Origin of the sequence: Pseudodesulfovibrio senegalensis (assembly GCF_008830225.1) — a bacterium.
In the GTDB taxonomy this organism is placed as follows: Bacteria; Desulfobacterota; Desulfovibrionia; order Desulfovibrionales; family Desulfovibrionaceae; genus Pseudodesulfovibrio; species Pseudodesulfovibrio senegalensis.
Window position 1 is genome coordinate 225444 of the sequence record NZ_WAIE01000003.1, and the last position, 113105, is coordinate 338548.

Here is a 113105-nt window from a genome sequence, read left to right on the forward strand (position 1 = left end):
GAGTCCCGCCCGGTGTGGAAGCCCATGCATTGCCAGCCCGTGTTTGCCGGGGCGCGCTGCGAAGGCGGGGCCGTGGCCGAATCTTTGTTTGCGCGGGGCCTGTGCCTGCCCTCGGGCACGGCCATGACCCGGGCGGACGTGGAGCGCGTGGCCGGAATCATCCGGGAGTGCTCCGCATGAGTCTTGCCCCGCATCTTGTGCGCAACCTGCGCAACCGCAACTTCTTCATCATGCTGGGGCTGGACGCGCTGGTGTTCATGGTCTCGGTCTGGCTGGCCTACCAGCTTCGTTTCGATTTTCAGGTGTCCGGCCAGTACCGCGCGCAGCTGTGGGGCATGCTGGCCCTGAGCGTGCCGGTCAAGATGGGCATTTTCCTGCTGTTCGGCCAGTATCGCGGCATGTGGCGCTATACCAGCCTTGAGGATTTCTGGAAGTTGCTGCGCCTGAGCGCGTTGCAGAGCCTTGTGCTGGTGGCGGCCGCGCTGGTGGCCTTCCATGTGCGCGGTTTGCCCCGCAGCGTGTTCATTCTGGACTGGGTCTTCACCTTCGGGCTTGTGGCCGTGCTCCGGCTGGGCATCCGCGCGTGGCATGCGGGCTTTCCGTTCGCAAGGCGGGGCGGGGTCCCGGCGCTGGTCATTGGCGCGGGCAATGAAGGCGCGCGCATTGTTCATGAACTGGCCGGGGCGCGTTCCGGCAGGCAGGAGTGGTCCGTGGTGGGCCTGCTGGACGAGGATGCCTCCCGCCATGGGCGCACCGTGCACGGGGTTCCTGTGCTGGGCGGTCTGGATGCGTTGGAAGCGGTTGTTCAGCGTTTTGGCGTGCGCGGACTGCTCATAGCCGTGGACAAGGCCAGCCCCGGGGAGATGCGTGCCATTGTGGAGCGTTGCAGCAGCACCGGATTGCCATACCGCATTCTGCCCGCCATGAGCGAGATCCTGGACGGCCGGGTTTCGGTGAACGCCCTGCGCGACCTGCGCTATGAAGACCTTTTGGGACGCGACCCAGTGGAACTGGACACCGGGCGCATTGCCGGGTGCGTGGCCGGAAAGGTGGTGCTGGTCACGGGCGCGGGCGGCTCCATCGGTTCGGAACTGTGCCGCCAGTTGGTGCGTTTCGGCCCGGCGCGGCTGGTGCTGGTGGATGCCGGGGAATTCAATCTCTATTCCATCCAGTCCGAACTGGAGCAGGACTTCGGATTCGACAATGTGGAGGGCGTGCTCGGCTCCATTTGCGACGAGCCGCTTATGCAGCGCGTTTTTGCCGATCATCGACCGGCCATTGTCTTTCATGCCGCGGCCTACAAGCACGTCCCCATTCTGGAGCGTAGCCCATGGCAGGCCGTGAACAACAACATCACGGGTTCGCGTATCGTCATGGACGCGGCCGTGGACGCAGGCGTGGAAAGGTTCGTGCTGGTGTCCACGGACAAGGCCGTGCGACCCACCAACGTCATGGGCGCGAGCAAGCGCGTCACCGAATTGCTCATGCAGGCGCGGCTCGGGCAGGGCACCCGGTTCATGGCCGTGCGTTTCGGCAACGTGCTCGGGTCCAGCGGGTCGGTGGTGCCGCTGTTTCGCCGTCAGATAGAAAAGGGCGGTCCGGTCACCGTGACCCACCCGGACGTGACCCGTTATTTCATGTCCATTCCCGAGGCCGCGCAGCTCATCCTGCAGGCCGCGAGCATGGGCAGGGAGCAGGGCGGCGAGGTCTTTGTGCTGGACATGGGCGTGCCCGTGCGCATCACGGACATGGCCCGCGACCTGATCCGCCTTTCCGGCCGGGAGCCGGACACGGACATCAGGCTGGTGTTCACCGGACTGCGGCCCGGCGAAAAGCTGCATGAGGAACTGATCACCGCGGGCGAAGGCATCGTGCGCACCGAGCATGAAAAGATTCTGGTGCTGGCCCGGAAGCCGTCGGATGCTTCGGAGTTCTCGCCGGGCACGCCCATGGACCCGGAACGGTTGCACGATCTGCTGGCCCGGCTCGAGCAGGCTGCAAGCGTTCGGGATTCCGCAGCAATTCGCGGGCTGCTTGTTCAACTGGTTCCCGAATACACGGGCCGGGACTGATCGGCGAAGACATTGAACGCGCACATGGCCGCACCCGAGGGTGCGGCCATGTGTTTTTCGGGGTCCGGGTTTCCTTTACTGCAAGAGCAGGTATACGGGCGGAATGGCCACGGTGTCCGGGTTGATGGTCAGTTGCATGTAAGCGTTCTGGTCGGTCCATGCGTTGTAGGTCATGAGGTTCTTGTCCAGCCGGTCCTGCAACGGGAATCCGTATGCCGGAGTCAGGTGAAGAAGCGTGGCCGCGTAGTTGTGGTAGCAGCGCTCGTCCGATTGCACCTCTTCAAAGACGATGTCCTGTCCTGCCGGGGTATTGGCCGTGTCGAGCCGCGTACCATCGGTCCGGACGCCGCCCCACCAGTCCGCGCTGTCCATGTCCCCGATGGCTGTGCCGTTGAAGTCGGTGGTGCTGCCCACGAATCCGAAGCATGTGCCTGCCATCAGGTCTCCGACGATCCAGCCGTACACGTCGTTGGTAATGCCCGCGGTCTGGGGTTGTTCCACACCGTCCTGGGTAACGGTATACTTGGGATTGTTGCCCCATATGCCGTAGATGGCGTTCATTTCGCTGAACTCGATGCGTATGGAAACGTCGTCACCGATGCCGTCTCCCTGCAGATCGACCGGGGAAGTGGGAATACACGCGGCGCGACCATTGCCGGATCCCGTGTTGGCCACAAGGGTGACGCCGCCGCCCGCATCGAACGTGGCATCGAAATCGTATGTCTGTTGCTGGAGAGTGGGATCGGCCCAGGGGCCGGAGCCTACGCCCGCGAAAAGTCCCTTGATGTGGGTGACGTTTCCGGGGAGCACTGTTTGCAACAGGTAGGTCCAGTCGTGGTAGTAGTCGCCGTTTATGTTGGGCGCGACCACGCGGGCGAAGTTTGTGTCGGGCGGTATGCCGGCGGTGGTGGGGCGGACGTTGTTCTGCCCTGTTTCCGCGGTGGACGCCGCGGCCTTGACCAGGGCCGTGCTGCAGGCCTGTGTCTTTTGCGGACTGTTGGCTGCGGTGGTGGCGTTGAACATCTCAAGGGAAAGGGAGATGGAGGTGAAGTCGATATATGAGAGGTCCACCCACAGGCAGGTGTCGCCGTCCCCGTTCAGCTTCACTGTGGGCTCGAAATATTGGTAGCGTTTGTAGTAGTTGGAATCATTGATATTGTTGGCCACGGGCTGCTGGCCTTGTACCAGGTCGGTCATCTGCGCGCCGATGCTGACATACACACGCCCGGATTCGTAGGATTCGAGGGATACGGCGGGCGTGTTGGCCGGAGCTCCGTTCAGGGAAGTGGGGCTGGTCATTTGCGCCAGGCTGTATGACGTGTTGAGCTCAAGGTTGTTGGAAGCTCCGGTAGTATCCTTGTACGTGCCGGTGATGTGTCCGTTGGTGTTCACGAAGGTGACCCACACCTCCGAAGGATCCAGGGTTGCAGGAATGTCGAACGTCATGGTGACAGGCGCTGTTCCCGCCAAGCTTGCGGTGCAAAATAATAATGTGCTGATAATTGCCAGTATGAAGCGCATGAAAATCTCCCCTCACTATGTCGTTTTTTGAACAGTGCCAAAAACATATACGAGGAGAACGGGCCATTCAATTAGCGTTGTTTGAAAGCGAGGTTTTCATGCTAGCGGGGCAGGCTGTGACACGCAGTTTTTTCCTCTGCAAAAGCGGATTTCCTGTTGACCGAAATAGGTAATGTGGTATGTGTCTATCGAATACCATGGTATTCGGAGCCAAGTTTTTTTCCGTGAACAGACCCTCACAACGGGAAAAACGCCGAAATTCGGTTGGCTCCCCCCTTCCCTTGTGAGCGCCGGTTCGGGCACAACCGGCGCTCCTTTTTTGGAGAATATCTAGACTTGTCCATTGTTTTCAATATGTTTGAAAAGCCGCGCCAGCTCTGGGCTGCCGGGCCTCGGGCAATGAAAACTCGGTTAAATTCTCCTAAATGACTTGATTTAAACGGTTATGTCGGTTAATAGCCATATTAACTATGAGTTTTCCCTTGGACAAAGGGCGTGTGTCCTGTTGTCTATAGGCTAGAGGTGAACATGGATAACGATTGTATATTCTGCAAAATCGTGGCCGGAGAAATCCCCTGTGCCAAGGTTTTCGAGTCCGAGACCTGTCTGGGTTTTCTGGACATTGCGCCGGTGAACAAGGGCCATGCCCTTGTGTTGCCCAAAGCGCACCACCCCGCCCTGTGGGATCTGCCTGCCGGGCTGGGCGAAGACCTGATGGCGGCCATGAAGGCCGTGAGTGTTGCCGTACGCGAAACAACCGGCGCACACGGCCTGAACGTGATGCAGAACAACCTTGAAGCAGCAGGGCAGCTTGTGCCGCATCTGCATTTTCATGTGATCCCGCGTTTTTCGGACGACGGGCTGCAGTTGTGGGCGCAGGGCTCCTATGCGTCGGGTGACGAGATGAATGCTCTTGCGGAATCCATCCGCAGGGCCGTTGAATAGCTTTCTCAAACCTCGAGAACGGAGGCGACGATGAGTGGGCAGACACTGACCAAGGCCGGAATTGTCGATTACATTTACGAACGTACCGACAAGAACCGCGCCGAAATCAAGGATCTTGTCGAGACCATCCTGGATGTCATGAAAGAGTCCATCAAGAAGGACCATGCGCTTCTGGTGAGTGGGTTCGGCAAATTCGAAGCCTATGACAAGCGTGCCCGCAAGGGACGCAATCCCCAGACCAGCGCAACCATTACCCTGCCCCCGCGCAAGGTTGTGGTTTTCCGCCTTTCCAGAAAGTTCCGGGCCGAGCTCAACCCCTCCTAGCAGGGTTGGCGGTTCGCGTGACACCGCACAGGAAAAAAGGTCTTCCGGAGTAACCGGAAGACCCTTTTCTCGTATCTTTTTTCAGGCGCATGGTTTCGCGCCTGTCCGATGCGTTGCACCACAACGAGCAACCCCTCGCGTACATTCTGTGCGCGAGGGGTTGCTCGTTGTGGTGTCGGGATATCCTGTCTGGCCCGTCCCGGGTGTGCTCTGCGGTGATTCCGGTTCGTACCTGAGCTACTGGTCGGAGATGATGAAGCTTTCCGGGTGTTTTTCCATGAGCTTTTTCAGGGCCCGCTGCGCGCATTCCATGTCCGGGAAAACGCCCGCCTGTACGCGGTAATACCCGTCGTCCGGGTCCTTGGCCATGCGGCTGCCCTTGTAGCCCAATTCAAGCAGGGCGTCGCGCACCTGTGAGGCTCCCCGTTCATCGGAAAACGCACCCACCTGAATATAGAGCAGGCCCGGCTCCACGGCCTTGAGGGGCAGCTGGTCTTCCGGCGTGCCGGAATCGATCTCGGGTGCGGGCTTGGGCGCAGGCTTTTTTGCTGGCTTGGTTGCGGGCTTCGGCTTGGCCGGGGCCGCGGGGCGCCTCGCCGGCGGTTCTGTCACGATGGTTTTGCGTGCGCAGCCCGAAAGAATCAGCCCGGCAGCCAGCAACAATATGGCGAAGAGAGTGTTTTTTTTCATTGTCGATATCCGTTGGCAGCGCGTCCGGGTATGCGGGCGCGGCAGTATGTATTGGCTCTGTAGTTCACAATGGCCCGCATTGCAAGGCGGGGGCAACATCTGCACAAGCCTAGGTGTGCGGGGGTTAGCGCGCCGCCACAAAGCTGGAGAGAATGGCCACCAGTGTAACCCCGCCCACGAGCGCGGCGCAGTATTCCATGGGCATGAATTGGATATGGATGAACAGGGGCGGAATGTTCAGTATGTCGGCCAGTGCGTTCTGGGCGAGTTTGAGCAGGCCCAGCCCCGCCATGCTGCCCGTGAATCCGAGGACCATGCCCCCGGTTATCAGGGGCCAGCGGATGTACCACGGCTTTGCCCCCACCAGAGCCAGAATCTCGATCTCGTCGCAGCGGGTCAGCAGGGAAAGCCGCATGGTGTTGCCCACCACCATGGCCACCACCAGCCCCAGAAAGCCGATCACCGGCCAGATCACGGCCTGACTGATGAGCGTCCAGCCGTGGGCCAGGTCTTCCTGCAATGGGGAGTAGTGGACCTTGTCCACGCCGGGCATTGATTTGAGCCGTGTCAGCAACTCCGCGGCCCAGCCTTTTTGCTGGCTCTGGGGCGGCACGGCAAAGGAAGCCAGTGCGGAAAAGGGCAGGGGGTTGTTTTCCTTGAGCCAACTGAAATCCCCGGCCTCGCCAAGGGAGTCCGCCAGCTCCAGCAGCGCGTCCTGCGGTGTGAAGCCCTTGATGTCCACCAGATGCTTCATGGCCCCCACGGATTCCCACTGTTCTTCGATGAGCTGCGGGTCCGCGTCGGTTTTCCAGTATATCTGGAACTGGACCTGGCCCCGCGATTTCATGAGTTGCATGTTCACGTTGTGCAGGCCCAACAGCACGAATCCGGCCAGCAGCGAGACCATGGCCACGGCCACCAGCGTGAGCAGGTTGGCCCATGGGTGCACGACGATGTCGCCCAATCCGCGGCCGGTGAGTCGGAAGAATTGGCCCAACATCAAAAATCCCCGCTTTCTTCGGCGTGTTCCGGGGCATCGGTATCGTGGATGCGTCCGTTTTCCAGATGCAGCACCCGCGCCTCGGGCACGGCTTCCAGCACTTCGCGGCTATGGGTGGCCATGATCACCGAGGTGCCGTAGGTGTGAAACTGCTTGAAAATTTCCATCAGGTGCATGGTCAGGCCGATGTCGAGGTTGCCTGTTGGTTCGTCCGCGAGGATGAGTTCCGGGTTGCTGACCATGGAGCGCGCAATGGCCACGCGCTGCTGTTCGCCGCCGGAAAGGCGTTCGCACGGGGTGTAGCTCTTGGTTTCCAGCCCCATGGCCCGGATGATGGCGCGCACGCGGCGTTCCAGCGGGGAGCGGGGCATGCCGCGCACTTCAAGGGCCATGGCCACGTTGTCGAACACCGTGCGCCTGGCCAGTATCTTGAAATCCTGAAACACCACCCCGACCCGGCGGCGCAGTTGCGGCACATGGCGGCGTTTGAGCCTGTGCAGGTCGAACCCGGCCACGCTGGCGCGACCGCGCGTCACGGGCAGTGCGCCGTAGAGCAGGCGCAGCAGGGTGGTCTTGCCCGCGCCCGATGGGCCGGTCAGAAACAGGAAGTCCCCCTTGTCCACGGACAGGTTGATGTCCTTGAGCGCCCAGTGGGAACCGAAATTGTACGAGAGGTGCTTGAGTTCGACCATGGGTTCCTGTGTACCTGCCGCGGCAGGCTTTGTAAAATCCGTTAGCTCCGGCGCAGGACCGGATGGCCGGACTATCCGCGCATCAGCGAGCGCAGCAGGGCCAGATTGCGGCGGTCCTCTTCCAGATCGTCGCCCTTGTCCGTTTCCAGTGTGCCGGGACGATCCGCGAACCGAACGTCGTTCATGAGCAGCCCGAATCCGGTTTCCCCGATGTGGCCCTTGCCGATGTGTTCGTGCCGGTCCTTTTTCTCGCCCAGTGCGGTTTTCGAGTCATTGAGATGGAAGAAGCCGATGCGCTCTACCCCGATCAAACGGTCGAATTCCGCAAAGGTGGCTTCATACGCCTTTGCGGTGCGCAGGTCGTATCCGGCCGCGAACGCATGGCAGGTGTCGAAGCAGACGCCCAACCGGTGCTCAAGGCGGCTGGCTTCCATGATCCGCGCCAGTTCCTCAAATGTCGACCCGAGGTTGGTGCCCTGTCCGGCCGTGGTTTCCAGCAGCACGGTCACGCTGTCCGTTTCCGATTGCTCGATGGCCGCGTCCAGATTGGTCGCATAGGTCGCCAGTCCCTGCTGCGCGCCCGTGCCGAGGTGCGACCCCGGGTGCGTGACCAGCCACGGAATGTCGAGCGCTTGGCAGCGGCGCAGTTCCTCGGCAAAGGCGTTGCGCGATTTTTCGGCGGCCTCGGGCTTGGGACTGGCCATGTTGATGAGGTAGGAGTCGTGGGCGGCCACCGGATGATCCCCCCAGCGGGCGCGCGCCTCGGCAAAGAGCCCTATGGCCTCGTCGGTCAGGGGCGGAACCTTCCACTGCCGCTGGTTGCGGGTGAATATCTGCAATGCCGTGCCGTCCACGGCCATGATGCGTTCCACTGCCTTGTGCAGGCCCCCGGCAATGGACATGTGTGCTCCGAGATGCATATGCTTTCCTCCGGGCGCCATTGTACCCGCATATTGGTTTTGGGCAAGGGTTGCGGACTCTTGCATGAATGGGCATCACAAGGTACTCAGTGACCATGCAACCCACGGAGCGTTCATGAGAATCGAGATTCCCAAACCGCACGGCAAAAGCCCCATGGAGCGGGTCTTGCGCACGCTGGCCATGCTGCTGGTGGTGTTGGTGGTCATGTGGGCCTTTTACAAGAACAACGAAAACGTGCTGGAACGGGTGCAGAAGACGCGCACCGTGTGGGACGAAACCGGCCAGATGAACCGTGAGGATATCGATTTCCTGCGCGGGTTCGTCAAGAGCCTCAAGGACACCTTCGGTATCAACTGCCGGATTCAGGTGTTCAAGGGTGACGTGGTGGTGCCGGATGTGGACGCCAAGACCCTGTACGTGGGCCTTTCCCCGGCCCGGCGGCAGGTGGTCATGGAGTTCCCGGCCCTGATGCGCCCTGCCCTTGGCGCACCGTTCATGGATTCCCTGCGCGACGAGCATTTTGCGCAGGCCTTTGACGACAACGACTGGATACGCGAGCTCAAGATCGCCATGACCATGATCTGGTCGCGGCTTGCGGTTCTGGAAAATCAGGAGGCCACCCAGTGAAGGTGACCATGTATACGGACGGATCGTGCCTCGGCAATCCCGGCCCCGGCGGCTATGGCGCGGTTCTGGTTTACGGTGACAACCGTAAGGAACTTTCTCAAGGCTACAGTGATACCACCAACAATCGCATGGAGCTTCTGGCCGTGATCCGGGGGCTGGAAACACTGACCCGCTCATGCGACGTTCAATTGTGGACCGACTCCAAATACGTGCAGCAGGCCATCACCAAGGGCTGGCTCAAGAACTGGCAGCGCAACGGCTGGAAAACCGCGGCCAAGAAGCCGGTCAAGAATCAGGATCTCTGGCAACAGCTCATGCCCCAGCTCGAACGGCATCAGGTGGACTTCCGCTGGGTCAAGGGCCACAGCGGGCATCCCGAAAACGAGCGTTGCGACGAGTTGGCGCGCACTGCCGCATCCTCATCCGACCTTCTCCCCGACCAACGCTAGCAGGCTGTTGAAAAGCGGCAATCTGCGGCGTTGCTTCAAACGGGCCAACCCCTCGCGTATGTGAAATACGCGTCGGTTCTGTCCCGTTTGGCGCGCCTTGTTGCTCCTTCGGAGGGCAGGGCGCTGCCCTGCACCCGCAAGGGACACGTCCCTTGACCCTTTTCTGTTCCGCATTCTGCGAATGCGGAACGGGTGGGCGATTCAGCAGAAATAGTTTTTCGTTTCCCCGCAACACCCCAGCGGCCGGTTTGCTATGCAAACCGGCCGCTCGCCAAAAAGTTTTGGGGGAGGGGTTTGGGGAGGGCCCTTTTTCAAAAGGGCCCTCCCCAAAAAAACTTCACCCCCCCCGTCCAGCGATGCCTAACGGGAAAAGGCGCTGATGCGCTGGGCTATGTTGGCCTTCAGGTTTTCATAAAACAGCGAATAGTCGAACGCGTGGTAGACGCCATGGGGGAAGTGGCCGCCCTTGACCGTGACCAGCTCCACGTTTTCGGGATGCACGATCAGCCCGCCGTCCTGAATTTGCGCCGAGGTGAAATGCGGACGCACGCCCGTGGGCTTGTCGTGCGCGTCAAAGAACACGGCCCCGAGGTTGCGCTCGGCCGAAACGAGGTTCGTGTCCGTGGTCCATGAGAGCGGGTTGGTGACTGCCGCGCCGGGCCGCAGGGTGGGCGCAACGTCCTGTCTGCCCGGGGCCATGGTGTTGTAGGAGACCACGCATCCCGTGTCCGAGGCGGCTTCGCACATGGCGATGGCCGGATGCGCGGCGAGTTCCTCTTCGGTCATGCACCAGCCGATGAGCAGGGCCGCGATCATGCGCTTTTCCGCGCCGGTTGTGCCCCAGTGCTCCAGCATGAGGTCCGTGAGCATGAGCGAGCCCTGGCTGTGTCCGGCCAGAAAGAACGGGCGGCCGTTGTTTTCGTGCTCAAGGTAATGGTTCAGGGCGCGCCAGACATCGTTGCGTGCGATTTTCTTGAGTTTTTCAAGCTGTTCTTCGGGCTGGGTCAATCCGGCCAGATTCATCTGCCGGTACATGGGCGCATAGATGTTGGCCTGCCCCTCGAATACCGAGGCCTGCGTCTTCAGTGGGGCCATTGAGGCTGCGCGCATGGCCGGGGCCGTGGTGTCCATGAGCCAGTGTTCGTCGTCGAACAATACCGTGGGATAGACGAAGAATACGTCCACCGGGGCCGTGGGCACGGCGGGTTTTGCCAGCCATGACTGTTGCTGCGCGTAGTCGGGTGCCGGGGGAATCGGAGCCGTGTCGAGGGGCGGCAGGGCCAGGGCTGCTGCCGTTGCGATGATGGTCAGTACAAGGGCGAGCGCGGTTGATTTGAGTAGAGGCATGGACAGTTCCTTTTTGGGGTTGGGGACGGGCCCGGATGATGCAACGGAATGGGAACCGGTGGAAGTATTATCTGCTGTGCCGCAGCGCAACGGATTGGCTGCAGCCATGCGCAGGGAAGCGAATCATGGAAGGGGTGCTCTTGGCCGTGTTTCCAGAACTGCCGGCCACAAGAAAAGGCGGGAGTGTCGGTCCCGCCTTTTCTTCATTATATGGACTGGTTCGGGGCTATTTGCCCACCATGATGTCCAGGATCACCTTGTCGGTCTGGGCCATGCCGCAGGTTCCAAGGCGGCCGAGATTGCGGATGCAAGCTTCCACGTCGTCGTCCACGATGCCTTCGTGTCCGTTGGCGGAAGTGCCCCGTTTGGCAAGGAATGCGGCCTGTACCGCGGCCTCCACTGCGGAGGCGACCTTCAGGGAACAGGCGGGCTTGGCCCCGTCGCAGATCATGCCAGCAATGCTGCCGACCATGTTCTTGATGGCGAAACCCGCTTCCTTGAGTCCGCCGCCCATGAGCAGCACCATGCCGCAGCTGGCGCCCGTGGCGGCCAGCACCGCACCGCACAGGGCGGAAAGGCGGCCCAGATGATGTTTGGCGTGGATGGCCGTGAGGTGGCTCATGATCAGGGCGCGGGCCAGGGGTTCGTCGGCAATGCCCTGCTTGCGGGCCATGGCCACCACCGGGATGGTGGCGGTGATGCCCTGGTTGCCGCTGCCCGAGTTGCTCATGACCGGCAACATGACGCCGTCCATGCGGGCATCCGAGGCGGCTGCAGCCATCTTTATGGCGCAGGATGCCACGGCATCGGCGCGCAGGCCCTGCTTGATGTCCTCTTCAATGGATTTGCCCACTTTGAGCCCCCAGTCATGCTGCATGCCTTCTGCGGCAATGGCCTCGTTGAGGCGGGCGGCCTCCAGAATGAAGGAGATCATGTCAAAGGGTGCGTTCACGGAAAAATCGTGAATGCGCTCCATGGTCAGGGGCCAGTTTTCGTCCTCTTCGGATTCGCCGGGCCAGGGCGCGGAGAATATCTCCTCACCGTTTCGTTCCAGCAGGACAATGGCGGTATGGTTGCGGGCAATGACGCAGTGTGCGGAGTCTTCGCCGTGTATCACCGTCACTGCCGCATAGAGCAGTTCCCTGGTGTCGGCCAGTTCAACGCTGACGCGATTTTCGGCCAGCATCTTCCTGCCTTCGGCAATCTGCTCCCTTGTCAGGTCGCGGAGCACTTCAAGGGAGAGGTCGGCGTTGCCGCCCGTGGCTCCCACGGCCGCAGCGATGTCCAGGCCGGTCATGCCGGTTCCGGGCACGCCCACGCCCATGCCGTTCTTGAGCAGGTTCCCGCTGACCTTGACGCTGACGGTCTCCGGATTTTTTCCAAGGGCCTTCACCGCGCTGGCCGTGGCCAGGGAGATGGTGATGGGCTCGGTGCATCCGAGAGCGGGCACGACTTCCCTTTTGAGCAGGGCCACAAAGTCGTTCCATTCGGGTTTTATCATGATGTTTACTCGTTGTTGGAAGTTGCGCAGGAAGGTTCTGTTTCCTGCAACTGGCCGTGGCGGTTGAAGAAGCCTTCCAGCATCAGGGTCAGGGCGCCGTCCCCGGTGACGTTGCAGGCGGTGCCGAAGCTGTCCTGCAGGGCGAATACGGCCAGGAGCAGGGCCACGCCTGCCGGGTCGAACCCGAGCACGCCCACCACGATGCCGAGGGAGGCCATGACCGTGCCGCCGGGAACGCCCGGTGCTCCGATGGCGAAGATGCCGAAGAGCACGATGAAGAGCATCATGGTGCTGAGTTCGGGCAGGGTTCCGTAGAGCATTTGGGAGATGGTCATGGCAAAGAAGGTTTCCGTGAGCACGGAACCGCACAGGTGGATCGTGGCCCCCATGGGAACCATGAATTCAACCGTGTTGCGGCTGAGCACCTTGGATTTGGATGCGCACTCCAGGGCCACGGGCAGCGTTGCGGCGCTGGACATGGTGCCGACTGCGGTCAGGTATGCGGGGGAGTAGTGGCGCAGAACTTCGATGGGGTTGCGCCCGGAAATGACGCCGGCGAGGGTGTAGAGGACAGTCAGCCAGATGGCATGGCCCACGAGCACCAGCACGATGACCTGCAGGAACACGGGCAGCTGTTTTGTCAGACTGCCTTCGTAGGCCAGCCCGGCAAAGGTGGTGGCAATGAAGAAAGGCAGCAGGGGGATGACGATTTTGGTGACGACCTGCATCATGATGCCTTCGAATTCGCAGAGGATTTTTTCAAAGGTCTTGGCCTTGCTCCACAGGGTGGCCACGCCGAGGATGATGGCCGTTACCAGAGCGGTCATGACCGGCATGACCGGGGGGATGTTGAGCTGGAAAACCACTTCGGGGATTTCGCGCAGGCTTTCCACCTGGGTTGCGATGGAAAGATGCGGGATGATCATGTACCCGGCCACACAGGCCATGGTGGCCGCACCCACGGCCGAAAGATAGGCCACGGTCACGCCTGCGCCCAGCATCTTGCTGGCGTTTTGGCCCAGGCGGGTGATGGCCGGGGCAATGAACGCGATGATGACAAGCGGAACGGTGTAGAAGATGATCTGGCCGAGCACGTGCTTGACTGTGGCAATGACCTCCATGGCCGATTCATTGGCTACCAGTCCGATGACAACACCGGCCGCAATGCCGATGAGAAGTTGTATGATGAGGCCGAATTCGCCTTTGCGCTTGGAACCGTTGGACATGTGAGAACCTCCAGGTATGTGAGTACTCATGAACGGCTCCTGCGCAGGCAGGAGCCGTGATACGCCTACTTCTCCGCGATCACTTCGATTTCAACGAGAGCTTCCTTGGGCAGGCAGGCCACCTCGAAGCAGCTGCGCGCCGGGAAGGGCTTGTCGAAATAGGTGGCGTAAACCTCGTTGACCGCGGCGAAATTGCCGATGTCGCTCAAAAACACCGTGGTCTTGATGACGCGGTCCATGGATGAACCCGCGGATTCAAGGATTGCCTTGACGTTTTCCAGCGACGCCTTGGCCTGTTCCTCGATGGTCTCGGGCATTGTTCCGGTTTCGGCGACAATGGGCAGTTGTCCGGACGTGAACACCAGATTGCCGCTGACCATACCCTGTGAGTATGGGCCAACGGCAGCAGGTGCTTTTTCGGTGTCGATACGAGTGGGCATGATGCCTCCTTGTTGGTGTGATATTTCAGGGCAGGGATCGTGCCGCTGCCCTCGATTGATTTTTTCTTGTATTGCGAAAAAAATATTAGGTCAATAAATTTTCTGCAAAATATAAGAAAAAATTATCACACAAGGAGGCTAGGAGTGGATTTTCTGCAGGTATCTGTAGATGGTCGCCTCGGAAGCTGCGAGACGGTCGGCCACCACGGCCACCGTGCCCTTGAGCAGGAATACGCCCCGTTCGTCCAGAACGCGGACAAGGTCCATCTTTTCCGCGGCCGTCATCCGCTTGGGAGGAATTTCCGCCCGGTTGATGATCTGTTCGATGAGGTTTTCGGTCAGGTCCTCGATGGATTCGGAAAACGTTTCGCTCTGGTCGGGCGCGTCCTTGGCGTTGGCGCTGTCCTTGTTCACGAAGCTGATGATGCGGTTCAGCGTGTCCCGGGCGTTGATCATGTCCGAAAGGTCCATGTTCAGGCAGAGCATGCCGGCCAGTTCGTTGTTGTCCCGGATGAAATAGGTGGCCGAGTGCAGGGGGCGGTCATCCTTTGACCGCGCCACATAGCCCATGACCCAGTCCCGGCGTTCGTATTCCCTGGTCTTCAAAAACTTGAGGGCCAGATCCGTGAGGGGCGCGCCTTTCCTGCGGCCCGTGATGTGGTTGTTGGCGATGGCCAGCACCGAGTTTTCCTTGGATGTGGTGTCGTGCAGCACTATTTCGCAGTTGGGGCCGATGAATTCTCCCAGAAACTGGACCAGGGGGATGTAGGCGTCAATAAAACGTGGCGGCGTTTTGTGGGCGGACAAAGCAACTCCTTGTCGTGATAAATTTTTATTACGGAGAGATTTTGGTATCGCGGTGAAAGAGGATTTGTCAAATTGAGAATGTCGGGGGGGGCATCAGGAACGTTCGTTCACGGCCCATTTATGCGATTCGGCCGCGCGTTTGCCTCTCGCGGACGATTCGGGAGGGGGTGGGGGCCTTTTCATAGGCCTCCTCCCCATATTTCATTCAAACATTTCCGCCGGAAACAAAACGCAGCATCCGGCTCAGGCCGAGGCCGTGTTGCGAATCGCCCCTGCGCATGGCCCACTCGGCCAGCGCGAATCCGGCAAGGCTCAACAATCCCAAGAGCAGATACAATGCCTCGAATCCGATCGTGTCTCCGACCATGCCGAACAGGGGTGCGGTGGCCAGCGGCACCAGAATGAACAGGCTGCTGAGCAGGGCGAATCCGGTGCCGGAATCGTGCCCGGCGCAGGCGCGCATCATGAGGGTGAAGCCCCAGACGTTGATGCCGCCCATGAGGATGTTGTCCAGCGAAAGCACCAGCGCGGTCTTCCACGGCGCAATGGAGTGCGCCCCGGCAATGAGCACGGTATAGGCGGCCAGCCCGGCAACGGTCAGGCAGAACACACGCAGGAAAAGGCGCGGCCCGAAGCGGTGCAGCAGCCAGCCGCTGGCAATGGTTCCGGCCAGCCCCGCGGGATAGGCGAAACGCATCATGAGCTTGCCCATGACCGGGCCGGTCATGCCGAGGTCCACGAACAGGGGCATGCGCATCTGGAACGATGAAAAGGCAAAGGCCGTTGGCCCGATGAGCACGGGCAGCAGCCACAGCACGCCCGGACGGCGCACAAAGGCCCGCAGGCCGGTACGTTCGTGTTTCTGGCTGTCATGGCGTTCATACAGGGACGGAATCTCCCTGTGCAGGAAAACCGGCAGGCTGAGCCCGAAGACCGTGGCCGCGAGGATGTGGCACAGGGTCTGCCAGCCAAAGGAGTCGTGCAGCACGAGCATGAGCCCGCCGCCGAGCATCATGCCCACGTAGCGCGCACCGGCCTGCACGGTATTGCCCCATGAGCGTTCGTGCGGCTCCAGTATGTCCGTGGCGTAGCCGTCCACGGCAATGTCGTTGGTGGCCATGACCATGTTCAGGAGCAGCAGCACCACGAACATGGCCGTGAAATCGGTTTCCGGCGGCATGTGCGCGGCCACGAGCAACAGGCACGCGCCCACCCATTGCAGGGGGAATATCCACGAACGCCTGCGGCCCAGCGCTGGCAGGTAGTGGGAGTCCACCCATGAGGCGTGGATGAACTTGAAGGCCCACGGCAGATGCAGCACGAACAGCCCGCCGATGCTTGCCAGCGACATGTGGTTCTGGCGCATGATGACCGGCATGCAGCCGAACACATAGCCCATGGGAATGGCCTGGCACAGATACATGGAAGCGAGCAGCAGCATCTTGTGCGAAAGCGAACCGCCGGGGGCGGGACCGGAACGTGTGGCGGACATGGTCGTGTCTCCCTGATGCGGCCACGGTGCCGGAACCATGAATGTTCCGGCACCGGAAGCCGCATTGTCTTAGAATCGGTAATCCACGGTAAGACCGAAGGTGCGGGGTGCGCCGTCTTCGGCAATGCCTGCCGTGGTGTTTTCAAAGAGCACGTATTCCTCGTCGAACACGTTTTTGGCCCACAGGTAGCAGTCGAGGTGTTCGCCCTCCACGCCCACGCGCAGGTTGACCAGATTGTACGGGTCCTCCTTCACATTGTTGGCGTCGTCAAAGTAGCGCGAGCCAACCCCGGTGAGGTTGATTCTTCCGAAAAAGCCCCAGTCCTCGTTGAGCGGGCGGCGGTAGTCCAGCGCCAGCCCGTAGGTGTATTCGGGCACGCAAAAGATCGTGTTGCCCTCGTAGTCCACGCCGAGAACCGTGTCCTCGTATTCATCGAATTCAGCCTGTATCCACGAGAAGTTGGCGCTCAGATCCAGCCCCTGCGCAACCTTGAAGCGTGACTCCATTTCAAGGCCCATGCGGTGGGACTTGCCCGCGTTGGCCGTGTAGGACTGCATGTAGCCTGTCTCGAACAGAGGGAGTTGCTCGTCTTCGATGGTGGTGTAGAAGCCGCTCAGGTTGAGCATGAGCCGCTGGTCCATGAAGTATGACTTTACGCCCACCTCGTAGAGCCAGCTGTCTTCCTCGTCAAAGGATTCCTTGCCCGCCGGGGCCGAGGCGTCGTTGAAGCCGCCGCTGCGGTGCGCGCGGGCAACGGTTCCGTAGGCCATGTGGTCCCCGTCAAAATGCCAGGCCAGCGCCAGCTTGGGCAGAAACGCCGTGAAATCCTGCGAACCGTCCATGTGCCCGGCCGTGACCGTGGGACCGCCGGACGGGGTGTTTTCCATGGTGGAATCGGCTTCGGCGTGTTCGTATTCGAAACGCAGGCCAAGGGTCAGGTCGAGTTTGTCGAAGAAGGTGTACGTTCCCTGTCCGAACGCCGCTGCCCCGGAATTGGTCTTGTTGGTCTTGAAGTACACCTCCCGGCCCGGCGTGGGGGAATCCGCGCCAAAGGTGTTGGTGAGCTTGTTTTCGGAATCCATGTGGAAGAAGTAGGTTCCGGCCAGCCACTTGAACGGGCCGTCGTCGTCCGGCGAAACCAGCCGGAACTCCTGCGAGACGTTGTCGTCGTTCTGGATGTAGCGCTTGACCATCCTGTCCAGCGGGCTGAAGTCCGCGTCGATGTGCTCGTCGCTGTCGAAATCGCGGAACCCGGTGATGGAATGGAACGTACCGATGCCGGTTTCATATTTCGAAGTGAGGGTTGCGCCCCAGCAGTCGTTTTCCTGCGTTCCCTCGTAGTCATGGGAATAGTGGTAACGGTCGTCCTCGGGAAACGCGCCCGCCTTGACCAGTCCGTTGCGCGCGGTCCTGCGGAAGGGATAGGCCCCGTCGTCGTGCTGCTGGCCGTCCAGGGTCAGGTTGATCTCCCAATCCTGCGAGGCCAGGCAGCGCAGCTTCAGGCGCATGGCCTGACCGTCCGTGTGGCGTCCGTTGCCGCCGTCCGCGTCCACGTCGTTTTTCATGTAACCTTCGGATTCCTCGGCCATGGCGTATATGCCCATGAAGAGCTTGTCCTCGATGATCGGCCCGCTCCAGCTGCCGCGCAGTTCCTTGCGGTCGAAGTTGGCGATGGTGGTGCCCACGTTGGCCACGACCTCGTTGTCCGGCTGGCGGGTATGCACGTTGATGACCCCGCCGATGGAGTTGCGGCCGTAGAGCGTTCCCTGCGGTCCCTTGAGCACTTCGATCCGCTCCACGTCAAAGAGCGGAAAGTTGAACATGTAGGACTTGGAATAGTTGACGTCGTCCACGTAGAAGCCCGTTGCCGGCTCGCCCGTGGGCAGGCTCTTGATGCCGCGCAGGAACATGAGGCCGTGCCTGCGGCTGCCCACGTCGTTGAATTCGAGGTTGGGCACCTGCTCGGCAAGGTCCGAGGTGTCCTCGATGCCCATGTCACGGATGTCCGATTCCTCGAGGACCGTCATGCTGGCCGGAATGTCCTGCGCCTCTTGGGTCCGTTTTTCCGCGCTCACCGTCACCGGTTCAAGGCGCAGCGCCTCCCCGTCATCGTCCGCGGCCCATGCGGCCACGGATGCCGTCAGCAGCAGTGCGACGGCCACGGACACGATCATGCCCGCTTTCCTTCTTTTCTTTTGCATCATGTCACGACAACCTGAATGGATGAATGTTCACTTCCGCGGACGCGCGTGCGGTCGGCCGCACGGCTTCCCTGACCCTCGTTTGGTGTCGTAGAGATGTATGCCGTGTTGAGAATGATTTCTGCTCTCAGCGAACATTGTTTTGCCCCGACAGCCGTAGCGCGCAAAAAGCGGCCGCAGAGAAGCCCGAACAGGCAACCCATGCTCCGGCAAAGGAAAAGCTAGCGGGAAGAGGCGGAAGGACCGCGCCCACAGGCGCGGATGGACTGCATGTAGGCCTTGGGCAGCACGCCGAAGCGTTTTCTGTAGGCCGCACTGAAATGGCTGAGGTTGATGTAGCCGATGGCCCAGGCCACCTCGCTGACGTTCATGTCGCCTTCCTCAAAGAGCATTTTTGCTCGTTGCAGCCGGTATTCCTTGAGGAATCCGAACACGGAGAACCCGTAGGCCGCCCGGAATCCGGTCTGCATGCGGGTCACGCTCATGGCGAATTTTTCAGCCAGATCGGCAAGGGACGGCGGGGCGGCATGGTTTTGTTCCAAATAGCGGCGCACCGCATGGATGCGCTCCTGCTCGCGCGGGCTCAGTGCGGATTCGCGGCCGGGCGTGCCCGGCAGGTTTTCCATGAGTTGCAGGGCCAGCAGCTCCAGTACCTTGCCCTCCATGTACATGCGCGATTCGGTCCTGTTGCGCGTGCTGAAGAAGAGTTCGTTGGCGACCGCCTGAATTTTGGGGGACAGCTTTTTTTTCTTGAAAAAGTCATGGCGGGGCCGATTTTCCAGAACCCGTTGCAATTCGCGGCAGACCAGCGCCGTGTCGTCGCCGAGCATGGTTTGCAGGGTTTGCGGCAGCACATGCACATGGATGATGCGTGTATTTTGCCCGGCCGGCACGGTCACGGTTCCCCCGGCCTCGTGCAGGTAGCCCATGCCGCCCTGACCGGCCCGGTTTTCCATGTTCAGGGAACCGAGGTGGGTGTGCCGCAGGTTGTTGATGAAACCGCCTTCAAGGAAGAATCCGAAGTCGATGAAGCGGTTCCTTTTTTGATATTGGAAGGAAAAGTCGTCGGTCAGCGAGGCGTCGAGGATACTGACGCAAACACCGGGCCGGATGCGCGCTTCCTGCCACAGTGATTTGAACTGTGCCTCCTTGCCGCCCATGCCCGGAAACTGGCGCACGGCTGCATCGGCCGCTTCAGCGGACGTTTTTCTTGCCTGCAACGCGGTTCTTGCTGCTGTATGTGACCCGGTGGACATGGCTGTGGGACTTCCTTTTTGATTATGAATTTCATTATCGAAAATGAGTCATACGCGTTGATGCGGGCGCAAGTCAATACGGACATGCGCTTGTTCGGGCGCTGCAGAACAGGGGGCCTTGTTGACCGGGAAACGGAAAACGCCGGTTTCAGGCGGGTACCCGAAACCGGCGCGTTTTTCACGTCGGGTGATGTGTGTGCCGTTTTTTTCAGCTTCGGTAATCCGCGTTGATGGCCACGTATTCCTTGGTCAGGTCCGAGGCCAGCAGTTCGGCCGAGGCCGATCCTGCCCCGAGTCCCACGCTGATGAGCACGTCGGTTTCGGCCATGACCGGCTCGAGCAGGGCATCCATGTCGCCGGGCACGGGCATGCCCTTTTCAAAGATGCGCACCCCGCCGATTTCCAGTGTCACGGATTCGGCGTCGAACTGTGCGCCCGAGTAGCCTGCCGCGCACATGATGCGGCCCCAGTTGGCGTCGCACCCGAACAGGGCGGTCTTGACCAGCGGGGAATCGGCTATGGCCCGCGCCACCAGTTCCGCGTCCACCTCGTCGGCCGCGCCGCGCACCTGTATGCGCGCCACCTTGGTGCCGCCCTCGGCATCCTGCACGATCTTGTAGGCCATGTCCTGCGAGAGTTTGAGCAGCTCGTCGCACAGTATTCTGAGGTCGTCCTCGGATTCGGCCCTGACGCCGGAAGCGCCGTTGGCCATGCCGATGTAGGTGTCGTTGGTGGAGGTGTCGCCGTCAATGGTGATGCGGTTGAAGCTGTTGTCCGCGCAATAGGTGAAGATGCCCTGCCAGTGCTCCGGGTCCACGGCAGCGTCGCAGCACACGAACGAGAGCAGGGTGGCCATGTTCGGGCAGATCATGCCCGCGCCCTTGCACATGCCGAGCATGCGCACGGTGCCGCCCGAGAGCGTGAACTCGCGGCTCACCAGCTTGGGCACCGTGTCCGTGGTCATGATGGCCCGGGCAACGTCTTCGGGTGTGGATTTGCCGAGCTGTTCGCCCAGTGCGGGCATGGCGGCACGCCATTTTTCCATGTCGAACTGCAGGCCGATGACGCCCGTGGACGCGGTCAGGATTTCGTCCTCCGGCACATGGGCGGCCGTGGCGGCCAGTTCGCGGGTTTCGCGGCAGTTGTCCGCGCCCTGCCGGCCGGTGCAGGCGTTGGCCGAACCTGCGTTGACCAGAATGGCCCGGTGCATGGGGGTTCGGTCCAGCGCGGCCCGGCAGTGCAGTACGGGCGCGGCCTTGAAGGTGTTGGTGGTGAACACTCCGGCCGTGGCCGCGGGCGTTTCACTGACGATCATGGCCAGGTCGAGACGGCCGCTGTACTTGAGGCCGCCCTCAATGGCGGCAAAGCCGAAACCCTTGGGAACCGCTGTCATGGTCTGCTCCGTTGTTGGTTCGTGGAAAACGGTTGCATACTCCGAACAGGACCGTTTTCCAACTATTTTTCCGGTGGTATGGCGCCTGCCTCCCGCAGCGCGGCCATAGACATGCTCATGCGTTTCCCGGCATCCTCGCGGGTCCGTATTTCCACGTTGGTGGCGAAAAACCAGACATCCTTGCCGTTTTCCACCCAGCCCACGAGCCAGCCAAACTGCGGCTTAACGCGTTGCGCCCATCCTGACTTGGCGCGCATGAGCCATGTCTTGCCGCCGTTGCGGACCATGATTTTCTTCACAAAGCGCATGTGAGACGGTGAAAAAGGCAGGGTTTCAGCCTGCAACTGGCGCAGGAATTCGATCTGCTGGCGCGAGGTGATGCGCAGTCCGCCGTCGAGCCAGAAGGAGTCCGCCTTTCCTTCTATGCAGCGGTTTCCGTAGCCGCACAGGTCCACATAGTTTTGCATGCGGTCCGTGCCGATGCGTTTGGCGATGATCTGATAAACCCAGATCACGGAATGTTTGAACGCGGACTCCAGGGTTTGGTCTCTGTTCCACTCCTTTGACTGGTACCGGACGCCGTTCCATTTGAAGACCTCGTCCTTGTCGACCACTCCGGACTGCAGCGCGATGAGCGTGTGCAGTATCTTGAAGGTGGAGGCGGGCAGCCAGTCCTTTTGAGCGCGGTCCCGGTTCTTGAAGGACCATTTCTGGGTCTTGGGATTGAAGATGACCACGGACGCGCTGGTGGATGCGGCCGGTTCCGTCTTGGGTTTTGCGGGTTCAGTCTTGCGGGCCGGTTTGATGGTGCTGGGAGCCGGGGCCTTGGGGGACGTGTGCGCACAGCCCATGCACAGCAGCAGGACCGTCAGCAGGGAGCCGAGTTTCTCCATGAGGGCAACCTCCTCGAATCGTGGGGCGGCATCGGCACGGGACCAACGCCGAACGGGCTATCGGGTGACCCGTCTGGAAAGGCCGAAACGGTCGCGCAGCAGCATGAATCGCTCGTGGTTGGCACGCAGAAATTCGTTCAACTGCTCGATCACTTCGGGGTGATTCAAGGTTGAAAGGCGGTAGCTGACTCTTGTATACGGCAAATCGGGCGCCAATGTAAGGGCTTCGTGCGAGCGTTCCATGTGGTCAAGGTGGTAACGGGCCACGGCAAGGCAGCCGAACCCGCCGTCCACACGACCTCGCAGTACCATCTGGATGAGAGAATCGTAGTCGTCGCAATAGCTCAGGCGGACCTGCCCGGATTTGATGAGGTGTTCGTATTTGGTGGCGGTGAAGCCCCGCACCGTGGCCAGTGTCCTGAGCTGACGAACCTGCGTGCGCTTGCGCAGGGGCAGCACCATGACGCCGTCGTAGGCTTCGGAAACCTCGTCGCTGTAGAAGATTTCCATGCCTTGGCGTTCCTGCGGCTGCCACAGGGCGTTGTCCGGGTATTTGAAATCCAGGTCCTTGCCGTGCAGGAAACGGGAATACAGGCGCAGTACGGGCAGGGGCACGTATTCGAACCGGTAGCCGTGCTCTTGGGCGAATTCGTCCAGCACGACCCTGCTGAATCCTGTATAGATGCCGAGGTTGGTGGAATACTGTGGATAGTAGCGGATATCTTCGACGCCGACGCGAAAGACCTGCTCGGCCAGCGCCGACCCCGAGAAAGTCATGACAAGGAAAAATGTTATCAGAAGTCGGGTCACCGGCATCTCCATCGTTCGTGAGTCACGAATCATTATCACCCTCTTTTCGGGCAGGCAAGCTCCCCTTGCCAACCTTTCCGCGAACGGGCATATGAAGACCATAAACAAAAAGACCGCATGGAGCTTGTCATGATCCGACGTTGTTTGCTTACCGTGTTCGCCCTGACGCTGGCCGCAACCCCGGCCCTTGCTGAAACTGTCATTATCTCTTCGGGACAGACCGTATATGTTCCGGTATATTCCCATATATATCAGGGTATCAAGGCCCGGCCCTACAACCTGTCGGCCTTGCTCAGCATTCGCAATACCGATCCCTCCAACGCCATCACCGTTACTTCGGTGCGCTATTATGGTTCGGACGGTACGCTGGTGAAGAAGTTTCTGGAAGAGCCCGTGGTGGTGCAACCGCTGGCCACTGCCGAACACCTCATTATGGAGCGGGACACGTCCGGCGGGTCTGGGGCCAATTTTCTGGTGCAATGGAACGCTTCCGGTCCGGTCAACGCCCCGCTGGTCCAGGCGGTCATGATCGGCACGGCCTCCACGCAGGGAATATCCTTTGTGTGCGACGGCTGGGTCATCAGCGAAGACGGACGTTGACGCGCCAGCGCATCCCGGCTCTTCGGCAGTTCCCGGACTACGGCCGGGTTCCCATCACTTGCAGCATGTCGGCCACGGTGGGGCCGGCTTCGCTGTTCCATGCCGTGCGTGCGTTGCCACGTTCCTGATCGGTTTGGACCAGTCCTGCCCGCAACACGTTGGTCAGCGTTTTGCTCTGTCCGTTTTCGGTCATGGTGCCGTGTTGCACGGTTTCCACGAACAACACGTTGTTGTCGTCCCGGTTCATGACCTCGTGCGATCGCAATACTGCCTTCTTTTCCGAAACCCCGTCCCGGTAGCTTTCCTCGCCGTGCTCGCTGCTCAGCAGGATGCCCGGCACATCGTCTTCCGTGAGGGAACCGCCCGTGCGGAATCCGTTTTCCACGGGCAGGACGTTTTTTTGCGCGCGTTCGCTGTCCGTTTGGCGGGCAACGATTTTTCCGTCCCGGTATGTCTCGCTTTCCATGGATATCTGATACGGTCCCTTGCCGTTGAACTGGGCGTTGGCGTCTCCGGCGTCTTCATATTGGCTCAAGGCCATGCCCGTGGCCGCGTCCCCGTCATGCCTCATGAACCCGGAGGCCAGCATTTCCCCGGCGGCAAGTGGCTTGTCTCCGGCATATTCTTCGACCGGGACATGGGTGGACGACAGCAGGTTGGGCCGCCGGTCCGGCAAAGGCTGCGTTCTGCTTTGCTCTGCGGTCAGGGTGCCGTGTGAATTTTTGACCAGCTCGCCCTGTGAGAACCACCGCACGGAAAGCTCCTGCTTGAGAACAGGCACCTCGCCAAACTGTTTTTTCTTGGTGTCGATCCTGTCGGAAAACGAGGCCTCGCGCAGCCGCTCCCCGTCCTGATCGTATTCGGTCATGGAATAGGAGATTGCGGATTTTCCGTTCTGCATTTTTGACGTTCCGGGATTCTGGCCGGAGTTGAATTTGCCCGTCCGGTTGGTCTGCCGCCAGGAATCCGCCATATAGGAAGCCTGCGCCGTGCGCCGCAGTTTGCCGTCCTCGTATTCCTGCAGGTCTGCCCGGTAGGAGAGGTGCAGCGAATCGTCGGTCATGTGGTTGACCATGTCCTGCAGGCTGGTCGCGGTTGTTCCGAAGGCATCGGTGCCGATGCGCACATAGCTGGCGTCCAGCGTTGTGCTGTCCGTCATTTCGCGGATGATTTCGCCATGGTCGTACCACTGGATGCTGCGGTGCATGGCGGCGGTGGTATGCTTGGAGGCGTTATCGCCCAGCCCGGTGAGTGTGGTGCTCACGGTCTGTGTGACCCGGCCATTGTCGTCGTAATGCTCGACATCCGTGGTCATGGTCTCGCCATCCGTGGTCCCGGTCATTTTCTTGACCAGCCGTCCGCCCTTGTATTCCTGCAAATGCATCTGGTTGTCTTCAAAGGAGACCACCTGCGTGCGGCCGTTGGCCAGCGTGGTGGTGCCTTCCCGGAAGCCGTAACGGGACTTCCAGACGTTTCCGCTGGTTTCCTCGGTCTGTGATTCCCGCTGGATTTGCGCCTCGCGGGAAAGCGAGACCGCGTCCCGGCCATCGGGTATTGCCATCGTGCGGTTTTTCGCGGAATCGGAGGAAACGGTACTCTCCGCAAGGCTGGTCGGGGCAAGCAGCTTCGGGCTAAAGGCAACGGGCGTGCTCATGGGTGGCTCCTCGGCAAGATGTGCGTGCGAATATTCATTGTGAACACAGCTGATATATGTTTTTCGGTATTCCTTCGGATAACTTTATAATGAGCGTCGACAAACGACAAAAAAAGTCCACCGCCCCAAAGGGCGGCGGACTGTGTAACGTATTTGCCGAAGGTCGGGCTAGCGGCCGCAGCACTTCTTGTATTTTTTGCCGGAACCGCAGGGGCAGGGATCGTTGCGGCCCACCTTGGGGGCGCTGCGGCGCACGGTTTCCTGTTTTTTCTGTGCGGACTCATTGTCGTGGTACTGCACGTTTTCATCGGTTTCGTGCTGGAATTCCTCTTCCTTGACTTCGGATTCGATGCGCAGGTGGCAGAAGGCGCGCAGTGCGTTTTCCTTGATGGAGTAGAGCATTTCCTGAAAGAGTTCGAAACCTTCGCGCTTGTATTCCTGCTTGGGATCCTTCTGGCCGTAGCCGCGCAGGCCGATGCCGTCGCGCAGGTGGTCCATGTTCAGCAGGTGGTCCTTCCAGTTGCGGTCCAGCGTTTCCAGCAGGAAGTAGCGCAGGATGTCCTGATAATGGTCCGGGGCGCTGGCTTCGAGCGTGGACAGGATGTCCCTGTACCACTGCATGGCCGTGTCCATGGACGGGATCTTGCCATCCCTGAATTCCTGGAACCGGTTGAAATCGAAGATTTCCTCGAGACGGCCGCGCACGGTCTCTTCCGTTTCCTGGTCGATGTCCTTGCCGCCCTGCAACGGGCCGAGCAGGTCCTCGAACAGGTCTTCGGCGTATTCCTCGACGATTTCGTCCATGGTTTCCGCGTTCATGAGTTCGCGGCGCAGGTCGTAGATGGCCGTGCGCTGCTGGTTCATGACGTCGTCGTATTCCAGGAGCTGCTTGCGGATTTCGAAGTTGTGTCCTTCCACGCGGGTCTGGGACTTTTCAATGGCCCCGGAAACCATCTTGTTTTCGATGGCCTGTCCTTCCTCCATGCCCAGCCGGTCCATGATGCCCTTGAGCTTGTCCGAACCGAACAGGCGCATGAGGTCGTCGTCCAGCGCAAGGTAGAAGCGCGAGGAGCCCGGGTCGCCCTGACGGCCGGAACGGCCGCGCAACTGGTTGTCGATGCGGCGGGATTCGTGGCGTTCCGTGCCCAGAATGTGCAGGCCGCCCAATTCCTTGACCCCTTCGCCCAATTTGATGTCCGTGCCGCGGCCCGCCATGTTGGTGGCGATGGTCACCTTGCCGCGCTCACCGGCCTCGGCCACGATCTGGGCCTCGTTTTCATGGTGCTTTGCGTTGAGCACGTTGTGCGGGACCTTGAGTTTCTTGAGCAGCCGCGAGACAAGCTCGGACTTTTCAATGGACACGGTACCCACCAGCACGGGCTGGCCGCTCTTGTGGCACTCCTGAATGGACAGGGCGATGGCGTTGTATTTTTCTTCCTGCGTCTTGAAGATGGCGTCCGGATGGTCCTTGCGCACCATGGGGCGGTGCGTGGGAATGACGATGACCTCAAGCCCGTAGATCTGGTTGAATTCCACGGATTCGGTGTCCGCGGTACCGGTCATGCCCGCCAGCTTGTCGTACATGCGGAAATAGTTCTGGAAGGTGATGGAGGCCAGCGTCTGGTTTTCGCTTTCCACCTTCACGTTTTCCTTGGCCTCGATGGCCTGGTGCAGACCGTCGGAAAGGCGGCGGCCCGGCATGGGGCGTCCCGTGAATTCGTCCACCAGCACCACCTGCCCGTCCGTGACCATGTAGTCCACGTCGCGGTGGAAACTGTGGTGCGCCTTGAGCGCCTGCAGAATGTGATGCTGCAGCGAGATGTTCTGCGGGTCGAACAGGTTGTCGATTTCCAGCAGTTCCTCGCAGCGTTCCACGCCCGCGTCCGTGAGGGTCACGCTCTTGCTCTTTTCGTCCAGCTCGAAATCGCCGTCCGGCAGGGTGTCCTTGTCTTCGGGGTCGCGCGGAGAGGATTTCTTGAGCGCGGGGACCAGCGCGTCGATGCGTCGGTACAGGCCCGAGGCCGAATCGGCCGCGCCCGAGATGATCAGCGGGGTGCGCGCCTCGTCGATGAGGATGGAGTCCACTTCGTCAACGATGGCGAAGTTGAGTTCGCGCTGCACGAGCTGTTCCTTGTAGAACTTCATGTTGTCGCGCAGGTAGTCGAACCCGAATTCGTTGTTGGTACCGTAGGTGATGTCCGCGTTGTAGGCGGTCTGGCGTTCCTCGTCGGTCAGCCCGTGCACGATCACGCCCACGGAAAGGCCGAGGAAATTGTAGAGCTGGCCCATCCATTCGGCGTCGCGGCTGGCAAGGTAGTCGTTGACCGTGACCACGTGGACGCCCTTGCCGGAAAGCGCGTTGAGCACCACGGCCAGGGTGGCTACCAGGGTTTTGCCCTCACCGGTTTTCATTTCGGAAATCTTGCCCTGATGCAGGACGATGCCGCCGATGAGCTGTACGTCGAAGTGGCGCATTTCGAACACGCGCCAGCCAGCCTCGCGCACCAGCGCAAAGCATTCGGGCAACAGGTCGTCCAGGGTGCGTTTGCCCGAGGCAACTTCTTCCTTCCACTGGCTGATGCGGGCCGGGAAATCCTCGTCCGCAAGCTCTTTCATGGCCGGTTCGAAGCTGTTTATTTTTTCAACGATCGGCCTGAGTTTTTTGAGAAAGCGGTCGTTTTTCGACCCGAAGAGAAATTTGATCATTATATGTATATCTCCTTACTGAGGAATATCTGCGATGATTTCCAGCCAGTGTCCGGTTAGCGTTCCTGCCGGGGCTGTTGCCCCCAGCTGGGCGGCGCAGGCCGAGCAGCCCGTGAGCACGAGATCGGGGTTTCCCAGCCCCTGCCAGCACAGGGCGTTGACCGGATCGGCGGTGTCCGGGGCGCGCAGGCGCATGATGCCGCCGAATCCGCAACAGTCCCGGCCGTTCGGGACGTGCAGCCGCTCTTCAAGCAGGCCAGCAAGAAACATATGATCGCAATCGTTTTTGTCAACGTGGCAGGGACGATGGTAACCGATCCGCAGCGGCGCGTCTTCGGATACCACAAACCGCGTGCCGCGTAAAAGTTCGGACAGCGGGGTAATCGAGTCGAGCCAGTGGGCGGCTTCTTCCTCGTTTTGGGCATGGCGGGCGTGATCGGCCAGTCCTGCGTGGCAGGAAGCGCACAGGGTCACGATCATGGGTTTCCCGGCTTTGCGCCATGTCTCGAGGTTGTGCGTACGCATCTCGGCGGCATCCTTTGCGAATCCAGCGCCGGCAAGCCCGATGCCGCAGCAGCGGAACCGGTCCTTTCTGCGATTGGCCACGTCCATGCCCAGACCGTGCATCAGGGCCAGTGCCGTGTTCTGCCAGTCCGGCCGCACGAACCGGGCCGTGCACCCGGAAAAGAGCAACGCGGTTTTTCCCCGGTGCGTATGGGAAAATTCGTCGACCCGTGCGAATCGTCCGGGCCGGTCCCCGGATTTGAGCAGGGTCAGGGCCTTGAGCATGGGGGCCAGCTTTTCCGGCTGGAATGTGTCGGGCATGAGCCGTGCGGCCATTCCTGTTCCGGACCACAATTCCCGCGCCCGTTTGAGCCATGTTTTCCAGAGCCAGCCCGCAAAGCCCGGATGCGCGGCCCGCAGCGAGGCCACCATGGCGGGCACGTCCACGCCCTGCGGGCATTTCTCCTTGCAGCGGCCGCAGCCGAGGCACAGCCCGGCCAGTTGGGCCGCACTTTTCTGGTTCAGCAGTCCGGGTTCGGAGCGCAGCAGGGCCGCGAGGTCGGCCTTGGCGCGCGGGGAGAGTTCCTCGCGCCCTGTGGCGCGCAGCAGCGGGCAGACCTCCATGCATTTGCCGCACAGGATGCAGTTGTTGTCGGCCATGGTTCCCTACCAGCCCTTGCCCGGGTTCATGATGCCGTGCGGGTCGAAAACGCGCTTGATGCCGTTCATGACGTCCTGTTCGGACGGGCCGAGCTGTCCGTCCACGAACGCGGCCTTGGTCAGGCCCGTGCCGTGCTCGCCCGAGATGGTGCCGCCCAGCGAAAGGGCCAGTGCAAAGACCTCTTCCTTGGCCTTGTGTGCGTTTTCCCGTTCCTCGGGCCAGGAGGCGTTGTGCATGATGTTCACGTGGATGTTGCCGTCGCCCAGATGCCCGAAACACATGATGGGCAGGCTCAGGCGGACGGAAATCTCGTGTACGGCCTCCACTGCCTTGGCCACCTGTCCGCGCGGCACGGCAATGTCCTCGCCCATCTTGTCCGGCCGCAGGTTGAAGGAGGCCGGGCTGATGGAGCGGCGCACGTCCCAGAGCGCTTTCTCATCCGGTCCGCGTCCTGTGAGCAGGCTTTCCGGGCGCACGTTCCCGAGCGCGGATTCCAGCCGCTGCAGTTCGAGGTCCACGGCCTGTTTCGAGCCGTCGGTCTGGATGAGCAGGGCGGCCTGCGTGTTTTCGGAAAACGGCGATGAACCGGCCCCGCGCAGGGCGTTGATGGTGGCGCTGTCCATGAATTCCAGCGCCGCGGGCAGGATGCCGGCGTTGAAAATGGCGGCGGCCCCGTCCATGGCTGCGCGCATGGTGGTGAATCCGGCCAGCAGCGAGGCCGTGGTTTCGGGCAGGGGCAGCAGCTTGAGGGTCAGCCGGGTCATGATACCCAGCTTGCCTGCCGAGCCCGCGAACAGCCGGGTCAGGTCCAGCCCGACCACGTCCTTGTGGGTGCGGCCTCCGGTTTTGAGCACGCGTCCGCCCGGCAGCACGGCCTCAAGCCCCAGCACATAGTCGCGGGTCACGCCGTATTTCACGGCGCGCAGTCCGCCCGCGCAGGTGGCCACGTTGCCGCCCAGGGTGGAAAATCCCGAGCTGGCCGGGTCCGGCGGATAGAACATGCCCTTGGCAGCGGCAGCGGCCTGCAGGTCGGCGGTGACCGCGCCCGGCTCCACCTCGGCCACGAAATCGCTTGGGTCCACGTCCAGAATCCGGTTCATGCGCAGCATGGAGACCACCACGCCCGGCTGCACGGGCACGGCATTGCCCACGGTGCCGGTGCCGCGCGCCCGGGTGTACACGGGCATGCGTTCGGATTGCGCCCAGCGCAGCAGTTCTTCCACCTGCTCCCTGTTGCCGGGCCGCACCACGGCCAGCGGCATGGACCGCAGGCGGCTGCCGTCCGTGGAAAACGCCGCCATGGCTTCCGGCGAAAGCAGGCAGTCGTCCCCGGGAAAGAGGTCGGTCAGGAAGCGTTGCTGCGCTGTGGCGAGTTTCTTGGTCATGGTGCCTTGCGTTGGTTGGCAAAAATGGTGGCAAAAAGGTACGGCCCGGCCTGCTCCCTGTCAACGGAAAGCAGGTGTGCCGGGATTTCGGGCTATCCGGCCACGGCCCGGGCATGGAAGCGGCAGGTAGTGTCCTGCCACCAGATGAAGCCCAGTTCCGCGTCCGCATACCACGCGGCGGTGTAGGACTTGGTGTCCGCGCTCCAGAGCCGCGCCTTGTGCGGGTCGAACACGGATTCGATGCAGAAGCGGCCCGGCTCGCTGGCCCCGGTGAACAGGGTGCACAGTTCTTCCACCGTGGGCAAGCGCCAGTCCGTGCGTCCGCCGAGCCTGTTTCTGTTCAGTCGGCGCACGTGGGCTTCGGCCTTGTGGCGGCTCAGGGCGAAGCGGGAGCCGCCCTGTTCCCAGAGCAGGCCTGTGCAGGAGTCGAGCACCGTGCCGTTGTTTTTGTCCTCGAAACCGCCGCAACCGTACTGTTTTGGCCGCCAGAGTTCGTCCAGCCCGAAGGTTTGCTGCGCCGTGCGCGTGCCGGTTTTGAGCGGCTCGCTGCGCGGCTTCCAGTCCTGTTTGCGGCGCGGCACGGTTTCCTCGTCGAAAAAGGAGCAGACCGAATCGCGGTGCGCGCGCCAGTGGTCGGCCAAATCCCCAAGCCCGTCCAGCATGGCCCGGGCATGGGCAAAGCGTTTGTCCGGGTCCGGGGCCAGCGCGGTCTGGAAAAAGGCGTCCCAGCGTTGGTCGAGGTCCGGGTGCAGGTCCGAGACCGTGCGGCCCGCGCCGCCCTGGTCCGGCAGCCTGCCCGTGAGCATGCGGAACAGGGTCACGCCCACGGAATAGCAGTCGGCCCGTGCGTCCGCCTTGTCCGGGTCGGCCTCTTGCTCGGGCGCGGTGTAGTAGGGCGAGCCCACCACCATGGACTTGTGCCCTTTTGTGGGTTCGCCGCGCAAACGGCTCAGGCCGAAGTCGATGAGCTTGACCCGGTCGCGCCCGTTGTCCCGGTCCGCGAGCATGACGTTGAAGGGCTTCACGTCCCGGTGCACGATGCCTTCATAGTGCAGCCGGTCCAGCCCGGCCAGCATCTGGGCCGCGATGTCCAGCGAGCGGTCCGCGCCCAGCAGCCGGGAGGGTCGCTCCACCTCGTAGTTCTCGCCCATGAGCACGCCGAGGTTGTTGCAGTAGTAGCCCATGGAAAAATGCGGCGGGGTGCGCCCGGCCAGTTCTTCCGGCTCCATGTCCTCGTGCCCTTGGGGCAGCGGTTCGCCCGGGTCCACGTCCAGTATGGAGGCCACGTTGGGGTGCTCGATGCCCGCCATGGTCACGGCTTCCTGCAGAAACATTTCTTCCACGGCCCCAAGGCCCATGACGTCGGCCATGATTTCCGCGGGCCGGCAGACCTTGAGGGCCACGATGCGCCCGGCAACGGGCATGGCCGCCTTGTAGACCGCGCCCATGCCGCCGCGCCCCAGCAGGCCGAGAATGGTATAGCGTCCGATGTACATTTATTTGTCCGGGAAGCGTTCGGAGCACAGCTCGCCGGACGCGCCCCAGTTTTCCTTGTCCTTTTCGTCGATGAGCACGGTCACGGCCTCGGGCGGGCAGTCGAGTATGCGGCAGGCCTCGCGGGTCAGGCTGTGTATGAAATCCTTTTTTTGCTCTCTGGAAAGTCCTTTCCAGGTTTCAACGCGCAGGATGGGCATGGTCGGCTCCTTGTTTGGCTTCATTCTTGGATAACCGACCGCACTGCTTTCTGTCGAGGTTCTGCCGTGCACATTTCGGCACAGGTTTGCGGCAGTCACCGAATTCCTTTATGGGCATGTTGTGAGTGGAATAGCATGTGCGGCCCTGTCTTGGGGGCCGCAAACCCTCGGGAGGCCAATATGAGTAGTTGTTTTCGAGCGTTGCGTTGTTGTCGCGGTGCGGCGCTTTTCATGGCTGCGGCCCTGTTTTCGTTTGTTGCGTGGGGCGGCCTTGCGCAGGCGGCTCCCAATGCCGTGCTGCTGGATCAGGGGGCAAAGGGCATAGACCCGGGCGAGGCCCGCGTTCCCGCCACCGTGCCGGGCAAGAAGAAACTGCAGCTGGATACGGAAAAATACGAAAAGGTTCTGCCCCGGCCCAACGGGACCGCCATTGACGCGGCCGAACCCGCCAACGACAGCCGGGAAACGGCCGTGAGTCTGGACGAGGGCGTTTTTGCCGCCGAGGTGGGCGGGGACGATGCCGCGGACTTCATCCACCTGCCCGCGGACCTTGAACCGGACGGGTACGGAACCCTGCTGCATGTTTATGTGTGGAGCGGCGACGTGCGCCTTGAACTCTACGGCCCGGACCTGCCCAACTATCCGTCCACGCCGCTGGCGCAGGGCAAGTCCGTGTGGATCGGCCTCAAGAAAAATGCGGACTGTGCCGTCAAGGTGGTTTCCGAAACCGGGGACCCGGCACGGTACATGATTTCGGCGGTGGCCACGCCGCTGGGCGACCCGGACGAGCCCAACGACCACTGGACCGCGGGCGAACCCACGCACCTTTCGTGGAACGCGGCCCATGCCGGAAGATTCGGCGGCATCACCGGCGGCCCGCCGCCCGCGCCGCAGCCCAATATCGATTATTACGACTTTCAACTGACCAGACCGGCCAACCTGAGTGTTCGCCTGACCGGCGCGAACCTTCCGGACGGTGCGCGCGTGCGCCTGACCCTGTTCAATCCGCAGGTGTCCTCGTCCCCGGCCTGCGCCAACGGCGCATGGGGAAAGTGCGACGTGACCGGAACCGCGCAGGGCGCGACCCTGAACGTGAACATGACGGGATTGGATTTTTCCTCATTCCCGGCCGGAACATGGCGTGTGTCTGCGCGCGTGGTGGGCAGTTCGCGGGACTGGTGCGGCAGCGGCCAGCCGCCAAAATGCTATACGCAGCCGTATTCCATCCGCATAACCAGAAGTCACTGAGCCGGAACGAAAATGTCTTGAATCGGGCGGGGAGGGGAAACCCTCTCCGCTTTTTTTGCGTTGTCAGCGGGCGCGGACAATGCGCACGGCCAGCAGGGCCGCGATGGTCCACATGAGCATTCCGGTCAGGCCGGTGTCGCCGCCCAGCAGGGGGTGTACGTCCGGGAACATCCAGTGCCAGATGCCGTAGCCCTGCGCGTTGAGCGCGCCGTGCATCCATGCGGCCAGCAGCACCGAGCGGCAGGACAGGGTCAGCTCGTTGAAAAAGGTGCCGAATGCGGTGCAGGCGATCATCATCATGAAGATGCCCGCCACGGGATGCCCCGGATAATTGAGGCCCGCCACGATGAGCGGCGCGTGCCACAGCCCCCAGATGGCGCCCAGCAGCAGATAGGCGCGCGCCTTGCCCAGCGGCATGAGCCTCGGCAGCAGGAATCCGCGCCAGCCCAGTTCCTCGCCCAGCGCGGCCGGAATGTTGAACAGCGGTCCCAGCACGATGCTGGACGGAAGCATGACCAGAAACACGTCCGAAACATGAACCGGTGCGCCCTGCAGTGCCGCAAGCCCCGTGAAATTCCAATCCGGCTGTCCCAGCCCCAGCGCCCATGTCAGCCCATAGGCCGTGGCCGTGACCAGCGGGATGATCAGCATGGCGGCCCCGAAGCCTTTCCATTGTTTGCCCTGATTTGTTTCGTTGCCCGGGCGCAGCAACCGGCGCAGGGGGCGGCGTTGGACGAGGCAGTGAATGGTCAGGGCGCACAGGCCCGGTATCCACATGATGCCCACCAGTACGGCCGTGGACAATGTGTCCGGTGCGTTGCCCACAATATGGTTGAACGGATCGGCCATGCGCACCAGCGTGATCTGCGCTGCCCAGCTCAGCACGAAGGTGGCGGCGAGAAAGAGCAGCACTCCCGCGCGGTCAAAGCGTTCGTCGGGTGTGTTGTCAGCCATGAATCGCCTCGCGGACTTTGCGGAAATATTCCTCGCGGCACTGGTTTTCCGCGTGGAGCATGGTGGCGAACGGCGCGTTGAAGTCGATGGTTCCGGTGGCGAACAGGCCGTGGCCGTGCACGATGGCTCCGGGCGTATTTTCCAGTGCGGGCGGCAGGGTATGGCACAGGCCCGTGGGCCCGGTGCCCACTTCCCCGGGAACGACGGGCAGGCCTGCGGCAAGGCGCGTTTTGGTGCAGTGGGTGTGGCAGCGATGCCGGTCCGGGCAGTTGTCGAGGGCCGGGCAGTCCATGGACATGATCACGGTGAATTTCGGGTGGCCGTGCAGGATGCAGGCGGCATGGGTGCGGCGGTATGCGTCCTCGTGGGCCGAAAGCTCGCTGGATGCGGTCAGCCCGGCGCAGGTGCTGCGGTCCTGCGGACAGGGATCAATACAGCCTTCCAGTTCGTCAAGGGAACTGCCGGTCTGGCTGATGTGCACGATGCCGTCGCGCAGGCAGGAGATGTTGCCGAAAAAGGAATCCACCAGCCCGTGGCCCACCACGTTCCTGCCCGCCTCGGCCATGGCGGCCAGCAGGGCGGCCTCGTCCATGAACGGGCCTGCGGTCAGGGCGGGAACGTTCGTGCGCGGTTCGGGCAGCAGGGACACGGCCCGGTCAAAGGCCTGCTGTTGGTCAGGGTTTGGCCCGCCATGGCGGCAGGCGTGCAGGTGGTCCGAGAAAAAGAGCACGAAGCAGGCAAAGCAGACCGAGGAGAAATACACGAAACATTCCTCGGGGCTGACCGTGCCCTTGGCCACGACGCCCTGCCCCGGAACGATCACGGCCTTGCGCTCGCGCAGCAGGGTTTCGAGGTCTGTGCGGGCCGAGCAGACCGGGATTTCATGCAGGAAGGTGCGGGTTTCGCAGTCGCGCGGCGTGACGGCTCCGGTGGAGTGCCCCGCCAGAAAATCAATGATGGTGCGGTACGGCTCGGCTGGGCGCGCCAGCAACAGGGAGTTGACGCCCAGCGGCTCGAACATCGGTTCCAGCAGCTCCCGGCGCGGGTCGTCGCTGCTCCAGAAGGTGCGGTCGTTGCGTCCCCCCACCAGCGCTTCGCCCGCCTCGCACAGTCCGTGCTGCGCGAGTTTGGCCGCGTATTTTTCGGTCAGCCGTTTCATGTTTCGTCGCCCTGTTCCGGTTCAGCTGTCGCAAAGACGAGATCGGCCAGCCCCAGTTTGCGCAGCTTTTCCGGTCGGGGTCGGCCATGGTCGTCCAGCCCGCGCACCGCGTAATACGCGCTTCGTTCATTCAGGAATTCGTCGCGGTCCAGGGCCGGGGTCTCCCGATCCGGTCCCGGCGTGCCCGGGGCGGAGAAGAAGCGTCCGGGCAGGTCGTCATGCTGCTCGGTGAATCCGTTTTCCGCGTTCATGACCCGTTCCTGCATGCAGGTGATTTCCCCGGCGCGCACTATGTCCGCCACGCTCATGGGTTCACCCGCCACCGGCCCGGTGACCGCGGACAGGGCCCGTCCGTATTCCTCCAGCCCGGCGGCCAGCAGGGCCGTGGAGCAGATGCCGAGGCTGTCGGCCCCGGCAATGGCGTCCTCGGCCAGCTTGATGATGCGTGCCTTGCCCGCAAGGGAAAAACGGTCCGTGGCAACGGGTTTGCGCAGCACCTCATGGCTGACGGGAAAGGCGCGTAAGTGGCAGCCACCCCGCGTGGACAGGGCGCAGGCCAGTCCGGTGCCCACGGCTCCGCGCGCATCGTATCCGGGCAACTCCAGCCCTTTCACTGTCATGGCGGTTTCCGGCATGCCGCACTGCTCCGCAAAAAGTGCCGCGCCCTTGCCCAGCGATCCGCCCGATGCCATGCGGCGCAGGGTTTCGGAAAGTTCGGCGCGCCCGTATCCGGCCTCTCCGCTGAGTTCCATGTTGCAGGCCAGCGTGGCGGCTGCGGATACCGGGTCCAGCCCCAGCTTTGCGCACAGGGCCACGGCGTCCAGGGCCATGTCCGGGTCCGCGTTGTTGATCAGGGCCGTGAAGTGGCTCAGGGCATCCACGCCCGGCAGGATGCGCCCTGCCGTTGTCTTGACGCATTGCACCGGGCAGCCGGGGCAGCCCCTGTCCCGCAGCGCCCCCTGTGCGGCCATGGCCGGGGCGTTGACCTTGTGTGTGTAGGAAAAGAATGTAGTGCGGAAATTGTCCGTGGGCATCATGCGCCGGGCGTGGGTCAGGTCCAGAAACGCAGCCGATCCCCAATGCCGGATGCCGTACGGCCCCATGAGCGCCGGGGATGCGGCCAACAGGCGCATGATGTCCGCATTGGCTCGTTCAAGGGCTTCGGGGTCGTGTATGGCGATGGCGTGATCGCCGCCCGCGGCCACGAAACGGAGATTCTTGGCCGCAAGGCACAGGCCCAGCCCGCCGCGTCCGGTCATGTGGTGCCGGGCCGTGGCCACGCCCGCCAGCAGGCATCCGTTGGTGGCCGATGGACCGATGCACAGGGCTCCTTCCATGCCGTCGGGCTTGTTCAGGCCGTGAACGCGTTCCAGATGGTCGAAGAGTTCATTGGTGGTGGCCGTGAGCAGGGAGGCCGCATCCACAAGGGAGACGGCGTTGTCGCGGATGGTCAGGCCCACGGGTTCGGGGGCGCGGCCCGTGATGACCACGGCGTCGTACCCGGCGTGTTTGAGGGCCGCGGGGAATGTGCCGGTCAGGGTGTCGTCGCCCACGGTGCCGGTCAGGGGCGACCGGGATGCCATGCGTCCCACATGGGCCATGGGCACCCCCGTGCCGGTCAGCGGGCCGGTGCTCAGGACCACGGGCATGGCCGGGTCGTCCCACTGCCTGTGGCAATGGGGCAGGATGTGGTGCATGGTCAGAGACCGCCCCCCGGGGCAGGCACGGTAGAAGTCCGGCGCGGGCGTCTGCTCGTGTCGGTTGCCTGTTGCAAGGTCCACGTGGAGAATTTTCCCGGACCAACCGTGGCGGCAATGCGTGTGCATGGCGTCTAAGGTAGCGGCAGGCAGGGTTGTGTGCAAGAGCCGGTTGACGCGGATGCGGATTTGGGCAAGATTCGGCATGGAGATATCAATATGACAGCAAAAACAAGGATAAACGCGTCCCGGAGGAATTTTCTCATGGGTGCGGTGCGCCGTGTCCGTGGCAAGGAAGCCGTGGCCGAGCCTGTGGCGGCCACCGGCGATACCGTGCCGTTGCTGGATCGGGCCAACACCCATTTTGCGGCCAAGGAGTTCGAACAGGCCGTGGACGCCTACCGGGAATACCTGAAACGGGAAAAGCAGGACATGGACGTGCGCGTGCGGTTGGGCAGGAGCCTGTACGCACTGGGCAAGTACACGGCCGCACGGCTGGAATTCAAGCGGGTGCTCAAGGTCCGGCCCAAGGACTCGCAGGCCTGCGTGTATGCGGGGCTGTGCTTTGCCCGCTGCGCGCGGCTGGAAGAGGCTGCCCGCGTGTGGGAGGATTTTTTCGACCTCAAGAATGTGGAACTCCTGCGGGAATTGAACATTCAGAAAGGATTGATCCTTTCCGGCGATGCCGGGCACCATGACGCCGTGGCCGAAGCAGTGGAAGCCGTGCTCGACGCATAGTTTTTTGTCGTGCCGGGCAAAATCATGTGCCCCGGCCCGGAAAATGGGCTACAAGGGGATGACATGCGGTCCGGCGCGTCCGGGCCTACCCCAACGATTTCAGGAGGACGACATGCCCGATATTCTGGATTGGAGCGGATCGGATCTGGAACGATTGGAACTTGAGGCTTTTGAGGGTCGCAGCAACGAAATGGCCGCACGCATGCGCGAGGAAGTGGCGGCCGGGCGGCTGCCGTTTCTGAGCATGCCCTACATGGACGGGTTGCTGGAGCAGCTGGACGGGCTGCAGGACTATCTGGCCGGGTTCGAGCACATGCTGCTGCTGGGCATCGGCGGGTCGGCCCTTGGCGCGCGCGCCCTGCAAAAGGCGTTTTTCCCGCGTCAGGACCAGCCCTGCCACGACGGCCCGTGGCTCTGGATAGCGGACAACGTTGATTCCTATGCGCTGGAATCCTACATGGCCAAGCTGCCCCCGGAAAAGACCGTGGTGGTCACGGTTTCCAAGTCCGGCGGCACCATCGAGACCGTGGGCCAGTATTTCATCATCCGCGACTGGATGCGCGGCCGCATCGGCGACGACTGGACCGAGCACATGCTGCTGGTCACCGACGAAAAAGCCGGGTTCCTGCGCAAGGAGGCGGACGAAAACGCCATCCGCACCCTGCCGGTTCCCGACAATCTCGGCGGGCGCTATTCCGTGCTTTCCGCCGTGGGACTGGTTCCGGCCCTGTTTTTGGGCATGGATGTGCGGGCGCTGGTGGATGGTGCCCGGGAAATGGCCGCGCCGCTTGCAGACCCGGGACTGGATGGCGAAGCCTTGGCGAAGCTGCCGAGTTTTGATCTGGCGGTGTGGGCCAACGGCCTGATGCGGGCCGGTTATGACCAACTGATATTTTTCTCCTATATCCCGCTGTGGGCCTCGTTCGGGGACTGGTTTGCCCAGCTCTGGGCCGAGAGCCTCGGCAAGGAAGGCAAGGGCAGCCAGCCCATTGCGGCCATCGGTGCCACGGACCAGCATTCCGTGAACCAGATGTTTCTGGACGGGCCGCGCAACAAGGCCTGCCTGTTTCTGACCTGCCCGACCCTGCCCGCAGGGCCGAGGTTCCCGGAAAACCTGCCCGACGCGTTCGACTACGTTCGCGGCAAGGAGTTCGGCGAGCTGATTCAGGCCGAAGGGATGGGAACGCGCATGGCGCTCCAGAAGAACGGCGTGCCTCTTGTGGAAATGCGCATGGAGCACGATGACCCCCGTCAGGCCGGAAAGCTGATCGCGCTGTTGGGCGCGGCCACCATCCTTGCGGGCTGGCTCATGGATATCAACCCGCTGGACCAGCCCGCCGTCGAGTTGGGCAAGCGTCTGGCAAAGGCGCGCCTCGGCGCGGACGGGCTGCCCGAGGAAACCGCCGATCTTGCGGATTTTCTGACCTCGCAGCGCGACGAACGGGAGTTCTAGGCCGTTGAACCAGCAAAACGATCAGGCCGAAAGGCCCCTGCAATTCGTCAAGGTGTTGTCATGGAGCGTCATGGCGCTCATTCTCGGCTCCAGTCTGGCGCTGTCCATCTTCATTTCCAAAACCGCGGAAAACGCGCTTCTGAAAAAACAGGAACAGTTCGGGTTGCTGCTGGCCGAAAACCTGAGCCATCAGGTGTATACCCGGTTCGCCCTGCCCGTGATGATCCGTTTCGGCGGCATCAGCCTGAGCAACGAGGAACAGTTCAAGCGGCTGGACCAGGTGGTGCGTTCCACCATCCACAGCTTCAAGGTGCACGACCTGCGCATTTATTCCCGCGAGGGCATGGTTTCCTATTCCCTCAAGTCCGACGAACTGGGCACCAAGGGCGAGGACGTCGACAGGGTGCGCCAGACCTATGAAAGCGCCACCTTCAACGCCTCCATCAAGGAGAACATCTCCAAGCTGGCGGCCCTGTTCAGTCTGCGGCACCCACGGCCCGGTTCCATCATGCTGGAGGCATTCTACCCCCTGCGGGCCGAGCAGAACCTTGCGGTGGCCGACGACAACCCCATCATGGGCATTCTGGAATTCGAGCAGGACATCACCGACGAATACATGGCGGTCATCAATCTCGAACGACTCATCGTGGCCCTTTCCCTGCTGACCTCGCTGGTGCTGTTCGTGGTCATCATGACGCTCATGCGCCGTGCCGAGCGGCTCAACATGGAGCGCGTGGAGGAGAAGGAGCGGCTGGAACGCGAGCTGCACCAGCAGGAAAAGCTGGCGGGCATGGGCCGCATGGTGGCCGGTGTGGCGCATGAGATCCGCAATCCGCTGGGCATCATCTGCTCCAGCTCGGAATTGATTCTCAAGAAGGCCCGCAAGGAGGAACATCCGCACACCCGGCTCATTCAGGCCGTGCACGAGGAGGCCAAACGCCTTTCGCGCACCGTGGGCGAGTTTCTGGACTACGCGCGGCCCCGGCAGCCAGCCCTGCATGACGTGGATGTGGGCAAGGTGTTGGATCAGGTGGCCGTGTTCCTGGAGTCCGAGTGCGAAAAGCTGGGCGTGACCATCGATCGCCTGTACCACGGTGACCTTACGGTACAGGGCGACAAGGACCTGTTGTACAGGGCCTTTTACAATATCGTTTCCAACGCCATGCAGGCCATGGACGGCGGCGAGATCAGCATCAGCGCCGTGGGCGACAATGGTGCGGTGCACGTGACGGTCACGGACAGCGGACCCGGTTTTGATGCAGCGAGTCTGGACAAGGTGCGCGATCCCTTCTTTACCACCAAGGATACCGGCACCGGGCTGGGGCTGGCCATTGTCGGCTCCATTCTGGAAAGCCACGGCGCGGAATTCCGGCTGGGCAACGATGCCGACGGCGGCGCACGCGTGGACATGATCTTCCCGGCCGGATAGGCGGGCGGGCATGAAACGAAAAAACGTGGTGCAGCCTATTTCGGCCTGCCGCCCTGGCGGGTTCTGCCGGGTGGCGGGGGGCTGACAATGCCTGCGGATTTTTTTGAAACGCAAAAAAACGGGCATGGTCATTGTGACCATGCCCGTTTTTTTCATTGTTTTTCTGGGTTGACCTAGAGAACCCGGCAACCGTCCTCGGTGATCAGCACCTCGTGCTCCCAGCGGATGCCGCCCCAGTCGTCCCAGTACAGGCCCGGCTCCACGGTGATGATCATGCCCGGCTCCATGACGCCCTTGGCCACCCGCGACATGCGCGGCGGCTCGTGGGTTTCCAGCCCCACGCCGTGGCCGAGGCCGTGGTTGAAGTATTGGGCCACGCCCCGTTTGTCGAAATAGTCCCAGGCGGCCTTCCAGCCGTCGTGCAGGGAAACGCCGGGCCGCATCATGTCGATGGCGGCCTGCTGTGCGCCCTGCACCCATTCCAGAACCTCGCGGAAGCGGTCGGAGGGCTTGTCGCCCACCCAGAAGGTGCGGGTCTGGTCCGAATTGTAGTCGTTCAGGCGGCAGCCCGTGTCGATGAGCACCAGATCGCCGTCGCGGATCACGTCCTCGCCGGGGATGGCGTGGCAGAGCGCGGCGTTGCGGCCCACGCCCACAATGCTGGAAAAGGCCATTTCCTCGGCACCGTTGTCCTTGAACATCTTTTCGATGCGCCAGGCGATTTCCTTTTCCGTGGCGCCGGGAACAAGATGTTGTTCGATGTCGCGCATGATTTTGTGGTTCAGGTCCACAGATGCCTGCATGCGTTTGATTTCCTCTTCATCCTTGTACATGCGCAGGCCTTCCACCACGTCGCGCACCGGGGTCAGCTCCACGTAGGGAGCAAGCCCCTCGTGGTCGTACAGGCTGGTCACCGTGGGGTCGAAGCCCATGGCCGTGACACCCTTGCCCTTGAGAAATTCGCCCACTTCCTGATGCTTCTTGCTGGTGTAGATGAGCGTGTCCTGTTCGGGCCACAGCCGTTTGGCCGCGTCCGTGAACCGGGGGTCTGTGAACAGGTAGTCCGGCCCGTCCGCCGTGACCACGACCCAGCCGCTGGATTCGTTGCACTGGCCGTCGTGCAGCTCGAAGCCGCTCAGATAGTAGCGGTTGGCCGCGTGGGAAACCAGCAGGGCCGGGAGCTTGCGTTCCGCAAGGGCTTTTTTCAGGTTGTGGCGCCGTTTTTCGAAAATGATGGTGTCCATGTTCTTATTCCCATGAGTAGGTTTTTTCGTTTGTGTTCTGAATCATGCGTTCCGCCCATTCCACACCCTGCATGACCGAATGGTCCATGTTGCCCACCTCGTATTTCCAGCCGCCGAACCGGCCGCGCGAGAATATGCCGAGCCGCTCCAGCCTCGGCTGGATTTCGCGCAGGGCCTCGTCGCGTTGCAGGCAGGGCACGGGGTAGCCGTAACCCACGCTGGTTTCCCATCGTGTGAGCAGGTCGTCCTTCCTGTCCGGTTCCAGCAGGGTGGTGTTGACCAGCCCGTCCACGGTCCGTTGCATGAGCGTGTTTTTGTCCTCGGGCTTGTGTTCGGAAAAGGAGGTCTCGCACATGAAGGCGAGCTGGTTGCCCGGGTCGGCCACGTTGTTGGGCGAGTAGTTGTGAAAATTGGTGGTGCGGTAGAAGGGCGCGTCATCTTCGGGAAAATACATCCAGCAGCGGGAATTGGCGGGATGATCCCGTTTGTCCAGCCCCACGCCCGCAACATACACGCCGTTGTGGCTGAGGCCGGCGGCCGCGCGTGTCATGGCCTCGTTGCGCTGGCAAAGCCATTGCCCGGCCAAAAGGTCCAGCGGGGCCGTGTTCAAAAGGTATTCGTATTCCACGCGCAGGCCCTGTTCGGTGCGCACGGTTCTGGCTTCGGCGTCCACCTCGGCCACGGACTGCTGCGTATGGATAGCGTCCTGCACGCGTTCGGCCAATTTGCGGAATATCTGGCCGGTGCCGCCCGTGAGCGGAAACCTGAAGGTGTTGTTCGGGCCCCAGCCCACGTCGTCCTGTTCCAGCACGATGGACTTGAGCACGGATTCCAGCTCGATGACGCTGACGCGCTCGCCGATCCACGAATACTGCATTTCGTCCGGCGGCGTGGCCCAGACCTTGAAATTGTAGGGACGCAAAAAGACCTCGGCAATGCCCGGACCGAAAACATGGTCGATCCACTGGCCGAAATTCTGCGGGTGTTCCTGCGGCCGGTTTTTCTCGAAAAGTCCCTGCACGCATTTCCAGCGCGTTTCCGGCGGCAGGTGGCGAATATTGTTCTGGAACGGGTAGGGCACCCATGTGCCGCAGGCCCGGACCCATGATTCGCGCTGGTGTTCGAGGTATTTGCCGTCCAGCAGGTCGTCCAGCAATGCGTCGAAATATTCGTAGTGGGAGAAGATCACGTGCCCGCCGATGTCCCATGTGAATCCGGCCGGATCCGTGAAACTGGCAGAAAGGCCGCCCGTGTGTTCAAGGCGTTCCAGCACCGCAAAAGAATCCTCGCCCAGTTCCCTGAGACGGTTGGCCGCGCCCAGTCCCGTGGGCCCGGCACCGATGATCAGGTATTTGACCTTCATTTCTCCTCCACGTGTGCAGTTCCGTCCCGAACCGGGAAATCGTTCGTGATTCCCGGTTGTTTCCGGCATGTCTCGGGGCATAGTGCGCGGTTTTGGGCGTGAATGTCAAACGGCTTTCGTAACAGTGTCACCGGAGTTTCGTATCGGCGTAACGGTTTTGTAACACGGCATTGATAGCACTGCTCGTGCAGGCCGAAGTGGCCGGGCAAGACACAATTCCAAATCACGTTTTCGGAGGAAGGAAAACCATGAAAAAGTCTTTTATCGCTCTTGTTGCTCTGATCGCCATGAGCATCGCCGCCACCGCCTTTGCCGGTGACATCCGCGTCAAGGGTTCCACCACCGTGGACCCGGCCATGAAAAAACTCGTTGCCGCCTTCAGCAAGATGAATCCGGCCGTCAACTTCTCCATTTCCGCCACCGGTTCCGGCGACGGCGCCAAGGCCATCATCAACGGCACCGCCGACATCGGCATGATGTCCCGCGACATGAAGTCCGCCGAAGCCAAGAAATGCAAGGCCAACGGCGTGACCCCGGTCCAGTACGTGATCGCCCTGGACTGCATCGTGCCCATCGTGCACCCCAGCAACACCGTGGAAGCCCTGACTCTTGACCAGATCAAGGGCATCTACCAGGACAAGATCCGCAACTGGAAGGACGTGGGCGGCAACAGCGGCGTCATCGCACTGTTCTCCCGCGAAACCAACTCCGGTACCTACGAAGTGTGGCACAAGAAGGTCATGAAGAAGGAAGATGAGTTCGACATGGTCTCCCGCATGCCTTCCAACGCCGCCATGGCCGCCAAGATCGCCGGCAACAAGAAGGGCATCGGCTACGTGGGTCTGGGCTTTTTGAACGACAAGATCAAGGGCCTGAAGGTCAACGGCATCGAAGCCAACGTTGCCAACGCCCTGAACAAGTCCTACCCGCTTTCCCGCGGCCTGAACCTCTACACCGCGGGGCAGCCCACGGGCGAAGTCAAGGAATTCATCGACTTCATCATGAGCGCCAAGGGCCAGGCCATCGTTGCCGAAGTCGGTTTCGTTCCCGTCAAGTAGCAGCGAAACATTGTGTTGCGCATGAGGTCTCGACCTCATGACGAATCCCGCCGGGACATCCGCAAGTCCCGGCGGGCAACCTTCTGCAAGGGGAGCCGGAAAGCTCATGTTTGACCGCAGGAAAAAGGAAAACCTGATCAGGGGCGCGTTCTTCGTGGTGGCCTCCATTTCCATCATCGCCCTCGGGCTGATCGTGTATTTTTTGGTGAGCGAGGCCCTGCCGACGTTCACGGGGTTCGATGCCATGGGCGAGCAGCATGGTGGGGTTTCCTTTTTCGATTTCATTTTCGGAGCCGAGTGGAAACCCATTTCCGAGAACCCCCAGTGGGGCATCCTGCCGCTGATCATGGGGTCCGTGTGGGTGACCCTTCTCTCCTCGATCATCGCCATCCCGCTGGGCGTGATGACCGCCGTGTATCTGGCGGAGATCGCGCCCGACAAGGTGCGTGAAGTGGTCAAGCCCATGGTCGAACTGCTGGCCTCGCTGCCTTCGGTGGTCATCGGCTTTTTCGGGCTTGCGGTGGTGGCGCCCATTCTGCTGGAGGTCTTTGACATCCGGTTTGGCGTGAACATGCTCAACGCGTCCATCATGCTCGCCTTCATGGCCGTGCCCACCATCACCTCCATTGCCGAGGACGCCGTGCATTCCGTGCCGGACGAACTCAAGGAAGGATCGCTGGCGCTGGGGGCCACGCATTTCGAGACCATCCGCCGGGTAATCCTGCCCGCGTCCCTTTCCGGGCTTTCCACGGCCGTGATTCTGGGCATGTCCCGTTCCATCGGCGAGACCATGGTCGTGCTCATGGTGGCGGGCGGCGCGGCACGCATACCCACATCCATTTTCGATCCGGTGCGTCCCATGCCCGCGAGCATTGCCGCGGAAATGGGTGAAACCAGCTTCGGACTCGAACGGCACTATTTCGCCCTGTTCGCCATCGCCATGGTGCTGTTCGTCATCACCTTTCTTTTCAACCTCCTTGCCGACCACATTGCGCACAAATACAAGCAGGTCGGCGCCGCCACCCTGTAAGGAGAGCGAGGAATGAGCCAAATGGTACACGATTCCATTGCCGATCAGATCACCGACGACACCGGGCTGAACACCCGGCGCAAGCTGACGCAGGAGTTCTGGTTTTTCCTGTTTCGCATGGCCGTGGTCATCAACGGGCTGGCCCTGTTCATCATCGTCGGCTACATGGTCTATTACGGCCTTCCCGCCATTTCGTGGGATTTTCTCACGGGCCTGCCCACCGAGGGCGGCCTTGCGGGCGGCATCCTGCCCTGCATCATGGGCACCTTCTACCTGAGCATGGGGTCCATGCTGCTGGCCCTGCCCATGGGCGTGGCCTCGGCCATCTATCTGCACGAATACGCGCGCCCCGGCCTGTTCATGCGCATCGTCCGGCTGGCCATCAACAACCTTGCGGGCGTTCCTTCCGTTGTTTTCGGCCTGTTCGGCATGGCCTTTTTCGTGGCCAGCCGCGATCTGGGCGGACTGGGCATGGGCGTTTCCATTGCCGCGGGTTCGCTCACCCTTGCCGTGCTCATCCTGCCGGTGATCATCGGCACCTCCGAAGAAGCGCTGCGCTCGGTGCCCGACACCTACCGCGAGGCATCGCTGGGGCTTGGGGCCACCAAGTGGCAGACCATCGTCAGGGTGGTGCTTCCGGCGGCCCTTCCCGGCGTATTGACCGGCTCCATCCTGTCCATCAGCCGCGCGGCGGGGGAAACCGCGGCCATCATGTTCACGGCCGCGGCCAGTTACAATCCCCGGCTGGCCGGTTCCATTTTCGACGAGGTCATGGCCCTGCCGTACCAGATATATTCCCTGTCCGTGTCCTCCACGGACCCGGAACGGACCCTGCCCCTGCAGTACGGCACCTCGCTGGTGCTCATCACGCTGGTGCTGGGCATGAACCTCATTGCCATCGTGCTGCGCAGCAAGCTGCGCAAGCGGCTGACCAAGTAGGCCGGGTCACGGTTTGAACGCATACGGGAAAGCCCCCTGTCCGCATTCCGGCGGGCAGGGGGCTTTCGTTGTTTGTTGTGTCGGCATCGCGCCGTGACCGCGGCGCCTGAGTCCCTAGGGCGCGGCAGTGCCGGCCTGTCCGCCCTGGTTGCGGATTCGCAGCATCTCCGAGACAACCTGGGCGGCCTGGGCGGCATAATGCTGCGCGGCAATCTTTTTGACAGCGGCGCGCTGTTCATCGTTTTCCGGTACGAAGTGCGGCCGCTTGTCCTCCACCAGCGTTGTCGAGGCGATGGCCTTGGTGCCGCTTTGGTCCAGATTGAGAAGCCACACGAAGTAGCGCACCTCGCGGTCGGAAGGGATTTGCAGCGTATAGGCCTTGGCCCTGTCCGAAGTGGCCTTGGAGATGACATACAGGGTGCCCGAGGTGATCACGTCGATAACCGGAAAGGCCGTGCCCACGCCGGGGGTCATGCCGCCGCTGCTGTAGTCCCACAGAAATTCGCTGGACCGGACCATGTAGCCGGAGTTTTCTCCCTCGCCACAGACGCGCAGGCCTGCATCTTCCAGGCCTTTCTTCAAAAGGGCGTTGTATTCTTCGGCGAGTTTCGGGTTGTGGAGGGTCTGGTCGGAACCCTGTTCCTTCAGGATATCGGTCCCCAGGGCGATGCAGCCGCAATCAACGGGCAGTGTCGCGGACGGTTTGGATTTGGTACAGGCGCACAGGCATAGCAGCAACACGGAAAACAGGAGTGTCTTTTTCATTGTTCCCCAACACTGAATGAATTGTTTGTAGCGAAAAGGTCCCATGAGGACGGCCATGACGGTATCCGGACAGATACAGCGTATCGTGCCGTTGTTCAATAATAGAAGGGTATGGTCGGGGATATTTCGTGGTTGTTTTGTTGCGCGTTGTGCCTACGTGCAGCGCCTCTGTCCCGGCGTCACGTCGCAGCAGGCCCCTTGTGCGCCGTCTTTCCCGGCTCCACAATGAAAAAGGCCGGGTGGGGAACCCGGCCTTGCCGCTTGTGAGAGAGCCGCTTCCCGCACGGCCTTTGGCCGAGGCGGGCTTGGAGGGGATTCGGCGGATGGGCTATCCGCCTTCTGATGCACGTTCGCAGGGATACCACGGCTCGTTCACCTTTCGGCCCGAACCGAGCAGCGTGATAACCTCGGGAAGCATGTTGGACACAAGCGGGGTGAAGGGCGTGTATTTGTATACGACCCGGACCTCCACCACCTGACACGGTTCGCCGGGGTTGCCCTCGACGCCGTCGCCGGTGGCCGAATGGTCGGGCCAGCTGCGCATGGTGATGATTTTCTGTCCGTTTTCAAGCGGATCGAGCATGGCGGACGTGGCCTCCACGATCCGCGTCTTGCGGGTGCCTTCCTCATAGCCCTGGCCGGTGGCCGCAAAGCGGGCTCCTTCCTGGGCCGCGCGCTGCACCGTGAGCCACGAGTAGCACAGGGCACCGCTTTCGATGACACCCATGATCAGCATGAACACGATGGGCAGCAGCAGGCCCACTTCCACGGCCGTGGCTCCGGCGCGGGAACCGGCGCTGCGTTCGTGGTCGTTGTGGCGTGAACGGTTCATTGTTGCCTCCTAGTTGAGCAAACGCCAGCCGAGGTGTCTGCCGATCTTCTTGAAAACGTCGTCGATGTCGTACACCGAAGGCGCATCGAAATAGTGGTCGTCCGTGCCCGGCTTGCTGGATGCGATCTGTTTCATGAGGGCCACGTCCGTGGTGTCCGAGTTGCCGAAGCGGATGGTAAAGATCTCGATGTCCGAATCCTTGGCCAGTTGGGCCTGTTCCAGCATGTCGCTGTTGAGCTGCCCGCCGTCTTCGCAGTGGGCCGAGTCCACGCCCATGCCGTAGTATGCGTTGGTCCAGTAGTTGTTGGGCTCGTAGCTCTGGGCATACCGGCCGCCGCAGCCGCCGTCCTCGTTGTCGCCGTCCGTGAGCAGGATCAGGATCTTTCTGTATTCTTCCGGGTCTCCGGCCTGCGGGTAGGGTGCGCCGGGGGTCAACATCAGGCGGCCCCATTTCATGCCCATGGGAATGATGGTGCCGGACCAGACGCCCTGGGCATCCATGCGGTTGAGGGTCTGGGTGATGGCGTACTTGTCCCCGGTCAGGCCATGGGACTTGGGAATGCCGGAGCATGTGTCCAGCGTGACCCAGTTGCGGTAGTAGTCGGGCAGGGCCCAGTACATGGGCATGAAGTCCTCGTGCATGCCCGTGTATTCGGAGCCGTCCCAGTTGCGGCATCCTGCGGGCAGGCCGTCCTGCACGTCGTCCTGCAGGCGCACGGTTCCCTTGAAGGGCACCAAGCCAACCTTGGAGCCGGGATCGGCGCCATCGGGCAGGATCAGGTCCACAAGGTTCAGGGCTGCGGCGCGCACCATGTTGATGGGCGTGCCTTTCATGGAACCGGAGTTGTCCACCACGAAAACCACCTCGAGCTTGTTGAAGCCCGCCGAGGCCTTGGCGGAAATCCATTTGTCCGTGATGCCGGCCACGCCCATGAGCAGGGTGGATACGTTGGCCTTGGCCAGCACGTTCACGCTGCGGATGTCGCTGCCTGAGGTGATGCTTTCCACTTCCGCGTCCGGATAGTTCTTTTCAAGCATGGCGTTGACTGCCGCAACCACGCGTCCGTTGCTCACGTCCGGGTCGTAGGGCAGTTCCAGGCTGCCTGCCAGTGCTGCCGAGTCCACGGCCGCCTGCAGTTTGGTCTTGGCCATGTACAGGTTGCCGAGGTCCACGGCCAGACCCACGGAAAGCACCAGGGCGCTGACGACCACGCCCATGAGGATGCTCACCGCACCGCTGCGGCTATTGCCGGGGCATGGTTGTCTGAGCCTTGAGAACGAACGGGTCGTTGCTGCCCGTGAGAAATTCGTATCCATCTTCGCCTCCGTTGAAGGGCGTGTATTGACAACTGACTATGACCGTGACTTCGGATTCCACCGTGTTGACCGTGGTGGTCAGGCTTTCCGGCGGAACATCGGATACCAGCGCCCGGACCAGCGAGGTCACGTCCGCGGATTCGCCTTCCATAAGTACCAGTCGCGCGCCTTCGCGGCTGGCCTCCTGCAGGGACGAATACATATGCATGGCGTTGGCCCCTTCCACGAGCATGAAAAGCAGCAGAAAAATGAATGGCAGCATCAGTGCCAGTTCGGTCGCGGCCATCCCGCTGCGTTTGGAGTCGTTTGTGTTCATGCCATTCTCCTTGCCAAGACCCTGTGCGGGTTTGTTCATTTCCATGATGGTATTGCAAAGCAATGGGCGTGCCAAAGAATCTGCCGTTCTGTATGTTTTATTAAAGTCCTTTATTTTCAACTATATGAACGAATGCAGTCGTCTGTGTGGTCCTGGCCCTGGCCAGCGATATGCACAGGGAAACGCATGGCTATCCATTTTTTGTGGATTCATGGCGGCGATTGGGGTATGCTGGAGCCGACATTGCAAAACCGGAGAATGGAACATGCCCATACGCGTGCTTGTTGTTGATGATGATGCCCCGTTTCAGGGGCTTTTGGTGGATGCCCTGACAGAACTGGGCTACGAGGTGGAAACCGCGTCCACGGCTGAAGAGGGCGTGGAAAAGGCCCGTGCCGGGCGTTTCGATCTTGCCCTGCACGACGTGAAGTTGCCGGGCATGTCCGGCATCGAGGCGCTGCCGCATCTGGCCGATGCCGCGCCGACCATGGATGTGATCGTCATGACCGGATACGCCACCAAGGGCTCGGGCGTGGAGGCCATGAAGCGGGGCGCCTACGACTATTTCACCAAGCCGTTCAGTATTTCCGAGATGGACGTCGTCATTCGGCGCGCTTTGGAAAAACGCAAGCTTGAACAGGAGCTTGAGACACTCAAGCGCAATCTGCGCGTGGACAGCCCGCTGGGGAACATCATCGGGCAGAGCCGCCCCATGCAACTGGTCAAGGAGCGCATCGAACGCGTGGCCGAACTGGATGCGGACGTGCTGGTGGTGGGCGAGACCGGCACGGGCAAGGAACTGGTTTCCGACACCATTCATGCCCTGAGTGCCCGTGCTTCCGGGCCGTTCGTCAAGCTCAACTGCGCGGCCATTCCCGAAAACCTGTTGGAAAGCGAATTGTTCGGCCATGAAAAGGGCGCGTTCACCGGGGCCAACGCCGTGAAGAAGGGTAGGTTCGAGCAGGCGCGCGGCGGCACCATTCTGCTGGACGAAATCGGCGACATGCCCTTGCATTTGCAGCCGAAACTGCTGCGCGCCGTGGAACAGAAACAGGTGGAGCGTCTGGGGGGCATGGCGCCCATATCCTTTGATGTACGCATCATAGCCGCCACCAACCGGGAACTGGAAAAACGTGTGGCCGAAGGCGAGTTTCGCTCCGACCTTTTCTACCGCCTGAACATCGCCACCATCGCCCTGCCCGCCCTGCGCGAACGCATGGACGACCTGCCTCAGCTGGCCGAGCGGTTCATCCAGCGCGCCAACCGCAGGCTGGGCACGGACATAGCCGGCATTTCGCCTGAGGCCATGGGCATCATGATGGCCTATGACTGGCCCGGCAACGTGCGCCAGCTGGCCAACGCCGTGGAGCGCGCCGCCATATTCTGCAAGGGCAGCCACATCACGCCCGCCGAGGTGGACCTGGCCTTTTCCCGTGCCGTGCCGCAGGGCGGGGTGCAGGGCGTTCCCGTGGCGCTGGACCCGGATACCACGCTCAAGCAGGCCATGCAGGATTATGAGCGCACCCTTATCAGCGAGGCCATGACCCGCACGGGCGGCGTGCAGACCGAGGCCGCGGCCCTGCTGGGCATCTCTCCCAAGAACCTCTGGAACAAGATCCGCAAGCATGGTCTGGACCCCATGGAGTTTGTTCAGACCTGATCTATTTTTTATAGACCGACCTTATATCCTGAAATAATTGACGATTATTGTGAACAGCCTCGCAGGGTTTGCTGCGAGGCTGTCCATTTTTTATGGATTATCGCGTTCGTTCATGTTCACAACGTTTGTGCTGCATGAGCGGATAATTATTTTTTACTCCAATTATTTCAGAATGATAAAAAAGAAAAATGAGCGTTTTTGAGCCAATGGCACGGTGGTTGCTCAATGAAGGGCATGCTCTTGGTAGGGCATGTTTGAGGAAGGGGAGACATCGGCGGGAAAAAACGAACAGTTCGGTTTTTACCGGAAGGAGAAAAGACAATGATCAGGACCAAGCAACTCATTTGCGACGAAGATGGTGCAACCGCTCTGGAATACGGCCTGATCGCCGCCTTGATCGCCGCCGCCATCGTGACCGCGGTCACCGCGCTCGGCACCAACGTGGCCGGTACGTTCAACGGCATTGCTTCCAAGATGACCGTGACCCCGTAAATTTTTTCGCAACCATTTTTTCAGCAAGGAGAAAGACAATGACCAAGATGATGCAGCTCATCCGCAGTGACGAAGGCGCAACCGCTCTGGAATACGGCCTGATCGCCGCCCTGATCGCCGCCGCCATCGTGACCGCGGTCACCGCGCTCGGCACCAACGTTTCCGGCACGTTCAACGGCATCGCTTCCAAGATGACCGTGACCCCGTAAATCTTTTCGCAACCATTTTTTCAGCAAGGAGAAAGACAATGACCAAGATGATGCAGCTTATCCGTAATGACGAAGGCGCAACCGCTCTGGAATACGGCCTGATCGCCGCCCTGATCGCCGCCGCCATCGTGACCGCAGTCACCGCACTCGGCACCAACGTTTCCGGCACGTTCAACGGCATCGCATCCAAGATGACCGTGACTCCGTAGCAACGGAAACCAAACGTTTCGGCCGGTTCCGGGGCGGAGGGAGGGAAAGCCCGCCGCCCCGGCCCCGTCTTCGAAAGGAGACGGACCCGGCATCACATGTCAGGTATTCGGGGGAGAACCATGGACATTGCCGCCGCCATCACGCTTCTGGCCGCCCTGGCCATAGCCGTCATCACTGATCTGCGCAGCCAGCGCATTCCCAACTGGCTCACGTTTCCGCTCATGCTTTCCGGTCTTGTCGCCCATGCCGTGGCGAACGGGCTGGACGGGCTGCTCTTTGCCTCGGCCGGGTTCGGACTCGGGCTGGGCGTCATGCTGGTTCCGTTTCTGCTGGGCATGATGGGCGCGGGCGATGTCAAGCTCATGGCCGGCGTGGGCGCGTGGCTCGGTGCGAGCACGGCGTTCGCGGCATTCATTTTCACCTGTCTCGTCGGCGGGGTCTATGCCCTGGTGGTTTTGCTCAGGCATATGGATCACCTCAAGGCCGTGCTGGCGAACTTCCGCGCTTCGGTGTTCATTCTCCTGTCCTCCCACCGGTTCGAATACGTTCCCGTGAAGTCCGAAAGGGTTCTGCCCCGGCTGTGCTACGGCGTGGCCATTGCCGCAGGGACCCTGGCATCCATGGGGCTGGCCTTTCATCGCACCGGACTGTTTTACGCCCCGTAGGGCAAGGAGAATCCCATGAGCCGATCTTCTCGCGCAATCATCCAGATAGGCCTTGCCCTCGTGCTTTCGCTGGTGGCGGCCACACTCATCTTCCGCTGGATGAGCAGTCGTCCGGTCAAGCAGGCCGCCGTACCCACAGTGCCCGTGGTGGTGGCCAAGATGCCCATCAAGAAAGGCAGCAAGATCCCCGAGGAGTCCCTTGTCGTGCGTCAGTACGCGCAGGAAGCGGAACCTGCGGGCGCTGTTGGCGATTTCGAGGGGCTGGTTGGCCGCACCGTGGCCATGGACGTGGGCGTGAACGAACCCGTGACCCGTTCCAAGCTGGTGGGCGACAAGCCCATCGGCGGCATCAGCGCCATGATCGCCCCCGGCAAGCGGGCCATGGCCGTCAAAGGCAACATGGTCATGGGGCTTTCCGGTTTCGTGCACCCGGGTGACCGCGTGGACGTGCTGGTTTCGCTCACCGAGGGACGCGAGGAAAAGCCCGTGACCAAGATGGTGCTGGAGTGGGTCAAGGTGCTGGCCACCGGAACCCAGCTGGACACGCCCACCGAGGAAGGCGTGACCGCGTCCGTGGACGTGTACACGTTGGAACTCTCGCCGCAGGAAAGTGAACGTCTGGCATTGGCCTCCACCCGCGGCACCCTGCATTTTGCCCTGCGCAATCTGGTGGACAACGCCACGGTGCTCACGCACGGGGAAACGCCCAAGTCGGCATTGGCCGCATTCCGGCCCAAGCCCAAGCCCAAAAAACGGGTCCGGGGCAAAAAGCAGGTCAGTGTGCAGGTCATCTCCGGCGCGGACGCCACCAAGGTCAAGTTTTAGGGGGGAGCGCAACAATGAAGACTTCATATGCAATACGAATCCTGACCGTGGCGCTGTGCGCACTGCTGTGTTCGGGCGTGGCCCGGGCCGGGGAGCGCGTGGATTCGGACGCGGCCAAGGTCGTGCGCGTGGTGGCCGGGAAATCCGTGGTGCTGAACACGGACAGGCCCGTGACCCGCGTGTCCATCGCCGATCCGGAAACCGCCGGGATGCTGCTGCTTTCGCCCCGGCAGATTTATCTGACCGGCAAGGAATTCGGCACCACCTCCCTGACCCTGTGGGACGGCCCCGGCGTCATGGACGTGTACGACGTGCAGGTCATCCCGGACGTGACCGGACTCAAGCGCATGCTGCACGAGCTTCTGCCGTCCGAGGACCGCATCAAGGTCATGGCCAATGCCGAGAACATCACACTGGCCGGAACCGTGACCGACGCGGCCAGCCTGACCGCGGCCCTGAACCTTGCCGAGACCGTGGCCCCGGAAAAGGTGGTCAACCTCATGCGCATGGACGGGGTGCAGCAGGTCATGCTGGAGGTCCGCGTGGCCGAAATGACCCGCACGGCCCTGCAGCGCATGGGTGTGAACTTCGAGGCCTGGACCGACGATTTCCTGTTCTATTCGTTCCTGAACAACCTGACCAGCTTCAACAACGACGGAACGCTCATCCAGCTCACCGACCGCATCAACAGCGTCATGCGCTACAACGGTTCCGGCAACATCGGCATGAACGCGTTTCTGGACGCGCTCAAGGCCCATGGCCTTGCCCGGGTGCTGGCCGAGCCGAACCTCATCTGCGTAAGCGGCGAAACAGCCAATTTCCTTGCGGGCGGCGAGGTGCCCATTCCCATCCCCCAGTCCTTCGGCACCGTGGCCATCGAGTTCAAGCCCTTTGGCGTGGGTCTCAAGTTCACGCCCACGGTCATGAGCGCCGGGGCCATCAACCTGCAGGTGGCGCCCGAAGTTTCGGATCTGGATTATTCCCGAGCCCTGCGCTTTGACGGATACGAAATTCCGGCCATTTCCACGCGCCGGGCCACAACCGTGGTGGAACTGGCCGACGGCCAGAGTTTCGCCATTGCCGGCCTGATCAGCGAATCCCTCAAGGAAAACAACCAGCGCTTTCCGGTGCTGGGCGATGTTCCGATCCTCGGAAGCCTGTTCCGCAGCTCGGATTATCAGGAAGACAAGACCGAATTGGTGATCATCGTCACCGCGCATCTGGTCAAGCCGCTGGACACGGACCAGCAGTCCCTGCCCACGGACGGGTTCCGCAAGCCCGACGATTACGAATTCTACCTGCTGGGCCTTTTGGAAGGGAAGGACTCGGCTTCCGGGTCGGACCCGCGCATGTTCCCGCCCCGGGAAAAGGTTTCGTCCGGCAGCGTTGTGCGGCCCGAGTCCGGATTTGACGGCGACGTGGGCCACGCATGGCCCAAATAAGGAGGACGCAATGACAACCAGACTGATGACCTTGACCATATTGTCGCTTTTCCTGGCCTCGGGCGGTTGTTCCATCGCCCAGGTGCAGCATGAGGAATCCACGCCCCGTTTCGGTTCTTCCGTGAAGATGGCCGTGCAGGACCAGACCCTCAACCCCCTGCCTGCGGGCACCGAGCCCGTGCGCGGCATGGACGGCAAATACACGCAGGCCGTGGTGGAAAAGTACCAGAGCGGCCCCAAGCCCGAAACCAAGAGCACGAACACCTCGGTGGCAGACATCATCATAGGGGGCAAGTGATGCGTTTTTCCGAGCCCCACGTGAACTGCTGGCGCGAGCTGCTGCTTATGCTGCTCATGACCGCGGTGCTCATGGCCGACATATTTGTCTTCGACAGTTTCAGCGCGGACCCCGGTCCGGCCCGACCCCGGTCCGAAGCCACTGCCGCGCGGTAGGAGAATCGTGATGGATAGCCGTATCATTCCCGTGACCCTGGCCCTTGCGGACCCGGAACAGCAAAAGCACATGCAGGCCATGATCGAGTCCATGCCCGCCGTGCGGTTGCAGCCCGAGGACGCCGAAACCATGGGCGTGCTGGTCTATGAGCCCGGCCCGAGCGTGAACGAGGACCTGCCGCATATCCTTCAGGCGTTGGAATCCGGGCAGGCCGAAGACGTGTATCTGGCCGGGGCTGCGCCGGACCCGGACCTGCTGATCCGGGCCATGCGGCACGGCATTCGAGAATTTCTGCGTTATCCGGTGGCACAGGACGATTTCCGCGCAGCGCTCATGCGCACGGCCATGCGCGCCAATCTGGAATCCGATGGATCGCGCGGTCGCATCGTCACGGTGCTGGGCGCCAAGCCCGGCATGGGCGTGACCACCATGGCCGTGAATCTGGCCGTGGCCGCCAACCGGGCCGCCCCCGGAAGCGTGGCCCTGCTGGATTTGCGCCAGCCCGCGGGGGACGCGCCCCTGTTCCTGGACCTTGCTCCCGAATACACCTGGGGCGATCTGGTGGGCGACATCACCCGGCTGGACGCCACCTATCTGCGCAGCGTCATGGCCGAGCACGAGTCCGGCCTGCATGTGCTGCCCGCGCCGCAGGACGCGACCCTGCCCGACGACCATGAATTGTACATGATTCTGGAACACCTGCGGCAGGCCTATGATCTGGTGGTGGTGGACGCCTCCATTTCGGAGATGGACGAACTGCCCAAGGAAGTGGAGCTGGCCGACTCGCTGCTGCTGGTCACGGAACTGGGCATGCCCGCCCTGTCGCGCACGGCCCGCGTGCTCAAGCGGTTGCGCTCGCTGGACCCGGACGCGCAGCGCCGCGTTCGGCTGGTGGTCAACCGCCATCTTCCGGATTCGGGGGTGGACGTTGGCGAAGCCGAAGCCGTGCTGGACACCAACGTGGCCTGGGCCGTTCCCCATGATTATCCGGCCGCGCTTTCGGCCATGAATCAGGGCGTGCCCATGGTGGACGCGGCACCCAGGTCCGCAGCCTCGCGCATGCTGGAACGCATGGCCGCAGAACTGGCACCGAATGCGGATGCGCCGCGCAAGCAGGCCTTTTCCCTCAGGGGACTCGTGGACCGTGTGCTCAGGCGTGGCGGCGACACGGCAACGGCCCCGGAGCGCACTCCTGAAACCGTGAGGGCAGGATCATGAATCTTGCCGAACGGTTGAACCGCAATCAGGCCAAGGCCAGGGTGCAGACGCGTCCCGCGCGCGAAGCTGAAGCGCGCGAGGAAAACAGCGAGTACTATTTCGACATCAAGACCCGTATCCATGCCCGGCTCATCGACCTTTTGGACCTGACCGTGCTGGACCGCCTTTCCGAAGAGGAAACCAAGGCGGAGATAGCCAGCGCCACCGAAGGATTGCTTTGGGAAGAATTCCAGAGCGCCCCGTTGAACATGGCCGAGCGCAAGCGCATGCTCTCCGAGATTCAGGACGAGGTCATCGGGTTGGGTCCGCTGGAGCCGTTCGTCAAGGACGACACGGTCAACGACATTCTGGTCAACGGCTACAAGCAGATTTTCGTGGAGCGCAAGGGCAAGCTGCAACTGACCAAGGCCCGGTTCCGCGACGACGACCACCTGCGCAAGATCATCGACCGCATCGTCTCTCGGGTGGGACGGCGCATCGATGAATCCCAGCCCATGGTGGACGCCCGCCTGCTGGACGGTTCCCGCGTCAACGCCATCATTCCGCCGCTGGCTCTGGACGGCCCGTCCCTGTCCATACGCAAGTTTTCCAAGGACCCTCTCGAAGTGCGCGACCTGATCGGGTTCGGCGCGTTCACCGATGAAATGGCCATGGTCTTCGACGGCATCGTCAAGTGCCGGCTGAACGTGATCATTTCCGGCGGTACGGGCTCGGGCAAGACCACGCTGCTCAACTGCCTCTCGCGCTTCATCCCCGAGGACGAGCGCATCGTGACCATCGAGGACGCGGCCGAATTGCAGATGAAGCAGGAGCACGTGGTGCGGCTTGAGACCCGGCCCGCCAACATCGAGGGCAAGGGCGAGATCTCCCAGCGCGAACTGGTCAAGAACTGCCTGCGCATGCGGCCGGACCGCATCATCGTGGGCGAGGTCCGTTCCGCCGAGGCCCTGGACATGCTGCAGGCCATGAACACGGGCCACGACGGCTCCCTGACCACCATCCACGCCAACTCGCCGCGCGATTGCCTGATGCGCCTTGAGACCATGGTTTCCATGGCCGGCTTGAACATTTCAGACGTTTCCCTCAAGCGGTACATTTCTTCGGCCGTGGACGTGATCATTCAGGCCACCCGTCTGGTGGACGGCACGCGCAAGGTCATCAGCGTGCAGGAAGTCACGGGCATGGAAGGCGAGATCATCACCATGCAGGAAATCTTCGCCTTCGAGCAGACCGGCGTGGATTCCAAGGGCATGGTCGTAGGGGATTTCATGGGTCGCGGCATTCGTCCCAAGTTCAGCGAAAAGCTCAACCGCATGGGAACGCCGTTCCCGCCGGACATTTTCGAAGCCCGGAAGCTGGGGTAGCCGTATGCAGAGCGTATTGATCATAGTCGTCATGGCCGCGGTGCTGTTCCTGTTGGTTTCCGGCTTTGCGGCCCTTGGCCGCTCCGCACAGGACAAGGCCGAGCGCAAGGTGCGCGACCGGTTGCGCGCGTTGGGGCTGGAAAACGCGGACGACGAACGCGTGGAACTGGTCCGGCGCTCCTCGTCCATGAGCGACGTGCCGTGGTTCAACCGCATGCTGGAAAACATGAAGCTGGCCGCGAACCTGCGCAGGCTCATCCGGCAGGCGGACGCCAAGGGCACGCCCGGCACCTACATGCTGGCCTCGGCCCTGCTGGGCCTTGCCGGGCTGTATGCGGCCGCGCTGGCCACGGGCAACCCGCTGGGTTCCGCGGTCATCGCCTATGTGTGCGGTTCCCTGCCCGTGTTCATGCTCAAGCGCAAGAAGGCCAAGCGCATGGAGCGTTTCACCCAGCAGCTCCCCGAGGCGCTGGACCTCATGACCCGCGCGCTCAAGGCCGGGCATACCTTCAACGGTGCCATGCGCATGGTGGCCGATGAGTTCGACGATCCCATCGGCGCGGAATTTCGCCAGACCCTCGAGGAGATCAACTACGGTAAGGACGCGGACCAGTCCCTGACCGACCTGCTGCACCGCGTGGATTGCCCGGACCTCAAGTTTTTCGTGGTTTCCGTGAACATCCAGAGGGAAACCGGTGGCAACCTTGCGGAGATCATTTCCAACATCGCCCGGCTGGTGCGCGAACGCTTCGAGCTGTTCGGGCAGGTGCGCGTGCTTTCGGCCGAGGGCCGCATGTCCGCCATGATCCTCACGGCCCTGCCGTTCGTGGTGGCATCGGCCCTGTACATCATCAATCCCGAATACATGAGCCTGCTCTACAAGGAAGAGCTGGGCCGGGCCATGGCCATGGGGGCCGTGGTTTCCATGACGCTGGGCATTTTCGTCATCCGGCGCATGATCAGGATCACCATCTAGGGAGCCGCCATGAACGAGTATGTTTATCCGCTGATCGCCGCCGGGCTTGGATTCGTGTCCGTGCTTCTGGGCGTGTACGGCGTGTTCGGGTTCCTTTCCGGCGCGGGCAACGTGGAGCGCATCCGCGATCGCGTGCACGGCGGCCGGGCCGACAACGGCTCTGCGCTGGGTCACGCCCTGCGCGATGCGGGCCGCTCCCTTGCGCGCATGTTCGACAAGCTCGGGTCCCGGGTCGCTCCCAAGGAAGAGGAACGCGAAAACGCCTCGCGCCTCAAGCTGGTGCAGGCCGGACTGCGCAAGCCCGAATCCTATCGCGTCTTTCAGGGCGCCAAGGCGGGCATGGCCCTGATCATGCTCGCTCTGTTCATGGGCGCACGGACTTTTTTGTTCGACGACATGAGCATGGGCGCGACCATGTTCGCCGGTGCCGGGGCATTGGCTGCGGGCATGTATGCCCCGGACCTGTGGCTTTCCTCCCGGCTCAAGAAGCGCCAGACCAGCGTGACCAACGCCCTGCCCGATGCGCTGGACCTGCTTGTGGTCTGCGTGGAGTCCGGCATGGGGCTGGATCAGGCCATTACCCGCGTGTGCGAGGAAATGCGGCTTTCCGGCCCGGAGATCAGCGAGGAATTTTATCTGCTGACCCTTGAACTGCGTGCGGGCAAGAAGCGTGCGGACGCCCTGCGCGCCCTTTCGCGCCGGGTGGGGCTGGACGATCTCAACAGCCTGGTGACCCTGCTCATCCAGGCGGATATTTTCGGCATCAGCGTGGGCCGGACCCTGCGGGTCTATTCGGATTCCATGCGCAAGAGGCGCCAGCAAAAGGCGGAAGAGGCCGCAGCCAAGCTGCCGGTCAAGCTCATGCTGCCGCTCATCCTGTTCATTCTTCCGGCATTGTTCGCCACCATCATGGGACCGGCGATCATCATGCTCGGCGATGTTTTCGAAGTGCTGCCCAATTAGGCGGCAAGGAGGGGAGTCATGAAAACGACGTGTCACATCATCCTGTTTCTGGCCATGGCCGCGCTGCTGTGCGGTTGCGCTTCCAAGAACATGGATGGCGATTTCAAGGAATTTGCCTACGGCAAGGACACTGAACTGGACCTTGACGGGGCAAAGCATTTGAAGATTGCCAAGGGGTATTCCGAGCGCGGCAATTACGAGATGGCCTTCGTGCACCTGAACAAGGCGCAGGAAAAGGACCCGGGCAACATCGAGATCCGGGTGCTCAAGGGCGAACTGCTGACCACCAAGGGGCAGGACGAACTGGCACTGAACGAGTTTCTGGCCGTGCTTCAGGCACAGCCCGATCACGCCCGCGCCAATCAGGGGGCCGGGACCATCTATTTTCGGGCCGGGTTGTTCGATGAAGCCGAGTCGCACCTGTCCATGGCCGTGACAACGGACCCGTCCCTGTGGAAGGCCCACAACTATCTGGGCATCCTTCACGACCGGCGCGGCGAATACGATCAGGCCGCGGCTTGCTTCGGCAAGGCCCTGGAACTGCATGACGGCAATGATTCTGCCGCCATCCTGAACAATCTGGGCGTGGTGCACATCGCCCGCAAGGACTACGCCAGTGCCGCACAGGCCTTTTCGCAGGCACTGCAAAAGGGCGGCGCCTGTCCGCGTACCTACAACAACCTCGGGCTGGCCCTGACCAACATGAACCGGCGCGGCGAGGCGCTGGAGGCCTTCCGTTATGCTGGCGGCGAAGCCAAGGCCTACAACAATCTCGGCTATGTGCTGCTTTCCGGCGGCCAGCCCGTTGAGGCCATTCCCTATTTCGAGCGGGCCCTTGAGCTTTCGCCTTCCTATTACACCATGGCCGACGAGAACCTGAAACGCGCCCGCATGGCTGCGCGTTTCAGTGCCGATATTGATGGTTCAACCCCGAACCGACTGTCCCCGGGACCTTTCCCGTCCGTGGGGCAGGCTGCCGGCGAGGCTGCGGACGTTGTCAAGGCGTCCGCGGCCTTGCCCCGTGCGGCAACCGCAGCCAAGGCCGCGAGTGTTCCCGGGCCGCAGCCCGTGCAGGAACGCGACCTGAAACCTGACATTGCCGCGCCTGCCGCTGCAACTCCTGAAGCGGCCTCGCCCGAAATCTCCACCGGGGCAGCCAAGCCTTCCAAGGTGCAGGTCTCAAAGCGGTCTTCGGCAACCGGGGATGCAATACAGCCTGTGTACGGCATTCATGTCAGCTCGTGGCAGGATGTGAACCGCGCCAGCCGCGATTGCGAGCGACTGGAAAAGCGCGGCTTTTCCACGTGGATCAACGAGGTGGACCTTGGCGAGCGTGGCAGGTGGCACCGCGTGGTGGTGGGCCGCTATTCCAGCAGGGCCGAGGCTGCCAAGGACCGGCCCGGCGTCCTCGAGTCCTGCGGGCTGGACAGGGCCATGATCGTGCGGCTGGATTCCGGAGTAGCCACCAATTGAGCAATAGCGGAGAGGACAGCAGCAAGCCATTCCGAAAATCTCCGTTGCAGGCGGCCGGGGGCGTGCCCCGGCCGCCATTTGTTTCCACCTTTCCATTTGTCTATCCATGCATTATACTACAGACCATTACCTGTTGAACCGCACAGCCCTGTCCAGACCCCGGAGCGTGGCCGCAATGGATGAACATTCTTCCGGATTTCGCATACTCGCCATTGATCCCGACACCGAGATGCTGACCCAGTACCGGGACATCCTCTGTTTCGAGCGTGGGGACGCCTCTGCGCTGGAGGCCCTTATTGCGGACAGTGCCGGAGCTTCCGGGCACCATACGCAGGAGGCCGCCGAGGGCTCCGAACAGATGGTTTTTCAGGTCAGTTGCCATCGGGACGCACGCGAGGCACTGCGCGAGGCAGCCATGGCCATCGGCAGGGAAGAGCCCTTTGCCGTGGCCCTGATCAACATGCGCCAGCAGGGCTCGGACGGGGTGGAGGCGGCGGCGCGGCTGCGGTCCGTGGACCCCAACGTGGAGATCGTCATGCTTTCCTCGTCCGGGGACGTGCCGCTTGCCGAGCTCAACCGCCGGGTTCCGCCGCCGGAAAAACTCCTGTACCTGCAAAAACCCTTTCGCTCGCAGGAATTGCGCCAGCTGGCCAACTCCCTGTGCCACAAATGGCGCATGCAGTTGCAGCTTTTCGAGTTCAACGAACGCCTGACCCATATCGTGGACAGCCGCACCGCGGAACTGAACCACGCCAACCAGCGGCTCATGCGCGATATTGCCAAGCGGGCGTCCGTGCTCCGGCAGCTGGAAGCCAGCGAAGAACGCTACCGGCTGCTGTTCGACAAGGATATCACTGCCAACTTCGTGGCCGACGGCGACGGGCTGATCCTGAACTGCAACAAGGCATTTGCCGACATGTTCGGGTTTGCGGAGCCGTCGAGCGTGGAGGGAGAAAATCTTTTCGACGTCTGGGATTCGCTGGGATCGGGCATGAATCTGCGCGAACAGCTGGAACGGACCGGGCGGTTGCGCAACCACGAGACGAGTTTCCGCGGCTCCTCCGGGCGCGTGCATTTGCTGGCCACCGTGGACGGTGTCATGGGCGAGGGCGGGCTTGAGGAGATACGCGGCTATTTTGTGGACATCACCGAACGCATGGAGCTTGAGGAGCAGCTGCGGCTGGCCCAGAAAATGGAGGCGCTCGGCACGCTGGCCGGGGGCATTGCCCACGACTTCAACAACATTCTCGGCGTGATCATGGGCTATGCCGAGATCGTGCACAGCTCGGCCGAGCCGGACAGCACGCTGGAACGGCGGGTCACGGAGATCATGCGGGCCGGGGAGCGGGCCCGGGATCTGGTTACCCAGATACTGAATTTTTCGCGGCAGGGTCCGCAGGAGCGCCAGCCCATGACCCTGATTCCGCTGGTCAAGGAGGCGCTCAAGCTGTTGCGCTCCAGCATTCCGGCCAACGTGGAGATCAACGTGAACACCGGGGCCGAGGACGACCGCATCATGGCCGATCCCACCCAGATGCACCAGATCATCCTGAACCTGTGCACCAACGCTGCCCATGCCATGCGGGAACACGGCGGGCGGCTGGACGTGGAGGTGGCCGATGCGGACGAGACCGACAGGATGTTCATCCCCGGCGACGTGGGACGGCCCGAATGGTTCGTGCGCCTGCGCGTGACCGACACCGGCCACGGCATGGACGCTGAAACCATGGACCGGGTTTTCGACCCGTTTTTCACCACCAAGGAGCTGGGTGAAGGCACGGGCATGGGCCTTTCCATGGTGCATGGCATCGTGCGCAAACACGAAGGCCACGTGCACGTGCACAGCGAGCCCGGACAGGGTGCGATTTTTTCCGTGTATCTGCCCCGCACGCCCGATCTGGCCCGGCCCGAGGCCGCGGCCCTGCCCCAGCTGGTTTTCACCCGTGGGCGCATCCTGTTCGTGGACGACGAAAAGGCGCTGGTGGACATCGGGCGCGACATGCTCGAATCGTTCGGGTTCGAGGTGGTCACCCGTACCAGCAGCATCGAGGCGCTGGAGGCTTTCCGGCACCGCGCCCACGATTTCGATCTGGTCATCACGGACCAGACCATGCCCAACATGACCGGGTTGGAGCTTTCGCGCGAGATTCTGCGCGTGCGCCCGGACCAGCCCATCATCCTGTGTACGGGCTTCAGCGAGGCGGTTTCCTATGACCGTCTGCGCGATGCCGGCATCGGCGATTTCATCATGAAGCCCATCCTCAAGCACGAACTCATGGAAAGCCTCGGCCGCATGCTGGGCCGGGACGACGACTCAGACCTGATCGGCTGACCCCTTGTTGCGGCAACGACTGCCGACGGAAGAATGAAGGAGGGACGGAGCGGCCTGTGCCTCGGCTACAGGTCGTCCGGGTCCACGTAGTAGGTGATGCGGGAGCGGGGATTGAGATATTCGAAGATTTCCGGTGGCAGGTGCGAGAGCCGGATGCTTTTTTCCACCTGCAGTTCGGCCTCGTCCGCCAGTTCCACGATGAGCGCTTCCTTTTTCGGGATTTCCGAATCATAGAGCACGACACTGGGCCGCAGTTGGTTGGCCGGGTTCACGGACATGACCATGCCGATGGTGCCGTTGGTGAGCTGCACCACCGTGCCGGGCGGGTACACCCCGAGGCAGCGGATGAACGAGGTCAGCAGTTCCATGTCGTAGAGGGCCTTGCCCTGCCCGAACATATAGGAAAGGGCCAGATACGGGGTCAGGTTTTCCTCGGGATCGGAATTGTTGCAGAGATTGTCGTAGGAATTGGCGATGTTGACCATGCGTGCCAGTCGGTCGGTCTGTTCGCCCGTGAGTCCGTCCGGGTAGCCGGATCCGTCCGCGCGTTCGTGGTGCTGGGCCACGGCCGGAAGGGCTTCGGCCGGGAAGTCGGCGATTTTCGCGAGGATTTCCACGCCGAATTCCGGGTGCTTTTCCAGCAGTTCCTGCTCGGGCTTGGTCAGTGGCCCGCGTTTGCGCAGCAATTTCTTTTCAATGCGTGTCTTGCCGATGTCGTGAAACAGCGCGCCCATGCCCAGCAGTTCCATTTGCTCTTTCGAGAATCCGGCTTCGCGCCCGGCCATCATGGACAGCACGGCCACGTTCAGCGAATGGGAATAGACCGGCTCGATGCGGGGCAGCACGTTCATGAGGTGCAGGGTGGATTCCCGGTCTTCAAGAAAATGGCGGGCCAGCCGCCGCACGAACTCGCGGGCGTCCAGCACGGATTCCCCGTTGCCACGGACCATGCCTTTCATGATGTTGGTGATGTCCCGCACTGATTCGAAGTAGTGGTTTTCGCATTCGGCCATGCGCTGCTTTTTTTCTTCCAGACGGCGGGTGCGCTCCCGTTTGAGTTCCCACATTTCGTCCAGCATCTGCCGGGTCGCGTCGGGTTCGCAGGGCGCCGGGACCGGTTTTTCGTCCTGTGCGCCGGGCAACACGTCGCTTTTTTCCGGTATGCACAAAACCTTGCCCACGCCCAGTTGGCGCAGGATGTCTATCTGTTCCGGACTCGTGATCTTGAAGCTGTTGAACAGGAAGGGATGGGAGAACCAGCCGGTTTTCTCGAGACGAATGAAGACCCCGGGACGCAGACGGTCCACGGATATCCTGTATTCAGGAATGTTCATTTTGGCCATGACGGGCTCCCCACCGTATCGGCTTGATTCAGTTGCTTCCGGCACTATAGAGCCGAATGCCGGTAAAAATCAAATGATTTTGATCAAAATCACATGTTTGCGGTTGGTTTTTCCCGTGGCACGAGGCGGTGTTTCCAAAACGGGTCAAGGGGATTGTTTTTCCCGTTTGTGTCCTTTTCCCCTGCTGTTGCGTCCCGGTGGCCGGGGGCGGGGTATACTGGGACTCCGCCCGGAATCGGGCCAACACACAACAATGGGGAGGATTCATGGCCGACAGTGTGATCGAGATATGCAACAACGCGTTGCAGGACCTGGGAGAGGACCCCATCATGTCTCTTGTGGACGAAAGCAAGGGCGCGCGGTTGTGCAACCGCAGGTGGCCCGCGTCCCGTGATGCGGTGCTGCGGGCGCACCCGTGGAACTGCTGCATGGCGCAGGCTGAACTGGCCGCGTCCGTGGACGCGCCGCGCTGGCGGTGGGAGCGAAAGTACGTTTTGCCCACGGACTGCCTGCGGGTGGTGCGCGTGGCCGGTGCGGACGACGCCGAGGTGCGCGACTGGGAAATACAGGGGCAGGTGATCCTGTGCAACGAGGCCGCGCCGCTCATGCTGGCCTACGTGCGCCGCGAGGAAAACCCCAAGCGGTACGATGCGCTGCTTTCCGAGGCGCTTTCCGCACGGTTGGCAGCCATGCTGGCCTATCCGCTGACGGGTTCCACGTCGCTGGCCGATGCCCTGTGGCATGCGTATCAGGAAAAACTGGGCGAGGCGCGCGGCATTGACGCGCGTGAGGGCGTGCCCGGAGCCTTGCGCAGCACGCAGTGGCTGCGGGCCAGGCACGGCTGCGCGTACTGACCGCATGTGCGGGCGCGGGCGTCCTGCCGGGCGGGCCGCTCTTGTTCTTTCAATGCCCGGCTGTTACATTCGGCAGCATGAAGATCATGTCCCGTTCGTTTGTGAGCCGTTTCCCGGCCGTTTGTCGTTTGCGTGACCGTTTGCCCACCCTTGTGTGGACTGTTGCGGCCGTGGTGCTCATGGTGGTTTCCGCCGGGGCTTCATGCGGCCAGACGCTGGTGTTGCGCCAGCCGGCCATCGACCATGCGGGGGACGAACTGCAGGTGCGCCTCGGCATTGACCTGCGTGACGTGAACGGGGTGGCAGCCGCCCTGAAAGACGGCGTTTCGCGCGAGGTCAGCTGCAGCGCCTCCCTGTTTCGTGTCCGCCAGTACTGGTTCGACACCCGGATCGGCCAGAAACGGTACACGTGGCGGATGGGCTACGACGCCCTGTCCGGGGAGTTCGTGATCCGCGACGGTCAGCGGGGCCGCGAGCTGCGGGGCGCGGATCTGGCCGCCCTGCTCAAGACCGCGTGGGCTTCGGTACGCATGCCTCTGGGTCGTTGGGCCCTGTTGCAACGCGGCACCATGTACAATCTGGACATGGCCGTGACCATGCACCAGACCGAGGTCCCGGGGTGGGTCACGCGAACATTGTTTTTCTGGGACTGGAACCAGGGGCCGTCAACTTCCTATGCCCTGGAGTTCCGGTACTAGGCCATGACCGAATACATCCACATCAGCACCTCGGACAACCGGGAGCGCAAGCGCCGCAGGCGCGAACTCATTGCCGCGGGCGTGTGTTTTGCGCTCATCGCGGTGCTGACATGGGTGGAGCTCAAATACCTTGGCGGCAATTCCTATCTTTTCCTCGGATTGCTGAACCTCAATTTCATTCTGCTGCTGGTGGTTTTTTTCATCGTGGCCCGCAACAGTGTCAAGCTGCTGCTGGAACGGCGGCGCAGGGTGCTCGGCTCCCGGCTGCGCACCCGGCTGGTGCTGGCGTTCATTTCCCTTTCGCTCATCCCCACCATGCTCATGTTCCTGGTCAGCGTGAAGTTCGTGCAGACCTCGGTGGATTACTGGTTCAAGGGGCAGGTGGAGGAATCCATGGAACAGGCCCTTGAACTGGGCCGGGCTTTTTACGGTTCCATGCAGGAGCGGCTGGAGCGGCGCGGCAAGAACATGATCGACGAGATCAAGGAACGCGAATACCGTTGGGGCGGCAAGGGCATGAACACCTTTCTGGGCGACAAGTACGCGGAGTACGGTCTGAGCCTCGTGGGCGTTGTGACCCCGGCGGGCAAGTTCCAGAACACCCACTCCTCGGCCCGGTGGGAGAAGGCATGGCCCGAGATCGCGGAAAAGGTGGACTGGGAAAGCCTCAAGGAAAAGCCCCGGCCGTGGTCCACCATTCTTTCCAAGCCGGACAGCGACCTGATCGTGGGGGTCACGCCCGTGGACGAGGGGCGTTCCGGCTTCCTTGTGCTGGGCGAAACCGCCGGGCAGGGTGTTTTGCACCGGCTGGACCAGATCGTGCGCGGGCTTGATGAATACAAGAAACTCAAGACATTGAAATATCCGTGGAAAATGACCTTGTACCTGACGCTCGGGGTCATGACCATGCTTATCATTCTCGGAGCCATCTGGTTCGGATTCCGGCTGGCCAAGGAGATTTCCGCGCCCGTGCAGGCCTTGGCGGCTGGTACGGAGCGTATTGCCAAGGGCGACCTGACCGTGCGTCTGGAAGACCCGTCAGACGACGAGCTGGGCTTTCTTGTCGGTTCGTTCAACCTCATGGCCGAGGACCTTGAAAGCAGTCAGGAGAGCGAGCAGCGTGCCCAGCAGCGGCTGGCACAGCAGAATCAGGAGCTGGAACGGCGCGGTTCCTATATCGAGGCCGTTCTGGACAACATCACATCGGGCGTGATTTCCATGGACGATGCCGGACGCATCGGCACCGTGAACAAGGCGGCCGAGCGCATTCTGGGCGTGCCCTCGGCGTTTCTCATCGGCAAGAAGCCCCAGGTGCTGCTCTCCGGGGAATTCGCGGAGCTCATGGCCGAGGCCATGGAACAGCTCAAGGGCAGCCCGGCCTCGGTCTGGTCGCGGCAGGTGGACCTGCCCGTACGCGACAGGGTCATCAAGGTGCTGGTCAACATCGTGAGCCTCGGGGAAATGGGCGGCGGCACGGCCGGCACCGTCGTGGTGCTGGAAGACATCACCGAGCTGGAGAAGATGCAGCGGCTGGCGGCCTGGCGTGAGGTGGCCCGGCGCATCGCCCACGAGATCAAGAACCCGCTCACGCCCATCAAGCTTTCGGCCCAGCGCCTGCAGCGCCGTTACGGCGAGGCCGTGGACGAACGCGTCTTCAATGAATGCACGGATCTGATCGTGCGACAGGTGGAGCGGCTGCAGCAGATGGTTTCCGAGTTTTCCGCCTACGCCAAGATTCCCGAGGCGCAGTTCAAGGCAGATTATCTGGTGCCGCTCGTGGAAGAGGTCGTGGCCATGTTCCGCACCACACATCGGGGCATCCGTTGGGATCTGCGCATTGAAACGCCCGTGGAGCGCATGGTTTTCGACCACGAAGGCCTGCGCAAGGTGTTCATCAATCTGTTCACCAACGCTGTGGAGGCTCTGGAGGGCCGCGACGACGGCGAGGTTGTGGTCACCGTGAACCACAGCAAGGACGAGGGCGTGGTGCATATTTCGGTACAGGACAACGGTCCCGGTCTTTCCGAGGAAGACGTTTCGCGCATGTTCGAGCCGTATTTTTCGCGCAAGAAAGGCGGCACCGGATTGGGGCTGGCCATCGTGCGTTCCATTGTCAGCGATCACAAGGGGTCGGTGAGCGTTCGTCCCAACAAGCCCGGGGGCAGTGTTTTTGAACTGGTGTTGCCGGTGCGGGCATGAACGTCGTAACCCTTGAAGATCACGGCGGGTTCGACCCGCAAAAAAAGAGCGTGAAAAGCATGTCCGAACCAAAAAACGCATTGACGCGATTCGTTGGCCTGTGGTAGTGAATCGCCACTTGTGAAGGATTGCACGAATTGCCGTTTCAGGCTATGACATGAAGCCGAGCCTGATTGGGCCGCCCGTCGAGGTGCGATATGTTCTTTAAAAATAACGACAGCATGAAGGATATTCTCCAGGTTGGAGGTGCGGCGGGCACAATGGGCCTCCATCTGGTATCCGCGACAGTTGTCGGACTGTTTATGGGGTACTGGCTCGACAAGTGGCTGCTGGAATTCTTCCAGCTGCACACCAAGCCCTGGCTGACCATGATCTTCACGATCCTCGGCATTGTTTCCGGATTCCGGATGGTGCTGGAAGATGCGCGCAAGATGCAACGGCAGGCCGAGGCTGAAGAGAAGGGACCCGTGAACGGGGCAAACAAGCAGGGTGCCGAAAACGGTGACGATCCGTCAAAAGATTGATCGATTCCTGTACGCCCGGGGTTTTGTGCACGACGAGGTCCGCAATCTCATGCGGAGCCAGCTGTGTTTCTCCCTGGGGTTGGCAATCGGTTTGCTGGGTGTCACTCTCGGTTCTGCCTGGTCGCTGGCTTTTGCGGCCGGAGCCGTGGTCATAACGCTGAACTTCTGGGCGCTTGCCCGCATAGTGCAGCAATTGATCTATGTGCAGAAAGGGGCTGTTTTCACCCTGTTGGTGATTTTCTACGGAAAGCTTATTCTCAGCGGCGTGGTGTTGTATCTCGTGTTGGGGGTGTGGCGGTTGCCGGTCTGGGGGCTGGTGGCAGGGCTTTCCACGGTGGTGGTCAATATCACCGCCTGGGGGCTGAAAAATTTTGGGCAAAACAAGCCTGACGCGTAATCAGTTGAAGGAGGCGTAGCGAAATGGTAGCTGGTGGCGGTTTACCGCATCCTTTGGTTTACATGCATCTTTTGGGAGACGCGTTGCATCTGCACGCGGACTGGGCCTTGTACGTGATGCACACGTGGCTGGCCATGGCCATTCTTTTCCTGTTGGCGTTCATGGTCCGCGGCCGGTTGCAGCTGGTGCCCGGCGGATTGCAGAACGTCTTCGAAATGATCATCGGCGGCCTCGAGGATTTCGTGGTCTCCAACATCGGTGAAGAAGGCCGCCGGGTATTCCCGGTGCTCATCACCCTGTTCCTGTACATTCTGGTGTCCAACTATCTTGGTCTGGTGCCGGGCTGTGACGCTCCCACCGCCAACCTGAACACCATCATCCCGTTGGCCGTGTTCCTGTTCCTGTACTACAATTTCCACGGCATCCGTAAATGGGGCTTCGGCTACATCAAGCATTTCATGGGCCCGGTGGCCGCGCTCGCGCCGCTGATGCTCGTGCTTGAGCTGATCTCCCACTTCGCACGTCCGCTTTCGCTGACGCTGCGTCTGTTCGGCAACATCCGCGGCGAGGAAATCGTCCTGATCTTGCTGTTCTTCCTGGCGCCGGTGTTCTCCACCGTGCCCATGTACTTCCTGTTCCTGCTTGCAAAGACCATCCAGGCATTCATTTTCTTCATGCTGGGTACCATCTATCTGCAGGGCGCTCTCGATCACGCGCATTAGGAACGGATACTGAATTTGGGGAAATGGTCGTCTGACCACAACTATATTACAACTCTATGGAGGAGTTCACGATGAAAGCTCTGAAAACCATTCTGACCACTCTGGCTATGACCCTGGCTGCCACCGCTGCCTTTGCTGCCGGCGACGCTACCGTTGCTGCCGCCACCGCATACGCAACCGCTCTGGGCATGGGCCTGGCCGCCGGTCTCTGCGGCATCGGTCAGGGCATGGGCCTCAAGGGCGCCTGCGAAGGCACCGCCCGCAACCCCGAAGCCGGTTCCAAGCTGACCACCACCCTGATCCTCGGCCTGGCATTCATCGAATCCCTGGCTATTTACGCTCTGGTTGTCTGCCTGATCCTGCTCTTCGTCAAGTAAGCTTGACAACGCACGATTTATAGGGGAGGTTCCGGCCTCCCCTTTTTAAAGCAGAGCCATGTTAAAAAATTCACATGGCAAGCCCGGACAACACCGGGAAAGACACACAATGAAAAGCGAACACATCCCCAAGGCTACCATCGGCAGACTCGCCGTCTATATTCAGGTCCTCGAAAATCTTCTCCGGGACGGGACAGAGGTTATTTCCTCGGAAAAACTCGCCAGTGCCTGCTCGGTTAACTCCTCGCAAATACGTAAAGACCTCGCATACTTCGGTGAATTCGGAGTGCGCGGTGTCGGGTATTATGTGCAGGAGCTGATCACGTCCATCAAGCATTCGCTGGGCATCGACAGGGTCTGGAACTGTGCGCTCATCGGCGTGGGCAACCTGGGCACGGCCCTGTTGCGCCACCATGATTTCGAGCAGCGGGGTTTTGTCATCAAGGCCGCATTTGATTGCGACCCGGACAAGATCGGCAAGGAACTCGAGGGTATGGAAATCGTCTGCCCCACCCACCTCAAGAATCAGGCCAAGGAGCGGGGCATCGAGCTGGGCATCATCACCACGCCTCCGGACCGTGCCCAGCGAGCCGCCAACCATCTGGTTGACGCGGGCATCAAGGGGATCGTCAACTATGCTCCGGCCAGAATCAACGTTCCCCCGCATATACCAGTGGAATACGTGGACTTTTTCGACCATCTGTATTCGCTGGCCTTCCAGGTGACGCTGGGAAATTTCGAGGGTTAGCCCTGCGAATTTATGATCGGAAGCGGTATCCCACGCCGCGGACCGTCTCAATCCATTCGGCATAGGGGCCGAGCTTTTGGCGCAGCCTGCGTACATGCGTGTCCACTGTGCGGGAATACCCTTCGAAGTGGGTGTCCCATACCGTGTCCAACAAATGATCGCGGGTTTGTACCTTGCCCTGGCCTGAAATCAGTTCGGATAGCAGCTTGAACTCTGTTGCGGTCAGCGGGGTCGGTTCCTCGTCGATCTCGATCTGGTGCGCTTCGAAGTCCACCTTGATGCCTTCGCGTTCCCAGGCGGACGGCCGGGCCGTGTTGTCACTGCCGGCTGCACGGCGCAGCACGGCCTTGATGCGCAGGACCAGTTCCCGGGGGCTGAACGGCTTGACCACGTAATCGTCCGCGCCCAGCTCAAGTCCCACGATGCGGTCGATCTCTTCTCCCTTGGCCGTGAGCATGATCACCGGCACGTTGGCCGTGACCGGCTCCTGCTTGAGCTTGCGGCAGACTTCTAGACCGTCCATGCCGGGCAGCATGAGGTCCAGCAGGATGATGTCCGGGCGGAAGGTTCTGGATTTGTCCAGGCCCAGCTGTCCGTCTTCCACGGCCGCCACATCGAATCCCGAAGACGTCAGATTGTATTTGAGCAATTCCCGGGTATCCCGATGGTCTTCGACAACGAGAATCTTGTAGTCAGACACAGAGTGCTCCTTGATGGCAGATTGTATTTCACCGCAACCTATATACCAAAGTGCGTGTATGGCGGGTTACGATTCAGTAACAATTTTTCGCGGATGTGGGCATGGTGACCCATTTGTCCCATGCTTGGCAACAGTGGCATTGCTGTAAATCCAACTCATTGCTTTCCATGTCGTTTTTTTCTTGCGAATACGCTAAAGTGATGTGCGAATCCGGCCGATAGTATTGGAAACGTCCTGAAAATCGGAGCTTGCCATATGTATTACCACGGATTCGACAAACACTTTCCGTCCGGAAACAAGTATTGGACCATGTACGATGATCAGCTCATCGGCATGCTGTTTTCCAAGATCATCAACAAGACGGTGAGCGTCGAACCCGAGGGTGAAGAGCTCGTGGACGAGATGGTCAACAATCTGTTCGATCTTTGCTTTTACATTAGCAAGGATTGTCACGAATGCTGACCTGATTGTGTTTTGATGCTGCAATCCATTTTGCAGAAACGGCGCAGGGGACGGTCCTTTGCGCCGTTTCTGTTTATTGTTTGCCCAGTGCCCTGTTGACCGCGTCCACCAGCTTGCGGGTGTCGATGGGTTTGGTGAAGGTTTCAATGACGTCAAAGGCCTTTGCCAGTTCCACAATGGCCTCGGGGTTGAATGCCTCGCCCCCGGAGATGGCGATGAATTTGCTGGCAGGATCTTTTTCCAGAAGCTCACCCATGACTTGCAGCCCGCCCTTTTTGGGCAGAAATATGTCGATGATGCTCAGGTCCACGGTGTTTTCCCGTGCGGCACGCATGGCTTCTTCTCCGTCCGAGGCCAGTATTGTCGTGTATCCTTCGGTCTCCAGCACGCTTTTGATCAGTTCCCGGATCATGGGGGCGTCGTCAACGATGAGGATCGTTTTGTTCATGGCTTGTCTCGCTTGTTGCTGTTGGGTTCATGGAGGCGACATGATCAATTGCAGCGCGCACTTCCTGCGCGAGAAGAGGCATTGCCCTCCGGGCCTCGGCCGTGTCGCTGTTGCTGCATAGAAATTCCATTTGTTCTGCAAGGGCTCCCGCTCGCATGGCGCCGATGGTTCGGGAATTCCCCTTGATGCTGTGTGCGGCGTGCTGGCCCTTTTCCATGTCATTGCTCTGGACTGCCTTTTCCAGTTGCGCCAGTTCGGGGGGCGTGTCGCGCAGGAATATTCGTTCCATGCTTTCCAGCAGGTCTTCCCTGTCGTTCATGCGTTCCAGGGCGGTTTTCCTGTCAAAGGGAGGCGTTGCTTCCTGCGCGGATTTCGTGGTTTCGTCCCGTTGTTGTTGCGTCGGGGGCTGCATGGTGTCTGGCCGCGACACTGTGCGGGCAATGGTGTCGGAAAGGGCCTGAATGCGAATGGGCTTGGACAGGTAATCGTTCATGCCCACGCTCAGGAAACGCTCCCGGTCGCCTTTGAGGGCGTGGGCAGTGAGTGCGATGATGGGGATGTCCGGTGCCAGTACCCCGGAATTCCTGTCCCGGATGATGCGGGTGGCCGTGATTCCGTCCATTATCGGCATCTGCACGTCCATGAGCACCACATCGAATCGTCCGGCCTTGAGCAGTTCCACGGCCTCGTATCCGTTTTCCACCTGAGTGACGTCATGCCCCTGTTCGCGCAGTACGGTTGCGGCCAGCTTGCGGTTCAATGCGTTGTCGTCGGCCAGCAATACGCTGAGGTGCGGCACTTCCTGCACCGGGTGTTCCCGGGTCGTGACGGTCCGCACCAGTTCCTCGGTGCGGCTTGTACGCAGGCGCACCGTGAAGGTGAACGTGCTGCCCCTGCCCTCGGTGCTGGTAACGGCGATGGTGCCGTGCATGAGCTGGACAAGTTGTTTGGAAATGGCCAGCCCGAGGCCGGAGCCGCCGAACCTGCGGGTAATGGATGCGTCGGCCTGCGTGAAGTCGTTGAAGATTTCCTTTTGCTGTTTCTTGGGGATGCCCACACCCGTGTCCCGAACCGAAAAGCGCAGCAGCACGGAGTCGTCTTCTGCTGTCTGGGCCATGGGTTCGCGGCGAACGCTCAGGGTCACGCTGCCGCGGGTGGTGAATTTGACGGCGTTGCCCATGAGGTTGATGAGAATCTGCCGCAGGCGCTGGGGATCGCCCAACAGTACGTCCGGAACATCTGCGCCGATGTCGTCGGTGATTTCCAGGTCCTTGTCTTCGGCCTGCACGCGGTGGATGCGCATGACCGAGGCGATGATTTCCGACAGGCGGAACGGCTCGATTTCCAGCTCCATTTTGCCTGCCTCTATCTTGGAAAAATCGAGGATGTCGTTGATGAGGGTCAGCAGGGAATCGCCCGCCTCGACCACATGGTTGAGGTATACGGTCTTTTGGCTGGGTTCGTCGGTGCGCAATGCCAGTTCGGCCATGCCGAGAATGGCGTTGAGGGGCGTGCGTATTTCATGGCTCATGTTGGCCAGGAACGCGGACTTGGCCCTTGCCGCACTGTCGGCCCTGCGTTTGGCTTCGATCAGGTGCAGGCTCTTGTCGGTGAGAATGCGGTTGAGGCCCTGCAGTTCCTGCGTGCGTTCGCGAACCCGCTGTTCCAACTCCGCGTGGGCTTGGCGGAGCTTGTTTTCTGCGTTTTTGCGCTCGGATATGTCGATGCCCAGCACCATGACCATGCGTTCGCCGGAGCTGTCGGTCATGGGGTTGAATTGCAGGTGGAAGGTGCGGGAATCAGCCAGGGTCCATTCCTGTTCCACTGTGCTGTCGGAGCGCATGGCCCTTTCCGGGGGGCATGCGGGGCAGAGTGTTGCGGAGCACTGCAGCAGCTGCCTGCAGCTTTTCCCTTTGGGGCTGCCGAATATCTTGCGGAAGTACCGGTTGGCGTAGCGGATGGTGTGGTCCGGGTAGATGTGGAACACCAGCCCGGGCAGTGTTTCCATGAAGAATATCTGGCGTTGCTGCTCCCGGCGCAGGTTTTCGCCGGTGCGCCGAAGGTCGGTGACGTCCCGGGATATGACCGCCACTTGAGTCATGTCGTCATTTTCGTTGAAGATGCCGGTGAAGGTGTGGATGTATGTCCGGCCGTTGATATCTTCCTCGATGCGGGAGATTCCGTTCGTGCGCAGCGTCTCGCGCAGCCGGTCCCGGCGGGCAATGAACAGGTCGCGTGCAATGAAATCCGTGAGCAGCCGTCCAAGGGTTTCTTCCGGGCTGCCGGATTCGAGCATGGAGCAGGCAGCCTGGTTTGCGGCCAGAATGTGGTCGGTCCGGGACAGGATCATGGCCGGATTGTCGCTGGCCTCAAGCAAGCCGAGGGCAACGGCATTCGTGATGATTTCTGGTGGTTGGCGTTTGCTCGCTTTCATGACTGTGCCGGGCTAGAAATATATGATCATGGCTGCACTGTTGCATAGCTCTGGTAAAAAGGCGATTATTTCCGGGCAGCCACGGGGAAAACTCCGGGGAAATGCGAGGAGGATGCATGGATTTGCAGGGGACCGTGATACGACCGCCCAGCGAGGCCGGGAGCGTGCTGCTTCAGGTCACTCTGGGGTGTACGCACGGAAAATGCGCTTTTTGCGGAGCCTATCTGGACAAGCCGCGGTTTGGTGTGAAGGATCGCGACCAAGTGCTGGCCGATCTGGAATGGGCGGCGCGGCACAGGCCGGATGCGCGGCGGGTATTCTTGTGCGACGGCGATGCCATGAGCCTGCCTCTGGCCCGGCTGGAAGAGATTCTGGCCGCGGTGAAACAACGGCTGCCGAGGGTGACGCGGGTCGCGGCCTACGGCAACGCGCGCGGACTGCGCCACAAGAGCGCGCAAGAGTTGCAGCGGTTGCGTGAACGGGGACTGGGCATGGTCTACATGGGACTGGAGTCCGGGGACGAAACCACGCTGGCACGCATGAACAAGGGCAGCACGGCCGCGAGCATCGTGGAGCAGGGCAGGCGCGTCATGGATAGCGGCATGAAGCTGAACGTGACCGTGATCAACGGTCTTGGCGGGGTGGAGCGTTCCATGGTTCACGCCCGGGAAACGGGCCGTGCCCTTTCCGAATTGGATCCGCATCAGGCCGCGGCCCTGAGCTTGATGCTTGTACCGGGGACCTCGTTGCACCGCGACAGCGAGCAGGGCCTTTTCACGGTTCCCGATGCCATGGGCATGCTCGCGGAGTTGCGGGAGATGATCGCCTGTTTGCATATGAAAGGGCTTTTTCTGGCCAACCACGCTTCAAACTATGTGCCTGTTCGTGCGCGCATGCCGCGCGACAAGGACGCGGTGCTGCTTGCGCTGGACAATGTGCTCGCGGGGGGCGGCGGCGTGCGCGACGAATCACTGCGCCGCCTGTAGGAAATACTATTGGGGAGTGTCTGTCTTTTCGTTGTCCGAACCAAAGAAGGAATCGGCCCAGGAAAAGGCGTGCTGGTAGCTGACCGCGATGGTGCCGGGCAGCAGGTTCAGGGCCCGGGCAAGGGTGCCGACTTCGTCCCACCGGGAAGCCTCGATGGAGTGGGCCAGCCGGAGCCACGGGGAAAACTCGTTTTCCGTGCCGCACAGGGCGCGTTTGATGACGTCGTCGATGGGCAGGTGCTTGACCAGATCCTTCATCTCCATGTCGAACATGGCGTCCAGCAGGGAAAAGAGTCCGAGCATGAACAGCTTGTCGGAAATCTCCTCAAACCCGCCGCCAAGGGCCGCGGTTTCAAAAAGCTTGGCCCGGTGCGCGGAAAGGTAGGTCAGTTCGCGGGATTTTTCCGAGGGGCTCATATCCGTGAGGATGACCACGCGCAACCAGTTGCGGATGGGTTTCCACCCGGCCAGCACCACTGCCTGGCGAATGGAGGTGATGGTGGTGGCAAACCCGAAGTTCGGTGAATTCAGGAATGCCAGCAAGCGGTAGCTGATGGATACGTCTGCCTCAACGGCTTCGGCCAGCGCGTCGAAATCCGGCTCGTCGCGTTCAATGATCTCAAAGAGCTTGAGCCGCGTGATTTCATTGGATGAAATTTTTCGTCCGGAATCAACCTCGGGCTTGCAGTAGTAGAAGCCATGGAAAAGCGTGAATCCGTGCTTTTTGGCGCGGCGTTTTTCTTCAAGGGTTTCGACCCTCTTGGCCATGAGTTTGGCCTTGCTGTTCCTTGTCGTTGTTTGCACGAGGTCGCGCAGTTCAAAGTCGTCCTTGTTGTGCACGTCCACGATGAACACGTCTGCCAGGGCCCAGAGTTCTTCCTGGCCGGGCGTCCCCTCGAAATTGTTGATGGCCAGCAGGTAGCCTTCTTCACGCAGTTCTTCAAGGGCTGTGAGGAGTCTCGGAACTGCGGGTTCGCGCTCTTCAATGATCACGATGCCGCATTCGGAGCCAAGGGCGCGATGGTAGCCGCTTTTCACGGCATCGGCTGGGAAATGGACCATGGTGCGGGCGGCTTGTTCGGTGCCGATGTTACACAGGGACATGTCGGCCAGCACACGCATGGTGGCCTCGGCGTCGTCGGTGAACGTGGCCGACGTTGCATGCATGCTGTCACGAAATAGCAACATGTATGCCCATGTCTTGCCGTTTTCATCAAACACGGGCTGTCTGGCGATGAAAACGTTTTCGTACGTCTTGTCCTGTGTCATGAGCGTCTCCCTTCATGCTCTAGTAATCGTTTCCGATACTGCCCCACAACGAGACGGTCGTCAATTAAACGAGTGCTTAAAAAGGTTTTTTTGCAAAGCCATACGGATGCGCTTGTGCTTTTCTTTGACCTTTGCAGACCCTGTGCTGTATGCATGGGCGAAGGTGACCACCCGGTCACTAATCACAACGATGCAGGAGGGCTGACATGAACACGGGTAAAGCCATACGCCTTGAACGAATTATGAACAGGAACACGGGCAGGACGGTGATCGTGCCCATGGACCACGGGGTCACCGTGGGGCCTATTGCGGGCATCCACGCCATTCGCAGCGCCGTGACGAAGATCGCCGAAGGCGGTGCGGACGCAGGCCTGGTGCACAAGGGCATTGCCCGGTTGGGGCATCGCGGCACCGGCCGGGATCTCGGACTCATCGTGCATCTTTCCGCAGGCACGGGCCTGAGCCCCAACCCCAACGCCAAGGTGCTGGTGGGAACGGTGGAGGAGGCCCTGAAGCTGGGAGCGGACGGGGTCAGCGTGCACGTGAATATCGGCGACGAGACCGAGCCGAGCATGTTGGCGGATTTCGGCCGCATTGCGGCTTCGGCAGCGGATTGGGGCATGCCCCTGCTGGCCATGGTTTATGCGCGCGGCCCGCAGATAGCCAGTGAATATGACCCGGAAGTGGTGGCCCACTGTGCACGGGTTGGCGCGGAACTGGGCGCGGACATCATCAAGGTCCATTATACCGGCGATCCCGAGAGCTTCGGCCATGTGGTGCAGGCGACCGGGGGCGTTCCCGTTGTGGTGGCAGGCGGCGAACGCGTGGACAGCGTGCGCGATTTTCTGGTCATGGTCCGCAATGCGCTGGATGCCGGCGGCGCAGGCCTTTCCGTGGGCAGAAACGTTTTTCAGCATCCGGACCCGCGCTCCCTGTGCAAGGTGTTGCGGCGGTTGGTTCATGACGACATGGATGTGGATCAGGCCGTGGAAGGCTTTCCCGGCATCATTTAGCCCCTGCATCGCCGTTCGGCTTTCCGGTTCTGCCCGCATTGCGGTCGGACGGGTCTCTGGGCCTGTCCGACCCTGTTGCGTGTGAATCCGTTTTTTTCTTGTCGCGCATGTCCACCGCCGAGGAAACAACCATCCCCCTGCGCCGCAGTTCTTTTGCCGAGGGGAATCCCTGTACCTTCCTTATTCGAATGCATGGCAATATGTGTGCGTTTTTCATGAATGGTGTGCGTGTGATTTTGTTTTGTAACCAGATGCACAATAGTCTCATGCTATATTGAATGTCCAGTATTATATCGTAAATTTAACTGCAAATTCAACGGTTTGAGTTTTCAGACCGCCCTCAATAACATTATATATTTTTGTTTTTTGCGAGTAATGCATGCGCATGCGGTTTTGATTTGGGCTGTTGCATGAAAAAAGGCGGCCAAAGCCGCCTTTTTTCATGTGTCTGTCCGCGATGGGTCAGGAGGTCGCTTTTTTCTGGGCGGATTCCTTGAAGATGAAGATGGGCAGTTCCTGTACGCTTTCCCATTCGGAATCCGTGCGGATGGAAATGACCAGCATGTGCCGTCCCTCGGCAGCCACGGGAATGCCCGGCAGCTGGAAGTTGAGCTTGTGCAGCATGGTCCCTGTGTCCTTGACGTCCTGTACGCCCAGCGTTTCCATTTTGCCGCTGGGGGCCAGCAGCTGCAGGGCCACGGAAAACGTGTCGTTCTTTTCCATTTCCCACATGGTGCCCACGTACAGGGGCGGCAGGGTCACGGGCAATTCGGGCACCACGGCGTGTTCGATGGTGCGGATGAATGAAGTGGCTCCGGTTTCCCTGTCCACGATAATGTCGTTGCAGACCATGGCGTAGAGCAGTCTTGGCATGGCTTCTCCTGTGAAATTTTGGTTATTTGCGGCTCATGTCGCTCCAGGCCCAGACGACGTTGCCGCCGATGGCCCGGGTGATGTCGCCTTCGTAATCCCGCTCCAGTCGATAGGTCATGGGCGGGAAGTCCCTGCTGTTGTCCGAATAGAAGATAAGCTCCACATCGTCTTCGAGCCGCTTGGTGTTGACCCGCTTGACCATGGCGCCGCCTTCGGCTCCGGGTTCGCAGACCAGCATGATTTTGCCGGGCGGGGCCGGGTCGCGGTCGTCGCGGTCCACCAGCACGATGTCGCCGGGGTGCAGGGTCGGGACCATGGACATTTCGCCCTTGCCCACCTGCACGGCCACGAGGTTGGAGCGGTGGCGCACGGACTCGTGGTGCCGCCAGACAAGAACCCAGCTCTCAATGGCGTCTTCGGGTATCAGACCCGGCCCGGCGGCCACGGGTGAGGCCGCAAGGGGCACCGCCAGATAGTCCTCGGGCAAGGGGTCTCCCACGTCCTTGGGAGAAGAAACCTTTTGCGGCGCAACAAAGCAGACGTCCATGGAGGCGTCCGAGGGTTCGTCCGGAAAGGATATTTCCGCGCCCAACCCGTCCAGGATGCGCCCGAGCGAATCCGCGTTCAGCCCCCGTTCCTGCTTGAGAAAACGGTTCAGCTGGGAAGGGTCCACCTGCAGTTCGTCCGCCATGCGTTTGTTGTTGGCAAAGGCTTTGCCCTTGCCGATGCGGTTGAGCAGGGCGGTACGCACGTCGTCGGTAAAGCCCATGTCACCTCCTTGGCAGCTCTTTTCTTGCATAAATCACATATTTTGGCAAATGTCTAAAGCCGTACGGCAAAATGTGTTGACTTTATATAGTCAGACGACTAATATTTGTTTCTGCAATGAGGGCGACAATCAGTGGAGGCGTTGTATGGAGTCAATCGTGGAAATAACGCGCCTTGAGGAGGGCGAAGCCGGGACCATGGGTGCCCTGCGCGTGAACAAGCGGCTGGAGTGCCTGACGCTGGAGCCGCAGGACAGGTGTAACCGGCAGGGGGCTTCCTGCATCCCGGCGCAGCAGTATCGCTGCGAGCGGGTGCGCTCGCCCCGGTTCGGGGAGACGTTTGCGGTGTCCGGGGTGCCCGGGCGGGACCATATCCTGTTTCATCCGGGCAATCTGGCCGAAGACACGCAGGGGTGCATTCTGTTGGGCACCCGGTTCGGCGCCGTGCGCGGACAGCGCGGAGTGCTGGATTCGGGCACCGCGTTCGAGCGTTTCATGACCCTGCTGCGCGGGCAGGAAACCTTTCACCTGACCATAGCCGAGCATTACTAGCGTTTCGACCACTCATACGGATACATGGAAGCCGGGGCGCGGATGGCGATGTGGGGGGGGGCGGTCCGGGCCGAAGGCGAGCAGGAGGAATCATGCATCAGGAGATATGTCTCAAGGGAGCCAAGGATATCTGTTACGCGGTGGGAGAGAATCCCAAGGAGATAACGACATTGGTGCGGGAGCACGGACTGCCGGCATGGAAACGGGCCAACCGTGGACGCTGGCGCGCCCTGCCCGAGGATCTGCGCATGTGGATGCGCCAGCAGCGGGACAGGAACATCGGACGGCATTTGTACGGCGAGATCAGCTGAGGTCCGGGCGGCTGACCCGGTGGCGGATGCGCCATGAGCCGCTGATGCCCCGGGTGTCGCTGCTCACGGATATGCGCAGGGTGGCTGGATCGCGCTCCGCGTAATGTGCGGCGTCCGCGTGGGCAAAAGCCAGTTCCATGCGCTGGAGATGGCGCAGTGAACGGGGCGGCGCGCTCGCGGACGCAAGCACGGTCATCGGCGCATCAACGGTGTCGGATCGGAAAATGGTAGGCGCAACGGGCGGAGTCACGGGCATGGCCTTTGGCTTCGTCTGTTTTTTCATGCCGTGTGGCGGCCGGGGGGAATTGGCTGCGAGGCTTGTGTGCAGCGGTTCGGAAAGGGAGCGGTTTTCGCGGGCGGGATTCATGCGCAGTGGCGCGGGCGAAACCGCGGCCATGGGTCGCAGCACGGCCGATTGCGGGCTGCCCGGGATTGTCGTGGTGTCGTGAACATGGGCCCGGGCCAGCATCACGCGCGGTTCCGCTGCGTGGTCGTGGGGATTCAGCCAGTTGTCCAGCCGGTCCAGTTTTTCGGCCACCACCGTGACCGGGCTTTTGCCGTTGGCCGCGTATTCATAGGTGTATTCACCCACGGCGTAGACCGTGCCGATGTATTGGGCCGGTCCGTTGAGCAGGAAGGAGCCCGCGCCGAACAGGGCGCTGAGGGCCAGGCAGCCGGAGAGTGACGCGGCAATGGCCAGCAATATGCTGTTGACGATAAGGCGTGACTTCATGCCGTGAAAGAAAGCAAAGCGCGTGCCTGATCGCAAAGGTCGAGGCAATCGGCGTGGTTGGCGCGCGGTTTGCGGCGTGTGCCCGCTGCTGGCCGGGGTGGCGTGTCGGTTTGCTGACGCGCTTACTGCTTTGCCGGGGGGCCGTTGAGCAGGCGCATGCCGTACACGCGGTCCAGTGGGTTGGCGTGCATGTCCGCAGCGTTCCACAATTCCATTCCCGGCTCCAGCGTGGTGATCACGGTACGGCCGATGACGTGGCGTCCGGGTTCACCCATGAACGAGGTTTTTACGCCCCACATGGAGTGCAGCACCACGGGCCTGCCGTCGTGCGTGCCGATATAGAGCATGATGTGGCCGGGCGAGCGGATCAGGGTCAGGAACGGCACGGCATTGTCCATGATGGCCTGTTCCTTGGCTGTGCGGCCGAGGCTGCCCAGCTCCGTGTGCAGGCCCGCCTCGTACTGCTGGAAGGAATTGCGCGGCAGGTAGATGCCGAATCCGGCCAGCAGGTCCATGGTGGTGGCCGAGCAGTCCCGGTCCTCGTACATGCCGCCCCATCCGTAGGCCCTGCCCAGCATGGCGTCGGCAACCTTGGCGAACATGGCCGGCGTGGGCGCAAAGGGCATGAGCGCGGCATGGTTCGCCGCAACATGGGCGGTGGTCAGCACGGCGTTGCCCGTGGCGTCGCGCCGGGGGACCAGCACGGAAAAGCCTGTTTTTTCCGGCCTCTCAGCCAGCGGAAGGATCATGCCCACCTGCCCGGTGCAGCAAAAGCGTCCATCCCGGTCCGCCACGGGCACGCGGTCGCGGGTCATGGCTGCCAGCGCCGGGGCGTTGAAACGTCTTTGGAAATTCTCATCGGTCCAGCCCATGTCGCGCACCGGAATCCAGCCGAAGGCAAAGCGGGATTGCACCAGCACCCAGGCCTTGTCCGCGCTCATGTGCAGGGCGCGCAGGGGCGTACCCGCCAGCACCAGCGAGTTTTGCGCATAGTCGAAGGGATAGCCTTCCCCGGCCTTGGCAAAGTTGTAAAACGCGGGCTCCTGTGTGGGCAGTGCGCGCATGCTGGTGTTGGCCACGGCAATGCAGGGGCGGCCCGCCCCGCCTGTCCCGTGCAGGGAAGGGTAGTTTTCGACCTGCGACAGGGCGCGCATGCGTGCCAGCCACTCCGGGCCGCGTTCAAGGGTGTTCTGGCCGAAGAGGTGCTTTTTGGCAAAGCGGTCCAGGGCCCAGAACGCATGGTCTGCGGGCAGTTCCCCGCATTCCCCGGTCCACGGTGAAAAATGGCGGCGCAAAAAGTCCGCATACAGGGCGGCCTGCGTTCCGGGACCGAGCAGCGGTTTGTCCGGGGCCAGACCGTGGAAGGCTCCGGCCTCCTGCGGCAGGGTTTGCAGGTCGCGGATCATGCCCGGCCGGGTGGAGCAGGCCGGGAGCAGCAGCACGAACAGCAGCACGGGGATCAATTTTTGTATCATGATGGTCTGATTAGGCACAGAAAGGTGGAAGGATGTCAACCGAATGAGCGGGGGCGGGGGAAAGCAATCAATCAACCGACGAACGGGCTGCAAGTTATCAGGACGAGTGAACGCGTTTTGCTGTCGCACGGAGTAAGAGCTCGCACTCACAGCGACAGGCAGCATTGGGCTAACCCGGAAAGTAGGTTAAAACGCACGCTGTTAATCTCCCGGAACGCTTTTGTTTGAAAAACTTACTCCGCCTGAAGGAGGGCCTTGGGGAAGTACGACATGAATCGTTCATAGCGAAAGGTTCCCAGTTCCTCCTTCATTTGTTCCATTGCTTCTTTTGTCGTGTTCATGAACGGTATAAAAGATGTGTTTTCTATAGTCGATTGATTGTAAATGAAAGTTCCGAGAGCCTCGGGAAAGTATAAATTGTTTTGAAAATCCGATATGATGATATCAATAGAAATGTTGTTGAGCAGTTCTTGGTCCGCTTGGCTGTACCCACTCTTTTGGTTGAGTGATGTTATGTGTTCGTAAAGAGATTCTTCTGTATAAATTTTTTTTGCTCGTTTTTTGAGTTCTTCATTAAAATCTATTTTTATATTCTCGTCAGAGGAGCATAGTGATTTAGCAAGATCGTTATTGTAAGTGGATATCCATGTTTTATAGTCAACGATTGAATCTAATGTCTTTTTAACATAGTCGTATTTAAATTTGATGTACTTTGCTGTGTATTTGTCTTGATCTCCTGATATTTGTCCTAGAGCCTTGAAATAAAAATTGATATTTTCAAAAATTTCATTATCAAAAATTGTACACCCGATTTCGTCGAGGATTGTTTCGATTTTTTTTACGACCTCTTTGTCATCTGTTTTTATATTAAATTCATATTTATGAAATATTTTGCACAGTTCTTGATTGATGGGATGACCATTGTTTGATTCTTCTTGTTCTTTCAAAATGCTGAGGCACTGAGGTTTGTTGAGTCGGGATGTGCTGATGAATTCCCATAATAAGGCGTGGAGGGGTATCAGGTTTGAAATTTTGCTCGCAAATTTGTTTGCGTAAGTTTTCACCTCTGAATTGCACTCTTTGTCTTTAATCTTTTTATGAATATTGATGTCGGATATCGTTGCTAGCCCATCTGCACCGAGTCCGGCATACAGGCAAGTTAAAAGAGCCACATAGTGCGCAAGGTGCTGCATGCCCCATTCTGAGCAATCATTTTTCACAAGTTCTGATATGATATGTACATTTTGCGCTACCTTTTTAACCGTTCGAAGGTTGGATTCGTCAACCGATTCCAAGGCGCGTTTGACCTCGTCTTTGTATTTGGTGTTAATTTTATATAATATGTTATTGATGATGTCTTTTTGATTTGGAGTGTATAGAAATTCTTTATCTATCAATTTTTCTTTGTACGTTGTGTATTTTCCATCTTCTTCGTTGATTTTTTCTTCATCCATTATGAGGATGATTTTTGAGCCGTAACGTTCCTTGAGGATGGACGCGAGTCCCATGACTTCGCAATGCTGTAATTCATCACTTTTTCTTTCAAAATCATCAATACAAATGACCAAGTCAGAAAAATCGTTTTTTTCAAAAAGGCAAAGAAGTTTGCCAACAGCATTTCCTGTCAAGCCAAAACTGATATCCCCATTCTCATCTGCCGAGAAGGTTGTTTTAATGGCATCTATGCCCTTTTTTAATTTGCCAATGTATCTGTTTTGAGAAAAAGCCTGCAGAAGAATGTCGTTTTGTATTTCTTCAATGCTTTTTTTCCCAAAGAGAGATACGTAGACATATTTTTTGTCGTGTTTTCCCTTGGGTTGTGATGCGGCAAAATCATTCCAAAAATGGGTTTTTCCGATTCCCCACGGGCCCTTCAGCAAGAGGACACAGCCATCGTTCGTTGCGAGCAGTGTTTTCAGAAGCTTTGAGCTTTCGTTTTGATCCATGCTTGCCCTCTGAGTTTTTTGTTTAATGTCGGTATTTGTTTTGCGAATTTTATATTTGTGTTCGCAGGAAGAGAAGCCTTTTTTGCAAAAGATGTTGTACTTTGTTGCTTCGACGGATTTTTCCTCTCTATTCCGAGTGTCGACTGGAATCGAGCCATGGTATGGCTCGGTGCGATAACGTATGCACGAGGACGGTGAAGCAAATTTCAGAAAATCAGCGAGGCACTGCAAGCTGCCGACGCAGGGATTGATTGGTGGGGAGGAAGAGGAGGGTAGGTCGCAGGAAGGGAGGAGAGGGAGGGGGGACCGCCCCCCCCTCCCTTTCCTCCATTCCTTAAATGGTTTTCGACTGATTGGCGCAACGTGTCGCTGTCCGACCCCGCGTCAGCGCAACCATTTTACTTCGGCAAGCTGCCGTTGTTTTCTTCAGCCGCACGCGAGCGCAATCGCACGCCTCTCCCCTTATTCAATCGCCCCCTCCAAACGCAACAGATACTCCTTCATTGGGATCCCGTCCGCGCCGGAAAAGCCGGTCATTTTTCCGCCCGCGCCAACGACCCGGTGGCAGGGGTAGACCAGCGGCCACGGGTTGGTGGCCATGGCCCGGCCTGCGGCGCGCGCTCCGTTGGGGCTTCCGGCCATGGCGGCCAGCTCCCCGTAGGTGACCACGGTCCCGGGCCGGACGGTGCGGAGCTTCTGCAACGCTTTGGCGGAAAAGGGGGAAAGTCGTTCCATGGCAAAGGGCAGGCCCGGCCATTCCATGGATTCGCCGCGTACATAGCGTTCCATGGCCTGTTGCAGTGCCGCGCCGTGATTCGAGAGTTTCGGGGAAGGGGAAACGTCTTCGGACCAGCGCAGGTCCAGCCGTTGGATGCGGCCGTTTTCCCAATGGATGATCACGGCCAGCGGGTCGGCGCATACGGTTTCATGATGCATGGCGGTTCTCCTGTGGCGGGGTGAAATGGTCAGGCGGCCCGTGGGGCGCGCCGTTGTTCTTGCCTTGCCAGATGTCGTTTGCTTGCAGATGGTCGCGGATGGCGTTGAGCACCGTGTGCTTTTCCCCGGCCCATTGGGGGGCCAGCAGCTCGCCGCGCGCCGGGTCGCCGTTCAGGCGGTGCACCACGGTTTCGGGCGGCAGGATCATGAGCGCACGGCCCAGCCAGTCGCAGTACTCTTCCAGCGTGATCGGTTCATACCGGCCGTTCTTCCAGAGCGCGGCCATGCGTGTTCCCGCACACACGTACAGGTTGTGGAACTTGATGCCGTTCACGGGCAGACCGTTGACGAAACGCACCGTGGCCAGCAGGTCGTCGCCGTGCTCCCGGCCTTCCGGCGTGGGCAGCCCGGCGATGACGTGCGCAACAACGTTCAGCCCGCGCGTTGCGGCCTGTTCTGCGGCACGGGCAAAGGCTTCGGCCGTATGCCCCCGGTTGATATGTTCCAGTGTGCTGTTGCTGGCGGATTGCAGGCCCAGTTCAAGAAAAACCTCGCCCAGCCCGAGCTGTTCCTTTTGTTCGGCCAGCAGGTCCAGCTTGCGCTCGTCCAGGCAATCGGGCCGGGTGCCGATGCTCAGGGCGGCCAGTCCGGGCAGTCCTTTCAGCTGGCGCAACACGTCTTCCAGTTTTTCATGCGGCCCGTAGGTGTTGGAATAGGATTGCAGGTAGGCCGCGAACAGGGCCGCGCCGTAGCGCTTTTGCATGCGCTCCTGCCAATGGGACCACTGGGCGCGCAGGTCCAGTCCCTTGTCCAGCAGCCCGGACCCGGAGCCGGAGGGGTTGCAGAAGGCACAGCCCGCGCGGGAAATGGAGCCGTCACGGTTCGGGCAGTCAAAGCCTGCGTCCAGCGGAATCTTTTGCACACGCCTGCCAAATCGGGCGCGAAAAAAGGCGTTCAGGGAGTATGTTCGATGCACAATGCCGAGCCTATATGTAGAAATTGTCTAGAATATGGGCCTACGCTATTGCCTGCCCACGGTTCATTTGGTACGAATCCTTGACTGATGGAGTAATCTAGCCCAATACGCGGCTCTTTTGAAGTGGCCGCTTATGCCATAATTCCAGAAACAGGGAAGAGAAATTGATGGGAAGCCTGCTGAACAAGATTCTCGGTTCGTTCTCCAATGATCTGGCCATTGACCTCGGGACAGCCAACACCCTCGTGTACGTGAAGGGCAAGGGCGTCATGCTCAGCGAACCTTCCGTGGTGGCGGTGAAAAAGGACTCCCGGGGCGGCAAGACCGTGCTGGCCGTGGGAGCCGAAGCCAAGAAAATGCTCGGCAGGACACCGGGCAACATCGTGGCCATCCGCCCCATGAAGGACGGCGTCATCGCCGACTTCGAGGTGACCGAGGCCATGCTCCGCCATTTCATCTCCAAGGTGCACAACAGCCGCAGGCTGGTGCGTCCGCGCATCATGATCTGCGTGCCCACGGGCATCACCCAGGTGGAAAAACGCGCGGTCAAGGAGTCCGCACAATCTGCGGGCGCGCGCGAGGTCTACCTGATCGAGGAGCCCATGGCTGCGGCCATCGGCGCCAACCTGCCCATCACCGAACCCACCTCCAACATGGTGGTGGACATCGGCGGCGGCACCACGGAAATCGCGGTCATCTCGCTCTCCGGCATCGTGTACGCACGCAGCGTGCGCATCGGCGGGGACAAGATGGACGAAGCCATCATGCAGCACGTCAAGCGCAAGTACAACATGCTCATCGGCGAATCCACCGCGGAAATCATCAAGATGACCATCGGCTCGGCCTACCCGCAGGGGACCGAGGAACCCGAGATGGAAGTCAAGGGCCGCGACCTGGTCACCGGCATTCCCAAGAACCTGACCATCACCTCCGAGGAAATCCGCGAGGCCATCTCCGAACAGGTGGACGGCATCGTGCAGGGCGTGCGCATCGCTCTGGAACAGACCCCGCCCGAACTGGCGGCGGATATCGTGGACCGCGGCATCGTGCTCACGGGCGGCGGCGCGCTCCTCAAGGGACTGGACCTTCTGTTGCAGCATGAAACCCAGCTTCCCATCACGGTCGTGGACGACCCGCTGACCGCCGTGGTCATCGGCTCGGGCAAGGCCCTGGACAACGTGGAAGTATACAAGGACATCACCACGGACTAGCGTGACAAAGCCCAAGAAGATAGCCGCCATCATCGTGGCAGGGCTGTTCGTGTACCTGAGCCTGTACACGTGGAACCTGCGTACCGGACATCTGGACGCTCTTTCCTCCTACACCGGCCTGGACATCACCGGTTGGATTGTCCGGCCCGGTCACTGGGTGTCGAATCGGGTATCCGATTTCTGGGGGCGATACATCTATCTCGTGGGCCTGAAGCAGGAAAACGACAGCCTGCAGGAACAGAATGCCCGCCTTCGCCTGGAAAACCTCATGCTTTCCGACCGCGCCGAAGCCACGGCACGGCTTGAACGCCTGCTCATGTTCGCTCCGCTGGACGGTTGGAGCGAGCAGGGTGCGCGCATCATCGCCCACCGCATGGGTCCCGCGGCCACGCTGGATACGTTGACCGTGGACCGCGGCTCCCTGGCCGGGGTACGGGACGACATGCCCGTGATCTCACTGGAGGGCGTGGTGGGCCGCGTGCTGCGCTGCGCCTCTTCCGCAGCCCACGTGCTGCTGCTTTCCGATCCCAACAGCCGCGTGTCGGTCATGGGCAAGGACAACCGCTCGCAGGGCATTGTGGTGGGGCAGGGCCGCGGCCGGAACCTCAAGGTCGAATACATCAAGCTCAACGCGCCCATCGAACCCGGCGAGATGCTCGTGACTTCGGGCCTTTCCGGCATATTCCCCAAGGGTTTGCCCGTTGCCCGGGTCAAGACCGTACACCGCTCGGACATTTCGCTTTTCCTTTCCATCACGGCGGAGCCGCTCGTGGACGTGAACAAGCTCGAGGAAGTGCTGCTGCTCAAACGCATGACCCTTGCCGGGGGGCACAATGCAACGTCGGTCAACTAGCCTGCAGGTCGTTGCGTGGTGGCTTGCCTACACCATTGTGGCCGTGTGGCTGCAGACCCTGTTGCCGGGCGTGGATTTTCTGGCGCCGGGTGTGGTCCTGAGCCTGCAGGAGCGGCCCGGGGCGCAAACCGGATTCATGGTGCTGGCCTGGGTGCTGTTGCAGGAAGGCATGGGTTCCATGGCCTTCGGCTACGGGCTCATGTGGTACGGGGTGCTGGTGCTGGCCTATCTCGGCGGCCGGTGGCTGTTCGAGTCGAGAAGTTTTTTGTTCATGTGCCTGCTGGGGCTGTTGCTCGGCGCGATGCACCCCCTGCTGGTTTATTCTCTGGCCTCGCTGCAGGGCCTTGCCTGGTCCGTGCCGGACATGATGCTCGAAGGCGCGATCCAGGCCGGGATTTTCCCTGTGGCCTGGTATGCGGCGCGGTCTTTGTTCCCGCGGGGGATGCGATACGATGACGCACATGTTTGACAACGGCAACCGGCAACCGCCCAAGGCCGGACTGCTCCTGTTGCAGATATTCATTCTCGGCCTCTTCTGCGTGTTTGCCCTGCGCTTGTGGTACCTGCAGATTCACCGCGGCGAGGAATACGCGGTCAAGGCCCGTGAAAACCAGCTGCGTCAGGAACCTGTCTTTGCGCCGCGCGGCCTTATTCTCGACCGCAACGGCGAACTGCTGGCCGTGAACGAGCCGGCATATGCGCTGGGGCTGGTGCGTGAAGACTGCAAGGACATCAAGGCCACGCTGGCGCAGGTCGCCCATTGGACAGGCGTGCCCGTGGCAGAACTTCAGCAAAGATTTGCCAAGGGCCGCAAGCGGGTCAAGCCGTTCGAGGCGCTCATTCTCATTCCCGACCTTTCCTTTGATCAGATGGCCGTCATCGAGGCCAATCGCCTGCATTGGCCCGGGCTGGACATTCGCGTGCGGCCTCGCCGTCATTACAAGTACGGAACGCTCATGGCCCATATTCTCGGCTATGTTTCCGAGGCCAATGAAGCGGAAATGGAGAAGGACCCCAAGCTCGCCCTTGGCGACGAAGTGGGCAAGCAGGGGCTGGAGCTCATGCTGGAGCGCGCCTTGCGGGGCAGCAAGGGGCGCAGGCAGTTCGAGGTGGACGTGAACGGCCGCAAGCTGGACGAGCGCGTGCTGCGCAGTCCGAGGGCCGGGCAGGAGCTGGCCCTGTCCATCGACCTGCACCTGCAGCAACTGATCATGGATTGGCTCGAGGGGGAAGCCGGGGCCGTGGTGGTCATGGATGCGGACACAGGGCAGCTGCATGCGCTGGTGAGTTCGCCGTCCTTTGATTCCAACGCCTTCAGCTCCGGCCTGAGCCCCGAACAATGGGCGACCCTGCGCGACGACCCCATGCATCCGCTCCAGAACCGGGCCATCCAATCCGTGTATCCGCCCGGATCGGTGTTCAAGCTGTGTGTGGCCGGGGCGGGCCTTTCCTATAATATGGTGGACCCGAGGGAAACCGTGTTCTGCAACGGTGCCCTCAAGCTGGGCCGCCACGTGTTCCGCTGCTGGCGCAGGGGCGGGCACGGCAAGGTCAATTTCGAGCGTGCGCTGGTGGAGTCCTGCGACGTGTATTTCTACAAGCTGGGCAAGAAGCTCGGCGTGGACCGCATGAGCACCTTTGCCAATGCCTGCGGTTACGGGGTCAGGACCGGGATCCGGCTGCCCCACGAAAAAAGCGGCAACATCGCCACCCGGGAATGGAAGCGGCGCCGCTTCGGCGAACGCTGGCAGGGCGGGGACGACCTGAACATGGCCATCGGCCAGGGGTTCACCCTTGTGTCGCCTTTGCAGGTGGCCCGGTTCGTGGCCGCCATGGTCAACGGCGGCAAGCTGCTCAAACCCCAGTTGCTCAAGGACGACAAGGTGGAGCTGCTGGGCCGGGTGCCCCTGAACAAGGATCAGTTGGCCATGATCAGGAAGGCCATGCACAACACCGTGGCCGGGGCGCACGGCACCGCGCGCAGGCTGCGCACCAAGGGCGTGGACGTGGGCGGCAAGACCGGCACGGCCCAGGTTGTGCGCCTTACCGATGAACTCAAGAAGCTCAAGGACAAGGATATTCCTTACAAGTACAGGGACCACGCATGGATGTGCGCCTATGCGGAAAAGGGAGACAGGCGATACGCCATTGCCGCCCTGGTGGAGCACGGGCTGCACGGCGGGTCCGGTGCCGGTCCCGTGGTCAAGGCGGTCATCGAGTACCTGTTCAACGGCGTGACCCTGAAACGGCCGGAACGGAAATAGGCTTTTCCCGGAGGAAAGCATGGCTTTTGACAGACGCCTGCTCATCTACATCAACTGGCCCCTGCTGGGCCTGACCTGCATTCTTTTTTTCTGCGGGGTGCTCAACCTGTATTCCGCCAGCGGTTTCCGGCTGGAAGACGGCATGAGCGTGGCGCCCTACTACCAGAAACAGCTCATCTGGGGGCTCATGGGCATGTTCGGCATGCTCTTTGTCATGCTGTTCGACTACCGCCACCTGCGCACCATGGCCTGGCCCCTGTTCTGGGTGACCTGCATCATGCTGCTGGCCGTGTTCTTCATGGGCAAGACCATCTACGGGGCACGGCGCTGGCTGGACCTGGGCTTCATGAATTTCCAGCCCAGTGAGATGGCCAAGATCTGCATCCTGATCATCGGGGCGCGCATTCTGGCCCGGGAGCGCGAAAGCCTCGGCTTCACCCGGCTGGCCTATGTGGTGGGCGTGGGGCTCATTCCCGCGGGCATGGTCATCCGTCAGCCCGACCTCGGCTCCGGCCTGTCCATCCTCATGATACTGGGCGGCATGATTCTGTATCACGGCATGACCCCGCGCGTGTTCAAGACCCTGCTCATAACGATTCCCGCCATGCTGCCCCTGTCGTGGTTCTTTTTGCACGACTACCAGAAGCAGCGCATCCTGACGTTTCTGGATCCGACCAAGGACCCGCTTGGTGCCGGCTACCACATCATCCAATCGGAAATCGCCATCGGTTCGGGTCGCTTCTGGGGCAAGGGCTTTTTGGCCGGCACGCAATCCCAGCTCCGTTTTCTGCCGGAAAAGCACACGGACTTCGCCGTGGCCGTGTTCGGCGAGGAGTGGGGTTTTGCGGGAACAATGATTCTTTTGACCCTGTTTTGCGTTTTTCTGTACCAGATGGTGGTCATTGCACGCGATGCAAAGGACATGTTCGGCAGCTACCTTGCCGCTGGCGTATTCTTTTATTTCTTCTGGCAAATCCTGATCAATATGGGTATGGTGCTGGGACTCATGCCGGTTGTCGGGATTCCTTTGCCGTTCATCAGTTACGGGGGAAGCGCGACGCTGGTGAATTTTTTTCTCATAGGTCTGGTGCTCAACGTTTCCATGCGCCGGTTCCTGTTCAAACAGTAGTTTTGAACGGCCCGGATTTGGGAAAATCGTCACAAACTCGTCAAAAGGGGACACGATGGCCAGGGACGAGATCAACGCCTTTCTCGGGGCGGGAACCAACTACAACGGCAAGCTCCATTTTCAGGGAGCCGTACGCATCGACGGCAATTTCAATGGCGAAATCATGTCGGACGGCACCCTTGTCGTGGGGCAGGAAGCCTTTGTGGACGGGCAGATCAAGGTCGGTCAGCTCGTTCTTTCCGGCAATATTCGGGGTGATGTGATTGCCGGTGAAAAAGTGGTGCTGAACAAGACGGCCAATCTTCAGGGCAACATCCACACCCCCAGTCTGGTGGTGGAAGAGGGTGCTGTTTTGGAGGGTTCCTTGGCCATGGGCAAAGTGGATCCTGTTTCACAAAGTGAGGAGGATTCTGAATAACTCTTTGAATATTTGGGCAAAACGGGGGAACAGGCGTTGTGTCGAAGCTGAAAAAGGCTTTGACACAGGCTCGTAAATTGGGTAAACGCCAGTGACTTTGCGCTAAAATTCACAACCTCTCTGGGGGCAGACGCGATGATAGACATTCATCCTATCGGCATTTTGATCCAGTTCGTGAACTTCCTGATCACGCTGATCGTCCTGAACCTCATTCTGTTCGGTCCGGTCCGCGAAATGATCCGGAAGCGGAAGGAGCTCATGGCCGGACAGATGGACTCGATCGAGAAATTCACCGCTGACGCCGAGGGCAAGCTGAAGGATTATGAGGAGCAGCTCGCCGCGGCAAGAAAAGACGGTAACGAGATTCGTGCACAGCTTCGTGACGAAGCCGTGGCCGAGGAGACCAAGCTGCTTTCCGCCGCCGGTGCGGATGCGGCAGAGACCCTCAAGGCTTCCCGCGCCGAAATCGACGCGCAGGTGAAGTCGGCCATGGACCAGCTGGGCAAGGATGTCGAAAATTTTGCGGCCAAAGCCACGGACAAGATTCTTGGCCAGGCGTAACAGACGTTCTAAGGAGGGTTTCGTTTTGAAACGGGTGCATGTGATTCTCGCGGTTGCCGTCTGTATGCTGGCAGGAACCGCGGCCCACGCAAGTGAGGGAGGGGTGAGCAGTGACCAGCTGTGGAACTACCTCTGGCGAGTGGTCAACTTTATCGTTGTGGTGGCCATTATCTGGAAGCTGGCCGGCAGCAAGATAAAGGATCTGCTTTCCGGCAGGCAGCAGGAAATCAAGCAAAATCTCGACGACCTGCAGACTCGTCAGGCCGACGCTGAAAAGAAACTCAGGGATGTCGAGAAAAGCATCGCCAACCTTGAGCAGGAAAAAAAGGCCATTCTCGAGGAAGCCAGGAGCCAGGGCGAAGCGCTCAAGGTTGCCATTGAGGAAAAGGCCATCAGCGATGCCGATTTGATCCGCGAACAGGCCAAGAAGACCGCAGCGAACGAAGCGCTGGGCGCAGTGGAATCCATCCGCGCCGAGGTTGCCGAGATGGTTGTGCAGGCCGCGGAAAAAATCGTTCAGGAGAAGCTGTCGGACGCTGATCACGACAAGCTCGTGGATGAATATTTAACCAAGGTGGTGCTCAATTGACCGGGAACGTAGTTGCACGCCGCTATGCCAAGGCGCTGTACTCCGTCGGGGGCAGCCAAGGTGAGACAGAGGCGTACGGCAAAGAAATGATGGAGCTGGCTGGGTCCCTGCAGGGCGCGCCTGATGCCATGCGCTTCTTCCGGAATCCGCTGTTTTCCGCGGACGAGAAGAAGGCTGTGCTCAAGCAGATGCTGGAAAAATTGTCCGTCAAGCCCATGGTCGCCAACTTCTGCAACCTGCTCGCAGACAAGGGCAGGCTCGAGGAAGTTCCGGCCATTGCGGCTGACTATAAGGCGATGCTCGACGAAGCTTCGGGCGTCATCTCCGGCAGGCTGGTTACTGTCAAGCCCATGGATGCGGCCCGGCAGGCCGACGTCCTCAAGCGGCTTGAAGGCCAGACTGGTAAGAAACTGGAGTTGGAGTTTGCCGATGATGCTGAGATTCTTGGCGGCGTAGTCCTCAAGATCGGGGACAAGGTCCTGGATGCCAGCCTGAGAGCTCAGTTGCAGATTTTGAAAGACAATATCAAAAGGGGTGAGTAGGGCCATGCAGATCAAAGCGGAAGAAATCAGCAAGATCATTGAGGATCAAATTCAGAATTACGAGTCTCGCGTAGAAATGAGCGAGACCGGTACCGTTCTGTACGTCGGTGACGGTATCGCCCGCGTTCACGGTGTCGAAAATGTCATGGCCATGGAGCTGCTCGAGTTCCCCGGCGGCCTCAAGGGCATGGTTCTGAACCTTGAAGAAGACAACGTTGGTGTGGCGCTGCTCGGCGAAGACACCGGCATCAAGGAAGGCGACCCGGTCAAGCGTACCGGCCAGATCTTCTCCGTGCCGGTCGGCGACGCCGTCATGGGCCGCGTGCTCAACCCCCTGGGTGAGCCCATCGACGGTCTCGGACCCGTCGATTCCAAGGAAACCCGTCCCGTGGAAATGAAGGCCCCCGGCATCATTCCCCGTAAGTCGGTCCACGAGCCCTGCAACACCGGCCTCAAGGCCGTTGACGCCATGGTTCCGGTTGGCCGCGGACAGCGCGAACTGATCATCGGTGACCGTCAGGTCGGCAAGACCGCCATCGGCATCGACGCCATTCTCGCCCAGAAAAATACCGACGTGCACTGCTTCTACGTGGCTATCGGCCAGAAGAAGGCGCAGGTCGCCCTGGTTGCCGACATCCTGAAGAAGCACGGCGCCATGGAATACACCACCATCATCTCCGCCACCGCTTCCGAGCCCGCACCGCTGCAGTTCATCGGCGCATACTCCGGTTGCACCATGGCGGAACATTACCGCAACAACGGCAAGCACGCCCTCATCGTTTATGATGACCTTTCCAAGCAGGCCACGGCATATCGCCAGATGTCCCTGCTGCTTCGCCGCCCCCCGGGACGTGAAGCATTCCCCGGCGACGTTTTCTACCTGCACTCCAGGTTGCTGGAACGCGCCGCAAAGATGGACGACAAGTACGGCGCAGGTTCCATGACCGCTCTTCCGGTCATTGAAACCCAGGCCGGTGACGTGTCCGCATACATTCCGACCAACGTTATCTCCATTACCGACGGTCAGATCTACCTCGAACCCAACCTGTTCAACGCAGGCGTTCGCCCGGCCATCAACGTCGGTCTGTCCGTCTCCCGCGTTGGTGGTTCCGCGCAGATCAAGGCCATGAAGCAGGTCGCCGGTACTCTGCGTCTGGACCTCGCCCAGTATCGCGAACTGGCCGCATTCGCCCAGTTCGGCTCCGATCTGGACAAGGCGACCCAGGCCAAGCTTGCTCGCGGCGCCCGCATGGTGGAACTGCTCAAGCAGCCCCAGTACCAGCCGCTGTTGGTTCAGGAACAGGTCGCTTCCCTGTACGCAGGCGGTCGCGGTTTCATGGACGACGTGCCGGTGGAAGCCATCCAGAAGTTCGAGGCCGAATTCCTCGACTTCATGCGCAACTCCAAGTCTGATATCCTGAACGATATCGCGGAAAAGAAGGCCCTGGACGACGACATCGAGTCTCGTCTCAAGGCTGCCATTGAAGAGTTCAAGAAAGGCTTCAGCGCCTAAATCAAGGAGTTCGTGAATGGCATCGTTACGCGACGTCCAGAATAAAATCGCTGGCGTCAAGAAAACCAGGCAGATCACCAAGGCCATGAACATGGTGGCCTCGGCGAAGCTGCGCAAGGCCCAGGAACGCATTGAGCGTTTCCGGCCCTACGCGCAGAAGTTCTACGATATGCTTGCGGATCTGGCGTCCGGCGCTGACGAATCGGTCCATCCGCTCCTGGAAGTCCGCGAAGAAATCAAGAGTGTCGGCATCCTTGTCGTCTCTTCCGATCGCGGCCTCTGCGGTGCGTTTAATACCAACATCATCACCAAGGCCAACAAGCTTGCACAGTCCAAGGCCGCCGAAGGCAAGGCCGTCAAACTGTACTGCGTGGGCAAACGGGCTTGCGATTTCTTCCGCAAGAGGGACTTCACGGTCCAGCGCGAAGAACGCGACGCCATGAGCCATTTCGATTTCACGCTGGCCGCCAGCGTGGGTGACGAGTTCATCCGCGACTACATGGCCGGTGATATCGACGAAGTGCATCTTGTTTTCGGCGAGTTTCAGAGCATGGCCAGACAGGTTCCCGTGGCCCAGCAGATACTGCCCATGTCTTCTTCGGAAGAAGAGGCGGTCGAGGGCGAAAGCGGCGGATCTGGCGATTACATCTATGAACCTTCGGTCGAAGGCCTTTTGGCTGAACTCCTGCCTCGCTTCATCAAGGTCCAGGTATACCGCGGACTGCTCGACACGAGCTGTTCCGAACATGCCGCGCGCATGAGTGCCATGGATAACGCCACCAAGGCGTGCGATGAAATGAGTGAGCAGCTTACCCTGCTCTTCAACAAAACAAGGCAGGCCGCGATTACCGCGGATCTCATGGACATTGTCGGCGGCGCAGAAGCGCTGAACGGATAAAAGGGGGCTTTAGAGCTATGTCTAACGTAGGTAAAATTGTCCAGGTTATCGGCGCCGTTGTCGACGTCGAATTTCCCGATGGCAACCTGCCGAATATTCTTTCGGCGCTTCAGATCAACAACCCGAACAACGAAGATGCTCCGGATCTGATCTGCGAAGTTGCGCAGCACCTCGGTAACAACGTTGTTCGCACCATCGCCATGGACGCCACCGAAGGTCTGGTCCGCGGCATGGAGGCAAACGCTACTGGTGCTCCCATCTCTGTTCCGGTCGGCGCCGGTTCGCTGGGCCGCATCATGAACGTTGTGGGCCGCCCCGTGGACGAACTGGGCGAGATCAAGGCTGACAAGAGCCTGCCCATTCACCGCCCCGCGCCCTCGTTCACCGAGCAGAACACCAACGTGGAACTGCTTGAGACCGGCATCAAGGTCGTTGACCTGCTCATCCCGTTCCCCAAGGGCGGCAAGATGGGCCTGTTCGGCGGCGCAGGTGTCGGCAAGACCGTTATCCTCATGGAAATGATCAACAACATCGCAAAGCAGCACGGCGGTATCTCCGTGTTCGCAGGTGTTGGCGAGCGTACCCGTGAAGGTAACGACCTCTACCACGAAATGAAAGACGCCGGCGTTCTGGAGAAAGCCGCACTGGTCTACGGCCAGATGAACGAGCCTCCGGGAGCACGTGCCCGCGTCGCACTGACCGCACTGACCTGCGCGGAATACTTCCGTGACGAAGAAGGCCAGGACGTGTTGCTCTTCGTTGACAACATCTTCCGTTTCACCCAGGCAGGTTCCGAGGTGTCCGCACTTCTGGGCCGCATGCCTTCCGCGGTTGGTTACCAGCCCACTCTCGGCACCGACCTCGGTGGCCTGCAGGAGCGCATTACCTCCACGCAGAAGGGTTCCATCACCTCGGTCCAGGCTGTGTACGTCCCTGCGGACGACCTCACTGACCCGGCCCCGGCAACCACCTTCTCGCACCTTGACGGTACGCTCGTTCTGTCCCGTCAGATCGCAGAGCTCGGCATCTACCCTGCGGTTGACCCGCTGGACTCCACTTCCCGCATCCTGGACCCGCACGTCCTCGGTGAAGAGCATTACTACACCGCTCGCGAAGTGCAGCAGGTTCTGCAGAAGTACAAGGACCTTCAGGACATCATCGCGATTCTGGGTATGGACGAGCTGTCCGACGAAGACAAGCTCACCGTTGCCCGCGCCCGTCGCATCCAGCGCTTCCTGTCCCAGCCCTTCCACGTCGCTGAAGTGTTCACCGGCGTTGCAGGCAAGTACGTGAAGCTGGAAGACACCATCAAGGCCTTCCGCGACATCCTGGACGGCAAGTACGACGAGCTGCCCGAACAGGCATTCTACATGTGCGGCGGCATCGAAGAAGCCCTTGAAAAGGCCAAGCAGTAGGGAGATACCCCATGGCTAGTATGGTTACTCTTGAGATTGTCACCCCCGACCGGAAGGTTCTTTCCGAGGACGTGGAATACGTGGGCGCACCCGGTGCGCTCGGCGAATTCGGCATTCTGCCGAATCACGTTCCCTTCCTTTCCGCTCTGGGAATCGGCAATCTCCACTACAAGCTGGGCGGCAAGACGTATTACGTCTTTGTTGCCGGCGGCTTCGCCGAAGTGAGCCACAACAAGTGCACCGTCCTTGCGGAGGTCGCTGAAATGGCACACGAAATCGACGTCGACCGTGCTCAGAAGGCCCAGCAGCGGGCCGAGCAACGTGCCCAGCAGGCCAAGGAAAAGCTCGAGCATGCCCGGCATCAGGCTGCACTGAAGCGTTCTGTTGCACGCATCAGCTGCAATCGTGCCGGCAAGGACGCAGGCACCTGCTAGCGACCGGCCGAGCCGAAACAACACTATCAAAGCCCCGGCGGACCTTCTGGTCTGCCGGGGTTTTCTTTTGGAAAGGCAGCTGCCTCCGGCGGCTCAGGAACCTTTTGAAAAAGGTTCCTGAGAACCTCCAAAACTTTTTGGCGAGCCCGAAATCGCGCTTTGCACGGATTCGGGCTGGTTCGTTGCGGGGGGGGACTTTTTTATTGATACCCTCAATCTGGCAGGCTGTTGAAAAAGGTTTGAGTGCAAGGCGAAAGAAAAGAGCAAGACCGACGCGTACTTCAGATACGCGAGGGTTTGCTCTTTTTGCATCAACGCTGCAATCGGGCCTTTGTCGGCAGCCTGAAGGGTCCGTGACCCTTGCGCGCCGGAGGCGAAATCACACATCCAATCCCGCCGTAGGCGGGGACTCCTGTTTGCTTTTGATCTTCCACAAACCACAGGCGCGGCGATTGTCCTTTTTGTAAAATGAGGGTATCTGCTTGTTTGCGATTGATACGAAAAGCCCTTCGGGGCGTTACATACAGACCATGAAACCATTCGGAGCGATGATGGCCGACACGGTTACCGCACTCATTCTGGCCGCGGGCAAGGGCACGCGGATGCACTCCAACCGCCCCAAGGTTTTGCAAACCCTGCTGGGCGAACCCATGCTCGAATATGTGTACCGGGCGCTGGAGCCCGCTTTTGGCGAGCGAATTTTTACGGTGGTGGGATTTGGCGCGGAACAGGTGGAATCCGCGTTTCCGGAACGGGCCTCGAATTTCGTGCTTCAAAAGGAACAGCTCGGCACCGGGCATGCCCTGCAGGAGGCCTGGGAAAGCGTGCAAAAGACCGGAGCCGGATATTGCCTCGTGATCAACGGCGACACGCCCCTGGCCACCACCGAGGCCGTGGAGCGTCTTGCGGCACAGGCCGGACGCGCGGACGTGGCCTTCATGACCATCACCCCGCAGGACCCGGCATCGTTCGGCCGCGTGGTGCGCGACGATTCCGGACGAATTCTCGCCATTGTGGAGGCCAAGGACTATGACCACGCCACCCACGGCCCGGTTACCGGCGAGGTCAACGCAGGCGTGTACCTGTTGCGCATGGACTCGGTGGGGCAACTGCTGGACGGCCTGCGCGCGGAAAACAACTCGGGCGAGTATTATATTACGGACCTTGTGGCCATGGCCGTGGAACAGGGCATGACCGTGGAAGGCGTGACCTGCGGCGCGGATGTGAACCTCATGGGCATCAACAGCCCGCGCGAGCTCATTGATGCGGAAAAGACCCTTCGCCGTCGCATTGTGGACGGGCTCATTGACGAGGGCGTGATGATCCACAATCCCGATACCGTGATCATCGGCCCGCGCGTGACCGTTGAGCCGGGCGCGGAACTGTTCGGGCACGTAGAAATTTATGGCGAAAGCGTTGTGCGCGCCGGAAGCGTGCTCAATTCGTATACGTGGATCACGGATTCCTCGTTTGCCCCCGGGTGCGTGGTGCGCCAGTTCTGCCATGTGGAACAGGCCGAGGTGGGTCCTGATTGCGTTGTGGGTCCGTATGCGCGGCTGCGGCCCGGTGCCGTGTTGCGCAAGGGCGCCAAGGTCGGTAACTTCGTGGAGATGAAAAAGGCCGAACTGGGCGAGGGAGCCAAGGCCAGCCACCTGACCTATCTGGGCGATGCTGTGGTGGGCGCGGGCAGCAACATCGGCGCTGGCACCATTACCTGCAACTACGATGGCAAGAACAAGTTCATCACCACCATCGGCGAAGGAGCCTTCATCGGCAGCAATACCGCGCTGGTGGCTCCGGTGACCGTGGGACGCGATGCGCTTGTGGGCGCCGGGTCCACCATCACCAAGGACGTTCCCGACGAAGGCACGGCCATTGGGCGCGCCAAGCAGCTCAATCTGAAACGACGCATGAAGAAGTCTTGATTTCGTGAAACATAAGGATTAGGTTTTAACCATGGACATGGTAGACAGGCTTGAAAGCAGATTCGAAGCTCTTGTGCAGAAGATTCAGGAGCTGAAAGAGGAAAACCGGCGGCTGACCGAAACGCTGGAGCAGGAACGCAGTACCAAAGGGGACGCCACCCAGCGCATAGAGGCCCTTTTGGCTCGCATAGAGGGCGAGCTTGAATAGCGGGAAGTCACGATGTCGCGCTACAGCCTGTCGATCATGGGACTTGATATTTCCTTCAAGACGGACGCCACGCCCGAACGAGTTGAGGCTGCGCGGGGTCTTCTTGAAGAACGATATGAGATTTTGAGCAAAAACGCAGGTGACTTGAGCAAGGAGAAGTTGCTGACGTTTCTGGCGTTGAGTCTGGCCGATGACTATCTGGTCAATGTGGCCGAGCTTGACCGCCTGGAGGAGAAGATCGGAGAGATCTTGGAGAAAACCCCGTAGGCCGCCGCCGATGATAGGATGGGGCCGCAATGGGGAGCGGCAGAAAACCCTGGGGAGCATGTGATTGACCTGTGAGGTTATTGAGCCAATACCTCTTGAAAGGGCTACGACTCCAGCGCACTGGTGAGCATGCCCGGCACTGACCGGGAAGCCTGAAGGGGCGCGAGTCCGGCCCACCTGGACATACCAGGTTCAAAACTGACGGCAACACGGTTCTCCCGGGGATATCATACAAGGCCACGCACCGGCCGGGGAGCGGTGCGGGGACATGGCCGAAAGGTCGAACAACGGCACGAAACCGCTTTCTTCCCGTATCCATAGGACTGCATATCCGCATCTTCCGCCTCTTGCTCCTGCCGCAAGGGCGCTTTGTGCTGCGCTCTTTCCGGCAAAAACAGAGGGGCGTGAACAGGCCGCCTGATAGCCTGTCAACATACATTAAAGGAGCAACCAATGCTGGCGGAAATCGCAGTTATCGGCGGCAGTACGGGAGTAGGACTCGCAGCCGGGTTCTTTTTGCAAAAATATATATCAGCGAAGCAGATAGGGGATTCCCAGGATCTTGCCGAGCGTATCGTTACCGAAGCCCGCAAGGAGGCCGAGGCCTTCAAGAAGGAAGTCCGCGTTCAGGCGCAGGACGAGATATTTGCCCAGAAAAAAGAGCTTGAGCAGGAGATCAAGGCGCAGGAGAGCGCACTCAAGCGTCAGGAAAACAGGCTGCAGAGCAAGGAAGAACGCCTTGAAGGCAAGTTGGAAAAGGTCGCGGACAAGGAATCCCGCGTGGTTGAGTTGGAAAAACGACTCATCAAGCAGGAAAAGCGGCTTGAGGAATTTGAGGAAGAGCTTGAGCACAAGGCGGACGAGCACGAGCGCAAGTTGCAGGAAATTTCCGGTCTGACCGTTGAGGAAGCCCGTGAAAATCTGATGCACGAGATCGAATCGCGTACCCGCCACGAAGCGGCCAACATGGTCCGCAATATCGAGATGGAGGCCAAGGAATCCGCGTCCAAGAAGGCCAAGGAAGTGCTTTCCCTCGCCCTGCAGCGCTACGCAGGCGATTACGCCTCCGAGCAGACCGTCACGGCCGTGACCCTGCCTTCCGAAGACATGAAGGGCCGCATCATTGGCCGCGAGGGCCGCAACATCCGCGCGCTGGAAGCGGCCACCGGCGTGGACCTGATCATCGACGATACCCCGGAAACCGTTGTGCTGTCCGCGTTCAGTCCCTTGCGCCGCGAAGTGGCCAAGCAGGCTCTGGAACGGCTCATTCACGATGGCCGCATCCACCCGGCCCGCATCGAGGACATCGTGCGCAAGGTGGAGCAGGAAATGGACGTGAAGCTGCGCGAGACCGGCGAACAGGCCACCTTCGACGTGGGCGTTCACGGCATTCATCCGGATATCGTCAAGCTGCTGGGCCAGTTGCACTACCGCACCAGTTTTTCCCAGAACGTGCTGCAGCATAGCATGGAAGTGGCTTTCCTCTGTGGCGTCATGGCCGCGGAGCTTGGGCTGGACGAAAAGGAAGCCAAGCGTGCGGGGCTGCTGCACGACATCGGCAAGGCCGTGGACCACGAAATCGAAGGGCCGCATGCGGTCATCGGCGCGGACCTGGCCAAGAAGCACGGCGAGCACAAGGCCATCGTGCACGCCATTGCCGCGCACCATGAGGACGTGCCGCCCCAGAGCATTCTTGCCAACCTCGTGCAGGCGGCGGACAGCCTGTCCGGCGCCCGCCCGGGAGCACGCAAGGAACTGCTGGAAAACTACGTGAAGCGCCTTGAGGAGCTGGAAGGCCTGGCCACCGGGTTCAACGGTGTTTCCAAGGCGTATGCCATTCAGGCGGGCCGCGAAATCCGCGTCATGGTTGATGCGGACAAGGTCAACGACGAGAGCACCTACATGCTCTGCAAGGACATCGCCAAGAAGATCGAGAACAACATGACCTACCCCGGCCAGATTCGGGTCATGGTCATCCGCGAAAAGCGCTCCGTGAGCTACGCCAAGTAGCAACGGTTTCAACGAGTACTCTCACGGCCCGGCTCGATGCGTTCGAACCGGGCCGGTTTTCGTGCAAGGGATTATTATAAGGCCCTGTGAATGAGAATATCTTTGAATTTCTTCTCGGCATGGGGCAATATGTGTGTTCAGCCGGAATAGTGCATCAGGACAGTCCGTACGGGGGGCCGGCCTGATTGATTGGAGCTGCAGCCCGGGAACGTATTGCGGAGACAATGACCCCATGTCCAGGAATATGACCTTGTTCAAGGCCGAAATGGGCGAAGCCGAGTTTCAGAAATTCAGCGCGCTCATTCATTCCGAGTTCGGCATCAAGATGCCGCCCAGCAAGAAGGTGTTGCTGCAGTCGCGGTTTCAGAAGCGTCTGCGCGCTCTGGGTCTGAGTTCCTACGAGGAATACTGCGAATACGTGTTCAGCCCCGAAGGCCAGAAAAACGAACGCCAGCACCTTGTGGACGTGGTCACCACCAATACCACGCATTTCTTTCGCGAGCCCAAGCATTACGACATCCTGAACAACATCGTGCTTCCCGAGGTGTGGCGAACCGTGGGCAGCGGCCGCGAGGCCCGCATCTGGAGCGCAGGCTGTTCCAGCGGCGAGGAGCCGTATACACTGGCCATGGTCCTTTCCGAGTTTGCGGAAAGCCACTCCGGGTTTCGGTTTACCATTCAGGCCACGGACATTTCCCGAGATATTCTGCAAAAGGCCATGCGCGCGGTCTATTCCATGGACAAGCTGGACGAGATTCCGCAGGGCATGCGCAGGAAATATCTGCTCAAAAGCAAGGATCCGGCCAAGCGGCTCATGAAGATGGACAGGGTCATCCGTTCCCGTGTGCGGTTCAGCCAGTTGAACTTCATGGATAATTTCAAGCTCGATTTCACGCCGGATATCATTTTCTGCCGCAACGTGGTCATCTATTTCGACCGGCCCACGCAGGAAGTCCTGTTCAGCAAATTCTGCAATCATCTGGCCATGGGCGGTTTTCTGTTCATCGGCCATTCCGAAAGCCTCTCGGGCATGGACCTGCCGCTGCGGCAGGTAGCCCCCACGGTTTTCCAGCGAATCTGACCGCAACATCAATCCGAACCATAGGCTGTGCGTCTTTCGGGCGCGCAAGGGGGCGTTTGTGCGAATCCTGTTTCTCGGCGACATCATGGGGCGAACCGGGCGTACCGCTGTAAAACGGCATCTGGCACAGGTGCGCGAAGAAGAGAACATCGACCTCGTGCTGGCCAACGGCGAAAACGCCTCGGGCGGACTCGGGCTTTCGGCCAAGTCCAGCCGCGAGCTGTTCGGCGCGGGGGTGGACGCCATGACCTCGGGCAATCACATCTGGAAATTTCGCGATATCATTCCCGTGCTGGAAGGCGGTAACCTGTTGCGTCCTGCCAACTATCCCCACGGATCGCCCGGACGCGGCTGGGCCGTGTTCGAGTTTCAAGGGCTGGCTCCGCTGGCCGTGATCAATCTGCAGGGCCGCACCTTCATGGAACCCATTGACTGCCCGTTTGCCGCGCTGGAACGCATTCTGGAGGAGATTCCGGATCATGTGCGATTGCGCGTTGTGGATTTTCATGCCGAGGCCACCAGCGAAAAACTGGCGCTGGCGTGGATGGCGGACGGTCGGGTTTCGGCCATGCTCGGAACCCATACCCATGTACCAACGGGCGATGCGCGCATTTTTCCGCAGGGCATGGCCTACATGACCGATCTGGGCATGTGCGGGCCGCGCGATTCCTGCCTTGGCATGGCGCCCGGACCCATTATCCGCAGATTCGTGACCGGATTGCCCCAAAAATATCGAATTGCGTCCGGTCCCGGTGTTTTACAAGGCGCGATTTTTGACTTAGATGAATCGTCCGGGACGGCAAGTTCCATTACCGCGTGGAGTATGCATACAGGATGATTTCGACCATAGAGGAGCATATGAATATTTTCGACGAATTGCAGTGGCGGGGGCTCGTGAATCAGGTTTCGGACGAGGACAAGGTGCGCGATTATCTCGCCACCTCCGGAGCCAGCATGTATTGCGGCTTCGATCCCACTGCCGAAAGCCTGCATGTGGGCAACCTTGTTCCCCTGCTCTGTCTGGCGCGCATGAAGAAGGCCGGCCACAACCCCATCGTACTCATGGGCGGGGCCACCGGCATGATCGGCGACCCCAGCGGCAAGGACAAGGAACGCGACCTCTCCTCCCGCGAGGCACTGGACGAGCGTACTGCAAAGATCGTTTCGCAGGTGCGCCGATTTTTCGAGCGGGTCACGGGCGAGCGTCCGGACGTGGTCAACAACTACGACTGGACCAAGGACATGACTGCCATCGAATTGCTGCGGGACGTGGGCAAGTTCTACACCGTGAACTGGATGCTGCAGAAGGAATCGGTCAAGGGCCGCATCGCCCGCGACGAGGTAGGCATTTCCTACACCGAATTCAGCTACATGATCCTTCAGGGCTACGATTTCTACCATCTGTTCAAGAATCGCGGCACGCGGCTGCAGATCGGCGGCGGCGACCAGTGGGGCAACATCACTTCGGGCTGTGAGCTTGTGCGGCGCAAGACCGCCGTGGAGGGCGACCCGGAAGAAGCATTTGCATTGACCTTCCCGCTCATCACCACGGCTGCTGGCAAGAAGTTCGGCAAGAGCGAAAAGGGTGCCATTTTCCTGAATCCGGAAATTACTTCGCCCTATGCCTTCTACCAGTTCTGGATCAACACCGACGACCGCGACGTGATCAAGTTCATGAAGTATTTCACCTTCATGACCCAAGAGGAAATCGCGGAAATGGAGACGGCCGTGGAAGAGCGCGCGCATCTGCGCGAGGCCCAGAAGCGGCTGGCCGCCGAGGTCACCGAAATGATCCACGGCAAGCGCGAACTGGAACGGGTCATGGCCGCCACCGAAGCCCTGTTCGGCAAGGGCGACCTCAAGACCGTGGATCCGGCCACCCTGCGTTCGGCGCTGGATTCGGCCCCGGCCTTCAATTACGGCAAGGGCGCGGATTTGCCCGAACTGGCCCAGACGCTCGTGGACCTGAACCTGTGCAAGTCCAAGGGGCAGGCGCGCAAGGACATCAAGGCGGGCGGCGTGTACATCAACGGCGAGCGCGCGGCCGAAGGTCAGGATCTGGCCGATTCCGACTTCATCGGCGGCGAGGTGTTGGTGATTCGCAAGGGCAAGAAGAACTACGGCCTTGTGACCCGTGTATGATAGAAATAACGCCAATTACGAGGCCCGGAACCATGCAGGTTCCGGGCCTTTTTTTTTGCCTTGCACTCAAACCTTTCTCAACAGCCTGTAACATTGAGCCATTCCTCGCTCGCTTGAGCGGGGCAAGGGGGAAAGCAACCAATCAACCAACGAACAAGCGTCGAGTTAATTGGTCGGACGGACACATTTGGTCACCACACAATTCCGACGGAATTTTTCCTTCTATTCCGAGTGTCGACTGAAATCGAGCCATCGTATGGCTCGGTGCGATAACGTATGCACGAGGACGGTGAGGCAAATTTCAGAAAATCAGCGAGGTCTTTCATGAGGCCGACGCAGGGATTGGTTCGTGGGGAGGGAGAGGAGGGTAGGTCGCAGGAAAAATCTTCAGGACAGTAGATTTTGACGCTGTGCATTTGCACAGCGCCCAAGGGGCGAGGCATAGGAGATGCCGAGTCAAGGGAGGAGAGGGAGGGGGGACGCCCCCCTCTCTTTCTTCCCTTCCTCAAATGGTTCTCGACTGATTGGTGTAAAATACCTTTGTACTACTGCGCGTCAGCGCAACCTAAAGACTGAAAGGCTTACCAATTTCGTTGTTGCGCTGACGCGCAGTAGAACACCGTAGAAGCACCTTCATTGAAGGTTTCGGCCTCCGGAACCGGAGCACACTGACTGCCGCAACAGACAACGCCCTAGGAAGCCTTGGCCCCGCGCAGGCGGTCGTTGTACAACGCCCACGTTTTCAGAAAAGTGGCGTCAAAGGTGCGCGATTCCACGGCGGCGCGCGCCCGGGCGCTCATGTATGACATGCGCTCCGGGGAATCCACCAGATGCAGCATGGCCCGCACCAGTGCGTCCGGGTTGGCGGCCGGAACCACCAGCCCGGTCTCGTCCTGAACCACGTTTTCACACGGTCCGCCCTCGTCAGTGACAATGCAGGGCAGGCCCGAGGCCTGCGCCTCCAGCACCACGTTGCCGAAGGTGTCCGTTGCCGAGGGGAACACGAACATGTCCGCGCTGGCGTATGCCGAGGCCAGCCGTTCTCCGGCCAGCACGCCCGTGAACACGGCCTTGGTGCCGCGCAGTTCCTTTTTCATCTGTTCGAGGTAGGGACCGTCGCCCACCACCACGAGGGTGACCTCGGGCCGCATGCGGCTGAGCACCTTGTAGGCCGCGGTCAGATGGTCCAGCCCCTTTTCCATGGAAACGCGGCCCACGTAGAGCAGCTTCTTGCCGGGACTGACGTTGAATTCATTGAAAAAGCCGTTGCGTTTGGACGGGTGGAAGCGCTCCACGTCCACTCCGCGCGGATAGGTGACCACCTTGCCGGGATCAATGCCCCGGTCCGTGAGCTCGAACTTGGTGGCCTCGCTTGGTGCGTAGATGACCTGCATCTGGTTGTAGAACCACGTCATGTAGCGCCAGCAGCCGTCTTCAAGGGCGGTGTCTTCGGTGAATGCCCGCACGTATTGGGGAAATGCCGTGTGATATGTGCCGTGGAACGGCAGCTTGAGGATCTTGGAAATGGCCAGCGCGGCAAGGCCGACAGGGCCGGGCGTGGCCGCGAGGATGCAGTCGAATTCCTGTTCGAAGCAGTATTCGAGCATGTCCAGAAACGGCGGATAGCACAGGGAGATTTCCTCGTATTCGGAAAGCGTGAACCGGCCTACCGGCTCGAAGTCCTTTTGCCCGGGCAGGTCGCACCGGGAACCGCAGGTGATGGCCACCATGGTCTTGTCGTGGCGGCCCACCAGCTCCAGTTGCTGGCGGATGGTCTTGGCCACGCCGTTGACCTCGTCGAAGGTGTCCGTGAAATGGGCCATGCGCAGGCCTTTTTTGTCGCCTTTTTTGGGCATGGAATCCATGCGTACCTTGAACCGTTCGGCGCAGCGCATGCAGAATTCGCGTTCGCTGGAAAAGAGGTCGTAGCCCACGAAGTAGGGTGCCAGCAGGGCGTACAGGGAGCTTGCCGAGCCGATGGAATGAAATACGTCGAAGATGTTCGCGCCCATGACGCTGGTCAGGGTGCGGTCCGCAAACTGGGCCAGCACGCGGTTGGTGGCCTTGGAAATGAAACGGGAAAGTTCTTTTTCAAGGCGTTCCGGGGTGTGGCTTTCACCCTGCGTCAGCGCGTGCAGGTTTGGGTCCGAGGCGATGATTTTTGAGGCCTCGCGCAGGATCACGTCGCGCACGGAGTCGTCGCCCATGGAGGAGTGCAGGGCGGCCTTGCCGCGCCCGATGAGTTTCATGAAGCGGTTGACGATGCTCGAGGAGGATTTGGGCCGGGCCGGGGTCAGGGCGTTGTCCGCAAAGCGGATGCATATGTGCTCGCGGGCCGCGTGGCTCATGGTGGTGCGGCTGGTGTAGAATTGGTAGGCGATACCGTACAGGTTGTGGGCCATGGTGGCGGGCGTGGCCGGAGCGCCGTCCGGTGTGCAGCGGCCATGGTCCAGCGCGTCCAGCAGGCTCATGACCGTGGCCTCGCCCTGAAAGCGGGTGTGGATGCGGGCGATGTTCAGGGAGCTGTGGTCGTCCGAACCGCCCACCATGATCTTTTTCCACGGCTCGGTGCCGACCGGCGCAATGTCGTGCTTGTCGGCCAGCTGTTCGATGGTGTGCGGTGTCAGGTTCTTGATGATGGCGGCCAGCGCTTCGTTCTGGCGGGCGTCGCGCGTGCCGTTGGCCTCGAGGATGCGGAACATCAGCAGTGCCTGCTCGAAATGCTCCAGCGTCAGGCGGTCGTTGACCGCAAACAGCGGGTGCGCCAGCGCGTGGGTGATGCCCTGTTCATTGAGGTAGGGCACCAGATCGAACACGTTTTCGCGCAGCTTCTGGAAGTCAGCGTGCTGCTGTTCGGTGATGTCCCATGCCAGTACGTGCAGTTTGCAGCCGTCGTCCGGAAAATAGGTGGTTATTTCCTCGCTCACGAAGGCCCCGGGCAGGTGGGCTATCTCCAGCGCACCGTTGATGGTGTTGTGGTCGGAGATGGTCACGAGGTCCATGCCCTTGGCGCGGGCGATGTCGTATATATCCAGCGGTTCGGTGAAGCTTTCCGGGCAGCCGATTTTTTGCAGGATCCATTGCGAGGGGCGGGTGGAGTGTTTCGAGTGGACATGCAGGTCCGCCCGAAGCCACTTCCCGCCCGTGAGTTCGTTATCCAGAAGCATCACGCGCACGCCCCGAAGCCGTTGTCCCGCTCCTCCTGGCAGCGCACGCACAGCGTTGTCGAGGGGTTGGCCTTGAGCCGGGCCATGCCGATGTGTTCGCCGCACGCTTCGCATTCGCCGTATTCCGGGGAATCGATGCGCTTGAGCGCCACTTCCAGTTGCGAGAGCTTGCTGGAGGCGCGCTCGGCAAGGGCAAGGTTGAGGTTGCGCTGGGTGAGCTGGGATGCGTAGTCGATGTCGTCTGCGGTGTATTCCATGGAGTATTCCGTTTCCAGGGCCGTTTCGGACGTGCCGTTCAGCGAAGCCAATTCGTTGTTCAGGTGGGTCCTGAGTTCAATCTTCTGGGATTCGGTCATGGCGATACCTCTTTGGGCAAAGGTTTTTGACTGCAATGGGTTTAATGCAGGCCCGTGTGAACAGAATCGCGGCCCGGTTACGGTTGTGCGGCACTTGCGTGATGGGTCGGGTTTGCGATGGCCATGGTGGCGGTTGTTGACCGCTGTTGCGGGCTGCCGTATCAACAGGGGCATGAGCGAATATGTACATGCCGATGCGCGCGGGGCCTCCGTGGGCCTTGTGGAGCGGCGGGAATTTGTTTTGGAGCAGGGGCTGGAGGTCGCCTGCGGCCTGCGGCTCGCGCCGGTGAGCGTGGCCTATGAAACCTATGGAACCCTGAACCGGGACGGGACCAACGCCATTCTCGTCCTGCACGCCCTGACCGGCGACAGCCATGCGGCCGGGTACTACGCGGGCGAGGACGCCAAGCCCGGCTGGTGGGACATCATGATCGGCCCGGGCAAGCCGCTGGATACGGACCGCTATTTCGTGATCTGTTCCAACGTGCTGGGCGGGTGCATGGGCTCCACCGGACCGGCCAGCATCGACCCGCAGACCGGCAAGCCGTTCGGTTCGGATTTTCCGGTGCTGACCATCGGCGACATGGTGCGGGTGCAGCGGCGGCTGCTGGACCACCTTGGCGTGGACCGGCTCTTGTGCGCGGTGGGCGGTTCCGTGGGCGGCATGCAGGTGCTGGAATGGTCCGTGCGCTACCCGGATCGCGTTTTCTCGGCCATCCCGCTGGCCACCACCACCAAGCACTCGGCGCAGGCCATCGCCTTCAACGAGGTGGCCCGGCAGGCCATCATGGCCGACCCGCAATGGAACGGCGGCCACTATTACGAGGGCGCACGGCCCGGACACGGGCTGGCCGTGGCCCGCATGATCGGCCACATCACCTATCTTTCCGACGAATCCATGCGCCACAAGTTCGACCGCCGCCTGCAGGACCGCTGCGACCTGTCCTTCAATTTCGAGGCGGATTTTCAGGTGGAAAGCTATTTGCGCTATCAGGGCAACAAGTTCGTTGAGCGTTTTGACGCCAATTCTTTTCTGTATCTGACCAAGGCCGCGGACTACTTCAACCTTGAAAAGGAGTGGGGCAACGGTTCGCTGGTGGCCGCGTTCGCCCGCGCCCGCGCCCGGTATCTGGTGACCTCGTTCACCTCGGACTGGCTGTATCCCACCTACCAGTCCAAGGCCATGGTGCAGGCCATGAAAAAGAACGGGCTGGACGTAAGCTTTTGCGAAATTGAAGCCCCGTGGGGGCACGACGCCTTTCTGCTGCCCAATGAGCGGCTGGACACCCTCATGGGCGGTTTTCTGGAGCGCATGGAACGGGAGCTGGAAAAGGAAAGGGCCCGGAAAACAACAGCAGCGGGAGCCAACGGTCATGCGCTTTGATCTTCAGGTCATCGCCTCGTGGATAGAGCCGGGGTCCCGCGTGCTGGACCTCGGATGCAGCCAGGGCGTGCTGCTGGAAAAACTGACGCAGGAAAAACAGGTGCGCGGTACCGGCATCGAGCAGGATGAAGCCAAGGCCGGGCAGGCCATCGGCAAGGGCCTTTCCGTGATCCACGGCGACATTTACGAGGAAGTGCGCGACTATCCGGACCTCGCCTTCGACTATGTAGTGCTTTCCCAGACCCTGCAGCAGGTCATCGACCCCTCGACCCTGATCCGCGAGATGCTGCGCGTGGGCAGGCGCTGCATCGTGTCCTTTCCCAATTTCAGCTACTGGAAGCACCGGGTGCAGTTTCTGCTGCGCGGGTGCGCCCCGGTCTCGCGCGAGCTGCCCCACGAATGGCACAACACCCCCAATATCCGCGTCATCCCCATTGCGGATTTCAAGCGTTTTTGTCGTGACCTCGGCGTACCGGTGCTGCGCGAAGTGGCCATCGGCAACCATCACCACGAGGACAGGGGCAAGGTGGTCACCTTCATGCCCAATCTGCTGGCCTCGTATGGAATCTTTTTGCTTGGCAGGGAGTGATTATGGGAGATGAATCCGTCCGGTTGTTCGTGGGTGTGCCCGTTCCCGAAACGTGGCAGGGCCGCATGGCCCGGCTGCAGGAGCGCCTGCGCCCGAATCTGCGCTCGCGGGTCACATGGGTGCGCCCGGAGATCGCGCACCTGACCGTGCGCTTTCTGGGCAACGTGGAGTCCGCGCACGTGGACGCGGTGCGGGCCGCGCTCGAATCCGTGGCCTTTGAACCGTTCACCCTGTGCGCCGGGGACCCCGGTTTTTTCGTCAGTCGCAGGAATCTGCGCACGTTCTGGCTGGGCATGTCCTGCGGGCGGCGCGAATTCGGCGTGCTGGGGCGGGCCGTGAGCACTGCGTTGGAACCGCTGGGGTTTGCCCTGCCCGGCGGCAGGCTGACCCCGCACGTGACCGTGGGCCGCGTGCGCCGCGACGAGGGCGACGACTGGGAGGCCTTGCGGGCCATGGTGCACACGGACGATTGGGAGCCGTTCACCGTGGACGGTTTCGTGCTCTGGCAGAGCGATCTGGGGCAGGACGGGCCAACGTACACGCCGTTGGTGAACGTAGAGGCAGGAAAGGGCGGACAGGCGCATGGAAGACTTTGAACGCGCCGCCCTGCTGGAGGCCGTGCACCAGTGGTACGCGGAGCGCTTCGGCATCGCGCGATTTTCTTTTGGCCCGTCCCGGGTGCTTTTTTACGACAGGATTTTGCAGGACGAACTGGAAGGGGACGACCCGCTTTATGAGCTGGACCCGGCCCTGTGGACCGAGCCGAACC

General features: G+C 60.7%; 111 protein-coding genes and 1 other RNA gene (2 of these 112 cut by a window edge). 67 read left to right on the plus strand and 45 right to left on the minus strand.

The window, feature by feature from the left end; all coding sequences use genetic code 11:
* On the plus strand, positions 1 to 180 hold the end of the coding sequence (locus F8A88_RS09335) for a DegT/DnrJ/EryC1/StrS family aminotransferase (RefSeq protein ID WP_277752584.1). Its footprint begins 951 nt before the window's first position; 180 of the gene's 1131 nt are visible here — the last part of the coding sequence; its start codon lies beyond the left edge, outside the window; its stop codon occupies positions 178 to 180.
* The gene (locus tag F8A88_RS09340) at positions 177 to 2072 is read left to right on the plus strand and encodes a polysaccharide biosynthesis protein (protein WP_151150874.1); all 1896 of its coding nucleotides are present in this window, start codon (positions 177 to 179) and stop codon (positions 2070 to 2072) included. The genes F8A88_RS09335 and F8A88_RS09340 overlap by 4 nt, the downstream gene beginning before the upstream one ends.
* A gap of 75 nt (positions 2073 to 2147) precedes the next feature.
* On the opposite strand, the gene F8A88_RS09345 is transcribed toward F8A88_RS09340, so the two are convergent.
* The gene (locus F8A88_RS09345) at positions 2148 to 3593 is read right to left on the minus strand and encodes a beta-1,3-glucanase family protein (protein ID WP_151150875.1); all 1446 of its coding nucleotides are present in this window, start codon (positions 3591 to 3593) and stop codon (positions 2148 to 2150) included.
* A gap of 528 nt (positions 3594 to 4121) precedes the next feature.
* Here F8A88_RS09345 and F8A88_RS09350 point away from each other — a divergent pair.
* Positions 4122 to 4538, plus strand: a complete 417-nt coding sequence (locus F8A88_RS09350) for an HIT family protein (RefSeq protein ID WP_151150876.1) — start codon at positions 4122 to 4124, stop codon at positions 4536 to 4538.
* A gap of 30 nt (positions 4539 to 4568) precedes the next feature.
* The gene (locus F8A88_RS09355) at positions 4569 to 4862 is read left to right on the plus strand and encodes an integration host factor subunit alpha (RefSeq protein ID WP_151150877.1); all 294 of its coding nucleotides are present in this window, start codon (positions 4569 to 4571) and stop codon (positions 4860 to 4862) included.
* 237 nt (positions 4863 to 5099) lie between these two features.
* On the opposite strand, the gene F8A88_RS09360 is transcribed toward F8A88_RS09355, so the two are convergent.
* From F8A88_RS09360 to F8A88_RS09375, 4 genes are all read right to left on the minus strand, one after another.
* The gene (locus F8A88_RS09360; protein ID WP_161598369.1) at positions 5100 to 5552 is read right to left on the minus strand and encodes an SPOR domain-containing protein; all 453 of its coding nucleotides are present in this window, start codon (positions 5550 to 5552) and stop codon (positions 5100 to 5102) included.
* A gap of 124 nt (positions 5553 to 5676) precedes the next feature.
* Entirely contained in the window at positions 5677 to 6552 is an 876-nt protein-coding gene (locus tag F8A88_RS09365) for a cell division protein FtsX (RefSeq protein ID WP_151150879.1), read from the minus strand.
* A complete protein-coding gene (ftsE, locus tag F8A88_RS09370; RefSeq protein WP_151150880.1) occupies positions 6552 to 7244 on the minus strand; it encodes a cell division ATP-binding protein FtsE in 693 nt (230 codons plus the stop codon). Before ftsE ends, F8A88_RS09365 begins: the two co-directional genes overlap by 1 nt.
* A 71-nt stretch (positions 7245 to 7315) precedes the next feature.
* The gene (locus F8A88_RS09375) at positions 7316 to 8164 is read right to left on the minus strand and encodes a deoxyribonuclease IV (RefSeq protein WP_151150881.1); all 849 of its coding nucleotides are present in this window, start codon (positions 8162 to 8164) and stop codon (positions 7316 to 7318) included.
* A gap of 115 nt (positions 8165 to 8279) precedes the next feature.
* Between F8A88_RS09375 and F8A88_RS09380 the strand changes: the two genes are divergently transcribed.
* Entirely contained in the window at positions 8280 to 8792 is a 513-nt protein-coding gene (locus F8A88_RS09380; protein ID WP_151150882.1) for a hypothetical protein, read from the plus strand.
* An 8-nt stretch (positions 8793 to 8800) separates the two neighbouring features.
* The gene (gene rnhA, locus F8A88_RS09385; RefSeq protein WP_151151013.1) at positions 8801 to 9241 is read left to right on the plus strand and encodes a ribonuclease HI; all 441 of its coding nucleotides are present in this window, start codon (positions 8801 to 8803) and stop codon (positions 9239 to 9241) included.
* A gap of 360 nt (positions 9242 to 9601) precedes the next feature.
* Here the strand turns inward: rnhA and F8A88_RS09390 are convergent, their stop codons facing one another.
* The 11 genes from F8A88_RS09390 to F8A88_RS09440 all read right to left on the minus strand — a co-directional run bounded on the left by F8A88_RS09390 (position 9602) and on the right by F8A88_RS09440 (position 22608).
* Positions 9602 to 10588, minus strand: coding sequence for a DUF3089 domain-containing protein (locus tag F8A88_RS09390; protein ID WP_161598370.1), 987 nt, complete (start codon positions 10586 to 10588; stop codon positions 9602 to 9604).
* A gap of 226 nt (positions 10589 to 10814) precedes the next feature.
* A complete protein-coding gene (locus F8A88_RS09395) occupies positions 10815 to 12089 on the minus strand; it encodes an L-cysteine desulfidase family protein (RefSeq protein ID WP_151150884.1) in 1275 nt (424 codons plus the stop codon).
* Positions 12090 to 12094: 5 nt separating this feature from the next.
* Positions 12095 to 13345, minus strand: coding sequence for a dicarboxylate/amino acid:cation symporter (locus F8A88_RS09400; RefSeq protein WP_241667404.1), 1251 nt, complete (start codon positions 13343 to 13345; stop codon positions 12095 to 12097).
* A gap of 35 nt (positions 13346 to 13380) precedes the next feature.
* Positions 13381 to 13755: a RidA family protein gene (locus F8A88_RS09405; RefSeq protein WP_151150885.1), complete on the minus strand. Its 375-nt coding sequence runs from the start codon at positions 13753 to 13755 to the stop codon at positions 13381 to 13383.
* Positions 13756 to 13893: 138 nt separating this feature from the next.
* On the minus strand, positions 13894 to 14562 hold the full coding sequence (locus F8A88_RS09410; RefSeq protein ID WP_151150886.1) for a helix-turn-helix transcriptional regulator: 669 nt from the start codon (positions 14560 to 14562) through the stop codon (positions 13894 to 13896).
* Between the two features lie 205 nt (positions 14563 to 14767).
* Positions 14768 to 16054, minus strand: a complete 1287-nt coding sequence (locus F8A88_RS09415) for an MFS transporter (protein ID WP_161598371.1) — start codon at positions 16052 to 16054, stop codon at positions 14768 to 14770.
* A 69-nt stretch (positions 16055 to 16123) separates the two neighbouring features.
* The gene (locus F8A88_RS09420) at positions 16124 to 18259 is read right to left on the minus strand and encodes a TonB-dependent receptor (RefSeq protein ID WP_241667405.1); all 2136 of its coding nucleotides are present in this window, start codon (positions 18257 to 18259) and stop codon (positions 16124 to 16126) included.
* A 218-nt stretch (positions 18260 to 18477) separates the two neighbouring features.
* A complete protein-coding gene (locus F8A88_RS09425; RefSeq protein ID WP_151150888.1) occupies positions 18478 to 19512 on the minus strand; it encodes a helix-turn-helix domain-containing protein in 1035 nt (344 codons plus the stop codon).
* A 208-nt stretch (positions 19513 to 19720) separates the two neighbouring features.
* On the minus strand, positions 19721 to 20905 hold the full coding sequence (argJ, locus tag F8A88_RS09430) for a bifunctional glutamate N-acetyltransferase/amino-acid acetyltransferase ArgJ (protein ID WP_151150889.1): 1185 nt from the start codon (positions 20903 to 20905) through the stop codon (positions 19721 to 19723).
* A gap of 62 nt (positions 20906 to 20967) precedes the next feature.
* Positions 20968 to 21798 (minus strand): class D beta-lactamase, encoded by an 831-nt coding sequence (gene blaOXA, locus F8A88_RS09435; protein ID WP_151150890.1) that lies wholly within the window; start codon positions 21796 to 21798, stop codon positions 20968 to 20970.
* Between the two features lie 57 nt (positions 21799 to 21855).
* Positions 21856 to 22608 (minus strand): substrate-binding periplasmic protein, encoded by a 753-nt coding sequence (locus F8A88_RS09440; RefSeq protein ID WP_161598372.1) that lies wholly within the window; start codon positions 22606 to 22608, stop codon positions 21856 to 21858.
* A 129-nt stretch (positions 22609 to 22737) separates the two neighbouring features.
* Between F8A88_RS09440 and F8A88_RS09445 the strand changes: the two genes are divergently transcribed.
* Positions 22738 to 23208 (plus strand): DUF3124 domain-containing protein, encoded by a 471-nt coding sequence (locus F8A88_RS09445; RefSeq protein WP_194163281.1) that lies wholly within the window; start codon positions 22738 to 22740, stop codon positions 23206 to 23208.
* 37 nt (positions 23209 to 23245) lie between these two features.
* On the opposite strand, the gene F8A88_RS09450 is transcribed toward F8A88_RS09445, so the two are convergent.
* The 6 genes from F8A88_RS09450 to dmpI form a co-directional block, all read right to left on the minus strand.
* Positions 23246 to 24862: a hypothetical protein gene (locus F8A88_RS09450; RefSeq protein ID WP_151150893.1), complete on the minus strand. Its 1617-nt coding sequence runs from the start codon at positions 24860 to 24862 to the stop codon at positions 23246 to 23248.
* 168 nt (positions 24863 to 25030) lie between these two features.
* Positions 25031 to 27568 carry a preprotein translocase subunit SecA gene (secA, locus tag F8A88_RS09455; protein WP_151150894.1) on the minus strand — a complete coding sequence of 846 codons (2538 nt, stop codon included), beginning with the start codon at positions 27566 to 27568 and terminating at the stop codon, positions 25031 to 25033.
* 15 nt (positions 27569 to 27583) lie between these two features.
* Positions 27584 to 28732, minus strand: coding sequence for a (Fe-S)-binding protein (locus F8A88_RS09460; RefSeq protein WP_151150895.1), 1149 nt, complete (start codon positions 28730 to 28732; stop codon positions 27584 to 27586).
* 6 nt (positions 28733 to 28738) lie between these two features.
* The gene (locus tag F8A88_RS09465) at positions 28739 to 30118 is read right to left on the minus strand and encodes an FAD-binding oxidoreductase (protein WP_151150896.1); all 1380 of its coding nucleotides are present in this window, start codon (positions 30116 to 30118) and stop codon (positions 28739 to 28741) included.
* A gap of 92 nt (positions 30119 to 30210) precedes the next feature.
* Positions 30211 to 31614 carry a protein kinase domain-containing protein gene (locus tag F8A88_RS09470; RefSeq protein ID WP_151150897.1) on the minus strand — a complete coding sequence of 468 codons (1404 nt, stop codon included), beginning with the start codon at positions 31612 to 31614 and terminating at the stop codon, positions 30211 to 30213.
* On the minus strand, positions 31615 to 31812 hold the full coding sequence (dmpI, locus tag F8A88_RS09475) for a 4-oxalocrotonate tautomerase DmpI (RefSeq protein WP_241667406.1): 198 nt from the start codon (positions 31810 to 31812) through the stop codon (positions 31615 to 31617).
* Positions 31813 to 31992: 180 nt separating this feature from the next.
* Here dmpI and F8A88_RS09480 point away from each other — a divergent pair, with 180 nt between their 5' ends.
* On the plus strand, positions 31993 to 33060 hold the full coding sequence (locus tag F8A88_RS09480; RefSeq protein WP_151150899.1) for a hypothetical protein: 1068 nt from the start codon (positions 31993 to 31995) through the stop codon (positions 33058 to 33060).
* A gap of 63 nt (positions 33061 to 33123) precedes the next feature.
* On the opposite strand, the gene F8A88_RS09485 is transcribed toward F8A88_RS09480, so the two are convergent.
* From F8A88_RS09485 to F8A88_RS09495, 3 genes are read right to left on the minus strand one after another with little or no spacing between them, the layout of a single operon-like run.
* A complete protein-coding gene (locus F8A88_RS09485; RefSeq protein ID WP_151150900.1) occupies positions 33124 to 34014 on the minus strand; it encodes a CPBP family intramembrane glutamic endopeptidase in 891 nt (296 codons plus the stop codon).
* Positions 34007 to 35173 (minus strand): class II aldolase/adducin family protein, encoded by a 1167-nt coding sequence (locus F8A88_RS09490; protein WP_151150901.1) that lies wholly within the window; start codon positions 35171 to 35173, stop codon positions 34007 to 34009. The genes F8A88_RS09485 and F8A88_RS09490 overlap by 8 nt, the downstream gene beginning before the upstream one ends.
* On the minus strand, positions 35170 to 37077 hold the full coding sequence (locus F8A88_RS09495) for an aldehyde ferredoxin oxidoreductase C-terminal domain-containing protein (RefSeq protein ID WP_241667407.1): 1908 nt from the start codon (positions 37075 to 37077) through the stop codon (positions 35170 to 35172). The genes F8A88_RS09490 and F8A88_RS09495 overlap by 4 nt, the downstream gene beginning before the upstream one ends.
* A gap of 57 nt (positions 37078 to 37134) precedes the next feature.
* Here F8A88_RS09495 and F8A88_RS09500 point away from each other — a divergent pair, with 57 nt between their 5' ends.
* The 3 genes from F8A88_RS09500 to F8A88_RS09510 all read left to right on the plus strand — a co-directional run bounded on the left by F8A88_RS09500 (position 37135) and on the right by F8A88_RS09510 (position 40490).
* Positions 37135 to 37608 carry a tetratricopeptide repeat protein gene (locus tag F8A88_RS09500; protein WP_161598373.1) on the plus strand — a complete coding sequence of 158 codons (474 nt, stop codon included), beginning with the start codon at positions 37135 to 37137 and terminating at the stop codon, positions 37606 to 37608.
* 112 nt (positions 37609 to 37720) lie between these two features.
* The gene (locus F8A88_RS09505; RefSeq protein WP_151150903.1) at positions 37721 to 39061 is read left to right on the plus strand and encodes a glucose-6-phosphate isomerase; all 1341 of its coding nucleotides are present in this window, start codon (positions 37721 to 37723) and stop codon (positions 39059 to 39061) included.
* Between the two features lie 4 nt (positions 39062 to 39065).
* Positions 39066 to 40490 (plus strand): sensor histidine kinase, encoded by a 1425-nt coding sequence (locus tag F8A88_RS09510; protein WP_241667408.1) that lies wholly within the window; start codon positions 39066 to 39068, stop codon positions 40488 to 40490.
* Between the two features lie 173 nt (positions 40491 to 40663).
* Here F8A88_RS09510 and F8A88_RS09515 read toward each other — a convergent pair whose 3' ends face one another.
* Together F8A88_RS09515 and F8A88_RS09520 are read right to left on the minus strand one after the other, a co-directional pair.
* Positions 40664 to 41734 carry a M24 family metallopeptidase gene (locus tag F8A88_RS09515; RefSeq protein ID WP_151150904.1) on the minus strand — a complete coding sequence of 357 codons (1071 nt, stop codon included), beginning with the start codon at positions 41732 to 41734 and terminating at the stop codon, positions 40664 to 40666.
* A 4-nt stretch (positions 41735 to 41738) separates the two neighbouring features.
* The gene (locus F8A88_RS09520; protein ID WP_151150905.1) at positions 41739 to 43097 is read right to left on the minus strand and encodes a protoporphyrinogen/coproporphyrinogen oxidase; all 1359 of its coding nucleotides are present in this window, start codon (positions 43095 to 43097) and stop codon (positions 41739 to 41741) included.
* 248 nt (positions 43098 to 43345) lie between these two features.
* On the opposite strand from F8A88_RS09520, the gene F8A88_RS09525 reads away from it, so the two are divergent.
* From F8A88_RS09525 to pstA, 3 genes are all read left to right on the plus strand, one after another.
* Complete coding sequence (locus tag F8A88_RS09525) at positions 43346 to 44155, plus strand: PstS family phosphate ABC transporter substrate-binding protein (protein ID WP_151150906.1); 810 nt, start codon at positions 43346 to 43348, stop codon at positions 44153 to 44155.
* A gap of 106 nt (positions 44156 to 44261) precedes the next feature.
* Entirely contained in the window at positions 44262 to 45185 is a 924-nt protein-coding gene (gene pstC / locus F8A88_RS09530) for a phosphate ABC transporter permease subunit PstC (protein ID WP_151150907.1), read from the plus strand.
* Positions 45186 to 45206: 21 nt separating this feature from the next.
* Complete coding sequence (gene pstA / locus F8A88_RS09535; protein ID WP_241667416.1) at positions 45207 to 46124, plus strand: phosphate ABC transporter permease PstA; 918 nt, start codon at positions 45207 to 45209, stop codon at positions 46122 to 46124.
* A gap of 114 nt (positions 46125 to 46238) precedes the next feature.
* On the opposite strand, the gene F8A88_RS09540 is transcribed toward pstA, so the two are convergent.
* The 4 genes from F8A88_RS09540 to F8A88_RS09555 form a co-directional block, all read right to left on the minus strand.
* Entirely contained in the window at positions 46239 to 46889 is a 651-nt protein-coding gene (locus F8A88_RS09540; protein ID WP_151150909.1) for a hypothetical protein, read from the minus strand.
* A 328-nt stretch (positions 46890 to 47217) separates the two neighbouring features.
* Complete coding sequence (locus F8A88_RS09545) at positions 47218 to 47721, minus strand: TadE/TadG family type IV pilus assembly protein (RefSeq protein ID WP_151150910.1); 504 nt, start codon at positions 47719 to 47721, stop codon at positions 47218 to 47220.
* Between the two features lie 9 nt (positions 47722 to 47730).
* The gene (locus F8A88_RS09550) at positions 47731 to 49038 is read right to left on the minus strand and encodes a vWA domain-containing protein (protein WP_151150911.1); all 1308 of its coding nucleotides are present in this window, start codon (positions 49036 to 49038) and stop codon (positions 47731 to 47733) included.
* A complete protein-coding gene (locus F8A88_RS09555; RefSeq protein ID WP_151150912.1) occupies positions 48965 to 49354 on the minus strand; it encodes a TadE/TadG family type IV pilus assembly protein in 390 nt (129 codons plus the stop codon). The genes F8A88_RS09550 and F8A88_RS09555 overlap by 74 nt, the downstream gene beginning before the upstream one ends.
* A 265-nt stretch (positions 49355 to 49619) precedes the next feature.
* On the opposite strand from F8A88_RS09555, the gene F8A88_RS09560 reads away from it, so the two are divergent.
* The 15 genes from F8A88_RS09560 (at position 49620) to F8A88_RS09625 (ending at position 63637) form a co-directional block, all read left to right on the plus strand.
* The gene (locus tag F8A88_RS09560; protein WP_151150913.1) at positions 49620 to 51014 is read left to right on the plus strand and encodes a sigma-54-dependent transcriptional regulator; all 1395 of its coding nucleotides are present in this window, start codon (positions 49620 to 49622) and stop codon (positions 51012 to 51014) included.
* A 321-nt stretch (positions 51015 to 51335) separates the two neighbouring features.
* Entirely contained in the window at positions 51336 to 51506 is a 171-nt protein-coding gene (locus tag F8A88_RS09565) for a Flp family type IVb pilin (protein WP_151150914.1), read from the plus strand.
* Positions 51507 to 51544: 38 nt separating this feature from the next.
* On the plus strand, positions 51545 to 51715 hold the full coding sequence (locus tag F8A88_RS09570) for a Flp family type IVb pilin (protein ID WP_151150915.1): 171 nt from the start codon (positions 51545 to 51547) through the stop codon (positions 51713 to 51715).
* A gap of 38 nt (positions 51716 to 51753) precedes the next feature.
* A complete protein-coding gene (locus F8A88_RS09575; protein ID WP_151150916.1) occupies positions 51754 to 51924 on the plus strand; it encodes a Flp family type IVb pilin in 171 nt (56 codons plus the stop codon).
* A gap of 120 nt (positions 51925 to 52044) precedes the next feature.
* Entirely contained in the window at positions 52045 to 52590 is a 546-nt protein-coding gene (locus F8A88_RS09580) for an A24 family peptidase (protein WP_151150917.1), read from the plus strand.
* Positions 52591 to 52605: 15 nt separating this feature from the next.
* Positions 52606 to 53415 carry a Flp pilus assembly protein CpaB gene (gene cpaB / locus F8A88_RS09585; RefSeq protein WP_151150918.1) on the plus strand — a complete coding sequence of 270 codons (810 nt, stop codon included), beginning with the start codon at positions 52606 to 52608 and terminating at the stop codon, positions 53413 to 53415.
* Between the two features lie 14 nt (positions 53416 to 53429).
* Positions 53430 to 54857 carry a type II and III secretion system protein family protein gene (locus tag F8A88_RS09590; RefSeq protein ID WP_151150919.1) on the plus strand — a complete coding sequence of 476 codons (1428 nt, stop codon included), beginning with the start codon at positions 53430 to 53432 and terminating at the stop codon, positions 54855 to 54857.
* A gap of 10 nt (positions 54858 to 54867) precedes the next feature.
* Complete coding sequence (locus F8A88_RS09595) at positions 54868 to 55155, plus strand: hypothetical protein (protein WP_151150920.1); 288 nt, start codon at positions 54868 to 54870, stop codon at positions 55153 to 55155.
* Positions 55155 to 55310 (plus strand): hypothetical protein, encoded by a 156-nt coding sequence (locus tag F8A88_RS15760; protein WP_161598374.1) that lies wholly within the window; start codon positions 55155 to 55157, stop codon positions 55308 to 55310. The genes F8A88_RS09595 and F8A88_RS15760 overlap by 1 nt, the downstream gene beginning before the upstream one ends.
* Before the next feature lie 10 nt (positions 55311 to 55320).
* Positions 55321 to 56529: a CpaE/TadZ family protein gene (locus tag F8A88_RS09600; RefSeq protein WP_151150921.1), complete on the plus strand. Its 1209-nt coding sequence runs from the start codon at positions 55321 to 55323 to the stop codon at positions 56527 to 56529.
* Entirely contained in the window at positions 56526 to 57893 is a 1368-nt protein-coding gene (locus F8A88_RS09605) for a TadA family conjugal transfer-associated ATPase (RefSeq protein ID WP_151150922.1), read from the plus strand. The genes F8A88_RS09600 and F8A88_RS09605 overlap by 4 nt, the downstream gene beginning before the upstream one ends.
* A gap of 4 nt (positions 57894 to 57897) precedes the next feature.
* The gene (locus tag F8A88_RS09610) at positions 57898 to 58869 is read left to right on the plus strand and encodes a type II secretion system F family protein (RefSeq protein ID WP_151150923.1); all 972 of its coding nucleotides are present in this window, start codon (positions 57898 to 57900) and stop codon (positions 58867 to 58869) included.
* Between the two features lie 9 nt (positions 58870 to 58878).
* Entirely contained in the window at positions 58879 to 59832 is a 954-nt protein-coding gene (locus tag F8A88_RS09615) for a type II secretion system F family protein (protein WP_151150924.1), read from the plus strand.
* An 18-nt stretch (positions 59833 to 59850) separates the two neighbouring features.
* Positions 59851 to 61305 carry an SPOR domain-containing protein gene (locus F8A88_RS09620; RefSeq protein WP_151150925.1) on the plus strand — a complete coding sequence of 485 codons (1455 nt, stop codon included), beginning with the start codon at positions 59851 to 59853 and terminating at the stop codon, positions 61303 to 61305.
* 175 nt (positions 61306 to 61480) lie between these two features.
* Positions 61481 to 63637, plus strand: coding sequence for a hybrid sensor histidine kinase/response regulator (locus F8A88_RS09625; protein ID WP_151150926.1), 2157 nt, complete (start codon positions 61481 to 61483; stop codon positions 63635 to 63637).
* Positions 63638 to 63702: 65 nt separating this feature from the next.
* Here the strand turns inward: F8A88_RS09625 and F8A88_RS09630 are convergent, their stop codons facing one another.
* Positions 63703 to 64980: a cyclic di-GMP phosphodiesterase gene (locus tag F8A88_RS09630; RefSeq protein WP_151150927.1), complete on the minus strand. Its 1278-nt coding sequence runs from the start codon at positions 64978 to 64980 to the stop codon at positions 63703 to 63705.
* A 266-nt stretch (positions 64981 to 65246) separates the two neighbouring features.
* Between F8A88_RS09630 and F8A88_RS09635 the strand changes: the two genes are divergently transcribed.
* The 8 genes from F8A88_RS09635 to F8A88_RS09670 all read left to right on the plus strand — a co-directional run bounded on the left by F8A88_RS09635 (position 65247) and on the right by F8A88_RS09670 (position 71499).
* Positions 65247 to 65834 (plus strand): phage connector family protein, encoded by a 588-nt coding sequence (locus tag F8A88_RS09635; RefSeq protein WP_151150928.1) that lies wholly within the window; start codon positions 65247 to 65249, stop codon positions 65832 to 65834.
* Entirely contained in the window at positions 65801 to 66532 is a 732-nt protein-coding gene (locus tag F8A88_RS09640; RefSeq protein WP_151150929.1) for a DUF4390 domain-containing protein, read from the plus strand. Before F8A88_RS09635 ends, F8A88_RS09640 begins: the two co-directional genes overlap by 34 nt.
* 3 nt (positions 66533 to 66535) lie before the next feature.
* Positions 66536 to 68731: a sensor histidine kinase gene (locus tag F8A88_RS09645; RefSeq protein ID WP_151150930.1), complete on the plus strand. Its 2196-nt coding sequence runs from the start codon at positions 66536 to 66538 to the stop codon at positions 68729 to 68731.
* 197 nt (positions 68732 to 68928) lie between these two features.
* Positions 68929 to 69255, plus strand: coding sequence for an AtpZ/AtpI family protein (locus F8A88_RS09650; RefSeq protein ID WP_151150931.1), 327 nt, complete (start codon positions 68929 to 68931; stop codon positions 69253 to 69255).
* Positions 69233 to 69652 (plus strand): ATP synthase subunit I, encoded by a 420-nt coding sequence (locus F8A88_RS09655; RefSeq protein WP_151150932.1) that lies wholly within the window; start codon positions 69233 to 69235, stop codon positions 69650 to 69652. Before F8A88_RS09650 ends, F8A88_RS09655 begins: the two co-directional genes overlap by 23 nt.
* Positions 69653 to 69675: 23 nt before the next feature.
* A complete protein-coding gene (atpB, locus tag F8A88_RS09660) occupies positions 69676 to 70374 on the plus strand; it encodes a F0F1 ATP synthase subunit A (protein WP_151150933.1) in 699 nt (232 codons plus the stop codon).
* Between the two features lie 71 nt (positions 70375 to 70445).
* On the plus strand, positions 70446 to 70751 hold the full coding sequence (locus F8A88_RS09665) for an ATP synthase F0 subunit C (RefSeq protein ID WP_151150934.1): 306 nt from the start codon (positions 70446 to 70448) through the stop codon (positions 70749 to 70751).
* Between the two features lie 58 nt (positions 70752 to 70809).
* Entirely contained in the window at positions 70810 to 71499 is a 690-nt protein-coding gene (locus F8A88_RS09670) for a redox-sensing transcriptional repressor Rex (RefSeq protein ID WP_151150935.1), read from the plus strand.
* A gap of 10 nt (positions 71500 to 71509) precedes the next feature.
* On the opposite strand, the gene F8A88_RS09675 is transcribed toward F8A88_RS09670, so the two are convergent.
* Complete coding sequence (locus F8A88_RS09675; RefSeq protein WP_151150936.1) at positions 71510 to 72199, minus strand: response regulator; 690 nt, start codon at positions 72197 to 72199, stop codon at positions 71510 to 71512.
* 255 nt (positions 72200 to 72454) lie between these two features.
* Between F8A88_RS09675 and F8A88_RS09680 the strand changes: the two genes are divergently transcribed.
* The gene (locus tag F8A88_RS09680) at positions 72455 to 72661 is read left to right on the plus strand and encodes a hypothetical protein (protein ID WP_151150937.1); all 207 of its coding nucleotides are present in this window, start codon (positions 72455 to 72457) and stop codon (positions 72659 to 72661) included.
* Positions 72662 to 72734: 73 nt separating this feature from the next.
* Here F8A88_RS09680 and F8A88_RS09685 read toward each other — a convergent pair whose 3' ends face one another.
* Positions 72735 to 73109 (minus strand): response regulator, encoded by a 375-nt coding sequence (locus tag F8A88_RS09685; RefSeq protein ID WP_151150938.1) that lies wholly within the window; start codon positions 73107 to 73109, stop codon positions 72735 to 72737.
* A complete protein-coding gene (locus F8A88_RS09690) occupies positions 73084 to 75543 on the minus strand; it encodes a hybrid sensor histidine kinase/response regulator (protein ID WP_151150939.1) in 2460 nt (819 codons plus the stop codon). The genes F8A88_RS09685 and F8A88_RS09690 overlap by 26 nt, the downstream gene beginning before the upstream one ends.
* 116 nt (positions 75544 to 75659) lie before the next feature.
* Here F8A88_RS09690 and F8A88_RS09695 point away from each other — a divergent pair, with 116 nt between their 5' ends.
* Complete coding sequence (locus F8A88_RS09695; RefSeq protein WP_151150940.1) at positions 75660 to 76529, plus strand: radical SAM protein; 870 nt, start codon at positions 75660 to 75662, stop codon at positions 76527 to 76529.
* 6 nt (positions 76530 to 76535) lie between these two features.
* Here F8A88_RS09695 and F8A88_RS09700 read toward each other — a convergent pair whose 3' ends face one another.
* Entirely contained in the window at positions 76536 to 77798 is a 1263-nt protein-coding gene (locus tag F8A88_RS09700; RefSeq protein WP_151150941.1) for an EAL and HDOD domain-containing protein, read from the minus strand.
* A gap of 206 nt (positions 77799 to 78004) precedes the next feature.
* Between F8A88_RS09700 and F8A88_RS09705 the strand changes: the two genes are divergently transcribed.
* Entirely contained in the window at positions 78005 to 78811 is an 807-nt protein-coding gene (locus F8A88_RS09705) for a 2-amino-3,7-dideoxy-D-threo-hept-6-ulosonate synthase (RefSeq protein WP_151150942.1), read from the plus strand.
* A gap of 462 nt (positions 78812 to 79273) precedes the next feature.
* On the opposite strand, the gene F8A88_RS09710 is transcribed toward F8A88_RS09705, so the two are convergent.
* The gene (locus tag F8A88_RS09710; protein ID WP_151150943.1) at positions 79274 to 79684 is read right to left on the minus strand and encodes a hypothetical protein; all 411 of its coding nucleotides are present in this window, start codon (positions 79682 to 79684) and stop codon (positions 79274 to 79276) included.
* A 22-nt stretch (positions 79685 to 79706) separates the two neighbouring features.
* Complete coding sequence (locus tag F8A88_RS09715; protein WP_151150944.1) at positions 79707 to 80453, minus strand: S24 family peptidase; 747 nt, start codon at positions 80451 to 80453, stop codon at positions 79707 to 79709.
* A 157-nt stretch (positions 80454 to 80610) separates the two neighbouring features.
* Here F8A88_RS09715 and F8A88_RS09720 point away from each other — a divergent pair, with 157 nt between their 5' ends.
* Together F8A88_RS09720 and F8A88_RS09725 are read left to right on the plus strand one after the other, a co-directional pair.
* Positions 80611 to 81003 (plus strand): DUF5675 family protein, encoded by a 393-nt coding sequence (locus F8A88_RS09720; protein WP_241667410.1) that lies wholly within the window; start codon positions 80611 to 80613, stop codon positions 81001 to 81003.
* A gap of 92 nt (positions 81004 to 81095) precedes the next feature.
* Complete coding sequence (locus tag F8A88_RS09725) at positions 81096 to 81314, plus strand: DNA-binding protein (protein ID WP_151150946.1); 219 nt, start codon at positions 81096 to 81098, stop codon at positions 81312 to 81314.
* Here F8A88_RS09725 and F8A88_RS09730 read toward each other — a convergent pair.
* From F8A88_RS09730 to mnmL, 5 genes are all read right to left on the minus strand, one after another.
* Positions 81307 to 82047: a hypothetical protein gene (locus tag F8A88_RS09730; protein WP_151150947.1), complete on the minus strand. Its 741-nt coding sequence runs from the start codon at positions 82045 to 82047 to the stop codon at positions 81307 to 81309. The two genes, F8A88_RS09725 and F8A88_RS09730, sit on opposite strands and share 8 nt — an antisense overlap.
* 122 nt (positions 82048 to 82169) lie before the next feature.
* The gene (locus F8A88_RS09735) at positions 82170 to 83522 is read right to left on the minus strand and encodes an SH3 domain-containing protein (RefSeq protein WP_161598375.1); all 1353 of its coding nucleotides are present in this window, start codon (positions 83520 to 83522) and stop codon (positions 82170 to 82172) included.
* A 233-nt stretch (positions 83523 to 83755) separates the two neighbouring features.
* Positions 83756 to 85468 (minus strand): P-loop NTPase fold protein, encoded by a 1713-nt coding sequence (locus F8A88_RS09740; protein WP_151150949.1) that lies wholly within the window; start codon positions 85466 to 85468, stop codon positions 83756 to 83758.
* Positions 85469 to 85930: 462 nt separating this feature from the next.
* Positions 85931 to 86404 (minus strand): methylated-DNA--[protein]-cysteine S-methyltransferase, encoded by a 474-nt coding sequence (locus tag F8A88_RS09745; protein ID WP_151150950.1) that lies wholly within the window; start codon positions 86402 to 86404, stop codon positions 85931 to 85933.
* Positions 86394 to 87380: a tRNA modification radical SAM protein MnmL/YtqA gene (gene mnmL / locus F8A88_RS09750; protein ID WP_151150951.1), complete on the minus strand. Its 987-nt coding sequence runs from the start codon at positions 87378 to 87380 to the stop codon at positions 86394 to 86396. Before mnmL ends, F8A88_RS09745 begins: the two co-directional genes overlap by 11 nt.
* Positions 87381 to 87547: 167 nt before the next feature.
* Here mnmL and F8A88_RS09755 point away from each other — a divergent pair, with 167 nt between their 5' ends.
* From F8A88_RS09755 to tyrS, 21 genes are all read left to right on the plus strand, one after another.
* The gene (locus tag F8A88_RS09755) at positions 87548 to 88591 is read left to right on the plus strand and encodes a rod shape-determining protein (RefSeq protein ID WP_151150952.1); all 1044 of its coding nucleotides are present in this window, start codon (positions 87548 to 87550) and stop codon (positions 88589 to 88591) included.
* A gap of 1 nt (position 88592) precedes the next feature.
* The gene (mreC, locus tag F8A88_RS09760) at positions 88593 to 89444 is read left to right on the plus strand and encodes a rod shape-determining protein MreC (RefSeq protein ID WP_151150953.1); all 852 of its coding nucleotides are present in this window, start codon (positions 88593 to 88595) and stop codon (positions 89442 to 89444) included.
* On the plus strand, positions 89425 to 89913 hold the full coding sequence (locus F8A88_RS09765; protein WP_151150954.1) for a hypothetical protein: 489 nt from the start codon (positions 89425 to 89427) through the stop codon (positions 89911 to 89913). Before mreC ends, F8A88_RS09765 begins: the two co-directional genes overlap by 20 nt.
* Positions 89897 to 91708 (plus strand): penicillin-binding protein 2, encoded by a 1812-nt coding sequence (gene mrdA / locus F8A88_RS09770; protein WP_151150955.1) that lies wholly within the window; start codon positions 89897 to 89899, stop codon positions 91706 to 91708. Before F8A88_RS09765 ends, mrdA begins: the two co-directional genes overlap by 17 nt.
* A 19-nt stretch (positions 91709 to 91727) precedes the next feature.
* Positions 91728 to 92837, plus strand: coding sequence for a rod shape-determining protein RodA (gene rodA, locus F8A88_RS09775; protein ID WP_151150956.1), 1110 nt, complete (start codon positions 91728 to 91730; stop codon positions 92835 to 92837).
* A 55-nt stretch (positions 92838 to 92892) separates the two neighbouring features.
* Positions 92893 to 93255 carry a bactofilin family protein gene (locus F8A88_RS09780; RefSeq protein WP_151150957.1) on the plus strand — a complete coding sequence of 121 codons (363 nt, stop codon included), beginning with the start codon at positions 92893 to 92895 and terminating at the stop codon, positions 93253 to 93255.
* A 135-nt stretch (positions 93256 to 93390) separates the two neighbouring features.
* The gene (locus F8A88_RS09785; protein ID WP_151150958.1) at positions 93391 to 93816 is read left to right on the plus strand and encodes an ATP synthase F0 subunit B; all 426 of its coding nucleotides are present in this window, start codon (positions 93391 to 93393) and stop codon (positions 93814 to 93816) included.
* 34 nt (positions 93817 to 93850) lie between these two features.
* Positions 93851 to 94405, plus strand: coding sequence for a F0F1 ATP synthase subunit B family protein (locus F8A88_RS09790; RefSeq protein ID WP_338325290.1), 555 nt, complete (start codon positions 93851 to 93853; stop codon positions 94403 to 94405).
* Positions 94402 to 94947: an ATP synthase F1 subunit delta gene (atpH, locus tag F8A88_RS09795; RefSeq protein ID WP_151150960.1), complete on the plus strand. Its 546-nt coding sequence runs from the start codon at positions 94402 to 94404 to the stop codon at positions 94945 to 94947. Before F8A88_RS09790 ends, atpH begins: the two co-directional genes overlap by 4 nt.
* Before the next feature lie 4 nt (positions 94948 to 94951).
* Entirely contained in the window at positions 94952 to 96460 is a 1509-nt protein-coding gene (atpA, locus tag F8A88_RS09800) for a F0F1 ATP synthase subunit alpha (RefSeq protein ID WP_151150961.1), read from the plus strand.
* 16 nt (positions 96461 to 96476) lie between these two features.
* Positions 96477 to 97358: a F0F1 ATP synthase subunit gamma gene (locus F8A88_RS09805; protein WP_151150962.1), complete on the plus strand. Its 882-nt coding sequence runs from the start codon at positions 96477 to 96479 to the stop codon at positions 97356 to 97358.
* 17 nt (positions 97359 to 97375) lie between these two features.
* Positions 97376 to 98773: a F0F1 ATP synthase subunit beta gene (gene atpD / locus F8A88_RS09810; protein WP_151150963.1), complete on the plus strand. Its 1398-nt coding sequence runs from the start codon at positions 97376 to 97378 to the stop codon at positions 98771 to 98773.
* An 11-nt stretch (positions 98774 to 98784) separates the two neighbouring features.
* The gene (locus tag F8A88_RS09815; RefSeq protein WP_151150964.1) at positions 98785 to 99207 is read left to right on the plus strand and encodes a F0F1 ATP synthase subunit epsilon; all 423 of its coding nucleotides are present in this window, start codon (positions 98785 to 98787) and stop codon (positions 99205 to 99207) included.
* A gap of 551 nt (positions 99208 to 99758) precedes the next feature.
* Positions 99759 to 101132 (plus strand): bifunctional UDP-N-acetylglucosamine diphosphorylase/glucosamine-1-phosphate N-acetyltransferase GlmU, encoded by a 1374-nt coding sequence (glmU, locus tag F8A88_RS09820; RefSeq protein ID WP_170283788.1) that lies wholly within the window; start codon positions 99759 to 99761, stop codon positions 101130 to 101132.
* A gap of 31 nt (positions 101133 to 101163) precedes the next feature.
* On the plus strand, positions 101164 to 101340 hold the full coding sequence (locus tag F8A88_RS09825) for a cell division protein ZapB (protein ID WP_151150965.1): 177 nt from the start codon (positions 101164 to 101166) through the stop codon (positions 101338 to 101340).
* 12 nt (positions 101341 to 101352) lie between these two features.
* Positions 101353 to 101607: a cell division protein ZapA gene (locus F8A88_RS09830; protein WP_151150966.1), complete on the plus strand. Its 255-nt coding sequence runs from the start codon at positions 101353 to 101355 to the stop codon at positions 101605 to 101607.
* Between the two features lie 43 nt (positions 101608 to 101650).
* A non-coding RNA gene (ssrS, locus tag F8A88_RS09835) (6S RNA) lies at positions 101651 to 101836 on the plus strand.
* A gap of 224 nt (positions 101837 to 102060) precedes the next feature.
* Positions 102061 to 103617, plus strand: coding sequence for a ribonuclease Y (rny, locus tag F8A88_RS09840; RefSeq protein WP_151150967.1), 1557 nt, complete (start codon positions 102061 to 102063; stop codon positions 103615 to 103617).
* A gap of 232 nt (positions 103618 to 103849) precedes the next feature.
* A complete protein-coding gene (locus tag F8A88_RS09845; RefSeq protein WP_151150968.1) occupies positions 103850 to 104698 on the plus strand; it encodes a CheR family methyltransferase in 849 nt (282 codons plus the stop codon).
* A 58-nt stretch (positions 104699 to 104756) separates the two neighbouring features.
* Positions 104757 to 105536: a TIGR00282 family metallophosphoesterase gene (locus tag F8A88_RS09850; RefSeq protein WP_151150969.1), complete on the plus strand. Its 780-nt coding sequence runs from the start codon at positions 104757 to 104759 to the stop codon at positions 105534 to 105536.
* 20 nt (positions 105537 to 105556) lie between these two features.
* Positions 105557 to 106840: a tyrosine--tRNA ligase gene (tyrS, locus tag F8A88_RS09855; protein ID WP_151150970.1), complete on the plus strand. Its 1284-nt coding sequence runs from the start codon at positions 105557 to 105559 to the stop codon at positions 106838 to 106840.
* Between the two features lie 692 nt (positions 106841 to 107532).
* On the opposite strand, the gene F8A88_RS09860 is transcribed toward tyrS, so the two are convergent.
* Positions 107533 to 110007, minus strand: a complete 2475-nt coding sequence (locus F8A88_RS09860) for a glycosyltransferase (protein WP_151151019.1) — start codon at positions 110005 to 110007, stop codon at positions 107533 to 107535.
* Positions 110007 to 110363, minus strand: a complete 357-nt coding sequence (locus F8A88_RS09865; protein WP_161598376.1) for a TraR/DksA family transcriptional regulator — start codon at positions 110361 to 110363, stop codon at positions 110007 to 110009. Before F8A88_RS09865 ends, F8A88_RS09860 begins: the two co-directional genes overlap by 1 nt.
* 172 nt (positions 110364 to 110535) lie before the next feature.
* Between F8A88_RS09865 and metX the strand changes: the two genes are divergently transcribed.
* The 4 genes in view from metX to F8A88_RS09885 are tightly spaced (at most 2 nt apart) and all read left to right on the plus strand, a layout consistent with a single transcriptional unit that may run on beyond the window.
* Entirely contained in the window at positions 110536 to 111747 is a 1212-nt protein-coding gene (metX, locus tag F8A88_RS09870; RefSeq protein ID WP_151150972.1) for a homoserine O-acetyltransferase MetX, read from the plus strand.
* Positions 111737 to 112336 (plus strand): methionine biosynthesis protein MetW, encoded by a 600-nt coding sequence (metW, locus tag F8A88_RS09875; protein ID WP_151150973.1) that lies wholly within the window; start codon positions 111737 to 111739, stop codon positions 112334 to 112336. Before metX ends, metW begins: the two co-directional genes overlap by 11 nt.
* A 2-nt stretch (positions 112337 to 112338) precedes the next feature.
* The gene (gene thpR / locus F8A88_RS09880; protein WP_151150974.1) at positions 112339 to 112932 is read left to right on the plus strand and encodes an RNA 2',3'-cyclic phosphodiesterase; all 594 of its coding nucleotides are present in this window, start codon (positions 112339 to 112341) and stop codon (positions 112930 to 112932) included.
* A protein-coding gene (locus F8A88_RS09885) for a hypothetical protein (protein WP_151150975.1) crosses the window boundary here: on the plus strand, positions 112919 to 113105 show its beginning. 494 nt of this gene lie beyond the right edge of the window; only the first 187 of its 681 coding nucleotides appear in the window; its start codon is at positions 112919 to 112921; the stop codon falls past the right edge of the window. Before thpR ends, F8A88_RS09885 begins: the two co-directional genes overlap by 14 nt.

Coding starts and splice junctions, on each gene's coding strand:
- F8A88_RS09340 (WP_151150874.1), top strand. CDS start 177: ATGAGTCTTGCCCCGCATCTTGTGCGCAACCTGCGCAACCGCAACTTC.
- F8A88_RS09345 (WP_151150875.1), bottom strand. CDS start 3,593: ATGCGCTTCATACTGGCAATTATCAGCACATTATTATTTTGCACCGCA.
- F8A88_RS09350 (WP_151150876.1), top strand. CDS start 4,122: ATGGATAACGATTGTATATTCTGCAAAATCGTGGCCGGAGAAATCCCC.
- F8A88_RS09355 (WP_151150877.1), top strand. CDS start 4,569: ATGAGTGGGCAGACACTGACCAAGGCCGGAATTGTCGATTACATTTAC.
- F8A88_RS09360 (WP_161598369.1), bottom strand. CDS start 5,552: ATGAAAAAAAACACTCTCTTCGCCATATTGTTGCTGGCTGCCGGGCTG.
- F8A88_RS09365 (WP_151150879.1), bottom strand. CDS start 6,552: ATGTTGGGCCAATTCTTCCGACTCACCGGCCGCGGATTGGGCGACATC.
- ftsE (WP_151150880.1), bottom strand. CDS start 7,244: ATGGTCGAACTCAAGCACCTCTCGTACAATTTCGGTTCCCACTGGGCG.
- F8A88_RS09375 (WP_151150881.1), bottom strand. CDS start 8,164: ATGCATCTCGGAGCACACATGTCCATTGCCGGGGGCCTGCACAAGGCA.
- F8A88_RS09380 (WP_151150882.1), top strand. CDS start 8,280: ATGAGAATCGAGATTCCCAAACCGCACGGCAAAAGCCCCATGGAGCGG.
- rnhA (WP_151151013.1), top strand. CDS start 8,801: ATGTATACGGACGGATCGTGCCTCGGCAATCCCGGCCCCGGCGGCTAT.
- F8A88_RS09390 (WP_161598370.1), bottom strand. CDS start 10,588: ATGCCTCTACTCAAATCAACCGCGCTCGCCCTTGTACTGACCATCATC.
- F8A88_RS09395 (WP_151150884.1), bottom strand. CDS start 12,089: ATGATAAAACCCGAATGGAACGACTTTGTGGCCCTGCTCAAAAGGGAA.
- F8A88_RS09400 (WP_241667404.1), bottom strand. CDS start 13,345: ATGAGTACTCACATACCTGGAGGTTCTCACATGTCCAACGGTTCCAAG.
- F8A88_RS09405 (WP_151150885.1), bottom strand. CDS start 13,755: ATGCCCACTCGTATCGACACCGAAAAAGCACCTGCTGCCGTTGGCCCA.
- F8A88_RS09415 (WP_161598371.1), bottom strand. CDS start 16,054: ATGTCCGCCACACGTTCCGGTCCCGCCCCCGGCGGTTCGCTTTCGCAC.
- F8A88_RS09420 (WP_241667405.1), bottom strand. CDS start 18,259: ATGATGCAAAAGAAAAGAAGGAAAGCGGGCATGATCGTGTCCGTGGCC.
- F8A88_RS09425 (WP_151150888.1), bottom strand. CDS start 19,512: ATGTCCACCGGGTCACATACAGCAGCAAGAACCGCGTTGCAGGCAAGA.
- argJ (WP_151150889.1), bottom strand. CDS start 20,905: ATGACAGCGGTTCCCAAGGGTTTCGGCTTTGCCGCCATTGAGGGCGGC.
- blaOXA (WP_151150890.1), bottom strand. CDS start 21,798: ATGGAGAAACTCGGCTCCCTGCTGACGGTCCTGCTGCTGTGCATGGGC.
- F8A88_RS09445 (WP_194163281.1), top strand. CDS start 22,738: ATGATCCGACGTTGTTTGCTTACCGTGTTCGCCCTGACGCTGGCCGCA.
- F8A88_RS09450 (WP_151150893.1), bottom strand. CDS start 24,862: ATGAGCACGCCCGTTGCCTTTAGCCCGAAGCTGCTTGCCCCGACCAGC.
- secA (WP_151150894.1), bottom strand. CDS start 27,568: ATGATCAAATTTCTCTTCGGGTCGAAAAACGACCGCTTTCTCAAAAAA.
- F8A88_RS09460 (WP_151150895.1), bottom strand. CDS start 28,732: ATGGCCGACAACAACTGCATCCTGTGCGGCAAATGCATGGAGGTCTGC.
- F8A88_RS09465 (WP_151150896.1), bottom strand. CDS start 30,118: ATGACCAAGAAACTCGCCACAGCGCAGCAACGCTTCCTGACCGACCTC.
- F8A88_RS09470 (WP_151150897.1), bottom strand. CDS start 31,614: ATGTACATCGGACGCTATACCATTCTCGGCCTGCTGGGGCGCGGCGGC.
- dmpI (WP_241667406.1), bottom strand. CDS start 31,812: ATGCCCATCCTGCGCGTTGAAACCTGGAAAGGACTTTCCAGAGAGCAA.
- F8A88_RS09480 (WP_151150899.1), top strand. CDS start 31,993: ATGAGTAGTTGTTTTCGAGCGTTGCGTTGTTGTCGCGGTGCGGCGCTT.
- F8A88_RS09485 (WP_151150900.1), bottom strand. CDS start 34,014: ATGGCTGACAACACACCCGACGAACGCTTTGACCGCGCGGGAGTGCTG.
- F8A88_RS09490 (WP_151150901.1), bottom strand. CDS start 35,173: ATGAAACGGCTGACCGAAAAATACGCGGCCAAACTCGCGCAGCACGGA.
- F8A88_RS09495 (WP_241667407.1), bottom strand. CDS start 37,077: ATGCCGAATCTTGCCCAAATCCGCATCCGCGTCAACCGGCTCTTGCAC.
- F8A88_RS09500 (WP_161598373.1), top strand. CDS start 37,135: ATGGGTGCGGTGCGCCGTGTCCGTGGCAAGGAAGCCGTGGCCGAGCCT.
- F8A88_RS09505 (WP_151150903.1), top strand. CDS start 37,721: ATGCCCGATATTCTGGATTGGAGCGGATCGGATCTGGAACGATTGGAA.
- F8A88_RS09515 (WP_151150904.1), bottom strand. CDS start 41,734: ATGGACACCATCATTTTCGAAAAACGGCGCCACAACCTGAAAAAAGCC.
- F8A88_RS09520 (WP_151150905.1), bottom strand. CDS start 43,097: ATGAAGGTCAAATACCTGATCATCGGTGCCGGGCCCACGGGACTGGGC.
- F8A88_RS09525 (WP_151150906.1), top strand. CDS start 43,346: ATGAAAAAGTCTTTTATCGCTCTTGTTGCTCTGATCGCCATGAGCATC.
- pstC (WP_151150907.1), top strand. CDS start 44,262: ATGTTTGACCGCAGGAAAAAGGAAAACCTGATCAGGGGCGCGTTCTTC.
- pstA (WP_241667416.1), top strand. CDS start 45,207: ATGGTACACGATTCCATTGCCGATCAGATCACCGACGACACCGGGCTG.
- F8A88_RS09540 (WP_151150909.1), bottom strand. CDS start 46,889: ATGAAAAAGACACTCCTGTTTTCCGTGTTGCTGCTATGCCTGTGCGCC.
- F8A88_RS09545 (WP_151150910.1), bottom strand. CDS start 47,721: ATGAACCGTTCACGCCACAACGACCACGAACGCAGCGCCGGTTCCCGC.
- F8A88_RS09550 (WP_151150911.1), bottom strand. CDS start 49,038: ATGGATACGAATTTCTCACGGGCAGCAACGACCCGTTCGTTCTCAAGG.
- F8A88_RS09555 (WP_151150912.1), bottom strand. CDS start 49,354: ATGAACACAAACGACTCCAAACGCAGCGGGATGGCCGCGACCGAACTG.
- F8A88_RS09560 (WP_151150913.1), top strand. CDS start 49,620: ATGCCCATACGCGTGCTTGTTGTTGATGATGATGCCCCGTTTCAGGGG.
- F8A88_RS09565 (WP_151150914.1), top strand. CDS start 51,336: ATGATCAGGACCAAGCAACTCATTTGCGACGAAGATGGTGCAACCGCT.
- F8A88_RS09570 (WP_151150915.1), top strand. CDS start 51,545: ATGACCAAGATGATGCAGCTCATCCGCAGTGACGAAGGCGCAACCGCT.
- F8A88_RS09575 (WP_151150916.1), top strand. CDS start 51,754: ATGACCAAGATGATGCAGCTTATCCGTAATGACGAAGGCGCAACCGCT.
- F8A88_RS09580 (WP_151150917.1), top strand. CDS start 52,045: ATGGACATTGCCGCCGCCATCACGCTTCTGGCCGCCCTGGCCATAGCC.
- cpaB (WP_151150918.1), top strand. CDS start 52,606: ATGAGCCGATCTTCTCGCGCAATCATCCAGATAGGCCTTGCCCTCGTG.
- F8A88_RS09590 (WP_151150919.1), top strand. CDS start 53,430: ATGAAGACTTCATATGCAATACGAATCCTGACCGTGGCGCTGTGCGCA.
- F8A88_RS09595 (WP_151150920.1), top strand. CDS start 54,868: ATGACAACCAGACTGATGACCTTGACCATATTGTCGCTTTTCCTGGCC.
- F8A88_RS15760 (WP_161598374.1), top strand. CDS start 55,155: ATGCGTTTTTCCGAGCCCCACGTGAACTGCTGGCGCGAGCTGCTGCTT.
- F8A88_RS09600 (WP_151150921.1), top strand. CDS start 55,321: ATGGATAGCCGTATCATTCCCGTGACCCTGGCCCTTGCGGACCCGGAA.
- F8A88_RS09605 (WP_151150922.1), top strand. CDS start 56,526: ATGAATCTTGCCGAACGGTTGAACCGCAATCAGGCCAAGGCCAGGGTG.
- F8A88_RS09610 (WP_151150923.1), top strand. CDS start 57,898: ATGCAGAGCGTATTGATCATAGTCGTCATGGCCGCGGTGCTGTTCCTG.
- F8A88_RS09615 (WP_151150924.1), top strand. CDS start 58,879: ATGAACGAGTATGTTTATCCGCTGATCGCCGCCGGGCTTGGATTCGTG.
- F8A88_RS09620 (WP_151150925.1), top strand. CDS start 59,851: ATGAAAACGACGTGTCACATCATCCTGTTTCTGGCCATGGCCGCGCTG.
- F8A88_RS09625 (WP_151150926.1), top strand. CDS start 61,481: ATGGATGAACATTCTTCCGGATTTCGCATACTCGCCATTGATCCCGAC.
- F8A88_RS09630 (WP_151150927.1), bottom strand. CDS start 64,980: ATGGCCAAAATGAACATTCCTGAATACAGGATATCCGTGGACCGTCTG.
- F8A88_RS09635 (WP_151150928.1), top strand. CDS start 65,247: ATGGCCGACAGTGTGATCGAGATATGCAACAACGCGTTGCAGGACCTG.
- F8A88_RS09645 (WP_151150930.1), top strand. CDS start 66,536: ATGACCGAATACATCCACATCAGCACCTCGGACAACCGGGAGCGCAAG.
- F8A88_RS09650 (WP_151150931.1), top strand. CDS start 68,929: ATGTTCTTTAAAAATAACGACAGCATGAAGGATATTCTCCAGGTTGGA.
- atpB (WP_151150933.1), top strand. CDS start 69,676: ATGGTAGCTGGTGGCGGTTTACCGCATCCTTTGGTTTACATGCATCTT.
- F8A88_RS09665 (WP_151150934.1), top strand. CDS start 70,446: ATGAAAGCTCTGAAAACCATTCTGACCACTCTGGCTATGACCCTGGCT.
- F8A88_RS09670 (WP_151150935.1), top strand. CDS start 70,810: ATGTTAAAAAATTCACATGGCAAGCCCGGACAACACCGGGAAAGACAC.
- F8A88_RS09680 (WP_151150937.1), top strand. CDS start 72,455: ATGTATTACCACGGATTCGACAAACACTTTCCGTCCGGAAACAAGTAT.
- F8A88_RS09685 (WP_151150938.1), bottom strand. CDS start 73,109: ATGAACAAAACGATCCTCATCGTTGACGACGCCCCCATGATCCGGGAA.
- F8A88_RS09690 (WP_151150939.1), bottom strand. CDS start 75,543: ATGAAAGCGAGCAAACGCCAACCACCAGAAATCATCACGAATGCCGTT.
- F8A88_RS09695 (WP_151150940.1), top strand. CDS start 75,660: ATGGATTTGCAGGGGACCGTGATACGACCGCCCAGCGAGGCCGGGAGC.
- F8A88_RS09700 (WP_151150941.1), bottom strand. CDS start 77,798: ATGACACAGGACAAGACGTACGAAAACGTTTTCATCGCCAGACAGCCC.
- F8A88_RS09705 (WP_151150942.1), top strand. CDS start 78,005: ATGAACACGGGTAAAGCCATACGCCTTGAACGAATTATGAACAGGAAC.
- F8A88_RS09710 (WP_151150943.1), bottom strand. CDS start 79,684: ATGCCAAGACTGCTCTACGCCATGGTCTGCAACGACATTATCGTGGAC.
- F8A88_RS09715 (WP_151150944.1), bottom strand. CDS start 80,453: ATGGGCTTTACCGACGACGTGCGTACCGCCCTGCTCAACCGCATCGGC.
- F8A88_RS09725 (WP_151150946.1), top strand. CDS start 81,096: ATGCATCAGGAGATATGTCTCAAGGGAGCCAAGGATATCTGTTACGCG.
- F8A88_RS09730 (WP_151150947.1), bottom strand. CDS start 82,047: ATGAAGTCACGCCTTATCGTCAACAGCATATTGCTGGCCATTGCCGCG.
- F8A88_RS09735 (WP_161598375.1), bottom strand. CDS start 83,522: ATGATACAAAAATTGATCCCCGTGCTGCTGTTCGTGCTGCTGCTCCCG.
- F8A88_RS09740 (WP_151150949.1), bottom strand. CDS start 85,468: ATGGATCAAAACGAAAGCTCAAAGCTTCTGAAAACACTGCTCGCAACG.
- F8A88_RS09745 (WP_151150950.1), bottom strand. CDS start 86,404: ATGCATCATGAAACCGTATGCGCCGACCCGCTGGCCGTGATCATCCAT.
- F8A88_RS09755 (WP_151150952.1), top strand. CDS start 87,548: ATGGGAAGCCTGCTGAACAAGATTCTCGGTTCGTTCTCCAATGATCTG.
- F8A88_RS09765 (WP_151150954.1), top strand. CDS start 89,425: ATGCAACGTCGGTCAACTAGCCTGCAGGTCGTTGCGTGGTGGCTTGCC.
- mrdA (WP_151150955.1), top strand. CDS start 89,897: ATGACGCACATGTTTGACAACGGCAACCGGCAACCGCCCAAGGCCGGA.
- rodA (WP_151150956.1), top strand. CDS start 91,728: ATGGCTTTTGACAGACGCCTGCTCATCTACATCAACTGGCCCCTGCTG.
- F8A88_RS09780 (WP_151150957.1), top strand. CDS start 92,893: ATGGCCAGGGACGAGATCAACGCCTTTCTCGGGGCGGGAACCAACTAC.
- F8A88_RS09785 (WP_151150958.1), top strand. CDS start 93,391: ATGATAGACATTCATCCTATCGGCATTTTGATCCAGTTCGTGAACTTC.
- atpA (WP_151150961.1), top strand. CDS start 94,952: ATGCAGATCAAAGCGGAAGAAATCAGCAAGATCATTGAGGATCAAATT.
- F8A88_RS09805 (WP_151150962.1), top strand. CDS start 96,477: ATGGCATCGTTACGCGACGTCCAGAATAAAATCGCTGGCGTCAAGAAA.
- atpD (WP_151150963.1), top strand. CDS start 97,376: ATGTCTAACGTAGGTAAAATTGTCCAGGTTATCGGCGCCGTTGTCGAC.
- F8A88_RS09815 (WP_151150964.1), top strand. CDS start 98,785: ATGGCTAGTATGGTTACTCTTGAGATTGTCACCCCCGACCGGAAGGTT.
- glmU (WP_170283788.1), top strand. CDS start 99,759: ATGGCCGACACGGTTACCGCACTCATTCTGGCCGCGGGCAAGGGCACG.
- F8A88_RS09825 (WP_151150965.1), top strand. CDS start 101,164: ATGGACATGGTAGACAGGCTTGAAAGCAGATTCGAAGCTCTTGTGCAG.
- F8A88_RS09830 (WP_151150966.1), top strand. CDS start 101,353: ATGTCGCGCTACAGCCTGTCGATCATGGGACTTGATATTTCCTTCAAG.
- rny (WP_151150967.1), top strand. CDS start 102,061: ATGCTGGCGGAAATCGCAGTTATCGGCGGCAGTACGGGAGTAGGACTC.
- F8A88_RS09845 (WP_151150968.1), top strand. CDS start 103,850: ATGTCCAGGAATATGACCTTGTTCAAGGCCGAAATGGGCGAAGCCGAG.
- tyrS (WP_151150970.1), top strand. CDS start 105,557: ATGAATATTTTCGACGAATTGCAGTGGCGGGGGCTCGTGAATCAGGTT.
- F8A88_RS09860 (WP_151151019.1), bottom strand. CDS start 110,007: ATGCTTCTGGATAACGAACTCACGGGCGGGAAGTGGCTTCGGGCGGAC.
- F8A88_RS09865 (WP_161598376.1), bottom strand. CDS start 110,363: ATGACCGAATCCCAGAAGATTGAACTCAGGACCCACCTGAACAACGAA.
- metX (WP_151150972.1), top strand. CDS start 110,536: ATGAGCGAATATGTACATGCCGATGCGCGCGGGGCCTCCGTGGGCCTT.
- metW (WP_151150973.1), top strand. CDS start 111,737: ATGCGCTTTGATCTTCAGGTCATCGCCTCGTGGATAGAGCCGGGGTCC.
- thpR (WP_151150974.1), top strand. CDS start 112,339: ATGGGAGATGAATCCGTCCGGTTGTTCGTGGGTGTGCCCGTTCCCGAA.